General features: G+C 56.6%; 95 protein-coding genes and 5 tRNA genes (1 of these 100 running past the window's edge). 79 read left to right on the forward strand and 21 right to left on the reverse strand.

Annotated features, from left to right (window positions below):
* The coding region (locus tag F0155_RS23430) for a hypothetical protein (protein WP_161599807.1) at nt 1-336 on the forward strand (336 nt) is incomplete at its 5' end.
* A 72-nt stretch (nt 337-408) separates the two neighbouring features.
* Here the strand turns inward: F0155_RS23430 and glnA are convergent.
* Together glnA and F0155_RS12340 are read right to left on the reverse strand one after the other, a co-directional pair.
* Nucleotides 409-1,818: a type I glutamate--ammonia ligase gene (gene glnA, locus F0155_RS12335; RefSeq protein ID WP_150524833.1), complete on the reverse strand. Its 1,410-nt coding sequence runs from the start codon at nt 1,816-1,818 to the stop codon at nt 409-411.
* Nucleotides 1,819-1,921: 103 nt separating this feature from the next.
* Complete coding sequence (locus F0155_RS12340) at nt 1,922-2,260, reverse strand: P-II family nitrogen regulator (protein ID WP_150524834.1); 339 nt, start codon at nt 2,258-2,260, stop codon at nt 1,922-1,924.
* 372 nt (nt 2,261-2,632) lie between these two features.
* Between F0155_RS12340 and F0155_RS12345 the strand changes: the two genes are divergently transcribed.
* From F0155_RS12345 to F0155_RS12380, 8 genes are all read left to right on the forward strand, one after another.
* The gene (locus F0155_RS12345) at nt 2,633-4,198 is read left to right on the forward strand and encodes an NAD(P)H-hydrate dehydratase (RefSeq protein WP_425299927.1); all 1,566 of its coding nucleotides are present in this window, start codon (nt 2,633-2,635) and stop codon (nt 4,196-4,198) included.
* Between the two features lie 34 nt (nt 4,199-4,232).
* Nucleotides 4,233-4,317: transfer RNA gene (locus tag F0155_RS12350), tRNA-Leu, on the forward strand.
* A gap of 279 nt (nt 4,318-4,596) precedes the next feature.
* A complete protein-coding gene (gene tig, locus F0155_RS12355; RefSeq protein WP_150524971.1) occupies nt 4,597-5,946 on the forward strand; it encodes a trigger factor in 1,350 nt (449 codons plus the stop codon).
* A 229-nt stretch (nt 5,947-6,175) separates the two neighbouring features.
* Entirely contained in the window at nt 6,176-6,811 is a 636-nt protein-coding gene (locus F0155_RS12360; protein ID WP_150524835.1) for an ATP-dependent Clp protease proteolytic subunit, read from the forward strand.
* Nucleotides 6,812-7,072: 261 nt separating this feature from the next.
* Entirely contained in the window at nt 7,073-8,338 is a 1,266-nt protein-coding gene (gene clpX / locus F0155_RS12365) for an ATP-dependent Clp protease ATP-binding subunit ClpX (protein WP_150524836.1), read from the forward strand.
* 324 nt (nt 8,339-8,662) lie between these two features.
* On the forward strand, nt 8,663-11,092 hold the full coding sequence (gene lon / locus F0155_RS12370) for an endopeptidase La (protein WP_150524837.1): 2,430 nt from the start codon (nt 8,663-8,665) through the stop codon (nt 11,090-11,092).
* A gap of 186 nt (nt 11,093-11,278) precedes the next feature.
* On the forward strand, nt 11,279-11,554 hold the full coding sequence (locus F0155_RS12375) for an HU family DNA-binding protein (protein ID WP_150524838.1): 276 nt from the start codon (nt 11,279-11,281) through the stop codon (nt 11,552-11,554).
* A 190-nt stretch (nt 11,555-11,744) separates the two neighbouring features.
* Nucleotides 11,745-11,820, forward strand: a tRNA-Val gene (locus tag F0155_RS12380).
* A gap of 78 nt (nt 11,821-11,898) precedes the next feature.
* On the opposite strand, the gene F0155_RS12385 is transcribed toward F0155_RS12380, so the two are convergent.
* Nucleotides 11,899-12,546, reverse strand: coding sequence for a helix-turn-helix transcriptional regulator (locus F0155_RS12385; protein ID WP_150524839.1), 648 nt, complete (start codon nt 12,544-12,546; stop codon nt 11,899-11,901).
* A 412-nt stretch (nt 12,547-12,958) separates the two neighbouring features.
* Between F0155_RS12385 and F0155_RS12390 the strand changes: the two genes are divergently transcribed.
* The 40 genes from F0155_RS12390 to lpxB all read left to right on the forward strand — a co-directional run bounded on the left by F0155_RS12390 (nt 12,959) and on the right by lpxB (nt 56,021).
* Nucleotides 12,959-13,035: transfer RNA gene (locus F0155_RS12390), tRNA-Asp, on the forward strand.
* Nucleotides 13,036-13,073: 38 nt separating this feature from the next.
* Nucleotides 13,074-13,150, forward strand: a tRNA-Asp gene (locus F0155_RS12395).
* A gap of 414 nt (nt 13,151-13,564) precedes the next feature.
* Nucleotides 13,565-13,930 carry an NADH-quinone oxidoreductase subunit A gene (locus F0155_RS12400; protein ID WP_150524840.1) on the forward strand — a complete coding sequence of 122 codons (366 nt, stop codon included), beginning with the start codon at nt 13,565-13,567 and terminating at the stop codon, nt 13,928-13,930.
* Complete coding sequence (locus tag F0155_RS12405; RefSeq protein ID WP_150524841.1) at nt 13,921-14,502, forward strand: NuoB/complex I 20 kDa subunit family protein; 582 nt, start codon at nt 13,921-13,923, stop codon at nt 14,500-14,502. Before F0155_RS12400 ends, F0155_RS12405 begins: the two co-directional genes overlap by 10 nt.
* 80 nt (nt 14,503-14,582) lie before the next feature.
* On the forward strand, nt 14,583-15,188 hold the full coding sequence (locus F0155_RS12410) for an NADH-quinone oxidoreductase subunit C (protein ID WP_150524842.1): 606 nt from the start codon (nt 14,583-14,585) through the stop codon (nt 15,186-15,188).
* A gap of 14 nt (nt 15,189-15,202) precedes the next feature.
* Complete coding sequence (locus F0155_RS12415; protein WP_150524843.1) at nt 15,203-16,387, forward strand: NADH-quinone oxidoreductase subunit D; 1,185 nt, start codon at nt 15,203-15,205, stop codon at nt 16,385-16,387.
* A gap of 3 nt (nt 16,388-16,390) precedes the next feature.
* A complete protein-coding gene (locus F0155_RS12420; RefSeq protein WP_204934459.1) occupies nt 16,391-17,386 on the forward strand; it encodes an FkbM family methyltransferase in 996 nt (331 codons plus the stop codon).
* Between the two features lie 25 nt (nt 17,387-17,411).
* The gene (locus tag F0155_RS12425; RefSeq protein ID WP_150524844.1) at nt 17,412-18,707 is read left to right on the forward strand and encodes an NADH-quinone oxidoreductase subunit E; all 1,296 of its coding nucleotides are present in this window, start codon (nt 17,412-17,414) and stop codon (nt 18,705-18,707) included.
* Between the two features lie 15 nt (nt 18,708-18,722).
* A complete protein-coding gene (gene nuoF, locus F0155_RS12430) occupies nt 18,723-20,027 on the forward strand; it encodes an NADH-quinone oxidoreductase subunit NuoF (protein ID WP_150524845.1) in 1,305 nt (434 codons plus the stop codon).
* Between the two features lie 25 nt (nt 20,028-20,052).
* Nucleotides 20,053-22,119 (forward strand): NADH-quinone oxidoreductase subunit NuoG, encoded by a 2,067-nt coding sequence (nuoG, locus tag F0155_RS12435; protein ID WP_150524846.1) that lies wholly within the window; start codon nt 20,053-20,055, stop codon nt 22,117-22,119.
* Nucleotides 22,120-22,135: 16 nt separating this feature from the next.
* Nucleotides 22,136-23,191 (forward strand): NADH-quinone oxidoreductase subunit NuoH, encoded by a 1,056-nt coding sequence (nuoH, locus tag F0155_RS12440; RefSeq protein ID WP_150524847.1) that lies wholly within the window; start codon nt 22,136-22,138, stop codon nt 23,189-23,191.
* Nucleotides 23,188-23,424, forward strand: coding sequence for a hypothetical protein (locus tag F0155_RS12445; protein WP_150524848.1), 237 nt, complete (start codon nt 23,188-23,190; stop codon nt 23,422-23,424). Before nuoH ends, F0155_RS12445 begins: the two co-directional genes overlap by 4 nt.
* A 24-nt stretch (nt 23,425-23,448) precedes the next feature.
* A complete protein-coding gene (gene nuoI, locus F0155_RS12450) occupies nt 23,449-23,937 on the forward strand; it encodes an NADH-quinone oxidoreductase subunit NuoI (protein ID WP_150524849.1) in 489 nt (162 codons plus the stop codon).
* A 90-nt stretch (nt 23,938-24,027) separates the two neighbouring features.
* On the forward strand, nt 24,028-24,642 hold the full coding sequence (locus tag F0155_RS12455; protein ID WP_150524973.1) for an NADH-quinone oxidoreductase subunit J: 615 nt from the start codon (nt 24,028-24,030) through the stop codon (nt 24,640-24,642).
* Nucleotides 24,643-24,741: 99 nt separating this feature from the next.
* A complete protein-coding gene (gene nuoK / locus F0155_RS12460) occupies nt 24,742-25,050 on the forward strand; it encodes an NADH-quinone oxidoreductase subunit NuoK (RefSeq protein ID WP_150524850.1) in 309 nt (102 codons plus the stop codon).
* A 5-nt stretch (nt 25,051-25,055) separates the two neighbouring features.
* Nucleotides 25,056-27,062: an NADH-quinone oxidoreductase subunit L gene (nuoL, locus tag F0155_RS12465; protein WP_150524851.1), complete on the forward strand. Its 2,007-nt coding sequence runs from the start codon at nt 25,056-25,058 to the stop codon at nt 27,060-27,062.
* On the forward strand, nt 27,062-28,582 hold the full coding sequence (locus tag F0155_RS12470; RefSeq protein ID WP_150524852.1) for an NADH-quinone oxidoreductase subunit M: 1,521 nt from the start codon (nt 27,062-27,064) through the stop codon (nt 28,580-28,582). The genes nuoL and F0155_RS12470 overlap by 1 nt, the downstream gene beginning before the upstream one ends.
* A gap of 19 nt (nt 28,583-28,601) precedes the next feature.
* The gene (gene nuoN, locus F0155_RS12475; protein WP_150524853.1) at nt 28,602-30,041 is read left to right on the forward strand and encodes an NADH-quinone oxidoreductase subunit NuoN; all 1,440 of its coding nucleotides are present in this window, start codon (nt 28,602-28,604) and stop codon (nt 30,039-30,041) included.
* Between the two features lie 38 nt (nt 30,042-30,079).
* A complete protein-coding gene (locus F0155_RS12480; RefSeq protein ID WP_208999253.1) occupies nt 30,080-30,817 on the forward strand; it encodes a biotin--[acetyl-CoA-carboxylase] ligase in 738 nt (245 codons plus the stop codon).
* Between the two features lie 50 nt (nt 30,818-30,867).
* Nucleotides 30,868-32,547 (forward strand): ribonuclease J, encoded by a 1,680-nt coding sequence (locus F0155_RS12485; RefSeq protein ID WP_150524855.1) that lies wholly within the window; start codon nt 30,868-30,870, stop codon nt 32,545-32,547.
* Nucleotides 32,548-32,578: 31 nt separating this feature from the next.
* Complete coding sequence (gene mce / locus F0155_RS12490) at nt 32,579-32,983, forward strand: methylmalonyl-CoA epimerase (protein ID WP_150524856.1); 405 nt, start codon at nt 32,579-32,581, stop codon at nt 32,981-32,983.
* Nucleotides 32,984-32,989: 6 nt separating this feature from the next.
* Nucleotides 32,990-33,256 (forward strand): DUF1467 family protein, encoded by a 267-nt coding sequence (locus tag F0155_RS12495; RefSeq protein WP_150524857.1) that lies wholly within the window; start codon nt 32,990-32,992, stop codon nt 33,254-33,256.
* Between the two features lie 484 nt (nt 33,257-33,740).
* On the forward strand, nt 33,741-35,069 hold the full coding sequence (gene proS, locus F0155_RS12500; RefSeq protein ID WP_150524858.1) for a proline--tRNA ligase: 1,329 nt from the start codon (nt 33,741-33,743) through the stop codon (nt 35,067-35,069).
* A 61-nt stretch (nt 35,070-35,130) separates the two neighbouring features.
* Complete coding sequence (locus tag F0155_RS12505; protein WP_150524859.1) at nt 35,131-36,432, forward strand: lipoprotein-releasing ABC transporter permease subunit; 1,302 nt, start codon at nt 35,131-35,133, stop codon at nt 36,430-36,432.
* A 1-nt stretch (nt 36,433) separates the two neighbouring features.
* Complete coding sequence (locus tag F0155_RS12510) at nt 36,434-37,159, forward strand: ABC transporter ATP-binding protein (RefSeq protein ID WP_150524974.1); 726 nt, start codon at nt 36,434-36,436, stop codon at nt 37,157-37,159.
* A 558-nt stretch (nt 37,160-37,717) separates the two neighbouring features.
* Nucleotides 37,718-41,209: a DNA polymerase III subunit alpha gene (dnaE, locus tag F0155_RS12515; RefSeq protein ID WP_150524860.1), complete on the forward strand. Its 3,492-nt coding sequence runs from the start codon at nt 37,718-37,720 to the stop codon at nt 41,207-41,209.
* A gap of 250 nt (nt 41,210-41,459) precedes the next feature.
* Nucleotides 41,460-42,242 carry a 30S ribosomal protein S2 gene (gene rpsB, locus F0155_RS12520; protein WP_150524861.1) on the forward strand — a complete coding sequence of 261 codons (783 nt, stop codon included), beginning with the start codon at nt 41,460-41,462 and terminating at the stop codon, nt 42,240-42,242.
* A gap of 152 nt (nt 42,243-42,394) precedes the next feature.
* Complete coding sequence (gene tsf, locus F0155_RS12525; protein WP_150524862.1) at nt 42,395-43,312, forward strand: translation elongation factor Ts; 918 nt, start codon at nt 42,395-42,397, stop codon at nt 43,310-43,312.
* A 76-nt stretch (nt 43,313-43,388) separates the two neighbouring features.
* Nucleotides 43,389-44,108: a UMP kinase gene (pyrH, locus tag F0155_RS12530; RefSeq protein WP_150524863.1), complete on the forward strand. Its 720-nt coding sequence runs from the start codon at nt 43,389-43,391 to the stop codon at nt 44,106-44,108.
* Between the two features lie 114 nt (nt 44,109-44,222).
* On the forward strand, nt 44,223-44,780 hold the full coding sequence (gene frr, locus F0155_RS12535) for a ribosome recycling factor (RefSeq protein ID WP_192913810.1): 558 nt from the start codon (nt 44,223-44,225) through the stop codon (nt 44,778-44,780).
* Between the two features lie 33 nt (nt 44,781-44,813).
* Complete coding sequence (locus F0155_RS12540; protein WP_150524864.1) at nt 44,814-45,581, forward strand: isoprenyl transferase; 768 nt, start codon at nt 44,814-44,816, stop codon at nt 45,579-45,581.
* A 57-nt stretch (nt 45,582-45,638) separates the two neighbouring features.
* Complete coding sequence (locus tag F0155_RS12545) at nt 45,639-46,451, forward strand: phosphatidate cytidylyltransferase (RefSeq protein WP_150524865.1); 813 nt, start codon at nt 45,639-45,641, stop codon at nt 46,449-46,451.
* 14 nt (nt 46,452-46,465) lie between these two features.
* A complete protein-coding gene (locus F0155_RS12550; protein WP_150524866.1) occupies nt 46,466-47,683 on the forward strand; it encodes a 1-deoxy-D-xylulose-5-phosphate reductoisomerase in 1,218 nt (405 codons plus the stop codon).
* Between the two features lie 123 nt (nt 47,684-47,806).
* A complete protein-coding gene (gene rseP, locus F0155_RS12555; protein WP_150524867.1) occupies nt 47,807-48,943 on the forward strand; it encodes an RIP metalloprotease RseP in 1,137 nt (378 codons plus the stop codon).
* Between the two features lie 165 nt (nt 48,944-49,108).
* Entirely contained in the window at nt 49,109-51,487 is a 2,379-nt protein-coding gene (gene bamA / locus F0155_RS12560; RefSeq protein ID WP_150524868.1) for an outer membrane protein assembly factor BamA, read from the forward strand.
* Nucleotides 51,488-51,584: 97 nt separating this feature from the next.
* Entirely contained in the window at nt 51,585-52,625 is a 1,041-nt protein-coding gene (lpxD, locus tag F0155_RS12565) for a UDP-3-O-(3-hydroxymyristoyl)glucosamine N-acyltransferase (RefSeq protein ID WP_150524869.1), read from the forward strand.
* A gap of 48 nt (nt 52,626-52,673) precedes the next feature.
* A complete protein-coding gene (fabZ, locus tag F0155_RS12570) occupies nt 52,674-53,138 on the forward strand; it encodes a 3-hydroxyacyl-ACP dehydratase FabZ (RefSeq protein ID WP_150524870.1) in 465 nt (154 codons plus the stop codon).
* Nucleotides 53,139-53,144: 6 nt separating this feature from the next.
* Complete coding sequence (gene lpxA, locus F0155_RS12575; protein WP_150524871.1) at nt 53,145-53,942, forward strand: acyl-ACP--UDP-N-acetylglucosamine O-acyltransferase; 798 nt, start codon at nt 53,145-53,147, stop codon at nt 53,940-53,942.
* On the forward strand, nt 53,943-54,818 hold the full coding sequence (locus F0155_RS12580; protein WP_150524872.1) for an LpxI family protein: 876 nt from the start codon (nt 53,943-53,945) through the stop codon (nt 54,816-54,818).
* 9 nt (nt 54,819-54,827) lie between these two features.
* Entirely contained in the window at nt 54,828-56,021 is a 1,194-nt protein-coding gene (lpxB, locus tag F0155_RS12585) for a lipid-A-disaccharide synthase (RefSeq protein ID WP_150524873.1), read from the forward strand.
* A 206-nt stretch (nt 56,022-56,227) separates the two neighbouring features.
* Here the strand turns inward: lpxB and F0155_RS12590 are convergent, their stop codons facing one another.
* From F0155_RS12590 to gltX, 3 genes are all read right to left on the reverse strand, one after another.
* Nucleotides 56,228-58,636: a methyl-accepting chemotaxis protein gene (locus tag F0155_RS12590; RefSeq protein ID WP_208999254.1), complete on the reverse strand. Its 2,409-nt coding sequence runs from the start codon at nt 58,634-58,636 to the stop codon at nt 56,228-56,230.
* 181 nt (nt 58,637-58,817) lie between these two features.
* Nucleotides 58,818-60,110: a citrate synthase gene (gene gltA / locus F0155_RS12595; protein ID WP_150524874.1), complete on the reverse strand. Its 1,293-nt coding sequence runs from the start codon at nt 60,108-60,110 to the stop codon at nt 58,818-58,820.
* 257 nt (nt 60,111-60,367) lie between these two features.
* A complete protein-coding gene (gene gltX, locus F0155_RS12600; protein ID WP_150524875.1) occupies nt 60,368-61,789 on the reverse strand; it encodes a glutamate--tRNA ligase in 1,422 nt (473 codons plus the stop codon).
* A gap of 128 nt (nt 61,790-61,917) precedes the next feature.
* Between gltX and F0155_RS12605 the strand changes: the two genes are divergently transcribed.
* The 5 genes from F0155_RS12605 (at nt 61,918) to F0155_RS12625 (ending at nt 70,270) form a co-directional block, all read left to right on the forward strand.
* Complete coding sequence (locus F0155_RS12605; protein ID WP_161599808.1) at nt 61,918-64,224, forward strand: ComEC/Rec2 family competence protein; 2,307 nt, start codon at nt 61,918-61,920, stop codon at nt 64,222-64,224.
* Between the two features lie 142 nt (nt 64,225-64,366).
* Nucleotides 64,367-65,086, forward strand: coding sequence for a transcriptional repressor LexA (gene lexA / locus F0155_RS12610; RefSeq protein WP_150524877.1), 720 nt, complete (start codon nt 64,367-64,369; stop codon nt 65,084-65,086).
* A gap of 627 nt (nt 65,087-65,713) precedes the next feature.
* Nucleotides 65,714-67,204, forward strand: coding sequence for a sensor histidine kinase (locus tag F0155_RS12615; RefSeq protein ID WP_208999255.1), 1,491 nt, complete (start codon nt 65,714-65,716; stop codon nt 67,202-67,204).
* Nucleotides 67,205-67,218: 14 nt separating this feature from the next.
* On the forward strand, nt 67,219-69,465 hold the full coding sequence (locus tag F0155_RS12620; RefSeq protein WP_208999256.1) for a two-component system response regulator: 2,247 nt from the start codon (nt 67,219-67,221) through the stop codon (nt 69,463-69,465).
* Between the two features lie 172 nt (nt 69,466-69,637).
* Nucleotides 69,638-70,270 (forward strand): glutathione S-transferase family protein, encoded by a 633-nt coding sequence (locus F0155_RS12625; protein WP_150524879.1) that lies wholly within the window; start codon nt 69,638-69,640, stop codon nt 70,268-70,270.
* Between the two features lie 27 nt (nt 70,271-70,297).
* Here the strand turns inward: F0155_RS12625 and F0155_RS12630 are convergent, their stop codons facing one another.
* The 4 genes from F0155_RS12630 to pedF are packed head-to-tail and all read right to left on the reverse strand — an operon-like array spanning nt 70,298 to nt 73,694.
* Nucleotides 70,298-71,254 (reverse strand): quinoprotein relay system zinc metallohydrolase 1, encoded by a 957-nt coding sequence (locus tag F0155_RS12630; RefSeq protein ID WP_150524880.1) that lies wholly within the window; start codon nt 71,252-71,254, stop codon nt 70,298-70,300.
* On the reverse strand, nt 71,251-72,033 hold the full coding sequence (locus F0155_RS12635) for a quinoprotein dehydrogenase-associated SoxYZ-like carrier (RefSeq protein ID WP_150524881.1): 783 nt from the start codon (nt 72,031-72,033) through the stop codon (nt 71,251-71,253). The genes F0155_RS12630 and F0155_RS12635 overlap by 4 nt, the downstream gene beginning before the upstream one ends.
* An 8-nt stretch (nt 72,034-72,041) precedes the next feature.
* Nucleotides 72,042-72,965: a substrate-binding periplasmic protein gene (locus F0155_RS12640; protein ID WP_150524882.1), complete on the reverse strand. Its 924-nt coding sequence runs from the start codon at nt 72,963-72,965 to the stop codon at nt 72,042-72,044.
* A gap of 6 nt (nt 72,966-72,971) precedes the next feature.
* On the reverse strand, nt 72,972-73,694 hold the full coding sequence (pedF, locus tag F0155_RS12645; RefSeq protein WP_150524883.1) for a cytochrome c-550 PedF: 723 nt from the start codon (nt 73,692-73,694) through the stop codon (nt 72,972-72,974).
* Between the two features lie 177 nt (nt 73,695-73,871).
* Between pedF and F0155_RS12650 the strand changes: the two genes are divergently transcribed.
* Genes F0155_RS12650 through F0155_RS12670 form a run of 5 tightly spaced genes read left to right on the forward strand, consistent with a single transcriptional unit; the run spans nt 73,872 to nt 78,174 of the window.
* Nucleotides 73,872-75,044 carry an ABC transporter substrate-binding protein gene (locus tag F0155_RS12650; protein WP_150524884.1) on the forward strand — a complete coding sequence of 391 codons (1,173 nt, stop codon included), beginning with the start codon at nt 73,872-73,874 and terminating at the stop codon, nt 75,042-75,044.
* A gap of 3 nt (nt 75,045-75,047) precedes the next feature.
* Nucleotides 75,048-76,019: a YVTN family beta-propeller repeat protein gene (locus tag F0155_RS12655; protein WP_150524885.1), complete on the forward strand. Its 972-nt coding sequence runs from the start codon at nt 75,048-75,050 to the stop codon at nt 76,017-76,019.
* A gap of 56 nt (nt 76,020-76,075) precedes the next feature.
* Complete coding sequence (locus F0155_RS12660; RefSeq protein WP_150524886.1) at nt 76,076-76,807, forward strand: ABC transporter ATP-binding protein; 732 nt, start codon at nt 76,076-76,078, stop codon at nt 76,805-76,807.
* A complete protein-coding gene (locus F0155_RS12665) occupies nt 76,804-77,598 on the forward strand; it encodes an ABC transporter permease (protein WP_150524887.1) in 795 nt (264 codons plus the stop codon). The genes F0155_RS12660 and F0155_RS12665 overlap by 4 nt, the downstream gene beginning before the upstream one ends.
* A gap of 21 nt (nt 77,599-77,619) precedes the next feature.
* A complete protein-coding gene (locus tag F0155_RS12670; RefSeq protein ID WP_150524888.1) occupies nt 77,620-78,174 on the forward strand; it encodes a tetratricopeptide repeat protein in 555 nt (184 codons plus the stop codon).
* A 9-nt stretch (nt 78,175-78,183) separates the two neighbouring features.
* Here F0155_RS12670 and F0155_RS12675 read toward each other — a convergent pair whose 3' ends face one another.
* From F0155_RS12675 to F0155_RS12685, 3 genes are read right to left on the reverse strand one after another with little or no spacing between them, the layout of a single operon-like run.
* Nucleotides 78,184-78,771 (reverse strand): ABC transporter ATP-binding protein, encoded by a 588-nt coding sequence (locus F0155_RS12675; RefSeq protein ID WP_150524889.1) that lies wholly within the window; start codon nt 78,769-78,771, stop codon nt 78,184-78,186.
* On the reverse strand, nt 78,768-79,502 hold the full coding sequence (locus F0155_RS12680) for an ABC transporter permease (RefSeq protein WP_150524890.1): 735 nt from the start codon (nt 79,500-79,502) through the stop codon (nt 78,768-78,770). Before F0155_RS12680 ends, F0155_RS12675 begins: the two co-directional genes overlap by 4 nt.
* Before the next feature lie 7 nt (nt 79,503-79,509).
* The gene (locus tag F0155_RS12685) at nt 79,510-80,484 is read right to left on the reverse strand and encodes an ABC transporter substrate-binding protein (protein ID WP_150524891.1); all 975 of its coding nucleotides are present in this window, start codon (nt 80,482-80,484) and stop codon (nt 79,510-79,512) included.
* A gap of 130 nt (nt 80,485-80,614) precedes the next feature.
* On the opposite strand from F0155_RS12685, the gene F0155_RS12690 reads away from it, so the two are divergent.
* From F0155_RS12690 to F0155_RS12700, 3 genes are all read left to right on the forward strand, one after another.
* On the forward strand, nt 80,615-81,187 hold the full coding sequence (locus tag F0155_RS12690; RefSeq protein WP_208999257.1) for a rhodanese-like domain-containing protein: 573 nt from the start codon (nt 80,615-80,617) through the stop codon (nt 81,185-81,187).
* Between the two features lie 182 nt (nt 81,188-81,369).
* Nucleotides 81,370-83,121 carry a PQQ-dependent methanol/ethanol family dehydrogenase gene (locus tag F0155_RS12695; RefSeq protein WP_425299926.1) on the forward strand — a complete coding sequence of 584 codons (1,752 nt, stop codon included), beginning with the start codon at nt 81,370-81,372 and terminating at the stop codon, nt 83,119-83,121.
* Nucleotides 83,122-83,235: 114 nt separating this feature from the next.
* Nucleotides 83,236-83,943 carry a response regulator gene (locus tag F0155_RS12700; RefSeq protein WP_150524893.1) on the forward strand — a complete coding sequence of 236 codons (708 nt, stop codon included), beginning with the start codon at nt 83,236-83,238 and terminating at the stop codon, nt 83,941-83,943.
* A 37-nt stretch (nt 83,944-83,980) separates the two neighbouring features.
* Here the strand turns inward: F0155_RS12700 and F0155_RS12705 are convergent, their stop codons facing one another.
* Both F0155_RS12705 and F0155_RS12710 read right to left on the reverse strand, forming a co-directional pair.
* Entirely contained in the window at nt 83,981-85,342 is a 1,362-nt protein-coding gene (locus tag F0155_RS12705; RefSeq protein ID WP_150524894.1) for an ATP-binding response regulator, read from the reverse strand.
* On the reverse strand, nt 85,323-86,537 hold the full coding sequence (locus F0155_RS12710; RefSeq protein ID WP_150524895.1) for an FIST N-terminal domain-containing protein: 1,215 nt from the start codon (nt 86,535-86,537) through the stop codon (nt 85,323-85,325). Before F0155_RS12710 ends, F0155_RS12705 begins: the two co-directional genes overlap by 20 nt.
* Nucleotides 86,538-86,735: 198 nt before the next feature.
* On the opposite strand from F0155_RS12710, the gene F0155_RS12715 reads away from it, so the two are divergent.
* The 6 genes from F0155_RS12715 to F0155_RS12740 all read left to right on the forward strand — a co-directional run bounded on the left by F0155_RS12715 (nt 86,736) and on the right by F0155_RS12740 (nt 94,711).
* Nucleotides 86,736-87,416: an SRPBCC family protein gene (locus F0155_RS12715; protein ID WP_150524896.1), complete on the forward strand. Its 681-nt coding sequence runs from the start codon at nt 86,736-86,738 to the stop codon at nt 87,414-87,416.
* A gap of 91 nt (nt 87,417-87,507) precedes the next feature.
* Complete coding sequence (locus F0155_RS12720) at nt 87,508-87,999, forward strand: (2Fe-2S)-binding protein (RefSeq protein ID WP_150524897.1); 492 nt, start codon at nt 87,508-87,510, stop codon at nt 87,997-87,999.
* A gap of 137 nt (nt 88,000-88,136) precedes the next feature.
* A complete protein-coding gene (locus tag F0155_RS12725; RefSeq protein WP_150524898.1) occupies nt 88,137-90,500 on the forward strand; it encodes a xanthine dehydrogenase family protein molybdopterin-binding subunit in 2,364 nt (787 codons plus the stop codon).
* A 100-nt stretch (nt 90,501-90,600) separates the two neighbouring features.
* Nucleotides 90,601-91,401: an FAD binding domain-containing protein gene (locus F0155_RS12730; RefSeq protein ID WP_150524899.1), complete on the forward strand. Its 801-nt coding sequence runs from the start codon at nt 90,601-90,603 to the stop codon at nt 91,399-91,401.
* Between the two features lie 233 nt (nt 91,402-91,634).
* Nucleotides 91,635-93,383: a type I secretion system permease/ATPase gene (locus tag F0155_RS12735; RefSeq protein ID WP_150524900.1), complete on the forward strand. Its 1,749-nt coding sequence runs from the start codon at nt 91,635-91,637 to the stop codon at nt 93,381-93,383.
* The gene (locus F0155_RS12740) at nt 93,380-94,711 is read left to right on the forward strand and encodes an HlyD family type I secretion periplasmic adaptor subunit (protein ID WP_244303511.1); all 1,332 of its coding nucleotides are present in this window, start codon (nt 93,380-93,382) and stop codon (nt 94,709-94,711) included. The genes F0155_RS12735 and F0155_RS12740 overlap by 4 nt, the downstream gene beginning before the upstream one ends.
* A gap of 111 nt (nt 94,712-94,822) precedes the next feature.
* Here F0155_RS12740 and F0155_RS12745 read toward each other — a convergent pair whose 3' ends face one another.
* Genes F0155_RS12745 through F0155_RS12765 form a run of 5 tightly spaced genes read right to left on the reverse strand, consistent with a single transcriptional unit; the run spans nt 94,823 to nt 100,305 of the window.
* Nucleotides 94,823-96,028, reverse strand: coding sequence for a molybdopterin molybdotransferase MoeA (locus F0155_RS12745; protein WP_150524901.1), 1,206 nt, complete (start codon nt 96,026-96,028; stop codon nt 94,823-94,825).
* Nucleotides 96,029-96,031: 3 nt separating this feature from the next.
* Complete coding sequence (gene moaC / locus F0155_RS12750) at nt 96,032-96,547, reverse strand: cyclic pyranopterin monophosphate synthase MoaC (RefSeq protein WP_150524902.1); 516 nt, start codon at nt 96,545-96,547, stop codon at nt 96,032-96,034.
* Between the two features lie 3 nt (nt 96,548-96,550).
* Nucleotides 96,551-97,363: an indole-3-glycerol phosphate synthase TrpC gene (gene trpC, locus F0155_RS12755; RefSeq protein WP_150524903.1), complete on the reverse strand. Its 813-nt coding sequence runs from the start codon at nt 97,361-97,363 to the stop codon at nt 96,551-96,553.
* 3 nt (nt 97,364-97,366) lie between these two features.
* Nucleotides 97,367-98,377 carry an anthranilate phosphoribosyltransferase gene (gene trpD, locus F0155_RS12760; protein ID WP_150524904.1) on the reverse strand — a complete coding sequence of 337 codons (1,011 nt, stop codon included), beginning with the start codon at nt 98,375-98,377 and terminating at the stop codon, nt 97,367-97,369.
* Between the two features lie 26 nt (nt 98,378-98,403).
* Nucleotides 98,404-100,305 (reverse strand): SurA N-terminal domain-containing protein, encoded by a 1,902-nt coding sequence (locus F0155_RS12765; protein WP_150524905.1) that lies wholly within the window; start codon nt 100,303-100,305, stop codon nt 98,404-98,406.
* Nucleotides 100,306-100,535: 230 nt separating this feature from the next.
* On the opposite strand from F0155_RS12765, the gene tpiA reads away from it, so the two are divergent.
* The 7 genes from tpiA (at nt 100,536) to F0155_RS12800 (ending at nt 110,178) form a co-directional block, all read left to right on the forward strand.
* Nucleotides 100,536-101,294: a triose-phosphate isomerase gene (gene tpiA / locus F0155_RS12770; RefSeq protein ID WP_150524906.1), complete on the forward strand. Its 759-nt coding sequence runs from the start codon at nt 100,536-100,538 to the stop codon at nt 101,292-101,294.
* Between the two features lie 103 nt (nt 101,295-101,397).
* Complete coding sequence (gene secG / locus F0155_RS12775) at nt 101,398-101,772, forward strand: preprotein translocase subunit SecG (protein WP_150524907.1); 375 nt, start codon at nt 101,398-101,400, stop codon at nt 101,770-101,772.
* 132 nt (nt 101,773-101,904) lie between these two features.
* Nucleotides 101,905-103,533: a CTP synthase gene (locus F0155_RS12780; protein WP_150524908.1), complete on the forward strand. Its 1,629-nt coding sequence runs from the start codon at nt 101,905-101,907 to the stop codon at nt 103,531-103,533.
* A gap of 38 nt (nt 103,534-103,571) precedes the next feature.
* The gene (locus F0155_RS12785) at nt 103,572-104,390 is read left to right on the forward strand and encodes a VOC family protein (protein WP_150524909.1); all 819 of its coding nucleotides are present in this window, start codon (nt 103,572-103,574) and stop codon (nt 104,388-104,390) included.
* 170 nt (nt 104,391-104,560) lie between these two features.
* Nucleotides 104,561-105,715, forward strand: a complete 1,155-nt coding sequence (locus tag F0155_RS12790; RefSeq protein ID WP_150524910.1) for an efflux RND transporter periplasmic adaptor subunit — start codon at nt 104,561-104,563, stop codon at nt 105,713-105,715.
* A gap of 6 nt (nt 105,716-105,721) precedes the next feature.
* A complete protein-coding gene (locus tag F0155_RS12795) occupies nt 105,722-108,868 on the forward strand; it encodes an efflux RND transporter permease subunit (protein ID WP_150524911.1) in 3,147 nt (1,048 codons plus the stop codon).
* Nucleotides 108,869-109,053: 185 nt separating this feature from the next.
* Nucleotides 109,054-110,178 carry an aminotransferase class V-fold PLP-dependent enzyme gene (locus F0155_RS12800; protein ID WP_150524912.1) on the forward strand — a complete coding sequence of 375 codons (1,125 nt, stop codon included), beginning with the start codon at nt 109,054-109,056 and terminating at the stop codon, nt 110,176-110,178.
* Nucleotides 110,179-110,245: 67 nt separating this feature from the next.
* Here the strand turns inward: F0155_RS12800 and F0155_RS12805 are convergent.
* A tRNA-Lys gene (locus F0155_RS12805) sits at nt 110,246-110,321 on the reverse strand.
* A gap of 391 nt (nt 110,322-110,712) precedes the next feature.
* On the opposite strand from F0155_RS12805, the gene F0155_RS12810 reads away from it, so the two are divergent.
* From F0155_RS12810 to F0155_RS12825, 4 genes are all read left to right on the forward strand, one after another.
* The gene (locus F0155_RS12810; protein ID WP_208999258.1) at nt 110,713-111,006 is read left to right on the forward strand and encodes a hypothetical protein; all 294 of its coding nucleotides are present in this window, start codon (nt 110,713-110,715) and stop codon (nt 111,004-111,006) included.
* A 243-nt stretch (nt 111,007-111,249) separates the two neighbouring features.
* On the forward strand, nt 111,250-112,215 hold the full coding sequence (locus F0155_RS12815) for a TAXI family TRAP transporter solute-binding subunit (protein ID WP_150524913.1): 966 nt from the start codon (nt 111,250-111,252) through the stop codon (nt 112,213-112,215).
* Nucleotides 112,216-112,380: 165 nt separating this feature from the next.
* On the forward strand, nt 112,381-115,002 hold the full coding sequence (locus tag F0155_RS12820) for a TRAP transporter permease (RefSeq protein WP_150524914.1): 2,622 nt from the start codon (nt 112,381-112,383) through the stop codon (nt 115,000-115,002).
* A 12-nt stretch (nt 115,003-115,014) separates the two neighbouring features.
* Nucleotides 115,015-115,343 carry the 5' portion of a universal stress protein gene (locus tag F0155_RS12825; protein ID WP_150524915.1) on the forward strand. Its footprint extends 100 nt past the window's final position, so 329 of the gene's 429 nt are visible here — the first part of the coding sequence; the start codon lies at nt 115,015-115,017; the stop codon falls past the right edge of the window.

Below are 115,343 nucleotides of genomic sequence, written 5' to 3' on the forward strand. Positions count from 1 at the left end.
GCCAGTGAATCAGAAATCATCCAACAGCGCGAGGTTTTTGCGGGTGTCCAGCTTGCAGATTCTGATCGAACTATCGCGCGTGAAGATAGGATTGCAGTAGCCTTTGTTGATATCACCGATCTAGAGCGGGCTTTACGAAATTCGACATGGCCCCAGTTTGAAAGAGCACTATTAGCAAATACGACAGAAGAATTTATTGGTTACCATCTCAACTCGGTTGTAAATCAACTCAATAGAAATAGTGAAGTAGTCGGCGAAATAGAGCCGTTTCCTTATAGTGAAAAGATACCTGAGGTTATGGGATGGTGGGGAGAGTTTGACGCAAGTTCTCAATAATTATCTGTATTCACATTACAAAAAACCCCGGTCGATTGACCGGGGTTTTTCTTTGCCGAGTCCTTGGGAGGATCAGGCGGAGTAGTACATGTCGAATTCGACCGGATGCGGGGTCATTTCGTAACGCATGTTCTCTTCCATCTTCAGCTCGATGTAGCTGTCGATGAAGTCGTCGTCGAACACGCCGCCAGCCTTGAGGTATTCGCGGTCAGCATCGAGGGACTGCAGAGCTTCACGCAGCGAGCCGGCAACGGTCGGGATTTCGGCCAGTTCTTCCGGCGGCAGGTCGTAAAGGTTCTTGTCCATTGCATCGCCCGGATGGATCTTGTTCTTGATACCATCGAGGCCGGCCATCAGCTGGGCAGCAAATGCCAGATACGGGTTTGCTGTCGGATCCGGGAAGCGAACTTCCACGCGCTTTGCCTTCGGAGAAGACGTGAACGGGATACGGCAGGAAGCGGAACGGTTGCCGGAGGAATAGGCCAGCAGAACCGGAGCTTCATAACCCGGAACCAGACGCTTGTAGGAGTTGGTGGACGGGTTGGTGAAGGCGTTCAGGGACTTCGCGTGCTTCAGGATGCCGCCGATGTAGTAAAGGCACATTTCGCTGAGGTCGGCATAGAGATTGCCGGCGAAGAGCGGCTTGCCATCGCGCCAGATGGACTGGTGGCAGTGCATGCCCGAACCGTTGTCACCAAAGACCGGCTTCGGCATGAACGTGGTGGTCTTGCCATAGGCCTGAGCAACCTGGTGAACCACGTACTTGTAGATCTGCATGTGGTCGGCGCACGTGGTCATGGTGTTGAACTTCATGCCCAATTCGTGCTGAGCGGCAGCCACTTCGTGGTGGTGCTTTTCAACGGCAACGCCCATGTCAGCCATGACGGACAGCATTTCGGAGCGGATGTCCTGTGCGCTGTCGATCGGCGGAACCGGGAAGTAGCCGCCCTTGGTGCGCGGACGGTGACCGAGGTTGCCTGTCTCGTATTCGGAGCCGGTGTTGGTCGGCAGTTCGGTGCAGTCCATCGAGAAGCCGGTGTTGTACGGGTCAGAAGAGAACCGAACGTCGTCGAACATGAAGAACTCGGCTTCCGGACCAAAGAAGATGGTGTCGCCGAAGCCGCCGGACTTGACGTAGGCTTCTGCCTTCTTGGCGATGGAACGCGGGTCGCGGTTGTAGGTTTCGCCGGTGCGCGGGTCGACGATGTCACACAGGATGACCATCGTGGACTGAGCGAAGAACGGGTCCATGTGCGCGGATTCCGGATCGAGGATCAGCGTCATGTCGGAAGCGTCAATTGCCTTCCAGCCAGCGATAGAAGAACCATCGAAGGCAACGCCTTCTGCAAACATGTCTTCGTCAACCAGGGAAACGTCCATGGTTACGTGCTGGAGCTTCCCGCGCGGGTCCGTAAAGCGCAGGTCAACGTACTTGATGTCCTTGTCCTGAATTTCCTTCAGCACGTCAGCGGCTGTAGTCATTTGGAGTTTCCCTATTTATCTTAAAGGTTAGTTGGAGGGGCGCTGGACAGCACTATCTTGAGGCAGGTGTCTGCCCGGCCCGATTCGGAGTGGAGAGGGAGGATCAGATCGCGTCTGTGCCGGATTCACCGGTACGGATACGCACTGCTTCTTCAATGTTGGAGACGAAGATCTTGCCATCGCCGATGCGGCCTGTCTGGGCGGCGTTGCGGATGGCATCGACCGCCTTTTCGACCATTTCGTCGCCAAGCACGATTTCGACTTTTACCTTCGGCAGGAAATCGACAACATATTCCGCGCCGCGGTAGAGTTCCGTATGGCCCTTTTGGCGGCCGAAACCCTTGGCCTCGGTCACTGTAATGCCCTGCAGGCCGACTTCCTGAAGAGCTTCCTTCACTTCGTCAAGTTTGAAGGGCTTGATGATCGCCTCGATTTTTTTCATCAACGTTTGTCTCTCTTCATCAGGGTCGGCATTGGGGCACTCCCGTTGCAACGGCAATTGTCGCAAGCAGGAAAGCCCGGTCGCCGCATTGTTAGCACGAAGCATGCCAATTTATGACAAGGGACGGAATTCTGTTGTTTTGCAAGGAAATCGGCGACGCCTGACGTGGAGGTCCCTCTGGGCGCGTGCAGCGGCTGGAGTGTTGGGGTTCTGCTGTGTGTGTAAAAAATAGGCAGATTGAGTAAGAAATAGGCAGATGTGCGTGCTGCATGTTTGAGCATGGTCATATCGGAGCAGGACCGGTTAGGCTCTGATGTCGTATCAGGGGACGGAAGTTCAGGAATCGGGAGTTTCGGCTTGGGTGAGCGGTCAATGGAAGATGCATGTGGTCTGGCGCTTCTGACATCACAAGAGATGGGGGAGGCGGACCGCCTGACCATCAAGGGCGGTGTGCCCGGTATCGATCTGATGGAGAGGGCTGGCGCGGCTGTTGCCGATGCTGTTGCACGGCATGTGCGGCCGGGTGCATCTGTCCTGATCCTGTGTGGTCCCGGTAACAACGGTGGCGACGGGTTCGTTGCAGCGCGCCTTCTAAGTCAAAAGGGATTTCGCACGACGGTTCTTCTGCTTGGAAGCGAGGCGAAATTGAAGGGGGATGCATTGCGCGCCTTTCAATCGATGGGGCAACCCACCGGGGTCTTGAATGCCGAGGCCGTCGACGCCGCCTTGTGCGAAGTGGATATCCTCATTGATGCGCTGTTCGGTGCCGGTCTGGATCGGCCATTGACCGGTGAGGTTGCGGCAATCGTGGAGCAGGTCAATGGGTCTCGTCTTCCCGTGATCTCGGTGGATCTGCCTTCAGGAATGAGCGGCAACGCGGGTGCGGTCATGGGGGCGGCAATTCAGGCAGTGGAGACCGTCACGTTTTTCCGCTGCAAGCCCGGCCATATCTTGCTGCCAGGGAGGGAAAAATGCGGTGCCGTATCAGTTGCGCAAATTGGAATCGATAAAGTCGTACTCGATAAGATCGGCTGCAAGACTGTTCTGAATGCACCCGCGCTCTGGATTGATGAATGGCGGATACCCGGAGCAGGGGGGCACAAATACTCCCGCGGCCATGCCCTTGTATTTGGTGGCGGAATAGCCTCAACCGGAGCTGCGCGCCTGGGAGCGATGGCCGCGCTGAGAGGCGGGGCGGGGCTGGTCACGCTTGCCTCACCACCATCCGCAATTGCCGTCAATGCAGCACACCTGACAGCCATCATGCTGAAGTCGGTCAAGGACGAGGAGGCAGTTCGTGACCTTCTGTCTGACGCCCGTTATTCCTCAGTGCTGATTGGGCCGGGTTTTGGTGTGGGCGGCAGAGCTATCTCCTTTGTCGAGACATGTCTGGAGGCGGGCAGGTCGGTTGTTCTGGACGCGGACGCCCTGACCAGTTTTGCGTCTGACCCGGAAAGGCTTTTCGGTGCCATCGCCGACAGCGGCAGCGATGTTGTCCTGACCCCACATGGCGGCGAATTCACGCGCCTGTTTCAGGATCTTGCCGGTCTCGACCGCTTGTCCGCAGCACGCGAGGCGTCCCGGCGCTGCGGCGCAGTTATCCTTCTGAAAGGAGCCGATACTGTCATCGCTGACCCGACAGGGTATGCGGCAATCAACGACAATGCCCCGCCTTGGCTCGCGACGGCCGGGTCAGGCGACGTCCTTGCAGGCATCATCTGTGGTCTTCTGGCTCAGGGAATGCCGGCCTTTGAGGCAGCAGCCATGGCGGCCTGGCTGCATGGCGAGACCGGAAACGAAGTGGGGCCGGGACTGATTGCCGAAGATCTTGCCCCGGCGCTCAGGCCAGTTCTTGCGCGTCTTGTGGAAAAGGCGTTGGTTCGCAACGATAAAAAAACAGACATGACCCTTTCCTTTTGTAAAACACCGGTGCTATAGAGGCCGCGCTCCGGCGACAGCCGTCGAGTCCACAGCGGATGTGGTGAAATTGGCAGACACGCCAGATTTAGGTTCTGGTGCCGCAAGGCGTGGGGGTTCAAGTCCCTCCATCCGCACCATTTTTCAAGCATGTTTGTTCGAAAATGACGGCATTAAGCCTTGGTCGTTCGTTGGTTTTTCGCCAATCAATCGAGCGTGCGCCATAGGGCAAACACTTGACACTTTGATGCCCAACCTTTATCGCGCTCCCATCGTGCGCCTTGGAGGTGCCGACGAGGCTTGGCGCTACAGATTTGACCAGCCATTCATCTCTGGTCTCTGCAAGCGCAGCTGACGGAATTCACAACAAGAAGATGGGGCCGCGTTTCGGCTCCATGACCGAGGACGAAGCAAAACCCATGCAGGTAACAGAAACCCTCGCCGAGGGCCTCAAGCGAGAGCTCAAAATCGAAATCCCGGCCGGTGATCTGGCCTCCAAGCTCGATGCCTATATGGACGACATGAAGTCCAAGGCGCAAATCAAGGGCTTCCGTCCGGGCAAGGTGCCGGTTGCGCACCTGAAGAAGATGTATGGCCGTCAGGCAATGGCGGAAATCCTGTCGAACACCATTCAGGAAACCACCCAGAAGGCCATCGAAGACCGCAAGGAGCGTCCGGCTCTGAACCCGGATATCGACCTTCCGGAAGAAGATGCGGAAAAGATCCTGTCCGGTGCAGCCGATCTTTCCTTCACCATGTCCTACGACATTCTTCCCGACTTTGAAGTCATCGACTTCTCCGGTATCGAGATCGAGCGTCCGGTCGTGGAAGTTGCTGAAAGCGAAGTTGACGAGCGCATCGCCGATATCGCCAAGAACAGCAAGCCGTTCGCAGCCAAGGATGGCGCGGCTGCAGATGGTGATCGCGTGACCATGTCCTACATTGGCAAGATCGACGGCGAAGCCTTTGACGGCGGCGCAGACGAAAATGGCCAGCTGGTTCTCGGCTCCGGCCAGTTCATTCCCGGCTTTGAAGATCAGCTGATCGGTATCAAGGCCGGCGACGAAAAGACCATTGAGGTCACGTTCCCGGAAGATTACCCGGCAAAGCACCTGGCTGGTAAGCTTGCTCATTTCGATATCGTGGCGAAGGAAATCGCAGCTCCGGGTGAAGTCACCCTGGACGACGAATTTGCCAAGGGTCTTGGCCTTGAGTCTCTCGACAAGCTCAAGGAAGTGATTCGTGGTCAGATCGAAAGCCAATTCGGCGCGATGACCCGTCAGCGCGTGAAGCGCCAGCTTCTCGACAAGCTTGACGAAGCCTACAGCTTTGATCTGCCTGAGCGCCTTCTGAACTCTGAATTCGACGTTGTGTGGAAGCAGGTCGAAGAAGACATGAAGCGCAACGAAAAGACCTTCGAAGACGAAGACACCACGGAAGAGGCTGCTCGCGAAGAATATCGCAAGATCGCCGAACGCCGCGTGCGCCTTGGTCTGGTTCTCTCCGAAGTTGGTGAGAAGAACAGCATTCAGGTCACCGACGAAGAGCTGCAGCGCGCTCTTTACGACCGGATTCGCCAGTTCCCGGGCCAGGAGCAGCAGGTTTTCGACTTCTACCGGAACAACCAGCAGGCTCTCGCCTCCCTGCGCGCTCCGATCTATGAAGAGAAGGTCGTTGACTTCATTCTCGAGCTGGCCAAGGTTTCCGACAAGACGGTTACCAAGGAAGAGCTGGAGAAGCTGGTTGCAGACGAAGAGGACGAAGCCTGAGGCTTTGGACGGTTCTGTGAAAAGTGGGGATGCGGCACGGTTTTTAACCTTGCGTTCATGCCGCATCTGCCAACACTTTGCGAATAAGGCGGCATCCCTTATGTATGGGGTGTCGCTTTTTTCACCTTTGGGGTTCGCTTGCGATTCAGATATTGATTATGCAACGAGCCTCTGTGCATCCGTTTCGGGCTTCCAGTCCGATAGGCCCCTCGAAGCATATGGATAAGATATGAAAGATCCTGTCGAATTCTACACGAACACTCTCGTTCCGATGGTCGTAGAACAGACCAACAGGGGCGAGCGGGCTTTCGATATCTATTCGCGACTCCTCAAGGAGCGCATCATTTTCCTGACGGGCCCTGTGGAAGACCATATGGCCGCCCTTATCAGCGCACAGCTGCTGTTTCTGGAAGCCGATAATCCGACCAAGGAAATCGCGCTTTATATCAATTCCCCCGGAGGCTATGTCACTTCCGGTCTGGCAATCTATGACACGATGCAGTTCATCCGCCCTGCGGTATCAACGCTTTGCATCGGCCAAGCTGCCAGCATGGGGTCCTTGTTGCTCGCCGGTGGGGAAAAGGGCATGCGATTCTCGCTTCCTAATGCCCGCGTAATGGTTCACCAGCCCTCCGGCGGTTTCCGCGGTCAGGCTGCAGACATCATGCTGCATGCGCAGGAAATCCTCGCCATGAAGCGTCGACTCAATGAAATTTACGTGAAGCACACCGGTCAGAGCTATGACGATGTTGAACATGCTCTTGAGCGCGATAACTTCATGACTGCAGAGCGCGCCAAGGAATTCGGTATTGTTGATAGTGTCATCACCGATCGCGCAAGTTTACAAAGTGATAGCGAAAGCTAGGTATAAATAGCAGGATTACGCTTCGACACGCGGAGCGTTATCCAGAGAGAGGCCCTTGAATGTCCACTTTTGTATCGTACCTTTAAATCTATATTGATTTTTAGTGGTGCAGCATGGTGACATTGAAGCAGTTTGTAGTGAACGCTTAAGGGCATGCGACTGAACACCGGACCTGAGGCCATTGTCCCGGTCCGGAGTGAAAAGGGAAGGTAGACCCTCAATCCCGAGGGGCTGACTTCCAGAGAACGCGGGGTTGAATACATGACAAAGGCCAGCGGCGGCGATTCCAAGAATACGCTCTACTGCTCCTTCTGCGGCAAAAGTCAGCATGAGGTTCGCAAGCTGATCGCCGGCCCGACTGTTTTCATTTGCGATGAATGTGTCGAGCTGTGCATGGATATCATTCGCGAGGAAAACAAGTCTTCGCTGGTGAAATCCCGGGACGGAATTCCGACCCCTCAGGAAATTCGCAACGTGCTTGATGACTACGTCATCGGGCAGGGCGGCGCGAAAAAGGTCCTGTCGGTCGCCGTTCACAACCATTACAAGCGCCTGAACCACGCGTCGAAGAACAACGATGTGGAACTGGCGAAATCGAACATCCTGCTTGTCGGTCCGACCGGCTGCGGCAAGACCCTTCTTGCCCAGACATTGGCGCGCATCCTCGATGTGCCGTTCACGATGGCTGATGCGACGACGCTCACCGAAGCCGGTTACGTTGGCGAGGATGTCGAGAACATCATTCTGAAGCTTCTTCAGTCTGCCGACTACAACGTCGAGCGCGCTCAGCGCGGCATCGTCTATATCGACGAAGTGGACAAGATCAGCCGCAAGGCCGACAACCCGTCCATTACGCGTGACGTGTCGGGTGAAGGCGTGCAGCAGGCGCTTTTGAAGATCATGGAAGGAACGGTAGCGTCCGTTCCGCCGCAGGGTGGACGCAAGCATCCCCAGCAGGAATTCCTGCAGGTGGATACGACCAACATCCTGTTTATCTGCGGCGGTGCCTTTGCAGGCCTCGACAAGATCATCTCGGATCGCGGCACGCAGACATCCATCGGCTTCAAGGCCAAGGTTCATGCGCCGGAAGATCGCCGCATCGGCGAACTGTTCTCTGCGCTTGAGCCGGAAGATCTGCTGAAATTCGGCCTCATTCCGGAATTCGTTGGTCGTCTGCCGGTCATCGCCACTCTGGAAGACCTCGATGAGGAAGCTCTGGTGACGATCCTGACCGAGCCGAAGAACGCTCTGGTCAAGCAGTACCAGCGCCTTTTTGAAATGGAGACAGTCGAGCTGTCCTTCCACGAGGAAGCGCTCAATGCGATTGCCCGCAAGGCAATCGAGCGCAAGACTGGTGCCCGTGGACTTCGGTCCATTCTGGAAGCCATCCTTCTCGACACGATGTACGAACTGCCGGGTCTGAAGGGTGTCAAGGAAGTTGTGATCTCTCCAGAAGTGGTGGAGGGCAAGGCCCGTCCGCTCTACATCTACGAAGATCGGGAAGAGACTTCCGCAAGCAGCGCGTAAGGTCTCTGCAGCAATTTACAAAGCAGAAAATGCCGCTTCAACGAGGCGGCATTTTTGTTTTTAACGCACAAACTTCAAGCGATTACACTTGCACACCAATAGTTGTCCTGAGTCGTCAACAGGGATTGCCCGACCGTAAGGTCCATTACCTTGACACGGACAGGGCAGAGGGCCACCTATAGGAAGACACGACGGCTCAGCAAACTGGTAAATGCCCATTTGGGGTTTCCGGTTTGGCCTTGCAAGTATCGAGTTGCGCCGTCCTTCCAGTGTTCGGGGTTGCCTTTTGACCAAGGGATGCCGGCACGCAGAGAAAGGAAAAAAATGAGCGACGACCAAACCCGCGCCTTCGAAGAAGACGGCACTGCCGTTTATCCTGTGCTGCCCCTCAGGGATATCGTTGTTTTCCCCCACATGATTGTTCCGCTCTTTGTCGGCCGCGAGAAGTCCATCCGCGCCCTTGAAGAAGTGATGACGAACGACAAGCACATTCTTTTGGCGACCCAGAAGAATGCGGCGGATGACGATCCCGGCCCGAATGACATTTACGACGTAGGAACTGTTGCAACGGTTCTCCAGCTGCTGAAGCTGCCGGACAACACCGTCAAGGTTCTGGTCGAAGGGGGCGCTCGTGCCGCCATTGGCGAATACGGGGACAGGGAAGACTATTTCGAGGCTTCTGCCACTGTTCTTCCCGAAAAAGATGGCGAGAACGTCGAGGTTGAGGCTCTTGCCCGCTCGGTTGTCTCCGAGTTCGAGAACTATGTGAAGCTGAACAAGAAGGTTTCACCGGAAGTGATCGGCGCGGTCAACCAGATCGACGATTACTCCAAGCTGGCGGATACGATCGCTTCGCATCTGGCCATCAAGATCCCGGAAAAGCAGGAAATTCTCGGTATAGTCTCCGTTTCGGAGCGTCTTGAGCGCGTCCTCGGTATGATGGAGAGTGAGATCTCTGTTCTGCAGGTGGAAAAGCGTATCCGTTCGCGGGTCAAGCGTCAGATGGAGAAGACGCAGCGCGAGTACTATCTGAATGAGCAGATGAAGGCCATTCAGAAGGAACTTGGCGACAGCGAAGACGGACGCGATGAGATTGCCGAGTTGGAGGAGAAGGTCAAGAAGACCAAGCTCTCCAAGGAAGCACGCGAACGCGCCGCTGCCGAGCTGAAGAAGCTGAAGCAGATGAGCCCGATGTCCGCCGAGGCAACGGTTGTCCGCAACTACCTCGACTGGCTGATCGGCATTCCGTGGGCCAAGAAGAGCAAGGTCAAGCACGATCTCGCCCTGGCCGAGAAGGTGCTGGACACGGATCACTACGGTCTCGAGAAGGTCAAGGAACGAATCGTCGAGTATCTCGCGGTTCAAAGCCGCGCGAACAAGCTGCGCGGTCCGATCCTCTGCCTCGTTGGTCCTCCTGGTGTCGGCAAGACGTCTCTTGGAAAGTCCATCGCGAAAGCCACCGGGCGTGAGTTTGTCCGTATGTCGCTTGGCGGCGTGCGTGATGAAGCAGAGATTCGCGGCCACCGTCGGACATACATCGGTTCGATGCCCGGCAAGGTCATCCAGTCGATGAAGAAGGCCAAGAAGTCCAACCCGCTCTTCCTGCTCGATGAAATCGACAAGATGGGCATGGATTTCCGCGGTGATCCGTCTTCGGCTTTGCTGGAAGTGCTAGATCCGGAACAGAACTCCTCTTTCATGGACCACTATCTGGAGGTTGAGTACGACCTCTCCGACGTGATGTTCGTGACGACCGCGAACACATTGAACATACCGGCCCCGTTGATGGACCGTATGGAAGTGATCCGTATTGCCGGTTACACCGAAGAGGAAAAGATCGAGATCTGCCGCCGCCACCTGATCCCGAAAGCGGAGAAGGACCACGGCCTCAAGGATGGTGAGTTCAGCATCGAGGATGAAGCCCTGCGCTTTGTCGTGCGGCGCTACACCCGTGAAGCTGGTGTGCGTAACCTCGAGCGTGAAATGGCTACTCTGGCCCGTAAGGCTGTGAAAGACATTCTGATGAGCGATCAGACGTCGATCACGGTTAGCGAGGAAGTCGTTGAGAAATATCTTGGTGTTCCGCGCTATCGCTACGGCGAGGCCGAACTCGAAGATCAGGTCGGTGTGGTCACGGGTCTGGCATGGACCGAAGTTGGTGGCGAGTTGCTGACCATCGAAGGTGTCATGATGCCGGGCAAGGGCAAAATGACCGTCACGGGCAACCTCAAGGACGTGATGAAGGAATCGATTTCGGCTGCTGCATCCTACGTTCGCTCACGGGCCGTCGATTTCGGTATCGAGCCGCCGCTCTTTGACAAGCGGGACATCCACGTTCACGTGCCTGAAGGGGCAACGCCGAAGGATGGTCCGTCTGCAGGTATCGGCATGGCCACTGCGGTCATCTCCACGCTGACCGGCATCCCGGTTCGTCGCGATGTCGCCATGACAGGTGAAATCACGCTACGTGGTCGTATCCTGCCCATTGGTGGTCTGAAGGAAAAATTGCTGGCAGCTCTGCGGGGCGGCATCAAGACGGTGATGATCCCCGAAGACAATGCGAAGGACCTCGCGGACATTCCGGATTCGGTGAAAAACTCGATCGACATCATCCCGGTGTCGAGCATGGAAGAGGTGCTCAAGAAAGCTCTTGTGCGTATGCCCGAGGCGATTGAGTGGGATGGAGCGGCCGCTGATGCAGCTGCAAAACCAGCCGTTTCAGATGAAGATCAGGCCGGTTTTATAGCCCACTGACGTGCACATTAATCCACAGATCAAGGCGAGCCCCGGTTTTTCCGGGGCTTTTCTTATGAATAAGAACAGGGAATGGCGGTTTTCAGCCAAAAATGGCTTGCTTTCCAGCCGTTTTCGCCCGAATTTCCGGCAACGGCGCTGACGAGAATCGTTAGCTCTCAGCCGTCTCTTAGAAAGGTATCTGCTATGAACAAGAACGATCTGATCGCAGCCGTCGCAGAAAAGACCGGCCTTACCAAGGCCCAGGCCGGCGAAGCTGTTGACGCAACTTTCGCTGCTGTGACTGAAACTCTGAAGGCTGGTAACGAAGTCCGCATTATCGGCTTCGGCAACTTCAGCGTTTCCGCGCGTGCTGCCACCGAAGGCCGCAACCCGCGCACTGGCGAAACGATTCAGATCCCGGCTTCCAAGACGCCGAAGTTCAAGGCCGGTAAGGGCCTGAAGGACGCCGTGAACGCCTAATTGCAGGCAGTCACGACACAAACTGATAAACCCCGCATGATATTCTTCATGCGGGGTTTTTCCGTTCGCGGCGCAAGCCGCTGCGGCAGTCGGAAAATGATCCACAGGGCTCCGCGTTCCTGTTGAAAAACTTGTCAGATATGGCTTGCAAAGAGAGCTGAATGTGCATACAAGGCTCTCCACGCCGTTGGGGCGGTTAGCTCAGTTGGTAGAGCGCCTCGTTTACACCGAGGATGTCGGGAGTTCGAGTCTCTCACCGCCCACCATTCCCCTTACATCGTTAGAGTTCTTATCCGCTGTAACAGGTGTGATTTTCGCCGCTGTGTCGATAGAGCGGCGCGTGCTCAGCGCAAGCCTGCGCTCACGGCCAGGCTCACCAGATGCGGCAGGTTTCTGGCACCGAATTTTCTCTTCAAGTCAGCAATTCTGTGTTCTACCGACTTGGGAGACAGATTGAGCGTTGCAGCTATTTCGCGCGCGGTCTGACCCTGCAATACCAAGGTGAGAACGTCATGCTCGCGATTGGTCACCGATTCTGAGGCGTCGCTGGCCGGCAGAATGAGGCGAGGGTGGAACAGAACGACGGCCCAGCGAGCTCTGGAGCCTGATGTGCGCTCTGGCAGGATCAGGCGGTCATAGACCACCTGAACGCCTTCCAGTGTCGTGTTGATGCGTTCAATGCGGCTTTCTTTCGTATCCCTGGCCGAGCAGTAGGCCGCAATCATGTGATCGCGGACAAAGTCCTGATCCTCCAGGTCAGCGAGCCTGCTGGGGCGTTCTTCGCCAATCAGTGTCTTCAGGACGACCCGATGCATGACGAACTCCAGCGGGTCGTCAGATGCAAGGGTAAGGAAATGCACATTCATGCCGGGCAGGGATGCAAGCGCAACGAACCTCGATGCATCCGCTTCTGCCGAAACGAGACTGTTCTCCGGAGTATGTTTCCAGATTTGCACAGCTTCCTTGGCTATGTCGGCAAATGTTTTTGCCATCTCGTCACCTGAAACTCGAATGCTAGTGTTTTCCGTCGAAACGACATTTGTCTGCAATGGCAGCCACAGGTTGTTTCTGTTTGTGGAATCAACCAAAAACCGGATGGTTACGGGATTACTACCGTATATTTGGACTATTTCTCACAATTTTCAATTCAACAAACGTGGAACAGGGCGCGCGAGTCGAGGTTGCAGGCGCCAAGGCATCGACGACCAAAATTGTTTGGGAGAATTATTCCAATTGGCTCCGTAGTTTATCCACAGCGTGACGGGCAGAAAGATAGGGGTGTGACCTAGCGGTTTCGGGATAAAATATAAAAACGTCATACAAGCAGCCTTCGGGCGCTTGACTTCCAAATCGTGCCGCCGTACATCAGCGCCACTTCGGGGCGACAACACGTTGCCCTCCGAAGCGGGTGTAGCTCAGTTGGTTAGAGTGCCGGCCTGTCACGCCGGAGGTCGCGGGTTCGAGCCCCGTCACTCGCGCCACTTCCCTTGAGCGGGGAGTTGGCGTTTTCCGTGAATGTGCGGGTGTAGCTCAGTTGGTTAGAGTGCCGGCCTGTCACGCCGGAGGTCGCGGGTTCGAGCCCCGTCACTCGCGCCACTCACGGAACACTTCATTGACGAATATGCTGGAAATTCCGCAGAGCAAGGCTCTAGCGGGATTTTTTTTGTTTCGGTGTTCAACAGTCTGTTTATTCTTGTTCCTGCTGATTCTAGTGAAACTGCCTGCGGCGAATTGGCGGTTGGTCTGTGCACAACCAATCTCGCCGTATACAATTGGCGGAAAAGCTTAGGCGATAGCCATTTCTGCTAATCTTCTGGCAAACATGGCAATTGTTAGATCGGCAAGGGGTCTTGCGTTGCACCTATACCTATTATAAGCGTGCGCACGCATGTTGGTTTTAAAACCAAAGCTGATGGCTGAAGCCGCCGGGAACCTTTGAGGCGTAACCGGGACGCTGCTTCAGCCAGTGGTTCACCTCCTGAGCCACGCATATGCAAGGACGCGGAAGACATGGAAGAACTGCTCCGGGACTATATCCCGATCGTCGTGTTCATCGGCATATCGCTGGTGATCGGTCTTGCCCTGTTGATTTCGCCATTCATCGTTGCCTACAAGAACCCGGATCCGGAAAAGCTCTCAGCCTATGAGTGCGGGTTCAACGCCTTTGACGATGCGCGCATGAAATTCGATGTGCGTTTCTATCTCGTATCCATCCTGTTCATCATCTTCGACCTTGAAGTCGCATTCCTGTTCCCCTGGGCAGTGGTGTTTGGTGATCTCGGCTGGTACGGCTTCTGGTCTATGATGGTCTTTCTCGGTGTCTTGACCATCGGCTTCGTCTACGAATGGAAAAAGGGAGCTCTGGAATGGGATTGACCCCAAACTCCAAGCCTTTGATCGCCGAACAGCCAAAGGGCATCATTGATCCCAATACGGGCAAGCCTGTTGGTGCCGATGATCCGTTTTTCCTTCAGGTGAATGACGAGCTTGCCGACAAGGGCTTTCTGGTCACCTCGACGGACAATCTTATTCAGTGGGCCCGTACGGGTTCCCTGATGTGGATGACTTTCGGTCTGGCTTGCTGCGCCGTTGAAATGATGCAGATGGCCATGCCGCGCTATGATGCCGAACGCTTCGGCTTTGCACCGCGCGGTTCTCCACGCCAGTCCGACGTCATGATCGTTGCAGGCACGCTGACCAACAAGATGGCTCCGGCTCTGCGCAAGGTCTATGACCAGATGCCCGAACCGCGCTACGTCATCTCCATGGGCTCTTGCGCAAATGGTGGCGGCTATTACCACTATTCCTATTCGGTGGTGCGTGGGTGCGACCGCGTTGTTCCGGTAGACATTTATGTGCCCGGCTGTCCCCCGACTGCCGAAGCCCTGCTTTATGGCGTTCTGATGCTTCAAAAGAAGATCCGTCGTACAGGGACGATTGAGCGCTGATCACAGCGCTTGAATGATTGACTGACAAGGGCAGGGGCGTCCGTCGCCTGCCCAGGCTCCTGCGGAGTGAGGGAAAAAGAATGGATGAAGCGCTGAAGGAACTTGCGGAACATATTTCGCTTGGGCTTGGCGACTCCGTTTTGTCCACCAAAGTGGACTATGGTGAGCTCACGATTACCGTTTCTGCATCCGAAATTCTGGATGTCGTGCGGTACCTGCGGGACAACAGTTCCTGCAAGTTCGTCAACCTGACCGATCTTTGCGGTGTCGACTATCCGGCGCGCGACAAGCGGTTTGATGTTGTCTACCACTTCCTTTCTCCGGTTCAGAACCAGCGCATTCGGGTCAAGGCCGCAACCGACGAGGAAACTCCGGTTCCGTCCATCACGCCGATCTTCCCGGGAGCGGAATGGTTCGAGCGCGAAGCCTACGACATGTACGGCATTTTGTTCTCCGGTCATCCAGACCTGCGCCGTCTTCTCACCGATTACGGCTTCGACGGGCATCCGCTGCGCAAGGACTTCCCGCTTACCGGTTTTGTGGAAGTTCGTTACGACGACGAGAAGAAACGCGTTGTCTATGAGCCGGTCCGGCTCAATCAGGAATTCCGCAACTTCGATTTTCTCTCGCCATGGGAGGGCACGGACTACGTGCTGCCTGGCGATGAGAAAGCAACAACGAATTAAGGCGGCGCTGGCAAATGGCTGAAGCTCAGGTTCGCAATTTCAACATCAACTTTGGTCCGCAGCACCCTGCCGCCCACGGCGTTCTGCGTCTGGTTCTGGAGCTGGATGGGGAAGTTGTTACACGCGTCGACCCGCATATCGGTCTTCTGCATCGCGGCACGGAAAAGCTGATCGAGCACAAGACCTATTTGCAGGCAGTACCGTATTTCGACCGTCTGGATTACGTGGCGCCAATGAATCAGGAGCATGCTTATGCACTTGCCGTTGAGCGACTGCTTGGCATCACGGTACCGATGCGCGGTCAGCTGATCCGGGTTCTTTACTCGGAAATCGGACGTCTCCTGTCGCACCTTCTGAACGTGACCACTCAGGCACTGGACGTTGGCGCGCTGACGCCGCCGGTCTGGGGCTTCGAGCCGCGCGAAGAACTGATGGTTTTCTATGAGCGCGCATGTGGCGCTCGCCTCCACGCAGCTTATGTTCGCCCGGGCGGTGTCCACCAGGACCTTCCTCGTGATCTGCTCGACGATATCTGGGACTTCTGTGACCCATTCCTGCAGACCCTTGACGACATTGAAGGCCTGCTGACCGACAACCGCATCTTCAAACAGCGTAACGTTGATATCGGCGTTGTCGATCTTGATGATGCATGGGCTCGCGGCTTCTCCGGCGTCATGGTGCGTGGTTCCGGCGCTGCATGGGATCTGCGCAAGGCGCAGCCTTACGAATGCTATGCAGATCTGGATTTCGACATTCCGATCGGCAAGAACGGCGACTGCTACGACCGCTATCTCATCCGCATGGAAGAGATGCGCCAGTCGGTTCGCATCATGAAGCAGTGCCTGGAAAAGCTGACGGTTGAAACCGGCCCGATTTCCTCTGCAGATGGCAAGATCGTTCCGCCGAAGCGCGGCGAGATGAAGCGGTCCATGGAAGCTCTGATCCATCACTTCAAACTCTACACCGAGGGCTATCACGTCCCCACCGGTGAAGTTTACGCGGCAGTTGAAGCGCCGAAGGGTGAGTTTGGCGTCTATCTTGTCTCTGACGGCACCAACAAGCCGTACCGCTGCAAGATCAAGGCTCCGGGCTATTCGCACCTTTCTGCCATGGATTTCGTGTGCAACGGCCACCAGCTAGCCGACGTTTCGGCGGTTCTGGGCTCGATGGACATCGTGTTCGGCGAGGTGGACCGCTAACCTATGCCGGCACTGGACCAACCCATAGTTCTGGACATGCGCAGCGGTGACATTTCGAATGCCACCGCTGTCGAGCGCCTTGGCCTCAGGGTCATGGGCGTGGCAAGCGCTGTCCTTCGTCCGTTGGGCGAACTTGGGTTCTCCGTTGTTGCCAAATTGGTTTCTTCCGTTTTGGCCAGCAAACGGCAGGTCTGCGTGATCATGTCCGACGACTGCCGGTTCACGTTTCCTTACGGGGACGGGTACTGGAGCATTCTGGCGGACAGGAATCACGTTTACGAGCCGGAGGTCGAGTGGCTGCTGGAGCAGGTACGCGATGTGAATTATTTCTTCGTGGACTGCGGGGCCAATTACGGTTTCTGGTCCTGCCGTGTGTCGAGCGAGCGTTTTGGCAACAAGCGGAGCCTCGCGGTCGAACTTGATCCCTCGACCTACGGGCAGCTGGTGAAGAACGCGAGCGCCAACAGCGACCGGTTCGACGTTCTGAACCGCGGCGTTTCCGATGTCAGCGGCCAGCTTGTGCCGATCTATGGTGCCAAGCATGAAGCGCGCTCGCTGGTAAACGACGGTTCTGACGCTGTGCCACGCGGAGAGGTCGAGACGGTCACACTCGACGAGCTTCTTCGCACCGGGGCCATTGAGGCGAACGGTCCGGTCGTGCTGAAGCTTGATGTTGAAGGCGTGGAAGTGGAAGCCATGAACGGCGCCAACGACCTTCTTGAGCGGCAGCTGCTGATCATCTACGAAGATCACGGTTCTGACCGCTCTCACACAATCTCCCGGCATGTCTTCGACAAGTTGGGAATGCGCGTATTTGGTCATTCTCAAAAGAAGGGCCTGTACGAACTCCGCTCGGTGGACGAACTGAGCCGGATCAAGATCAATCGGCGGCGGGGATATGACTTTTTCGCCACTCGCGACAGCTTCTGGCTGGAGCGGCTTACATCACTCTTCGCAGCGCAAGGCGACCGGCAAGACACGCTTGCCGTCGTCGCGTGAGAGTTAAGGAAACGGGAAGAAGAGCATGGCAGTTCGCAGACTTGCCGCGGAACAACCTGAAAGCTTCGAGTTCACGCCGGAAAACCTGGCTTGGGCCAGAAAGCTGATTGACCGCTATCCGGCGGGCCGCCAGGCCTCCGCCGTTATCCCGCTTTTGTGGCGTGCGCAGGAACAGCATCAAGGCTGGGTCTGCGAACCTGCAATTCGCTATATCGCTGAAATGCTGGACATGCCGCATATTCGCGTTCTGGAAGTGGCGACATTCTATACGATGTTCCAGCTCCAGCCGGTCGGCAAGAAGGCACATATTCAGGTTTGCGGCACGACACCGTGCCAGCTGCGTGGCTCGGAAGACCTGATCAAGATCTGCAAGTCGCGCATTGCCAAGCACATGCATGAAATTTCCGAAGACGGGATGTTCTCGTGGGAAGAGGTCGAGTGCCTTGGTGCGTGTGTGAATGCGCCGATGGTGCAGATCTTCAAGGACACCTACGAGGACCTGACCCCGGACAGCTTCAACCAGCTGATTGACGACATTGCTGCAGGCAAGGAAGTAACTCCCGGTCCGCAAAACGGTCGTCGTTTCGCCATGCCGGAAGGCGGCGCAACCAGCCTCACCGAAATCAACGACACCACCAAGGGTGTGTTGCCGGTGGCCCATCTGGTCGATGGCAATGAAAAGGCATCCCATGCCTTTGCTGGCGCGTCCATCAATGCTGGCGGCAAGGATTACAACGGTGTACCGACGCCTGCGGAAGATGCAGTTGCCCGCGTAAAGGCCGAGTTTGCAGCCAAGAAGTCTGGCAGTGATGCCGCTGCAGCAAAGGCGGAAGCAGCTCCTGCCAAACCGGCGGCAGCACCGAAAAAGGAAATTGCAGCTCCGAAGGCCGAAGAAAAGAAGGCTGAACCTGCAGAGGCGAAGCCGGAAGGTAAGGCCAAGGCTGAAAAGCCGGCAGCTGACACTGCGGCACCTGCAGCCAAGGCTGAAGCAGCAGCGCCCGCCGAGGCTGGTGCAGTTGAGGAAAAGGCGCCTGAGCAGCTGAAGGAAGCGCGCGGTGGCAAGCCGGACGATCTGAAACTGCTCAAGGGCGTTGGTCCGAAGTTGGAAGGCGTTCTTCATGAACTCGGCTTCTTCCACTTTGATCAGATCGCTGCCTGGACAGCGGCCGAAGTTGCGTGGGTAGACACCCGCTTGAAGTTCAAGGGTCGTATCGAGCGTGATGGCTGGATCGATCAGGCTAAGATTCTGGCAAAAGGCGGCGAGACCGAGTTCTCCAAGCGTGCCAGCAAGGGCGAAGTTCCGTCCTCGAAGAACAGCTGAAGGTAGGGGAAAGAGATGCTGAAAGATCAGGATCGGATCTTTACCAATATCTACGGTCTTCACGATTGGGGACTGGAAGGCGCGAAGCAGCGCGGCCAATGGGATGATACCAAGGGGCTGCTCGAAAAGGGCCGCGACTGGATCATCAACGAAATGAAGGCTTCCGGTCTTCGCGGGCGTGGCGGTGCCGGTTTCCCGACCGGCCTGAAGTGGTCCTTCATGCCGAAGGAAAGCGATGGCCGTCCTGCGTACCTCGTCGTCAATGCCGACGAATCCGAGCCGGGAACATGCAAGGACCGCGAGATCCTTCGTCATGATCCGCACACGCTTGTTGAAGGCTGCCTTGTCGCTGGTTTCGCGATGGGCGCGATTGCTGCCTATATCTATGTCCGCGGGGAGTTCATCCGTGAACGTGAACGCCTGCAGGCAGCGATCGATCAGGCCTATGACGCTGGTTTGATCGGCAAGAACAACAAGAACGGCTACGATTTCGATATCTACGTTCACCACGGAGCGGGCGCCTATATTTGTGGCGAGGAAACCGCTCTTCTGGAAAGCCTGGAAGGAAAGAAAGGCCAGCCGCGCCTGAAACCTCCGTTCCCGGCGAACGTTGGTCTCTATGGCTGCCCGACCACGGTCAATAACGTGGAGTCGATCGCGGTCGCTCCAACAATCCTTCGCCGCGGTGGTGGTTGGTTTGCCGGTCTCGGCAAGCCGAACAATACAGGCACCAAGCTGTTCTGCATCTCCGGACACGTCAACAAGCCGTGCACCGTTGAAGAAGAGCTGGGCATCCCGTTCCGCGAACTTATCGACCGCCATTGCGGCGGTATCCGCGGAGGGTGGGACAATCTGATGGCGGTGATTCCTGGCGGGTCTTCCGTACCGTGTCTGACGGCGGAACAGGCCAAGGATGTGCCGATGGACTTTGACACGCTGCGCGGTCTTGGCTCAGGTTTGGGCACTGCTGCGGTTATTGTCATGGACAAGTCCACAGATATCATCAAGGCGATTGCGCGCCTGTCCTATTTCTACAAGCACGAGAGCTGCGGACAGTGTACACCGTGCCGTGAAGGCACTGGCTGGATGTGGCGCGTGATGGAACGCATGGTGAAAGGCGAGTCGTCCTACGAGGAAATCGACATGCTTTTCAATGTCACGAAGCAGGTTGAAGGTCATACGATCTGCGCGCTGGGTGATGCGGCCGCTTGGCCAATTCAGGGTCTTATCCGGAACTTCCGTCCGGTGATCGAACAGCGCATCGACGATTATGTTGCCAAGACACGGGCGCCCAAGGCGCCTCTGGTCGCGGCAGAGTAAGCGGAACGGGGTTGGAGAGCAGGCGATGACAAAACTGATCATCGACGGCAACGAAGTGGACGTACCGGCGGACTACACATTGCTTCAGGCATGTGAGGAAGCTGGTGCCGAGGTTCCGCGCTTTTGTTACCATGACCGGCTGTCAATTGTCGGCAACTGTCGCATGTGCCTTGTCGAGGTGAAGGGCGGACCGCCCAAGCCGACGGCATCCTGTGCGATGTCAGTGCGCGATCTGCGTCCGGGTCCGAACGGCGAGCCGCCAGTCGTCGAGACGAAGAGCCCGATGGTCAAGAAGGCCCGCGAAGGGGTGATGGAGTTTTTGCTCATCAACCACCCGCTGGATTGCCCGATTTGTGACCAGGCCGGTGAATGCGACCTTCAGGACCAGGCCATGGCCTATGGTGTAGATGGTTCGCGTTTCCACGAAAACAAGCGTGCTGTCGAAAACAAGCAGATCGGTCCGCTGATCAAGACGATCATGACCCGCTGCATTCATTGCACGCGCTGCGTCCGCTTCACCACGGAAGTCGCCGGTGTAACGGATATGGGTCTAATCGGTCGCGGCGAAGACGCCGAGATCACCACCTATCTCGAAGCTGCGCTTTCTTCCGAAATGCAGGGCAACGTTGCGGATCTGTGCCCGGTTGGCGCGCTGACGCACAAGCCATACGAATTCCATGCCCGTCCGTGGGAACTGACCAAAACCGAATCCATCGACGTGATGGACGGACTTGGATCAGCCATTCGCGTTGACACGCGCGGCCGTGAAGTCATGCGCGTGATGCCGCGTCTCAATGAAGCCGTGAATGAAGAGTGGCTGTCCGACAAGGGCCGCTACATTTATGACGGCCTGAAGACGCAGCGCCTTGACCGTCCTTATGCAAAGAAGGATGGCAAGCTTCAGCCGGTATCCTGGTCCGAAGCGTTCCAGATCATTGCCGACAAGGTGAAAGCAACCTCTGCAGACAAGATCGGCGCGCTGGCCGGACAGCTGTCTGGCGTCGAGGACATGTTCGCACTCAAGAGCCTGATGGCCAAGCTGGGTGTGGCAAACATTGATGCCCGGTTCCCGGGATCGCCGCTAGATCCGAAAAATGGTCGTTCTTCTTATGTCTTCAATTCCACGATTGCCGGTATTGAAGAAGCGGACCAGATCATCCTCGTTGGCACCAATCCGCGTGTCGAGGCAACCGTTTTGAATGCCCGTATCCGCAAGCGTTGGGTGCAGGGCGGTCTTGAAGTTATTGTTGTCGGTGAGAACGCCGAACTGACCTATGAGACCACATATGCCGGTGCTGGTCCGGACAGCCTCAAGGCTCTGCTTGATGGCAAGTCCGACGCCAGGAACCCGATGGTCATCGTTGGTCAGGGGGCTCTCAACCGGGAAGACGGGGCCGAGATCCTTGCGCTGGCAGCAGCCGTTGCCAAGAAGCGTGGTGCACTGCGCGAGGACTGGAACGGCTTCAACGTTCTTCATAGCGAAGCAGCTCTGGTCGGCGCACTGGACATCGGATTCGTCCCGGCTGAAGGCGGCAAGGCGACCGGCGCGATGCTTGAGCCAGGTTCACTGGACGTTCTGTTCCTGCTGGGTGTGGATGAGGTCGATGTTCCGGAAGGCGCATTTGTCATCTATCAGGGTACGCACGGGGACCGGGGCGCTCACCGCGCCGATGTAATTCTGCCGGGCGCAGCCTACACCGAAAAGTCGGCGATCTATGTGAACACCGAAGGTCGCGTCCAGCTCGCTGATCGCGCAGCTTTCCCTCCGGGAGAAGCGCGCGAAGACTGGGCGATCCTGCGGGCGCTGTCTGCGGTTCTTGGCCAGACACTGGAGTTCGACTCATTGTCCGAGCTGCGGTCCAAGCTGTTCGAGGCATATCCGCATCTGTCCTCAATCGACATGATCGAGGCGGGCAATGTGGCCGATGTCGAGGCACTTGCGGCAAATGCAGGCAAGGGCAAGGCATCGTCGGCTGGCTTTGCAAACATCATTCGCGATTTCTACCTGACAAACCCGATCGCTCGCGCCTCCGGTGTGATGGCTGAGTGTTCGGCGCTTGCCCGCTCGCGGGCAGCGGAAGCAGCAGAATAAGGGGCAGGGGACAGACATGTCGGAATTCATGACGACCTACGGCTGGCCGTTACTCTGGATGGTTTTCACCAGTGTCCTGCTGCTGGTCGTTCTTCTGGTGGTAATCGCCTACATTCTCTACGCTGACCGCAAGATCTGGGCGGCAGTCCAGATCCGCCGCGGTCCGAACGTGGTCGGACCCTGGGGCTTGTTCCAGAGTTTTGCCGACCTCTTGAAGTTCGTATTGAAAGAGCCGGTCATTCCGTCTGGATCGAACAAGCCACTGTTCTTGTTGGCCCCGCTGATTACCGTGCTTCTGGCTCTGTCCACCTGGGCAGTTATGCCGGTGGCTGAAGGCTGGGTGATTGCCGACATCAATGTCGGCGTCCTTTACATCTTCGCCATTTCGTCTCTCTCGGTTTACGGCATCATCATTGGCGGTTGGGCATCCAACTCCAAGTACCCGTTCCTGTCGGCGCTTCGCTCCGCTGCACAGATGGTCTCTTATGAAGTCTCCATTGGCTTTGTGATCGTGACTGTGCTCTTGTGCGCCGGTTCGCTGAACCTGACAGAGATCGTGAAGTCTCAGGAAACCGGCCTTGCAACGCTTCTCGGCGTGCCGTGGCTTTCGTTCCTGAACTGGTACTGGCTGCCGCTGTTCCCGATGTTCGTGGTGTTCTTCATCTCGGCCTTGGCTGAAACCAACCGTCCGCCTTTCGATCTGCCGGAAGCGGAGTCTGAACTGGTTGCCGGCTTCATGGTGGAATACGGCTCGACCCCGTACATGATGTTCATGCTCGGTGAATACGTCGCGATTGCGCTGATGTGTGCCCTGATGACCGTCCTGTTCATGGGTGGGTGGCTGCCGCCGTTCGATTTTGCACCGTTCACCTGGGTGCCGGGGATCGTCTGGTTCTCGCTCAAGGCGCTTCTGGTGTTCTTCATGTTCGCGATGGTCAAGGCAATGGTACCACGGTACCGCTATGACCAGCTGATGCGCCTCGGCTGGAAGGTCTTCCTCCCGATGTCGCTGTTCATGGTGGTGGCAGTTGCTGCGGTTCTTATGGCCATGGGCTGGGCACCGACGACATGAGTTTGTCGATTGTGGGTCTGATCGGTGCGGTGCTGGGTCTCTATCTGGCCTGGATCGATCAGAAAATCCTGAAAGGGATCCTGCAGGCGACGGAAATGAAAAACAGGGAAGCGGGCGGCGACGGTGGTTTCGCCGCCAGGCACCGGGCGCTCTTGAATGCGCTTGTAGTTGTGGTTCCGACCGTCGGGTTTCCGATTGTCGGGTATTGGGCCGGTGTTAGTCTCGCCGGCTGAGGGATTTAAGGAAGGCAACGATCGATGGGACTTGATCAGGCTGCCAAATCGCTGTTGCTCAAGGAGTTCGTTTCGGCGTTCTTTCTTGCCATGCGGTATTTCTTCAAGCCGAAGCCAACGGTCAACTATCCGTTTGAAAAAGGGCCGGTCAGCCCGCGTTTCCGTGGTGAGCACGCCTTGCGGCGTTATCCGAACGGAGAAGAGCGCTGCATCGCCTGCAAGCTTTGCGAAGCGATCTGTCCGGCGCAGGCCATCACGATTGAAGCAGGTCCGCGCCGTAACGACGGTACGCGCCGCACGACCCGCTATGACATTGACATGGTGAAGTGCATCTACTGCGGCTTCTGTCAGGAAGCCTGCCCGGTGGATGCCATCGTGGAAGGCCCGAACTTCGAGTTCGCGACCGAAACCCGCGAAGAGCTCTACTACAACAAGGAAAAGCTGCTCGCCAATGGCGACCGCTGGGAGCGGGAAATTGCCCGCAACATTGAAATGGATGCTCCTTATCGCTAGGAGCTGAACGCAACACTCAAGTGCGTTTCACGGCAATCCGGCCGCGAAACGCAGATGGCCGGAAACGGCACCACGACAGGCAGGCCCTCCATGTTCCTGAAAGCCTTCTTTTTCTATATGTTTGCCGGGCTGACCGTTGGCTCGGCCTTCATGGTCATTTCGTCTCGCAATCCGGTCCATGCCGTGTTGTTCCTGATCCTGGCCTTCGTGAACTCCGCCGGCTTGTTTGTCATGCTGGGCGCCGAGTATCTCGCGATGCTGCTGATCGTGGTCTATGTGGGCGCGGTCGCGGTTCTGTTCCTCTTCGTCGTCATGATGATGGACGTGGATTTTGCAGAGTTGCGGCAGGGGTTCCTTCAGTATCTCCCGGTCGGTGCGCTGGTTGGCGCAATCCTTCTTGTCGAGCTTTTGCTTGGTGTCGGTGCATGGGTTATCGCGCCGGAGCTGATCGGGCAGGGCAGTGAGCCGATGCCGTCGCTTTCCGAAGTGTCGAACATCGAGGCCATCGGCGCGGTTCTCTACACGAAATACATCTACTTCTTCCAGGTTGCCGGCCTTGTGCTGCTGGTTGCGATGATCGGGGCGATTGTCCTGACGCTGCGCCACAAGCCATACGCCAAGCGCCAGGATATTTCGAAACAGGTTGCTCGCACCCCGGAAACCTCCATTGAGGTCCGCAAGGTGGAATCGGGCAAGGGTATTTAACAGCGCGGGTTCAACGCGCAGTCGCATGATCCAGATGCCGGCGTATCCCTCACGCTGGTCTCTGGTTGGGGTAAGAGAAGGGGAGCACGCGAGGCGCCCATGGAAATTGGTCTGTCGCACTATTTGTCGGTCGCAGCCGTTCTGTTCACGATAGGGATCTTCGGGATCTTTCTGAACAGGAAGAATGTCATCGTCATCCTGATGTCGGTCGAGTTGTTGCTCCTGGCCGTAAACATCAATTTTGTTGCCTTCTCTTCCTTCCTGGGAGACCTCATGGGGCAGATCTTCACAATGCTGGTCCTGACCGTTGCAGCTGCCGAGGCGGCCATCGGTCTGGCGATCCTTGTCGTGTTCAACCGGAACCGCGGTTCCATTGCGGTTGAAGACGTCAACGTGATGAAGGGGTAGGGCGAATGTATACGGCTATCCTCTTCCTGCCGCTTATCGGCTTTCTGATTGCCGGCCTGTTTGGCCGTCAAATAGGCGCAAAGGCTTCGGAATACATCACCAGCGGTCTTGTGATCGTGGCTGCGATCCTGTCATGGGTTGCCTTCTTCAAGGTGGGCTACGGTGAAACCGGTCTTTATCAGATCGAGATCATGCGTTGGCTCTCCGCCGGTACACTCGATGTAACCTGGGGTATCCGCGTTGATACCCTGACAGTGGTCATGCTGGTCGTGGTAAACTCTGTTTCCGCGCTCGTGCATGTCTACTCCATTGGCTACATGCATCACGACCCGCACCGTCCGCGGTTCTTTGCCTATCTCTCGCTGTTCACCTTCGCGATGTTGTCGCTGGTTACCTCCGACAACCTCCTGCAGATGTTCTTTGGCTGGGAAGGCGTGGGTCTGGCGTCCTATCTGCTGATCGGGTTCTGGTACAAGAAACCGTCTGCCAATGCTGCCGCCATGAAGGCCTTCGTGGTCAACCGTGTTGGCGACTTTGGCTTTGCCCTCGGCATCTTCGGCATCTTCTACTTCTTCGGCACGATCAATTTCTCCGAGATCTTCGCGGAAGTTCCAAGCTTTGCCAACGCCGAAGGCCATGGAGAGGCGCTCAACTTCCTCGGCTACCATCTTGACAACCACGCAGCCCTGACGGTTGTCTGTCTGTTGCTCTTCATGGGCGCAATGGGCAAGTCAGCTCAGTTCCTGCTGCACACCTGGTTGCCGGATGCGATGGAAGGCCCGACGCCTGTGTCCGCGCTGATCCACGCCGCAACCATGGTCACCGCCGGTGTCTTCATGGTGGCGCGCCTGTCGCCGATCTTCGAATTCTCGCATACCGCACTTGTCGTCGTGACGTTCTTCGGTGCAACGACTGCGTTCTTCGCCGCAACCGTTGGCCTTGTGCAGAACGACATCAAGCGCGTGATCGCCTATTCGACCTGTTCGCAGCTCGGTTACATGTTCGTTGCGCTCGGGGTTGGAGCCTACTCAATCGGTATCTTCCACCTGTTCACGCACGCCTTCTTCAAGGCGCTCCTGTTCCTATGCGCCGGATCGGTGATCCACGGCGTGTCGGATGAGCAGGACATGCGCAAGATGGGCGGCCTGCGCAAGCACATGCCGATCACCTACTGGACGATGATGATCGGCACGCTGGCGCTGACCGGTGTTGGCATTCCGCTCACATATATCGGCTTTGCAGGCTTCATCTCCAAGGATGCGGTCATTGAGGCAGCCTTCGCGGCCGGTGGTGGCGAGCACGCAAATCCGATGGCCATGTACGGCTTCTGGATGACCGTGATTGCAGCCGGCCTTACCTCCTTCTACTCCTGGCGTCTCACGTTCATGACCTTCCACGGCAAGCCGCGCGCGCCTGCTGATGTCATGAAGCATGTTCATGAATCGCCGATGGTCATGGCCATCCCGCTCCTGATCCTGACCGTGGGTGCCGTGTTTGCCGGAATGGTGTTCAAGTCACCGTTCATCGGCGAGGGCTACGATGCCTTCTGGAAAGGCGCGATCTTCCTGGGTGAAAACAACCACATCATGCACACATTCCATGAGGTGCCGAAGTGGGTGAAGGTTTCCCCGTTCGTGATGATGGCTGGTGGTCTTGCTGTGGCCTACTGGTTCTACATCAAGTCGCCGGAAACGCCGAAGAAGCTCGCCGAGCAGCATTCAGCCCTGTATCAGTTCCTTTTGAACAAGTGGTATTTCGATGAAATCTACGACTTCCTCTTTGTCCGCCCGTCCATGTGGATTGGCCGTCAGCTCTGGAAGAAGGGGGACGGGACTGTGATTGACGGATATGGTCCGAACGGCATTGCCGCGCGTGTCCAGAATGTCACCAGCTGGGTTGTCCGTCTGCAGACCGGCTATCTCTATCACTATGCCTTTGCGATGCTGATCGGGGTGGCACTCTTGATTACCTGGTCCATGTTCACCGGCGCAGGCACCGGAGGAGCACACTGATGCTGGATTTCCCAATCCTCTCTATTGTCACCTTCCTGCCGCTGCTGGGTGTTTTGTTCCTCCTGATTGTTCCGGGGAACGATGATGGTGCCAAGCGCCAGATGCGCATGGTCACGCTTGTGACCACGCTCTTCACCTTCGTGGCGTCTCTGGCGATCTGGTACTTCTTCGACTACACCAACCCGGGCTTCCAGTTCGTGGAAAGCCGGGACTGGCTGGGCGGAAACATCAACTACAAGATGGGCGTGGACGGGATTTCGGTTCTGTTCGTGATCCTGACAACCTTCCTGATGCCGTTCTGCATTCTCGCCTCCTGGGAAAGCGTGCAAAAGCGGGTTCGCGAATACATGATCGCGTTCCTGGTGCTGGAAACCCTCATGATCGGCGTCTTCTGTGCGCTTGATCTGGTTGTCTTCTACGTCTTCTTCGAAGCTGGCCTCATTCCGATGTTCCTCATCATCGGTGTTTGGGGTGGTGCGCGCCGCGTTTATGCGTCCTACAAGTTCTTCCTCTACACGCTGCTTGGCTCGGTTCTGATGCTGATTGCCATCATGGCCATGTATTGGGATGCTGGCACGACGGATATTCCGACGCTGATGAACCATGGCTTCCCCGGTGGCATGCAGACCTGGTTGTGGCTTGCCTTCTTCGCGTCCTTCGCGGTGAAGATGCCTATGTGGCCGGTCCACACCTGGTTGCCGGATGCCCACGTTGAAGCGCCGACCGCCGGTTCGGTGATCCTGGCCGGGATCCTGTTGAAGCTCGGTGGCTACGGCTTCCTGCGCTTCTCCCTGCCGATGTTCCCGCTGGCATCCGACATGTTCGCGCCGATGGTTTTCACCCTCTCGGTTATCGCGATCGTCTACACATCGCTGGTGGCGCTTGCTCAGGATGACATCAAGAAGCTGATCGCCTATTCGTCCGTTGCCCACATGGGCTACGTCACGATGGGTATTTTCACCATGACGCCGCAGGGCATTCAGGGTGGTATCTTCCAGATGCTGTCGCACGGCATTGTCTCCGGCGCGCTCTTCCTGTGTGTTGGCGTCATCTATGACCGGATTCACACCCGCGAAATTTCGGCCTATGGCGGTCTTGTGAACCGTATGCCGAAATACGCCGTCGCGTTCCTCATCTTCACGATGGCGAATGTGGGTCTTCCGGGCACGTCCGGCTTTGTCGGGGAAATCCTGACCCTGATGGGGGCCTTCCAGGTCAACACTTGGGTCGCGTTCATCGCCACCTCCGGTGTGATCCTGTCTGCTGTCTATGCGCTGTATCTCTATCGCCGCGTCGTGTTCGGGGAACTGAACAAGGAAAGCCTGAAGTCGATCCTCGATCTGGATCTGCGCGAGAAGGTCATTCTTCTTCCGCTCGTGATCCTGACGATTTTCTTCGGCTTCTATCCGATGGCGATCCTGGATGTCACACAAGGTGCCGTCGACAACCTGATCACACATTATTCCGCAGCCCTTGAGGCCGCTGGCGCTGTCCAGCAGGCCGCAGCCGGCGCCCACTAAACGGTTTGAGGCAAGACATATGTCTGATTTGACGCAAATGCCCGATCTCATGCCGGTGATGCCGGAGATTATTCTGGCCGTCGGTGCAATGGTCCTTCTGATGATCGGCGTGTTTGGCGGGCGGGGGATCGCCCACCAGGTATTCGGTGGGGCCATGGGCCTCATCGCCGCAACGGGACTGGTGATGCTGTTTCTGCCGACAATGGGAACCACGTTTGGTGGGTCCTTTGTCGCCGACGAATACAGCTACTTCCTCAAGCTTCTGGTTCTGATCGGTTCCTTCTTCGCGATTGCGATGTCTTGGGCCTATGCGAAGTCCCAGAGCTTCGACAAGTTCGAGTATCCGGTGCTTATCGTTCTTGCAACCCTTGGCATGATGCTGATGTTGTCCGCTAACGACATGATCGCGCTTTACCTCGGTCTGGAGCTGCAGAGCTTGTCGCTCTATGTCGTGGCAGCAATCAACCGTGACAGCATCCGTTCCACGGAAGCCGGTCTGAAGTACTTCGTTCTCGGTGCGCTTTCCTCCGGCATGCTGCTCTATGGCATGTCGCTGGTCTATGGTTTCTCCGGTCAGATTGGCTTCGGCGAGATCGCAGAGGTCCTGGCTCATGGTAACGTGTCCATCGGCGTTGTTATCGGTCTGGTTTTCATGCTTGCCGGTCTTGTCTTCAAGATTTCCGCAGTGCCATTTCATATGTGGACCCCGGACGTTTATGAAGGCGCCCCCACTCCGGTAACCGCCTTCTTTGCGGCAGCGCCGAAAGTTGCGGCCATGGGTCTTCTGGTGCGCGTGGTCATTGAAGCGTTCCATCCGATCACCCATGACTGGCAGCAGGTCATCGTGTTTGTCTCCATCGCATCCATGGCGCTCGGTGCCTTTGCCGCGATCGGTCAGACGAACATCAAGCGCCTGATGGCTTATTCGTCCATCGGTCACATGGGCTACGCGCTGGTCGGTCTTGCCGCCGGCACACAGGCCGGTGTTGAAGGTGTCCTGTTCTACATGACCGCCTATCTTGGCATGACCCTCGGTGTGTTCGCCTGCATCTTGTCTATGCGCCGCAAGGACACGATGCTGGAGGATATCTCCGAGCTGTCCGGCCTGTCCAAGACCAACCTTCCAATGGCTATTCTGCTTGGCCTGTTGATGTTCTCGCTGGCCGGTATTCCGCCGCTGATCGGTTTCTTCGGCAAGTGGTTCGTCTTTGCTGCAGCGGTCGAGGCTGGCCTTTACCCGCTCGCCATTATCGGTGTGCTCGCGTCGGTGGTTGGCTGCTTCTATTACCTGCGCATCGTCAAGGTCATGTTCTTTGACGACGAGGCAGAAGCTTTCGATCCGATGCCGGTGGAACTGAAATTTGTGCTCGGTCTGTCGTCGGTCTTCGTGATCTTCTTCTGGGCAATGCCTGCACCGGTGGTCACCGCCGCACGGGCCGCCGCAGGAGCGTTGTTCTGACCGAACGTCACGCAACAGTTTCGAACATTGGGGACCCGGTGCCAAGTGCGCCGGGTTTCCGCATTGAGCGGCATGATACTGTCGGCTCAACCAACACGCTCGCCTTTACGCATGCTCGAAACGGTGATCAAGGGCAGCTTTGGGTCACGGCACAGGAGCAGACATCCGGTCGTGGTCGACGTGGTCGCCAATGGGCTTCCAACCGCGGAAACCTGTTTGCGAGCCTCCTGATGATCAATCCTGCGCCGACCGAACGGCTCGGTGAATTGCCGTTGCTGGCAGCGGTTGCCCTTTCTGAAGCCATCGACAGCGCAACTGGAGCTTACCGGCTTGCGCGCCTGAAATGGCCGAATGATCTTCTCGTTGAAGGTGCAAAACTCTCGGGCATTTTGCTGGAGGCGGAAGCGCTGGGGCCTGGCAGGACAGCGGTCGTCATTGGCTTTGGTGTCAATTGCGCGACACATCCCGATGAGAGCATATATCCCTGTACGGATCTTGGTGTGCTCGGATACCGCGTATCGCCGGACGAGATGTTTCGGCATCTCAGCGAGAGCCTTCCGCGTCTTCTGGCGGTTTGGGCGCAGCCCGACGGTTTTGCGCAGATCCGATCCAAATGGCTGGAGAGGGCAGCACATCTTCGCAAACAGATCACGATCCGAAACGGGGAAGATGCCCTGACAGGGCAGTTTGTTGATCTCGATGAAAGCGGGCACCTGATCCTGAAGCTGGACAATGGGTCCTTGCGCACAATATTCGCCGGAGACGTCTTCATCTAAAGGATTGGAAGACGGAGACGCCGGTGCTGAAAAGTTTGGAGAATGACTAGATGGCGAAAGCCAAAATAAAAAAGAACGAACTCGTCTTTCTGCCACTTGGCGGTGTCGGTGAAATCGGAATGAACCTGGCGCTCTACGGGATTGGCCCCGAAGACGACCGATCCTGGTTGATTGTTGATTGTGGAGTGAGTTTTGCCGGTCCTGATCTGCCGGGAGTTGATCTTGTCCTGCCGGATATCCGGTTTCTGGAAGAGGAAGTCGACAACATTGTCGGCATGGTGATCACCCACGCGCATGAAGACCACTATGGCGGGATTATCCATCTGTGGCCGCATCTGCGCGTGCCGATCTACGCAACGCCGTTCACGGCTGGCCTGCTGGAATCAAAGCGCGAAATGGATTCCGGGGATCTTGATATCCCGGTGACTGTCGTGCGTCAGGGAGATCGCTTGTCGATTGGTCCCTTTGACGTTGAATTCGTTGCCATGGCGCACTCGATCCCCGAACCTTGCGCGCTGGCCATTCGCACGTCCGCCGGAATGGTCTTGCACACCGGCGACTGGAAGGTCGATCACACGCCGGGAATTGGCCTGCCCATTGATATGAAGCGGCTGGAGGAACTCGGCCAGGAGGGCGTCATGGCCCTTGTCTGCGATTCCACCAATGCCATCCGCGAGGGCGTCAGCCCGTCGGAGGCCGCAGTGGCGGTCGAATTGAAGAAGGTGATATCGGCGGCCAAACACCGCGTTGCCGTCACCACTTTCGCATCCAACGTCGCCCGCATTCGTTCGATTGCAGAGGCGACACAGGCCGCGGGCAGGGATCTCGTTGTCGTTGGCCGCTCCATGCACAGGGTGATCGAAGTCGCAACGGAACTTGGCTACCTCGATGGTTTGAAGCCGTTCCATGACGAGGAAGCCTATGGATATCTGCCTCGCGAAAAGGTCGTGCTTCTCTGCACCGGCTCCCAAGGGGAGGCCCGCGCCGCCATGGCACGTATTGCCGCCGGAGATCACCGCAATATTGCCTTTTCAAAGGGCGATACGGTGATTTTTTCGTCGCGCACGATCCCCGGCAACGAGAAGGCGGTCATCGACGTGATGAACAATCTCGCCGAGGATGACGTCACCATCATCACGGACAGGGACGCGCTGGTTCACGTGTCGGGTCACCCGCGCCGCGGCGAGCTGGAGCAGCTCTACAAGATCGTGAAGCCAAAGGTCGTGGTTCCGGTCCACGGTGAACCGATGCATCTGTCAGCTCATGCAGAATTTGCCGGAAACATGGGGGTTCGCGAAGTGGTGCGCGCTTCAAACGGGGACATTGTCCGTCTGAATGAAGGCTCAGCCGGCATCATCGACGAAGCTCCGTTCGGAATCTGGGTAAAGGACGGTCACATTCTGGATGACCCGGAGACCACCGGCGTCAAGGAACGGCGCAAGCTGTCCTTCGCGGGTGCTGCAGTTGTATCACTTGTGGTCAACCGGGCCGGTGAATTGCTGGATGACCCGCAGGTCGTGCTGATGGGTATTCCCGAAGAGGACGAGGACGGCGATCCCATTGAAGCCATTGTCATCAAGGAAATCATTGGCGCAGTGACGAGCATTCCGAAAGCCCGTCGGCGTGACAAGGACGTAATTGGCGAATCTGCGCGTCGCGCTGCCCGCGCTGCGATTCTCGATGTCTGGGGCAAAAAGACGCTTTGCAAAGTTGTCGTTTCTCAGGTGTAACGAGGCAGGATTTCTCGGAGGGAGTGTTTTCATGATCGGACGCTTGAACCATGTTGCCATCGCGGTCTCGGACATCGAGGCAGCGACAGCCGTTTATCGCGATACGCTTGGCGCGGAAGTGTCGGAAAAGGTTGCCCAGCCGGACCACGGTGTCAGCACGGTTTTCATCAACCTGCCCAACACCAAGATCGAACTGTTGGAGCCCCTTGATGAAAACTCGCCGATTGCCAAGTTCCTGGAAAAGAACCCGTCAGGCGGCATTCATCACGTCTGTTACGAGGTAGATGATATCCGTGTCGCGCGCGACAAGCTTGTTGAGGCAGGTGCGCGCGTTCTGGGAGATGGCGAACCCAAAATTGGCGCTCACGGAAAGCCGGTGCTGTTCCTTCATCCGAAGGACTTCTGTGGCACGCTGACCGAGCTGGAAGAGGCATAAGCTGCAATGTCGGTAATTTTCGGTCTGGCCGTCTATTTCATGATCTGGTGGATCGGCCTGTTTGCGATTCTGCCGTTTGGAATACGTCGCAGTCAGGAAGAAGCAGGCGAGGTGGTGCCGGGCTCCGAACCCGGTGCCCCGGAGCGTGTGAATTTCAAGAAGGTGATCATCTTGAACACGATCGTCGCAACGACTGTGTTCCTTGCCTACGTCTGGATTCGTCAATCCAGCGTGTCGCTGGATGATCTGCCGTTTCCGAAGCCGAACTGGTAACTGATCAGACACGGCCAAGGCGAAAAAAAAAGCAGAGCCAAGCTCTGCTTTTTTGAAGTTCCGCGTCTAATCACCCTCTATCTTCGCTCGTTTTTCAACATTTTGCGAAGCGGCAGCAGACTTGCGTCGCGCCAGAAGGATCTTCCTCCCAAGACTCAGACCGCGATGTCTGTAGGGACGAGCACCACAGGCACTGTCCTTATTCTTATGGAGGGTGAACCTAACGGATTGAATTCAGTTTGTCACGTATTTGTGCATATCAAGAGCATTTTTTTTGCAGTCCAAGAAAATGCGGCTTTTTTGCTAATGGCAAGTGAGTTCGAACGGCTTTGGGCCTCTGCAGAAATACCCCTTGGTCAAGTTGACAAAATCCATATTTTGTCACCGAAAATCAGGCCCTGAGGCGCGGAAGGGCTTGTATTTGAGGCGGGCTTGCGTTTTCACTGCGCCAAACGGGCCGAGCCCAAAATGTGAGAGAACTCCGATGCGTTTGTCCAAATATTTTCTGCCGATCCTGCGGGAAACCCCTAAGGAAGCGGAAATTGTCTCCCACCGCCTGATGTTGCGGGCCGGAATGGTGCGCCAGCAGTCAGCGGGTATCTATTCCTGGCTGCCGCTCGGCCATCGGGTTCTGCGCAAGGTGGAGCGCATTGTAGAAGAGGAACAGGCGCGTGCCGGTGCCGTTCAGCTGCTTATGCCGACGATCCAGTCAGCAGACCTGTGGCGCGAAAGTGGGCGTTATGATGCCTATGGCAAGGAAATGTTGCGCATCACGGATCGCCACGAGCGCGACATGCTGTTTGGCCCGACCAACGAGGAAATGATTACCGACATTTTCCGTGGCTATGTGCGGTCCTACAAGGACCTGCCGCTGAACCTCTATCACATCCAGTGGAAGTTCCGTGACGAAGTACGCCCGCGCTTCGGGATCATGCGCGGCCGCGAGTTCCTGATGAAGGATGCCTATTCCTTCGATATCGACAAGGAAGCAGCGCGCCACGCCTATAACCGGATGTTCGTTGCCTATCTGCGCACTTTTGCCCGCATGGGGCTTAAGGCGATTCCGATGAAGGCCGACACGGGCCCGATCGGCGGCGACATGAGCCACGAATTCATCATTCTGGCCTCCACCGGCGAAAGCGAGGTTTTCCTCAACAAGGCGCTGCTGGATCTGGATACTCCCGCCGAGGACACGGATTTCTTCTCCGATCTGACCCCTATCGTTGACGCGTGGACGACGCCTTATGCGGCAACCGACGAAATGCATGATGCTGCTGCCTTTGACGCGATCCCGGAAGAGAACCGTGTCTCCGCTCGCGGCATCGAGGTCGGTCACATCTTCTATTTCGGAACGAAGTATTCCGACGCCATGGGGGCTAAGGTGGCGACTTCCGAGGGAACAGAAGTGCCGGTTCACATGGGCTCTTACGGCATCGGTGTTTCCCGCCTTCTTGGTGCCCTGATTGAGGCCAATCATGACGACGACGGAATCATCTGGCCGGCATCGGTCGCTCCGTTCCATGTCGGACTTGTGAACCTCAAGGCCGGCGACGAGATGACGGATGCCGCCTGTGAGGACATGTATGCAAAGCTGGAAGCAGCGGGCATCGAGGTCCTTTATGACGACACCGACAATCGTGCGGGAGCAAAGTTCGCGACCATGGACCTAATCGGTCTGCCGTATCAGGTGGTTGCCGGCCCGCGTGGTCTGAAGGACGGCGTTCTGGAGGTCAAGAACCGCGCCACCGGCGAAAAGGAAATGCTGTCTCCGGAAGCAACTCTGAACAAGTTGGTTGCGGCATTGACGGCTTGAAGGCTGTCGCCGATCCTTTGATCAGGATTCGGCAACGGTCTGAATGGCTTTGGGAATAGAGATGAGTGCAGATAGCGCGGCAATTGGTGAAGCAGGACAAGATGAGGGCAAGACCCGTCCGTTTTCACCTTTCGAATGGATGATTGCCGGTCGCTATCTGCGGGCCCGCCGCAAGGATGCCTTCATCTCTGTCATCGCCGGTTTTTCCTTTGCTGGGATCATGCTTGGTGTGGCGACCCTCATCATCGTCATGGCGGTGATGAATGGCTTCCGCACCGAATTGCTGGGCAAGATCCTTGGCATCAACGGTCATATGCTGGTTCAGCCAATCGAGATGCCGCTATCGGACTATGATCCTGTTGCAAAACGCATAGAGGACGTTCCCGGTGTCGTGTCTGCCATTCCTTTTGTGGAGGGTCAGGCGCTGGTCTCTGGTCCTTCCGGCAATCTCGGCGGCCTGGTTCGCGGACTGTCGGAAGCGGACCTGAAGCGGATACCGCTTGTTGCGGGAACATTGCGGTCGGGAACCCTTGACGGATTTGATGAAGGTGGCGGGGTTGCAGTCGGCGCGCGCATGGCGCAGCAGCTGGGTCTTGCCCTTGGTGACAACATCACCATCATCAGCCCGAAGGGCAACGTCACTCCGCTCGGCGTCACCCCGCGCGTGAAGGGCTATCCGATCACGGCGATCTTCGAGATCGGCATGAGCGAATATGATGCAACTTTCCTGTTCATGCCGCTTACCGAAGCGCAGGGTTACTTCAACATGGACGGAGTCGCGACCGGGATCGAGGTCTACACAAACGACCCGGACCGCGTTGGCCAGATGGTGGCACTGATTGAAGATGCTGCCGGGCGCCCGTCCTTCGTGACGGATTGGCGTCAACGCAACCAGACATTCTTCTCGGCCCTGGAAGTCGAACGCAACGTGATGTTCATCATCCTGACGCTCATCGTGGTGGTTGCCGCGCTCAATATCATTTCCGGGCTGATCATGCTGGTGAAGGACAAGGGCAGGGACATTGCCATCCTCAGGACCATGGGGGCGACCCGAGGTGCCGTGATGCGCATCTTCCTGATCACGGGTGCCAGCATCGGTTTTGTCGGTACTCTGGCCGGGTTCTTCCTGGGTCTAATCTTCTGCTGGAATATCGAGAATATCCGCCAATTCGTTTCACTTCTGACGGCAACGGAACTCTTCAATCCCGAGCTCTATTTCCTGTCGCGGCTGCCGGCTGAAATTGACAATGGCGAGACGATCACGGTCCTGATCATGGCTCTTGTCTTGTCGCTGGTCGCAACCCTATATCCGGCATGGCGCGCGGCGCGGCTCGATCCGGTGGAAGCGCTGAGGTATGAGTGACATGAACATCTCTGCGCAATCCTCCGGTATAGGGGCATCCGGGCAAACTGTCCCATCCCTGCGGTTGTCCAAGGTGACACGCAGCTTCAATGAGGGTGAGAACGAGCTTCACATTCTTCGGGGAGCGGATCTCTCCATCGCTGCGGGTGAAATGGTTGCCCTGGTGGCTCCGTCCGGCACCGGCAAGTCTACCTTGCTCCATATTGCCGGCCTCCTGGAGAAGCCGGATTCGGGCGACGTGTATGTGGGATCGCGAAGCTGCAATGATCTGTCGGACGACGAACGCACGGCGATGCGCCGAAACGACGTCGGCTTTGTCTACCAGTTCCATCATCTGCTGCCGGAGTTCACCGCTCTGGAAAACATCATGATGCCGCAGATGATCCGGGGGCTGTCCAAACCGGTTGCCGCAGAGCGGGCACTTGAGCTTCTGAACTACATGCGCATGGGCGCAAGGGCTGAGCACCGTCCCGCGGAACTGTCAGGCGGCGAGCAGCAGCGTGTTGCCATTGCACGTGCGGTTGCCAATGCACCACGCATCCTCCTGCTCGATGAGCCTACGGGAAATCTGGATCCAAAGACCGGAAGTTATGTGTTCGAAGCCTTGCAGGCATTGGTGAGAGCTTCCGGCGTTGCAGCCCTGTTTGCGACCCACAACATGGAACTCGCCGGGCGCATGGACCGGATCATCACCCTGCAGAACGGTCTGGTGGTTCCGCTCCGCTAGAGCATTTCCAATCGAAGTGGATACCGGTTCGACGTCCGGAAATGCGCTAAATCAGTTACTTGGAGCACGTCGAGTGATTCAGTGAATGCGAGACGTGCTCTAGGAGCGTCTTCCGCAGCATTCACCCAGATTTGCGACTTGGTTTCCAATTGGAGACCGGGACCCGAAACTTTGAGTCAAACGGATTCATCTCTATAGAACAAAAAGGGCTTGCAAAGAGAACAAAATAAGAACATTATCGGGGAAAGACGGAATTTCCGGTAGGAGGAAGAGATGGTACATTTCGCTCGTGATGTCGCTGCCTTTGGTTCTCTGGTCGCCTTTTGCGCCACTATCGCCGTATGGGGCGATGTCATCCTCGCCCTGAGTTGACAGGGAATCCCGAGCTGAAAGGGCATAGTGTTCGGGTCTGAAGTCATCTGGACCAGCGCGGGTGTTCTTTGTTGGTTTAGTCGGGCTCCAAGAAGAGCGGGGACAGTTTGCCCCTTGCACTCGACATAGCCGAGCTGGGTTGCTTCATTCTAGCCTGATGATTCAGCAAGTCACATCGGGGTGGGTATGAACGATCAGCGCGGCGCAGAAGCGGGCGAAGGCAGCAAGGCGACTGGCGGCGCATCGGGACCAGATTTTGTCCACCTGCGTGTTCATTCCGCGCTTTCCCTTCTTGAGGGGGCGCTGCCGATCAAAAAGCTTCTCGATCTGGCCAAGGCCGATGACCAGCCGGCCCTCGCAATCACCGATACAGGCAACCTCTTTGGTGCCCAGGAGTTCTCCGGAAAAGCCTGGGGCAGCGGTATACAGCCGATCATCGGTTGTCAGTTGGCCGTTCACTTCGACGATGGCGTTGAGGCCGAGCGCAAGGGCGAGTTGCCGCTGTCGCAGGTGATCGTGCTTGCGATGACCGAAGGCGGTTACGGCAACCTGATGGAGCTGACGTCACGGGCGTTTCTCGATACCGAGACGGGGCTTCTCCCGCATATCAGCGCAGACTATCTGGCAAGCCGAAGTGAAGGTGTCATTGTCCTGACAGGGGGCGTTCACGGTCCGGTTGGAAAGGCGCTTCTGGCGGGGCAGAAGAAGGCAGCGCGGGAACGGCTGGAATTTCTTGCCCGCAACTTCCCGGGCCGTTGTTATGTCGAGATCCAGCGTCATGGTATGGAGGCCGAGCGCAAGACGGAAGCGTCATTCCTCGATCTTGCCTATGATCTCAACCTTCCAATCGTTGCGACGAACGAGGCGTTCTTCCCCAAGCGCGAAGACTATGAAGCCCATGATGCCTTGATTTGTATCTCCGAGGGCAGGGTGCTGATCGAGGCCGATCGAAGGCGCCTGACCCCCGAGCACTATTTCAAGTCCCGCGCGGAAATGGTGGAGCTGTTCTCCGACCTTCCCGAAGCTCTGGCGTCGACAATCGAAATTGCGCGGCGTTGCTCTTATCGGCCGCTGAAACGCAATCCCATCCTGCCGCGCTTTGCGGGCGCAGACGCGGATCCCGAGGAAGCCGAACGGGCAGAGGCCGAGGAGCTGATGCGTCAGGCGCGTGAAGGCCTGCAGGATCGCCTCGATGCGCATGGCGTTGCCCCCGGTCTTACGGAAAAAGACTATTGGGACCGGCTGGATTATGAAACCGGCATCATCCAGCGGATGAAATTTCCCGGCTACTTCCTGATCGTTGCCGACTTCATCAAGTGGGCGAAAAATCAGGATATCCCGGTCGGGCCGGGCCGTGGGTCGGGTGCGGGTTCGCTGGTCGCCTGGGCGCTGACCATTACCGATCTTGATCCGATGCGGTTCTCGCTCCTGTTCGAGCGCTTCCTCAATCCGGACCGTGTCTCGATGCCGGACTTTGACATCGACTTCTGTCAGTCCCGGCGTGAAGAGGTTATCCGCTACGTTCAGGAAAAATACGGCCGTCAGCAGGTTGCACAGATCATCACTTTCGGATCGCTGCAGGCGCGAGCCGTGTTGCGCGATGTGGGCCGCGTGCTTCAGATGCCCTATGGGCAGGTGGACCGGCTCTGCAAGCTGGTGCCAGCCAACCCGGCCAATCCGGTCACTCTTGCGCAGGCCATCGAGGAAGAGCCGCGTCTGCGGGAAGCCGCCCGCGATGAGGAAATTGTCGATCGCCTCCTGAAAATGGCGCAGAAGCTCGAAGGGCTTTACCGCCACGCCTCGACACACGCTGCCGGCGTTGTGATTGGCGACAGACCGCTTGAACAGCTGGTGCCGCTCTACCGAGACCCGCGCTCGGACATGCCTGTCGCCCAGTTCAACATGAAGATGGTTGAAGACGCCGGACTGGTGAAGTTCGACTTTCTCGGCCTGAAAACGCTGACGGTCATCGACACAGCCGTAAAGCTGATCGAGCGACGGGCGGAAAAGATCGACGTCGCCGAACTTCCGATCGACGACAAGCGGACTTACGAGCTTCTGGCCAGAGGCGAAACCTTCGGCGTTTTCCAGCTGGAAAGTCAGGGCATGCGCCGCGCTATTGCGGGCATGAAGCCGGACCGGTTCGAGGACATCATCGCGCTGGTGGCTCTGTATCGTCCGGGGCCGATGGAGAATATCCCGGTCTACAACGCCGTGAAGCACGGCGAACAGGAAATGGACTGCCTGCATCCCTTGCTCGTGCCGATCCTGAGCGAGACCAATGGCATCATGGTCTATCAGGAACAGGTCATGCAGATCGCGCAGGTCCTGTCCGGCTACTCCCTTGGGGAAGCGGATCTTCTGCGCCGTGCGATGGGTAAGAAGATTGCTGCGGAAATGGAAATCCAGCGCGCCCGATTCGTTGATGGGGCCGTGGAACGCGGCATCGACAAGGGGCAGGCCGGAACGATCTTCGATCTGGTGGCGAAGTTCGCCAACTACGGCTTCAACAAGTCTCACGCCGCTGCCTATGCGCTGGTCTCCTATCATACAGCCTGGTTGAAGGCGAACTATCCGGTCGAGTTCATGGCAGCCTCCATGACGCTCGACATGGGCAACACGGACAAGCTCGGCGATTTCCGTCAGGAAGCCCGGCGCATGGGGATCGATGTGATCCCGCCGTCCATCAATCGCGGGCAGGTCTATTTCGATGTGGCCGACGGGAAGATTCTCTACGCCATGGGAGCCATCAAGGGCGTTGGCGAGCAGGCAGTCGAACACATCGTGGAAGTGCGAGGCGACAGGCCGTTCAAGAGCCTTGGCGATTTTGCTCGCCGCATTTCACCGAAGTTCCTGAACAAGCGAACATTGGAAAATCTCGTTTGCGCCGGTGCCTTTGATGAGTTGGAGCCATCAAGGGCCCGTGTCCTTGAAGGACTGGACCGCATCATGGGTCTTGCGCAGCGGACGGAAGAAAATGCTGCGGTTGGTCAAAACGAGTTGTTTGGCGGCGGCGGCGAAGAGGAACTTCAGTTGCCTGAGGTCCATGCATGGACGCCGGATGAACGCCTGCAGCGCGAACACGCCGCCATCGGGTTCTATCTCTCTGCGCACCCGCTCGACGAATACAGCGCGTTGATGGACAAGATGCGGGTTCAACAGTGGTCCAAATTCTCCGAAGCGGTGAAGAAGGGGGCATCCAATGGCCGCCTAGCCGGGACGGTAATCTCCCGCCAGGAGCGCAAGACCAAGACCGGGAACCGGATGGGTATTGTTCGCCTGTCCGATTCGACCGGACAATATGAGGGACTTCTCTTCAAGGAGAAGCTTGAGCAGTTCCGTGACGCGCTCGAGCCGGGACGGTCCGTTGTTCTGCTGGTCGGCGCAGACATGCGCGATGATGAACCCTCGATCCGTATCGAACAGGTCGACCCGATCGACAAGATGGCTGCCAGCATCCAGAAATCCATGCGGGTTTTCCTGAAGGATGAACGTCCCGTGCAAAGCCTCAAGCGACACCTGACGGTGCGCGGAGAGGGCGATGTGACGGTCATTGTGCAGCTGGACAACGGCATGCGCGAGGTAGAAGTCAAGCTGCCTGGTCGCTATCGCCTGTCGCCGGAAATTGCCGGGGCGCTGAAAGCGGTTCCCGGTGTTTTGGAAGTGCAGATGGCCTGAACGGGAGGCAGCAGACCTGTCGCTATCCCCAAGAGGTCGATCTGCTTGGGGAAATTGTCGGCGGAAACTGACCGCCAAGGTCTTGCGCTTTTGAAGGCTCCCAACTATAAGGCGCCCATTCCACACGCAAGGGGTGGACCCCGAGCCTATCGGTGTGTCCGTCCGGTGATGGTTGGTTCTTCGCAAACCGAAAGCCAGTCATTCACATCCCCTCGCGGAGGTCAAACCGGAAAACACAGGAGAATAGGGCATGGCATTGCCTGATTTCAGCATGCGTCAGCTTTTGGAAGCTGGCGTTCACTTTGGTCACCAGAAGCACCGCTGGAACCCGCGCATGGCGCAGTACATCTTTGGTGTACGCAACGACATTCACATCATCGATCTGGCCCAGACCGTTCCGATGCTTCATCAGGCGCTGAAGGCTGTCAGCGACACTGTAGCAGGCGGTGGCCGTGTGCTTATCGTTGGCACGAAGCGCCAGGCTCAGGAAGCCGTGGCTGCTGGTGCACGCAACTCTGCACAGTATTTCGTCAACGCACGTTGGCTCGGCGGCATGCTGACCAACTGGAAGACCATTTCCCAGTCCATTCAGCGCCTTCGCAAGCTGGAAGAGACACTCAACTCTGATCAGGCGAATGCCCTGACCAAGAAAGAGCGTCTGTTCATGGACCGCGAGCGTGAAAAGCTTGAGCGGAACCTTGGCGGTATCAAGGACATGGGCGGTATCCCGGACCTTCTGTTCGTGATCGACACCAACCGCGAAGCAATCGCCATTCAGGAAGCACGTCGTCTGGGTATCCCGGTCGCAGCTATCCTCGACACGAACTGCTCGCCGGAAGGCATCACCTATCCGGTTCCGGGTAACGACGACGCTGGTCGCGCAATCTCGCTTTACTGCGATCTGATTGCACGCGCTGCGATCGACGGTATTTCCCGCGCACAGGGCGCAGCTGGCATGGACATCGGCGCGAGCGAAGAAGCTCCGGTCGAAGAAGCGCTTGCTGAAGGTTCTGAAGAAGCAGCAGCCGAATAAGGTGTTGTTGGCGCGCGTTGCCCAGCTTCGCGCGCCGAAAACCTGTTGAGCGTCTGCATTGGACTGCACCTCGTTGTGGTCCTGTCATATTGATGCGGGAAGCCGTCGGCTAAACCGTTCAAATCCTAAACACCAATTTCACGAGGCGATCGATGAGCATTACCGCTGCCATGGTGAAAGAGCTCCGCGAGAAATCCGGCGCGGGCATGATGGACTGCAAAACCGCCCTTACTGAAAGCGGCGGCGACATGGAGGCAGCAATTGACTGGCTCCGTACGAAGGGTCTTGCAAAGGCTGCCAAGAAGGCTGGCCGCGTTGCAGCTGAAGGCCTTGTTGGCGTTGCTGCCGACGGCGCCAAGGCTGCCGTCATCGAGCTGAACTCCGAAACCGACTTCGTTGCTCGTAACGAAGGTTTCCAGGAGCTGGTTGGCAAGGTTGCCAAGGTAGCACTTGGCACGGATGGTTCGCTTGAAGCCGTTTCTGCTGCCGATCTCGGCGGTAAGTCTGTCACCGACTCCATCACCGACGCAATCGCCACCATCGGCGAGAACATGGGCCTGCGCCGCACTGCAGTCCTTTCTGTGTCCGAAGGTGTTGTCGCTTCCTACGTTCACGGCGCTGTTTCCGACGGCCTCGGCAAGATCGGCGTTCTCGTAGCGCTGCAGTCTTCCGGCGACAAGGACAAGCTGGCAGCTCTCGGCCGCCAGATCGCCATGCACGTTGCTGCAACCAGCCCGCTTGCCCTGAGCACCGACGAGCTGGACCCGGCAGTGGTCGAGCGTGAGCGTTCCGTTTTCGCCGAGCAGGCTCGCGAATCCGGCAAGCCGGAAAACATCATCGAAAAGATGGTGGAAGGCCGTTTGCGCAAGTTCTACGAGGAAGTTACTCTCGTCAAACAGGCGTTTGTTATCAACCCGGACATCACTGTCGAGCAGGCTGTTGAGGCCCTCGCCAAGGATCTGGGTACAGAAGTCAAGCTGACCGGTTTCGTCCGTTTCGCCCTTGGAGAAGGGATCGAAAAGGAAGAGACAGATTTTGCGGCCGAAGTGGCCGCTGCTTCTGGGCAGTAAGCTTCCAACGAAAAGCGCCGGCATTGACCGGCGCTTTTTTTATGAAAGACCAATAACGATCAATCAGGGTGCTCCCATGTCCAAACCGCTTCGCTGGAAACGAATTCTTCTGAAACTCTCTGGTGAGGCCCTCATGGGTTCCCAGTCCTTCGGAATCGATCCGATGATCGTGCAGCGGATAGCCAAGGAAATTGCCGACGCAGTTGAGCTTGGTGCGCAGGTTGGTGTGGTTGTCGGTGGCGGCAACATTTTCCGCGGCGTGGCCGTTGCTGCGAAAGGCGGAAACCGGGTCACTGGCGACCACATGGGCATGCTTGCCACGATCATGAACAGCCTGACCATCGCCGACGCCCTTCGTCGGCTGAAAGTGCAGGCTCGCGTCCTGTCGGCTGTGTCCGTTCCGTCCATCTGCGAGACATTCTCGCAGCGTGTTGCTGACCGATACATGGAAGATGGCGATGTCATTGTCTTCGCCGGTGGAACAGGTAACCCGTTCTTTACAACTGATAGCGGCGCAGCCCTGCGTGCCGCCGAGATGAAATGCGATGCTTTCCTGAAAGGCACGCAGGTTGACGGTATTTATTCCGAAGACCCGAAAATCAATCCGAATGCAGAGCGTTATGACGAGCTGACATTCGACGACATCATCAAGCGCAATCTGAAGGTGATGGACACGACAGCAATTGCGCTTGCTCGCGATAACGATATTCCGGTCATCGTCTTCTCCATCCACACTCCGGGCGCTTTGGTCAACGTGCTTCAGGAAACCGGCACTTACACAGTTGTGGGTGCTTGACGGTTTTCGCAATTAGCGGTCACACAACACTTGTGTTTCGCGAGAAGTGTGCGATTTTGACCGCCAATTGCCATTTGGGCGACCAATAAGAATGAAGTGAGGATGACTATGTCGGTGGAAGGTATTGACCTGAACGATCTGGATCGGCGTATGCAGGGTGCCCTCGGGGTTCTCAAGACGGAATTTGCCGGCCTGAGAACCGGTCGCGCATCTGCAAGCATGATGGATCCGATCACGGTTCAGGCCTATGGCCAGTCCATGTCGATCAACCAGGTGGCCACTGTCAGTGTCCCGGAACCTCGCATGGTTGCCGTGCAGGTCTGGGACAAGGGCATGGTATCCGCAGTCGAAAAGGCCATTCGTGAATCCAATCTTGGCCTCAACCCGGTGGTCGATGGGCAGCTGCTTCGCCTGCCAATCCCGGAACTGAACCAGGAACGCCGTCAGGAGCTCATCAAGGTTGCTCACAAATATGCAGAGCAAGCCAAGGTGGCTATCCGTCATGTTCGCCGTGATGGTATGGACATGGCGAAAAAGGCTGAAAAAGACGGCGTGATTTCGCAAGACGACCTTCATGCTGCCTCAGATGAGGTGCAGAAACTGACTGATAGCAAGATTGCTGAAGTCGACAGCATGCTGGCGAAAAAAGAGCAGGAGATCTCTCAGGTCTGATCGGCTGGATCTGTGTGACAAGTGGGGAAACGGATGACCGCTCATCCAGAACGCCTTCAGGACAGCCCGGATCTTGATCGGTCAGATCGACCGCTGCCGCAGCATGTTGCCTTCATCATGGATGGTAATGGTCGGTGGGCAAAGGCCCGTGGATTGCCGCGTACAGAAGGTCATCGCAGAGGTCTTGAGGCTTTGCGCGGTGCTGTTCGACACGCGGGCAAGATCGGGATCGATTTCCTCACTTTCTTCAGCTTTTCTTCGGAAAACTGGAGCCGGCCGCCGACCGAAGTGAGCTTCCTGATGGGGCTCCTGAAGCGCTTTATCGAACGAGACCTGTCTGAGCTTCACGAGGCCAATACGCGGGTCCGCGTGATTGGTGCTCGCGAAGATCTGGATCCCGGCATTCTTGCACTTCTTCAAAAAGCCGAGACACTTACCAAGGACAACACTGGTCTGACGGTCGTCATTGCCTTCAATTACGGGAGCCGCGACGAGATCGTCCGCGCCACCAGGAAGTTGGGAGCACGTATCGCCGCCGGAGAGTTGTCGCCGGAAGCCATTGATGAAGAGCTGTTCGATAGAACGCTCGATACTGCGGGTATTCCTGATCCGGATCTGCTGGTTCGAACAAGCGGCGAAATTCGCATTTCAAACTTCCTGCTTTGGCAAAGCGCCTATACCGAGTTTCATTTCTCGCCGCTGAACTGGCCGGATTTCGACGCTCAGGCTTTTGACGCGGCGCTTGAAGATTTTTGCGCGCGTGACAGACGTTTCGGCGGGTTATCCGTCAAGGTCGTTTAGTAGAAGCTTGAAGGAACCGTTGCCCTGACCAGCCAAGCCAATCCGCAGCCGAACCGTATGTCTGATCTGAAACTGCGTTTTTTGTCGGCAATAGTCCTTGGCCCAGCTGTCCTTGCGGCGACTTATTACGGTGGCTTGCCCTTCTTTGTGCTGGTTACGCTTGCAGGAGTGCTTTTCCTGTCAGAATGGCTGACCATGACTGGCACGGCCCAGTTTCAGCGTCATGCGCTGATGGGCTATGCGGCAATCGTTCTTGCTGCCGTTCTCTATTATTTCGGGCAGGGACTGGCGTGCGTCGGTGTCATTTTGCTTGGTGCGGGGACGGTCTATGGTCTGGCCGGCTTTTCCCGGGAAGGTCGTTGGGCTGCGGAAGGCGTTCTTTATAGCGGCCTTGCATCCTACGCGCTTTTGGCGGCGAGGTTTGGCGATGGCGGGCTTGTCTTTGTCTTCTTCCTGCTGACCGTCGTTTGGGCAACCGATATCTTTGCCTATTTCTCCGGCCGGACATTTGGCGGTCCAAAGCTTTGGGAGCGGGTGTCCCCAAAGAAGACCTGGTCGGGTGCAGTTGGCGGGTTGCTGTCTGCGATCGGACTTGGGGTAGGTCTCGTCTATCTTGCAGGCCAGCAAGACCTCTTCAAATGGGCCGTGCTGGCATTTGGCTTGTCCGTTATCTCGCAGGCAGGAGATCTGCTGGAATCTGCCATTAAACGGCGCTTCAATGTGAAGGATTCAGGCGGATTGATCCCCGGGCATGGCGGTATCATGGACCGCGTTGATGGTCTCGTTGCCGCCGCAATTCTTGCCGCCGGGATTGGCCTTTTGCTTGGTGGAACAATCATGGATCCGATTTCGGGTCTCGGGCTCGGTTAAACAGGGAAAAAGCAATGTTGGTCGAGCCGAAGTCCGCGGTGCCGGGCAATGCCTGCCATGCGGATGCGCCTTTGCGAATTATCATTCTGGGTGCGACCGGATCAGTTGGCCAAAGTGCGTGCGACATCATTCTATCCGCTCCAGAGCGCTTTGATGTTGTTGCCTTGGTCGCCAACAGGAACGCCAAAGCCCTTGCTGAAATGGCCATCAAGCTGTCTGCGCGCTGCGCGATCGTAGCCGATGCTGACTGCTATACGTGCTTGTCTGATGCGCTTTCAGGTTCCACCGTTGAAGCTGGAGCGGGTGAAAACGCGATCCTCGACGTTCTCGACAGAGACGCGGACATGGTCATCGGGGCTATCGTCGGTGCAGCCGGATTGAAGCCTTCCCTTGCCGCCATGAAACCGGGCAGAACGATTGCGCTGGCCAACAAGGAATGCCTTGTATCCGCCGGTGATCTTTTCATGCAGGAGGCCCGGCGAAAGAACGTTACAGTTCTTCCAGTCGACAGCGAGCACAACGCGATCTTTCAGGTTTTTGAGCGCGAGAATGCCTCCGAGGTCGACAAGATCATTCTGACGGCTTCTGGTGGGCCGTTCCGAACGACCTCGTTGGCCGCGATGAAGGACGTGACCCGCGAACAAGCATTGAAGCACCCCAATTTTTCCATGGGAAGCCGGATCACCATCGACAGTGCGACCATGATGAACAAGGGCTTTGAGGTCATCGAGGCCTTTCACTTGTTCCCGCTCTCCCATGACCAGCTGGATGTACTGGTGCATCCGCAGCAGATCGTCCACGGTTTGGTGCAATATTCAGATGGGTCGCTGCTTGCCCAGATGGGGGCACCGGATATGCGCATTCCACTGGCGCATTGCATGTCCTGGCCAGAACGTATGCCGGCACCGGTTGAAAAGCTGGATCTTGCCGACATTGCGCAGCTGACATTTGAGAAACCGGATCTTAAACGGTTCCCGGCTCTGCGATTGGCGAAGGAAGCCATGCGGCGCGGGCAGGGGGCAACGGCCGTTCTCAATGCCGCCGATGAAGTAGCTGTCGCAGCCTTTCTCGGTGGCCAGATCGGCTTTCTCGATATTGCGGCCTCGGTGGAGGCGACCCTTGAACAGGCCGAGGCCAAAGGCCTGCTGGAAGTTCAGGACAGCCTTGACGATATCCTTGAATTGGATGGGGCAGCCCGGCAGATCTGTGCAGAGTGGCTGAGATCCAGATAGGTTCGCCATTAGCGATCTGTTAATTATAAATACAACTAAGCGCGATCATTACGCTGCCGTAATTAAGGGTTTGATATGGTGGCGCACATGGGATTCCGCCTTCGGGCGAAGTAGAGGCAGGTAATGGAACTCATCAACTCCGCTTACGACCTGGTGATAGGGTACATCATTCCGTTCCTATTCGTTTTGACGATTGTTGTTTTCTTTCATGAGCTTGGTCACTTTCTGGTGGCTCGGTGGTGCAAGGTGAAGGTGGATGCATTCTCAGTCGGTTTCGGGAAAGAGCTGATCGGTTTTACCGATCGGCATGGCACACGCTGGAAGTTGTCCCTGATTCCCTTGGGCGGATATGTGAAGTTTGCCGGCGACGAAAATGCCGCCAGTGTTCCTGACCGCGAGCGCATTCTCCAGATGAGCGAGGAAGAGCGCAGCACAGCGTTCATTGCCAAGCCGGTCTGGCAGCGCGCAGCTGTTGTTGCAGCCGGACCTTTTGCCAACTTCCTTCTCTCAATTGTTATCTTTGCAATGATTTTCCTGAGCTTCGGGAAAATGGTGACGCTGCCTGTGGTGGACAGCGTGCGCGCTGGCAGCGCAGCGGAAGTTGCAGGTCTGCAAACAGGCGACCGCATTCTGGCGGTGGATGGTGTGAGCGTCGAAACGTTCAATCAGTTGCAGCGGATCGTTTCGGCAAGTGCTGGTGTTCCGCTTGTTCTGGATGTGGAGCGTGGCGAGCATCTGCTGAACATGACCGTGACCCCGGAACTACGTGAAATTACAGATAATTTCGGCAACAAGCAGAGAGTCGGGTTGCTAGGGGTGACCCGAAGCATTGAACAAGACACTTTAATCAACAAGAATTTCGGCCCGGTTGAGGCCGTAACAGAAGGCGTCAATGAAACCGTCTTTATCGCGGAACGAACCCTCAGCTACTTGTGGGGTGTGATTTCCGGGCGCGAGGCCGCCGATCAGCTCGGGGGGCCAATTCGCGTGGCGCAAGTGTCAGGGCAGGTGGCAACACAAGGCATTGTCCCGCTTTTGTCTCTGGCTGCCGTGCTTTCGATCAGCATAGGCCTATTGAACCTGATGCCGGTGCCGATGCTGGATGGTGGCCATCTTGTCTATTACGCAGCAGAAGCGGTCCGCGGGAAACCGCTTAGCGAGCGTGTTCAGGACATGGGGTTCCGTATCGGACTGGGGCTTGTGTTGCTCCTGATGGTATTTGCAACCTGGAATGACGTTCTTCATCTCAGTAAACTGTGACCAAATCCGTGACTTCGGCGCAACGCACTCAAGACAAATCAACTTTCGCCCCTGTGTGCGGTTGCGTATTCCGCAAAAGCTTGTAAAACCATTCCGAGTTCTGAGAATCTTCGTATTAATGCGGGGTCTCACGCGGGTATTAGAAAATAAAGGCATAGCGCAATAATGCAGCGATTGCAGAAACTTAGAAACGCCTCGCTTTTGGTGGCAGGGTTGCTCTCCACGACGGCAATCATGCCGGCAGAGTTCGCTCCTTTTTCAGTAACGGTTGCCGAGGCGGCTGTTGCACGAAACATTGTTGTTCGGGGTAACACCCGCATCGAGGAAGAGACGGTCCTTAGTTACCTGACTTTCTCACGCGGACGTAACTACAGTGCAGCTGACATTGATGAGTCGCTGAAGGCATTGTTTGCCACCGGCCTGTTTGCCACGGTCGATATTCGCCCGAATGGCAGCACGGTTGTGGTGAACGTGACTGAAAATCCGATCATCAATCGTGTTTCTTTCGAAGGAAACAAGAAACTCAACGACAAGTCTCTGGAAGGCGCAATCCGCTCCCAGCCTCGCACGATGCTTACCCGCGCACGTGTAGAGTCTGACGTCCAGAACATCCTTGAAGGCTATCGCCGCTCCGGTCGTTATGATGCGACTGTCGAGCCGAAAATCATTGATCGCGGAAACAATCGCGTCGATCTGGTTTTTGAAATCAGCGAAGGCGACAAGACCGGCGTTGAGCGTATTTCCTTCATTGGTAACAGTGCATTCAGCGATGGCCGTCTTCGGGATGTCATCCGTACACGTGAAAGTGGCTTTCTGAGCTGGCTTCGCAGCACGGATACGTATGATCCGGACCGTCTTGCTGCTGACCAGGAACTGCTGCGTCAGTACTATAACCGCAAGGGTTATGCTGATTTCCGTATCATTTCAGCGACTGCTGATCTCGATCGCGAGCAGAACATCTTCTATGTGACCTTCACGGTTGAAGAGGGTGAGCGCTATGAATTCGGTGATGTAGAGATCGTCTCTTCGGTTTCTGATATTGATGCGAATGATCTGTATTCTGTGGTGCGGACCAAGTCTGGCAAGCGGTTTGACTCGCTTCGCGTCGAGCAGTCCATTGAAGACCTGACGCTCAAGGTTTCCGAGAAGGGCTATGCCTTTGCTCAGGTTCGCCCGCGTGCACTTCGCAACTACGAGAACAATACCGTTTCGCTGATCTATTATATCGAGGAAGGCCCGCGGGCCTATGTCGAGCGGATCAACGTGATCGGAAACGATCGGACACGCGAATATGTTATTCGTCGTGAGTTCGATATGGCCGAAGGCGATGCTTTCAACCGGGTTCTCGTCGACAAGGCAGAGCGCCGTTTGAAGAACCTCGGGTTCTTTGAACGCGTCAACATCACGACCTCTCCGGGAAGTGCTCCGGACAAGGTTGTCGTGAATGTTGAAGTCGCTGAGAAGGCAACCGGTGAGGTTTCCTTTGGTATCGGTTACTCCACGACCGACGGTGTGATCGGCGATATCTCCATCTCCGAACGCAACTTCCTTGGCCGTGGCCAGTATGTAAAGGTGGGTGTTGGTCGTGGCGAAAGCTCGCAGACCTACGAATTCGCTTTTGCTGAGCCGTATTTCCTTGGCCGTCGTGTTGGTTTCGATTTCGACGCCTATCGCCGGGTTCTGGACGCAAACGACTATCGTTCGTTCGATCAGAAAAAGACGGGTGGTGGCTTCGGGTTCACACTTCCGCTTCGCGAAGACGAGCTGAAGCTGCGGCTCTACTACAAGATCTTCCAGGATGAGAACACCGACCCTGACAACAGATCGACCGGAGTTACGAACTGTGACACGACGCGCTTGTCGCTTGCTGTCTGTGACTCTCTCGGCGAATACCTGACCTCTCTGGCCGGTTACCGTCTGACGTACAACACGTTGAACCGTAACCAGAACCCGACCGATGGCTTCTATGCAGCCTTTGGTCAGGAGTTTGCAGGTATTGGTGGCGATTCCACCTACATCAAGACGACGGCTGAAGCTCGCGCCTACACCGAGCTTCTCCCGGATTGGGGTATTGTCGGCTCCGCCAAGATCGAAGGTGGACACATTTATGGCATCGGCGACGATCGTCTGCGTGTGTCCGAGCAGTTCATGGTCGGCGGTAACATCATCCGTGGTTTCGAAAACCAAGGTATTGGTCCGCGCGACAGCAAGACCGGCGATGCAATCGGTGGTCGCATGTATATTGCAGGCTCGCTTGAAGCCACGTTCCCGTTCCCGGTCATTCCGGATGAATTCGGCCTGTCCGGTGCGGTCTTTGCCGATGCGGGTACGCTTTGGGATGCAGACAATGATCTTGTGAAGATCGTTGAAGCAGGCGGCAACAAGGTGAACTCCAACGATTTTGACATCCGAGCCTCCATCGGTGCCGGTGTACGTTGGGAATCGCCGTTCGGTCCGCTGCGTGTCGATTTCGCTTGGCCGCTCGTCAAGAGCGACTTCGACGAAACACAAGTCTTCCGACTCAGCGGCGGAACACGCTTCTAATATCCGGCTTTCGGGTTTAAAAACGGTCGTCGCTAGCCGACGGCCGTTTTTGTTCGTTCAGGCCTGAGCCGAAAATCACAATTCCAGGAACCACCAAATGACAGATCCGGTATTCTTCGAACAACCGAAGCCAGTTCTCCTGAAGCACATTGTAGAATGGGCAGGAGCAGAGCTGGAACGGGGCGAGGAACACACGGAAATTCTTGGTGTGGCGCCGGTGGAAGATGCGAGCGACGGAGACCTCGTGTTCTTCGACAATGTGATGTATCTGGACCAGCTGCGAACAACTTCCGCATCCGCCTGCCTGGTTGCCAGGAAGCATGTTGGCAAAGTGCCGGAGAATGTTGCCGTTCTCGTCTGCAAAGACCCCTATCGGTCCTGGGCGCAGGTACTCGCCAAACTTTACCCGGTCGCCATGGTGCCGACGGATCCTGCTCTCGTGAGCGGAGTATCCGAACGCGCATCTATCGATCCTAGTGCTGCGTTGGAAGACGGCGTTGTGGTCGAGCCGGGGGCGGTGATTGGTGCAAATGCCGCAATTGGCGCTGGCACGGTTATCCGCGCGAATACCGTAATCGGCAGCAGCGTGAAGATTGGACGCAATTGCGTCATAGGGCCGAATGCGACTGTCCAGCACAGCCTGATTGGAGATCGGGTATATCTTCATTCTGGTGTTTGCTCCGGGCAGGACGGATTTGGCTATGCCATGGGCCTTCAGGGCCACCATAAGGTGCCGCAGGTCGGACGCGTCATCATCCAGGATGATGTTGAGATCGGCGCAAATACGACCATCGACCGCGGCGCAAACCGCGACACGGTGATTGGCGAAGGCACGAAGATCGACAATCAGGTGCAGATCGGCCACAACGTCGTAATTGGGCGCCATTGTGTGTTGGTGTCGCAGGTCGGTCTGTCCGGAAGTTGCACACTTGAGGACTTTGTGGCTATCGGAGGCCAGACAGGCGTGCGCGGTCACGTCCGCATAGGAATGGGCGCGCAGATTGCCGCCGTCAGCGTTGTGAATGACGACATTCCCGCAGGTGGTCGATATGGCGGAACACCGGCAAAACCCGTCAAACAGTGGTTCCGCGAGGTTGCTGCGATACGCAAGCTTGCAGAACGGGGTTCTGACGCTTAAGGAAGTAAAAAGTTTCGTTAGAATGAATTGATGCCAAGGGGCTAGGTGATGGACGCAGTCAACGAAAAGACGCTGGAAAGCGCTGATATCCTCAAGATCATGCAGCTGCTGCCGCATCGATATCCGTTTCTTTTGATCGACAAGATCATCGAGATGGACGGTGATGACAGTGGTATTGGCATCAAGAACGTGACGATCAACGAGCCGCATTTCAACGGGCACTTCCCGGGTCAGCCGGTTATGCCGGGTGTTTTGTTGATCGAGGCCATGGCACAGACCGCTGGTGCCCTGTGTGTTCATTCGCGCGGCGTGGATACGCCTCCGCAGCTGGTCTATTTCATGACCATCGACAAGGCCAAATTCCGCAAGCCGGTTGTGCCGGGTGATCAGGTCCACTTCTATGTGAAGAAGATCAAGCAGCGCTCGAACATCTGGAAATTCGAAGCTGTCGCCAAGGTGGATGGTGCCAAGGTCGCCGAAGCTGAAATCAGCGCGATGCTCGTGGACGCGTGAGGTAGTATGGCTGACATTCACTCAACAGCGATTGTTGAAGACGGAGCCCGCCTCGGCGAGGGCGTTCGGATCGGACCATACTGCGTTGTCGGTCCAGAGGTGCTGCTCGGGGACGGCGTGGAGCTCAAGTCTCATGCCGTTGTCGCTGGCGACACCCATATCGGCTCGGGCTGCGTGATCTTTCCGTTCGCCTCTATCGGGCATCAGGCGCAAGACCTGAAGTTCAAGGGCGAAAAGGCCATCCTTCGCATTGGCAACAACTGTACCTTTCGTGAAGGTGTGACCGTCAATGCGGGCACTGAAGGTGGCGGTGGGTCGACGACGATCGGCAACAACTGTGCGCTGCTCGCAAATTCCCATGTTGGACATGACAGTCATCTTGGAAACGGGATCGTCATGTCGAACAACGTGATGATCGCCGGACACGTCACCGTGGATGATAACGTAATCTTCGGCGGTGGATCGGCAGTTATTCAGTTCACCCGTATCGGTACGGGATCGTTCATTGGCGGTCTGGCGGGACTTGAAAACGATCTCATTCCCTTTGGCATGGTCACTGGAAACCGGGCCAGCCTTGGTGGCCTGAACCTCGTCGGTTTGAAGCGCAGAGGGGCTCCTCGCGAGCAAATTCATGCGCTCCGCTCAGCTTATCGCGAATTGTTCGAAAGCGACGAGGGAACGCTGCGCACACGAGCCGAGAAGATCGCCCAGGACATGGCTGACCAGCCTCTGGTCAAGACCGTGATCGATTTCATTCTGGATAAGGACGACCGCCGGTTCTGTACACCGCGAAGCGGGGACTGAATGAGCGGGGCTGTCCCCCAGATGTCAGATTCGGGCCGGATCGCGATCATCGCGGGTAACGGTGCGTTGCCGGATCAGGTTGTTGCCTGCCTCCAGCAAGGTGGTCGCGATCATCGGGTGATCGCGATAAGGGGCGAAGCGTCGGACCAGGTTCGTCGCACGGCCGCCATTGAACTTGGCTGGGGTGAAATCGGTCGCCTTTACAAGTTTCTCGAAAGGAACGGGTGCGAGGAGATCCTGCTGATTGGCGGAATTTCAAAACGCCCGGACGCCATGTCCTTTCTGGGCGATTTTGGAACGCTTCGGCGGTTGCCCAAAATCCTAAAGGCTCTGATTGGCGGCGATGACAGCCTTCTGACCAAGGTAATCGGCTTGTTTGAGGTCGAGGGATACCGCGTTGTGGGGATCAGGGACGTGGCAAAAGAGCTTCTTGCAACACAGGGGATAATCGGCAAACACAAGCCAAGTGAAGCGGATCTGCGCGACATGAAGCTGGCTTTGGAAGCCACCCGCAGGCTTGGTGAGCTGGACATTGGGCAGGCGGCCGTTGCCGTTGGTGGCCGTGTCGTGGCTTTGGAAGGGGCTGAGGGTACAGACGCCATGCTGGAGCGGTGTCGGGATCTGCGCGCCATCGGTCGCATTCGCAGCAGAGGCGCTGCAGGTGTGCTGGTCAAGAGCGCAAAGCCCAATCAGGATCTTCGTGTAGATCTCCCGGCGATTGGACCGAGAACCATCGAGCTTGCTCATGCAGCTGGCCTTGCCGGTGTAGCCGTTCATGCCGGAAATGCCCTTGTATCCGAACAGGAATTGACCTTGAACAAGGCGGACGAACTGGGGTTGTTCGTATACGGGTTTGATCCCGACACCCAAGCATGAGCCGATAGAATGACCGAAGATGTGCGCCGCCTGACCATTGCGATTGTGGCTGGTGAGGAATCCGGGGACGCGCTGGGAGCGGAACTGATTGCAGCGCTCAACGCGCGGCTGGAGGTCAAGCCGCGTTATATCGGCACAGGGGGGGACCGAATGGCCGCTCTCGGTCACGAGAGCCTTTTCCCGATCAGCGAAGTAGCGGTCATGGGCCTGACCGCAGTCTTGTCGCGTCTGCCAAGGATCGTGAAGCGTATCTATCAGACTGTCGATTCCATTGTAGAGGCCAGTCCGGATGCTCTGGTGATCATCGACAGCCCGGATTTCACCCACAATATCGCAAAGCGTGTGCGCAAGCGTGCGCCCCACATCCCGATTGTCGGCTATGTGTCTCCGTCGGTCTGGGCATGGCGGTCGGGCAGGGCGCGCAAGATGAGTGTCTATGTCGACGACCTTCTGGCGATCCTTCCTTTCGAGCCGGAAGTCCACAAACGCCTTGGCGGACCTCCCACGCATTATGTCGGCCACCCCTTGAGCGAAAACGTTGCAAGGCTAAGGCCTTCCGAGGGAGAGCGTGCTGAAATTTCGGGCACCAAGAAAACACTCCTGGTGCTTCCGGGAAGCCGCTCATCGGAAGTTGGCCGTCTTCTGGAAACCTTCGGCGAGACTGTTGCGCGGATAGCTGCGCAAACTCCTGACCTTGAAGTCCTTCTGCCAGCCGTAAAGCATCTGGAACCCCGTATCAGGGAAGGGGTCAAAAACTGGACTGTCCAGCCAACACTCGTGGTGGGGCAGGAAGATAAGCAAGCCGCCTTTCGAAAGGCGCACGCCGCTCTCGCTGCATCTGGCACGGTGTCGCTGGAATTGGCGCTCGCAGGCGTCCCCATGGTCGTGGCCTACAAGCTGGACTGGTTCTATCGGCGGGTGAAAAACCTCAACCAGCTTCTGAAATTTTCCGGCGTCACGTCGATGGTGTTGCCGAACATCATTTTGGAAAAAAACATCATACCGGAATATCTGGATGATGATGCAAATCCGGTCGCTCTTTGTGAAAAAGCACTGCCTCTCCTGAAGGATAGCGCCGAACGTCGTGCGCAACTGACCGCCTTCGAGACCCTCGACGACATCATGCGCCTGCCAGATGGAGCAAGTCAGAGCGGTGCGGCAGCAGAAGTGGTGTTGAAGCGTATCGAGCTTGGAGCCCGATAATCAAAAAGCCCGCCGAAACGGCGGGCTTGAGGTTGATGGCAAACTCATGCCCCTCTGCAGTCATCCTCGGTCTTGTGCCGCGGATCTAATGAACTCAACGGCTTGCAGATGCTCCGGACAGGCCCGAGCATGACGACAGTAGAAACACCCAGCTTTGCCCGCAACCTTGAAGTCCGCCGAACGGTCGGGCTCTCGTGTCTTTGAAGCTAGGCCGCAGCGACTTCTTTCAGGAATGTCTCTACCTCGCGTTTGAGGTCATCGGTGCGTGCGGACAGCTCGCTGGATGAATTCAGAACCCGATCAGCAGACGCCGAAGTCGTTTCAACGTCTTCAGACAACCCAGCCATGTTCTGGGTAACCGCACCGGTGCGTTGAGCAGCCCGTTGGACATTGTCGGAGATTTCGGCCGTAGCTGATCCCTGCTGCTGCACGGCTGCAGCGATCATGCCGGTATACTCATTCACTTCTTCCATGATCCCGGTGATTTCGGCAATGGCAGTAACCGATTCGCTGGTCGCGCCCTGGATAGCCGTAATTTGCGAGCTGATCTCTTCCGTTGCCCGGGACGTCTGGGCGGCGAGTTCCTTGACCTCCGCAGCGACCACTGCAAAACCCTTGCCGGCTTCGCCTGCGCGGGCAGCTTCAATAGTGGCATTCAGGGCCAGAAGGTTCGTCTGTTCTGCAATCGCCTGGATGAGGCTGACAACCTCTCCGATCTTGGTGGCAGCAGATGCAAGGCTCTCGACCTTCTTGTTCGTCTCGCGCGTTCCTTCGGTGGCACGGCCGACTACTTCGGTCGTGTGGGAAACCTGACGGGAAATCTCGGCGATCGAAGCGCTCAGCTCTTCCGCAGCACTGGCAACGGTCTGGACGTTTGTCGACGCATCATTTGTTTCAGAAAGCGTCGCCTCAGCCCTCCGGGAACTTGCCGATGCGGATGCCCGCAAGTCGAGGGCCGTGCTGTCGAGATCGCCGGCGGTGCGTGCAACTACTTCGAGCAGCTCGCTCGACGTTGCCCTGAACCCGTTGATGAGGGCGTCAATCCGTTCCTGACGCGCAATGCGCTCTGCTTCTTCCTGTGCTGCTACGTCCTGCAGGCGGGTTCGCTCCAGTGCATTGTCACGGAACACCTGCACGGTACGGCTCATGTCGCCGATCTCGTCCAGACGGTCCGTCTCATCGATATCGATGGCGGTATTGCCCTTTGCCAGTTCTTCCATGGTTTTGGTCGTCCTGCGAATGGGACGTGTCACGAGGAAGTTGAGCGCGATAGCAAGGCCAACACCTGCCATGATGGACAGCAGCACGGTGAGGCCGATCGTGCTGAGGGCCTTGCCGCTCGACGTTTGTGCGGCAAGTGTCTGATCCTGCGAAATCTTGGAGATCATCGCCTGAACTTCGCCGGCAAGGGACTGAAGCTGGTTGCTTTCGTCCATCAACACGGTGCGGCTGTTCACCAATTGGCCAAAGTCACGTGCAAAGGCTTCGATGGAACCGCCCAGTTTACCGGCTTCCGCCTGTACCGCCTCCATGGTGGCTGCCTTGGCGGCCAGATTTTCATCGATCTTCCAGAGATTGTCGATTTGCTGGGAAACGCGGGTCTTGTTGATCCCGGTCGGATCCATGATGAAATCGAGCGTCGCCACTTTCAGCGACAGGGCATTGGTGCTCAGCGCGTTCGCCACCACCGATAGCGAGGCAACTTCATCATACTTGCTGTTGGCTTCTGCAGCCTTGGCATAGGCGGTATCAACCGTTGCCGTTGCCTGATGGCGAATTTCCTTGGTCAGCGCGTCAATCTCGCCGAAGCTCTTCTTGGCTTCATCGGTGAGATCGAAAATCTCGATATAGTCCTTGGTTTGCGACAGCTTCATGAGGGTTCGCGCCAACTGCATGGTCTTCATGCTGACATCGGACAAGAGCGCGGTATCGACGCCATCCAGTCGCGCCATGGAGAGTTCTTCCGAAACGGGAACAAGTTTCAGAACACCATCCTTTACGGCAGTGATCTGCTGTGTGTTGTTGCCCGCAGTGACAAAGGCCGTGCGAAGGGTGAGGACCTGCTCTTGAAAGTCGGAAGCAGTCCGCCCCACTTCGTTCGCTATAAACAGAACGTCCTGCGTCGCCTTGTTCTCGGAGCTGACGGCCTCCCGGATCTGCTCGGCCGAAACAGCAATTGAATGGGCGATGCCTTCAAACTGGTTGAGCGTGGTTTCAAGATCCCGGCGGTTCTGTGTCTGGGTTGCCTTCAGATTGATGATGCGTTCAAAACTCGACTGGAAGCCTGCAATGGCAGCAGAGGCGGATTCGATGGACAGTTGGGAGCCGGGGTCATCAGCCAGGCGGGTTTTCAGGGTGCCCAGTTCGCTGTTGAGGGCCGAGAGACCTGCCAGTGTAGCATCAGCCGCCTTCTGGTCCTGACTGCTCAGGAACGAGGCTCGGTCTTCAGACAGCTTTTGCAGATGCGCAATCGCGCTGGTGGAGTGGCCGGCAACTTCCATCCGGTCTGTCAGGTTATGAACGGCATAGGCACCAACACCACCAACAATCCCGGTCAGGGCCAGGACAGTGGCAAATCCACCACCGACTTTGTGACCAAATTTGAGATTGCTCACGAACTTCTTGATTTGCATGTTGACCCGCATACGACTGAGAACAAGGACTAAATTGGATGCCGGGATGCTAGTCGTAGCGGCTTAATCACTAGTAAAAATTGTTTAGTCCTTGTTTTACAACGCATAAAAGAAAAAAGGTGCCCTAGGGGCACCTTTGGTGTTGTAATCATTGACGATTTTATTATCGGCGCTGAGTGATCGGAACATAGTCGCGCTGGGGGTAGCCGGTGTACAGCTGGCGCGGGCGACCGATGCGCTGAGACGGGTCTTCCACCATTTCCTTCCACTGTGCGATCCAGCCAACAGTACGGGCGAGAGCGAACAGAACAGTGAACATGTTGGTCGGGAAACCAAGTGCGCGAAGCGTGATGCCCGAATAGAAGTCGATGTTCGGGTAAAGCTTCTTTTGGACGAAATATTCGTCGTTTAGCGCAATCTTCTCAAGTTCCATCGCAACGTCGAGAAGCGGGTCGTCCTTGATGCCCAGCTCACCGAGAACCTCGTGAGTGGTCTTCTGCATGATGCGCGCACGCGGGTCGTAGTTCTTGTAGACCCGGTGACCGAAGCCCATCAGACGGAACGGGTCGTTCTTGTCCTTGGCACGGGCAATGTATTCCGGGATGCGGTCAACGGAACCGATCTCGGAAAGCATGTTGAGGGCCGCCTCGTTGGCGCCGCCGTGAGCAGGGCCCCACAGGCAGGCAATGCCGGCAGCAATACATGCGAACGGGTTCGCACCGGAAGATCCTGCAAGGCGAACCGTGGAGGTCGACGCGTTCTGCTCGTGGTCTGCATGGAGGATGAAGATTCGGTCCATGGCGCGGGCCAGAACCGGGTTCACCTTGTAATCCTCGCAAGGCACGGCAAAGCACATGTGCAGGAAGTTTGCGGCGTAATCCAGGTCATTGCGCGGATAAACGAACGGCTGACCGATATGGTACTTGTACGCCATCGCAGCGATTGTCGGCATCTTCGCGATCATGCGAAGCGACGCGATCATGCGCTGGTGCGGATCGGCAATGTCGGTGGAGTCGTGATAGAACGCCGACAGCGCGCCAACGACACCGACCATGACAGCCATCGGGTGAGCATCCCGGCGGAAACCGGAGAAAAACTTGCTCATCTGCTCATGGATCATCGTGTGGTAGGTCACACGATTGACGAAGTCGTCCTTTTCCATCTTGTTCGGCAGTTCGCCGTACAGCAGAAGGTAGCAGGACTCCAGGAAGTCTCCGTGGTCTGCCAGCTGTTCGATCGGATAACCGCGGTAAAGAAGCGTGCCTTCGTCACCGTCGATATATGTGATCTTGGATTCGCAAGAAGCGGTCGAAGTGAAGCCAGGATCATACGTGAACATCCCGCTGTCCTTGTACAGCGAAGAGATGTCTACAACAGACGGGCCAATCGTGCCGTCCTTGATCTCGTATGTGTGGTTTTTCCCACCAGCCTGGAAATCAGCTTTTTGTTCGGCCATTCAGGTAACCCCCTTTTCTAGCACTCACTGTATCGTCTGGAAGGCCGATGGCTCGGGCAAAAATATGTATTGCTGAGCATCACGCCGAACGACGCAGGAGGAATGGTTGCGTCTTGCCTATCCCATTTGCCGCAGTGCCGCAAGCTGGCGGGCCTAACGCTTTCGTCAAAGGCTCTTTTCCAGATTCGGCATTCGCCGAACCGGGTATTTCTCGGAAATGGTGGCTTTGCAAAACAAAGCCACCAATACGCCTCGCGTCAGCCTCGAGCCTGATCGGATATCCTTCCAATCGACTCCTCACGGCCAAGCGCTACAAGAACATCATAAATGCCGGGGGACGTTCCCCGACCGGTCAGGGCTGCGCGCAAGGGCTGTGCAACCTTGCCCAGTTTCAGCTCCTTGCTTTCCGCATACGCCTTTACAGCGGTTTCAAGAGGCTCCGCATTCCATTCAGACACGCCGTTGAGAATTTCGGCAAGGTCTCTCAGGATATTTCTGGCATCTTCATCCAGAATTTTTTCAGCTTTCTCGTCAAGATCAAGCGGACGTTGACGCCACAGATAGGACGCGCTTTCCGTCAACTCCACGAGTGTCTTTGCCCGCTCCTTCAAACCCGGCAAGGCGCCAAGGGCAATTGCTTCATTGGCTAAGATCCAGTCGAGAATCGGTTTTCCGCCATCGACATGGGCCAGATAGACCTTCCAGTGCTTGAGAAGTTCTGCGTCGTCGGTCGCACGCATGTAATGACCGTTGAGGTTCTCAAGCTTCTTGAAATCGAAACGGGAAGGTGACTTTCCAACGGAACCGAGGCCGAACCACTTGATCATGTCCTCTGTCGACATGATTTCCTCATCCCCGTGGCTCCAGCCGAGACGGGCAAGGTAATTGCGCATGGCCGCCGGCAGGTATCCCATTTCGCGATAGGCTTCTGCACCCAGTGCGCCATGGCGTTTGGAGAGTTTCGCGCCGTCCGGTCCATGGATCAGCGGAATATGCGCCATGCTGGGAATGGTCCAGCCGAGTGACTGATAAATCAGCTTCTGCTTTGCCGAGTTCGTCAGGTGGTCATCGCCGCGCACAATGTGGGTGACACCCATGTCGTGATCATCGACAACAACGGCGAGCATATAGGTCGGAGTACCGTCAGAGCGCATGATGACGAGGTCATCGAGATCCTTGTTCGGGAACACAACGCGGCCCTGAACCTCGTCCTCGACGACAGTTTCGCCATCGAGCGGCGATTTCAGTCGGATCGCCGGAGCAACGCCATCGGGAGCCTCGGACGGGTCGCGGTCACGCCAGCGGCCATCATAGCGCGGCGGGAGGCCTGCAGCGCGCTGCTCTTCGCGCATCTGGTTCAGTTCTTCTGCGGTCGCATAGCAGCGGTAGGCCGCGCCGGAGGCGAGCATCTGGTCAACCACTTCACGGTGGCGTTCAACCCTGCCGAACTGGGAAACCGGCTCGCCGTCCCAGTCGAGTTCCAGCCATGTCAGGCCATCGATGAGGGCATCTACTGCATCTTGCGTGGACCGGGCTCTGTCGGTGTCTTCGATGCGCAGAAGCATCTTGCCGCCATTGTGCTTGGCCAGAAGCCAGTTGAACAGGGCCGTGCGGGCACCGCCGATATGCAGGTAGCCGGTGGGTGAGGGGGCAAATCGCGTGACGAATTCTTCAGCCATGGTGTCTTTTGAAAGTCTCTGCCAATATGGAAAGGGAGGAGGCGGGAGCGCCCGGTTGGCGAGGTCTTAGCACAGGCTTGGCCCCGGCTAAAGTAGGCGTGTTTCGCCCGCAGCGCGGCAGCGGGGATTTGACCGAGGAACGGGAACTCTACCGAGGCAGTATTTTGCGGAAGGCTGGTCCTTCCGAGCCCCATCTTTCCCGGAGTAAAATAGTTGGCCCTGCGGAGGCAGCCCCTTGGAATATCTGGCTGCGTAAACTCGCCCGCGATGAACCGGTATCTGCTTTTGCTGATCCCTCCCGTGGCAAGAGCCTGACAGATCATCTGCACCTCAATCGCTTGCTGCTTGCTGCCATCGCCTTTGCAGTCGGCATCTGGGCCTATTTCGCGCTGCCCGAAGAACCGGCGAGTTTTGTTCTTCCTGTTTCAGCCCTTTGCGCGTCTTTGTGGGCCTTTGTGCAGTTCCGAAAGGGAGGTGTGGTCCGGTTTGCCATGCTTGTTGCTGCATTTCTGCTGGGCGCTGCCGCTGCAGATCTGCGAACCGGGTTCGTCGCAGCCCCGCGCATTTCAGCTCCTGCAACATTTCAGCTCTCAGGGTGGATATCGGAGATTTCAAAAGGCCATCGCGGCAAACGTCTTGTCGTCAGCGTTGTCAGGATGAAAGGTCCGGATTACGCGTTGTCGAATGGGGTCCCGGACCATGTTCGCGTAAATGTCCCCAAAGACAGTGCAGTTGATGTCGGCGAGTTCGTGTCTATGCGGGCACGTCTCTTTCCTCCTGCCGGTCCTGTATTTCCCGGCGGTTATGATTTTTCCTTTGTTGTCTATTTCGACGGATTGGGTGCCAGCGGTTATTCCTACGGGCAGCCGAAAGTCGCTCAGGCGGAGGAAGGCCGCCCGCTCTTTCATGTCGCGAGGAAAATGCTTGTCGATGTCAGAGGGGGCATTCGGTCGCGACTGGAAGCCCTTGGACAGGATGAAGCCGCAACTGCATTGATGGTGGCGTTGCTGGTCGGGATCAGGGACCTCATTTCGGAGGAAACCGAAGAAGACCTTCGCATTGCAGGTCTGGCACATATTCTGGCTATATCCGGTCTTCACATGGCGCTCTTTGCCGGAGGGGCGTATGCAGCCTTTGTTCTGGTGCTCTCCATCAGTCCTGCGCTCGCGCTGAACTATCAGATCCACCGCTTTGCGGCAGTCGGGGCGCTGATGGCCGCGACGCTTTACCTGCTGCTCTCTGGTGCCTCGGTGGCAACGCAGAGATCCTATGTGATGATCATGCTGGTTTTTCTAGGAATTCTGGCAGGACGCAGGGGGCTGACGCTCAGAAGTGTTGCGCTTGCCGGACTGGTTCTGCTTCTGATGGCACCGGAAAGCCTGTTTCATCCGGGCTTTCAAATGTCATTTGCTGCCGTTCTCTGCCTTGTCGCAGCCTATGAGAGCCTTCGAAATATTGGCAGTTCAGCTTCGCTCATCGGGTCGGCAGGTCAGCGCCTTGGACAAGGTTTGCCTCGATGGATAGGAACAATCGCAAAATGGTTGGGTGGCCTTCTCGTGACATCGCTCATCGCTGGACTGGCGACCGGCATAATTGGTGCGCACCATTTTGGCCGGATCGCGCCCTACGGGTTGTTGGGCAACGTGCTTGGCATGCCGATCTTCACGCTGGTCGTGATGCCGATGGGGTTGCTGACGCTTCTGCTGATGCCTTTCGGGCTTGCGTCCATACCGGTCTGGGGCATGGAATGGGGCCTCAAGCTGCTGCTTGATATCGCCCGTTACACATCCTCCATGGATGGGGGGAGCGGCATCGTTTTGCCTCCCACGGCATTCACGACACTCGCTCTCTTTTCTGGCCTGTTTTTGTTGCTGTTTCTTCCCGGTAGAACGCGCGGCATTTCTCTGCTGTCGATCGGCCTGGGTGTCTTGCTCTGGGTTTTGGCTCGACCTGCGGATGTTCAGATCGCTGAAAGCGGTACAGTTGTGGCTGCGCGTGACGAAACGGGCCTTATGAGAATCTCGACCACGCGCCAAAGTCTGCGTTCGGACATGTGGAAGCAGCAGGAGGGCCTCGCTGCCGGAGAACCGAACTTCCCGAAAATGAACAAGGACCAGCGCAGGTGCGACGACGAAGGCTGTGTCATCAAAGCCTATGCACCAGCTGCCAGAGGCAGGCCATATTTGATCGCCTTTTCCAAAACTCTCGAAGGAACTCTGGAAGATTGCAAAAGGGCAGACCTTGTTTTCACCGAACTGGATCACGCCCCTGAAAATTGCGGCATACGGGTCTATGGGCGAAATGACAGAACGCTCACGGGTGCGATCTCCTTGTGGCTGTCCGCTGAACCTGGGGTCGAATCCGGGTTCGTCAGCACACAAGTTGAACGTATGAAGAACGCAAAATCCGTCCCGCCCAGACCTTGGCACCAGTAGGCGAGCTGCTATCTCCTTGTTTCATAATTGTTCATTTTCGCCAAAAAACGCGGAAAGCAATCCTTAACTGTTGTAGAACACAGTGAGAACAGTTATTCTATGTTCATGATTTGTACCGTTGAGTGGTGCTGGAGATTCGGTGATGCTGACGCGTAAGCAATATGAACTTCTCATGTTCATTCATGAACGACTGAAGGAAACCGGTGTTCCGCCCTCGTTCGATGAAATGAAGGACGCGCTGGATCTCCGCTCGAAATCTGGCATCCACCGTCTGATTACGGCTCTTGAGGAGCGAGGCTTTATTCGCCGCTTGCCGAACCGTGCCAGAGCCATGGAAGTGGTCAAATTGCCCGATTCGATATCACCTGGCCTCGGCGCACCACGGCCAAGGGGAAGCTTCTCGCCGGAAGTGATCGAAGGCTCCCTAGGCAAGCCTGTCGAAAGAACCGAACCTCTAGCAGAGAAAATCAGCGCGCCGTCCACGATGGAAATTCCGGTCATGGGACGTATTGCTGCTGGGGTTCCGATCGAGGCGATCCAGACCCACAGTCACACAATCAGCGTGCCGCCGGAACTGGTGGGCAAGGGCGAGCATTATGCTCTTGAAGTGCGCGGTGACTCCATGATCGAAGCGGGGATTCTAGACGGGGATACGGTGTTGATCCGCCGGTCCGATTCTGCTGACAGTGGCGACATCGTGGTGGCTCTTGTTGATGACGAGGAAGCGACTTTGAAGCGCTTGCGCAAGAAAGGTGCGTCGATTGCACTCGAGGCGGCGAACCCGGCCTATGAAACCCGGATATTTGGTCCCGGACGTGTAAGGGTTCAGGGAAAATTGGTGGCGCTGTTTCGCCAGTACTGATCTTTAGTGACCATCGCTGCAGCGTCAAAACCGGTTCTCCCGATAGGGTGGGCCGGTTTTCTATTTGTGAACTCTGTGGTGCAATTTGCCGAGCAGAATGGTCAGTGTATTTACCTAAAGAAAGTTCGCATCCGAATCTACGACATTGCAATACAATCTTGGCGTGTGTAATTTCATAACGCACCTTAGAAACAGGTTTATGCTTTTGAAATTATTCAAGGAATTATTCTTTTGATGAAGGCATCCTTTTCAGACTGAGCATGCTAACTCTAGGAAAGTCGAGTTCGGATAAAAGTCCTGTAAGTAGCAGAAAAAAAGGACAAAATTGGCTGGATGATTTCACGGGGATCTCGGATTTGCTCGTAAGGGGGCACTTGTGCTTCGACAGAAGCAATGCAATCAGTAATAATCACAATATTGCCGATAGAATGCCGTAAGTGCAGGCTGGCCAAAATCATGTCGAGGTGGGCGGCGTAATCCGGGGGGCACGAAAATGGCCGGACCCGATTGATGTTCTGATTTTCCGCAGCTTTCCTCCGGACCAAAATTATGTATGGCGAGTGTTTGTGAATGAACACAAATCAATCGCGTCGGGAGGAGGATTTTCCTTCCAAGCCGAAGACCGGCTTGTCGCGTACGTTTATTTTATACACCCTCGGGTCTTTTGCTGTCCTGAGCGTCATGTTCATCGGCGGCCTTTCGCAGTTTCTGTGGCAGCGGGAAATGAACCGCGCGATCACCACCACGGAAACCCTGTTTCAGGCATCCAAGGAGCCGTTGGAACGGGCGGTCTGGTCCATCAACGAGGCATCGGCGGAACAGATCGTCGAGGGTTTGCTCAGCCTGGAAGTCGTTCGCAACGTCTGGGTCGAAACTCCTGATACCGGCACCTATGGAAAGCCGTCGAAAATCGGCACGCAGGACGCAATCACATACGACTTGCTGAGCCCGATCCAGTATTCGTCCGGTGGAAAGATCGGTACGGTCCACTTCATCATTGACCGCGATGAGATCAGGGAGCAGGTCACATCAGTCGTCGTCTCCACAATCGTCAGTATTGTTTTTTACCTCTTTTTCCTCGCGGTCATCCTGCAGATCATTTTCGACCGCCTCATCGGGATACCTCTGACGTCCATCGTCAGCTATCTCAACACGCCCGGATTGATCGACAATCCCCCCGAAGTCGATTTGCTCCCCGACCGCGATGATGAGCTGGCTGTATTGGCCAATTCCCTGCAGGGCATGGTCAAGAAGCGCCATGCGGACCTGAAGCAGATACAGGCCTATCAGCAGAACCTGGAGGATCTGGTCGAGAAGCGCACCGAACAGCTCAAACGTGTTCAGGACGAACTGATTCAGGCCGACAATCTTGCAGCTCTCGGTTCGCTTGTTGCCGGAGTGTCGCACGAGCTCAACACGCCGCTCGGCAATGGTTTGATGGCGGCGACGACGATTTCGGAAGCAAGTTCACTTCTCAGACAGGATCTCAAACTGGAAGTCCTGACGAAGGAACAGCTTGAAGAGCAGCTCGAGCGAATTGCCGAATGCGCCAATGTGATTGAGAAGACCTTGGCTCGGGCTCGCGAACTGGTTCAGAATTTCAGGCAGGTTGCCGTCGACCGCCAGAGCGAAAAACGCCGCGAGTTCAATATCGATCACATAATCAGCGAGACAATTGCAACGGTTCAGCCGTCGTTGAGGGCGACGCCTTATATGGTTCGTCTCGATCTGGAGGCGGATGCGGTCATTGACAGCTACCCTGGTGCCATAAGCCAGATCGTCACCAATCTTGTCGAGAATGCCGTCAAACATGGATATGAGGGGCGGGATGCCGGAGAGGTACTTGTTGCCTCGCGGCGCAAACATGATGGTTCAATATCCATCGAATGTTCCGATACCGGCTGCGGTATCTCGGATGGCAATCTCAAGCGTCTTTATGAGCCATTCTTCACCACAAAGCTCGGCAAGGGCGGATCGGGATTGGGAATGGCAATTGTGTACCGGCTCGTCACGGACGTCCTTGGCGGCCAGATTTTAGTAGCGTCCGAAGTCGGGGAGGGAACGTCGATAACCGTCGTCATTCCCGCCTCTCTCCGCTCGGCCCGCAGTGCGGCATAGAACGGAGTATCATCATGCCCATGGATTTCCTGGCCTCAAACAACTCGAAGCCAAATACGATTTCCCTCCAGCCGTGGAAGGTCCTTGTCGTGGATGATGATGAGGATGTGCATGAGACGACACGGATAGCCCTGGCTGGTTGTCGGCAGGATAATCGTCTCCTGAGGCTCTATCACGCTCAATCCGTGGAAGAGGCGAAAGAAATCCTCGAGAAAAACGACGATATAGCTGTCGCCCTGATTGACGTTGTCATGGACACACACACGGCAGGCCTCGATCTGGTCAAATGGGTTCGCAGCACCCTCGGCAACTCCTTCATCCGATTGATCATGAGGACTGGTCAACCCGGTTACGCGCCGCGCATGGATGTAATCGAGCGCTATGAAATTGACGGTTACAAGGAAAAGGCGGAGCTCACACGCTCCAAGCTGCTTTCGGCGATCATCACGGCCCTCAGGGGCTACAAGTTGCTCATGTCGCTGGAGACCAATCGGAAAAACCTGAAAAAACTCAACGATCACTTCTACGAGTTGATCGAAAAGGACGATCTGCTGCAATTCGGGTCCACGCTTCTTGATCAAATCGCAAATTTGATCGGAGTGGCTCCGGAAGGACTTGTTTGTGCCGCAGAGCGTGATGTCGAGATATCTGACATCCGAGCGAACACGGTCAAGGTTCTTGCAGCAGGCGGTGTGTACATGAGTTTTGTGGGCCGGACGCTGGATGCGGTCACATCGAATGATATTCGCACCCCGATCTACCAGTGCATCACCTCCGGGGAAAACCAGATCCAGCCTTTCGGTACTTGTCTGGCCCTGCGTTCGCGTGCCGGATTGAGGGCAGCCATTTACGTCGGGCTTCCCTATGCGGTTCTGGAGCGTTTGCTAGGCGAGGAAGTGCTGAACATATTTATCCTCAACGCCAGTCTGGGTTTCGAGAAAACCACGCTTTTGGAACATATTCATCGCCTTGCCTTCGAAGACCGGGTCACGGGTCTCAGCAGCTATGCCGGCTTTACGGAACGGTTCCGTCGTCTGGCAGGAACCGGGCGGCCGATGACAGTCGTCCTGCTCGATATTCATCGTTATCGGATGATTGAGCACGGTATTGGTGAAGAACAGGCTGGCGATTTTCTCAAGAAAGTCGGCATGCGGCTGCGTAGCGGTTTTCCAACCGCATTCGTGATCGCACGCAAGGAAGTCGATGAATTCATTCTGCTGTTGGATCACGTCGGAGCAGGCCGACTGCCCGATCTTGTCGATTTGCTCGAAACCTTGTTCGATGAACCCATCGCCGTCGGGGATAGCGTATTCAACATTCGAATGCGCATGGGGATCGCCAATTCCGGTGATCATGGCCATGACCCTGAACAACTCGCCCGTTATGCATCGATAGCGTTGAATGACCTGAGGCAACGGGGTTCGGCCAATTACGCAGTTTTCACTCCGTCGATGCAGGAAAATGCGTTTGAGCGACTGCGCCTGACATCGCTTTTGACCGGGACTGCCGGAAAGACGCAGTTTCTCGTGCACTATCAGCCGATCATCGAGGCGGGGACCGGTCTGGTTTATTCATGCGAAGCGCTCATGCGATTTCGCACCTCAGGCGGTGACTTCCTGAACACACAGCGCATGATCGAGGCAGCCGAAGCCAGCGGCATGATCATCGATGTTGGAGGATGGATGATCCAAAACGCGGTTTCCGAATTCAGCGCTCTGCCGACCTTGCCGCCTAGTGTTCATCTTAATCTCAATCTGTCGCCGAAGCAGGTTCAATCCTCACGGATCTATGCGGATGTCGAGCGAGCGCTGGAGCATTCCGGCACATCCATGGATCGCCTGATATTTGAAGTGACGGAAGGAATCTTCGTCAACAATGATCAGGAGATCATCTCCTTCCTGACCTGGATTCGGGACAATGGCGGCAAGGTTGTCATAGATGATTTTGGAACCGGCTATTCCTCCTTCAGCTACCTTCGCAAACTGCCAGTCGACGGAATCAAGGTCGACCGGGAATTCATCATGCACATGGATCAGGATGAAGATGCGCTTGCCGTCGTCCGGTCAATCCTCGCTGTGGCGCAGGCTTTGGGTCTGGAAGTAACAGCAGAGGGCGTAGAGACTTTGCCTCAAAGAAATATTCTCCGGGATCTGGGATGCGACTATCTGCAGGGATACCTTTATTCCAAACCAATCCCGGGAGAAGATCTCATCACCTTCATGTCTCAGGAGAGTAACACCGGTACCGGTTTGACATTTTAAAAGGGGAAAACCATGCGGGCATTGCGCATTTGCGCGGGCATGGAGTGACCTGCAACCGAACTCACAATTTCGTGCTTTCATTCTACTGCCTCGCTGTGATTGAAATCAGGAGAGTTGCAGGAAAAAGGCGTATCCAGATTCGGATACGGCGAAAGCAAGGAGTGTGGGTTTCATGTTGATCGTTCACGGGCGAGCCAATTCCGTCAATGTTCAGCCGGTCGTATGGTGCCTCGCCGAACTTGGGGTGCCCTTTGAGCGACTTGATGTTGGCGGTCCGTTTGGCGGGACCGATACGCCCGAGTATCGGGCCATGAACCCAATGGGCCTCGTACCGACGCTGACCGACGCCGGACAATCCTTGTCCGAAAGCGCAGCGATCCTTCGGTACATCATGCGCAAGTACGGCAATCATCCAACCGACCCCATGGCCGCAGCGCAGATCGAACGATGGGGCGACATGTGCCGGTCACATGTTTATCCGCATCTCCTGCCGGTGATCTTCTGGCAGCTGTACCGGACCACGAAGGAAGACCGGAACCACGCGGCAATTGCCTCTGCTGCGGCGGCTCTCAAGGTCGCCATGACAGCCTTTGCCAATCAGACAAAGGGCAACCTTTTCGGCGGAGACGCGCCCAATCTGGCCGACTATCAATTCGGCTGCTTGTTGTTCCGATACTACGGCATGGACTTCGAACGGGCTGACCTTCCGGCTCTGGACGATTATTACGCGGCCCTTTCGGATCGTAAGGCTTATCAGCAACACATCATGCTGGATTTTGCGTCTCTGAAAATTCCCGGCGCCTGAGATGATGCCGGTCCGGCGCCGAGCCGATCACTGACCAAGTGGCATCGAATCCCGTTCGATCTGGGGATAGAGATGCGCGATGGACCGGTGAAACTCCTGCGGCATGGCTCCCATGCCCGCAAAGCGATCCGGCAGTGGCTCGTCCATGATCTCCACCATGTCCAGTCCGTCCAAAGCGGCCTGCTTTAGCGTTGCCTCAAGCCAGTCCAGATAATCCCGTGTCTGCGCGAGTGAGGCCCCGGACGTATCCAGCGGACCATGGCCAGGCAGGATCGCCGAGGCGTTTTTCTCCGTCAGCACGTCAAGCGCTGCACGCCACGTCGGCAGGTCAGCATGCGGTGTGGTCGGGGCGCGGTTCAAGAATGCCAGGTCCCCGGCAATCAGGAGACCTGTCTTTTGATCCAGTATGGCGAGATCAGCGCCAGTGTGTCCTGACAGCGGAAGCGTTTCAAAGGACCGGCCGCCAATGGATATGACACTGCTGGAAACGTCGGTATTGGGCGGAGCAGGCTCGGTTCCGCGCATCCAGTCACCGAGCAGCCTGTACATGTTGTCAGCAAACCCGTCGCCCTGGCTCTCGGCGAGGGCTCTGGTTTCTGGTAGCGCGTGGATCGGCTTGTCGGAAAAGACCTGATTGCCGAAGAAATGATCCGGGTGGTGGTGGGTGATCATGACCCCCGCAACACCACGCCCATTGAGCCCACGTGCCACATCCAGCAGGGCCTCACCGTATTTGCGTGACGGTCCCGTGTCGACAAGCACAATTCCCGCTTCAGTTTCGATGAGCGCGCAGTTGACGATAGCGCCGCCGTTTTCGGCTGAAAAATATTCTGTTCGGCCTTCGATCATCCAGATGCCGTCTGCAACCTGCACCGGTGCAAGGTCATAGCTGAGGGGGGCGGCAAACACCGACTTGGGAAGGGCTGCAATTACGGCAGTGCTGCCGACGGCGCCAAGGAACTGGCGTTTCGTGAGGTCGGTCATTGAACCGCTGCCGCGCTGAGAACGGCATCGATTTCGTTGCCATTGTTGTCGCGCCCTGTGACCTGCACTTCGTTCCCGACGCCATTGCTGCCGAAATAGAGGGTGAATGCAGGGTCCTCATTGACCGGTTCGTGAAGCTCCAGTCGGGCGAGCGACTCCCCTGACAGGTTGTCTGCGAGCTGTAACTGTTCAATGATGAAAACCGGAATTCCATCGGCGAGACCGGTGTCCATGGGATGGTCGACAATCATGCGAACGCGGCCTTTTTCCGGCCAGACACGTCCGCGGACTTCTCCAAGGTGTTCTTCCCAGTCATCCGCAGCATAGGCAACTGCGGGTGCGGAGCAGCCGCCGCCTGCAGCATCAATCACAGTGGAACCCACATGCCACTCGCCATCGCCGGTCTGAACCGCTGCACGTACAGGGGTCGCCTGATCAATCTTGAAACGGAAGGACAGTTTCGGTTCCGCCTTCTGCGGCCAATAGGTCAGGATTTTGGGAATGGGGCCGTAGTCGACAAGAAACACCATCTGCTTCACATCTTCGAGAGCAGTGGCATCAACGAGGACGGGAACGTTGAAACTGTCTTCCGCAGCAACCGGCGCCTTGACCACAACACGCTCATCAAAACGGATCTTGTCAGGATTTCCGAGAATATTAATCTGGTGATAGGACCACATTCCGGTGTCGAGCGGGTCGGTCAACTCCACCTTGGGCGCATCTAGGGCGTAGGCCTGAGTGGCGAAGAAAGCCGTGAGAAGTCCAGTGGTTATTCTCATGTCGCGTCCTACCATTCGGGTTTCGTGTAGGTCAGTCCGTGGGCCTTGAAGATGCTCGCCAACCTGCCATCGGCAACTGCCGAGCGGACAGCATCATCAATTGCATAGGACAGCGGCCTCCAATTGTGTCGAACCGCAACGCCCAATGTCCAGCGCGATTTGGCGAGGCCGGGGTAGGGCGGCGCATGAACGACCATGTCATCAGCTAGGCTGTGCTCAAGCTGGGACAAGGGGCCCATCACTGCCATGACCTCTCCGGCTGCCAGCGCGTTCATGGCGTCCGCAGGGCTTGGATATCGGCGCACGTTCTTGCGCATTTGTCCGCCTGCAAAGGACCCAAGATAGAAATCGGCGAGTGTATCGTTTTCAACGCCAACCGTATCGAAGCGAAAATAGGCCGGGACCGGCGGCTCTTCCGGATAGGTCGCCGGTTTGTAGGCAATGGCCATCTGCTCGTTGAAATACTGGCCTTTGAGGACGACCATTTCATTCCGGCAGGCCAGTTCCCGATCATAGGGAACATGAAGCATCACATTGGCTATCTGCCCGCCGATCAGCTTGCCGCGCCAGATATTGTTGCGCAGGTCTCCATCGACATTTTCGTCTGCTGCGGTTTCGATGAAGCGCGCCTCAACACCCAACTCGCTGGCGATCAGCTTTCCCAGATCAACGTCAACGCCCGCAAGTTCGCCGTTTTTCCTGTATGAAAACGGCGGGAAATCCTCGTAAACCGCAATCTGGATGAAACCCCGTTCGATGATCGTATCGAGATCCTGTCCGACAATATCTCGTGCGACATTCTGGGGCTTGTGGTTGGCATTCAAGCCAGACTTGATGCTGTCGCAATTCTGCGCGTGAGCGGTGCCGCCGGTGATGGGACCGGCGGCGACTGTAACCAGAAAAGCCAGAATGGCTGCGGCTGCTGTGCGCATTGGCTTTTACTCGGCTGCAGACAATCCGATTGTCAGGACTTCAGCGGCATTCTTCAGACTGCCATCGGACCCGTCGAGGGCAAAGACCGCCCGCGAGGCAACGGAATCTGCTCGCGGTGCACCGGAGCCCGTTTCGACTTCTACCGCTATGCTTTCCATTTCCGACTTCAGACCGGCAATTTCGTCAGCCGCATCCGAGGTGCCTTTACCTTGGGATAGCAAGGCCTTGAGTTCGTCCCGAATTTCCTTGAGACGCTCGGCATGGGCGTCAATCGCACCGTCGTCCGGACGCGTTTCCACATAGGTTCGAATGGCCCAGGCAGCTTCCTGTCCAAGCAGCTCTCCGAAGGCTGGCATCTTGGTGATCCCGTTTTGGGTATAGCCGTGCTGGAAGCGCTCCATGAACCATTCGTCACCGGCATCATCTGCTTCCAGATAACGAAGATCAGGGGCAAGGCCGCCGGAGATCACTTCAAGACCGTGGCAGCGGGCGCAATTCTGATTGTAGCCGGATGCGCCGATCTTGACGGCCGTCGCCCAAAACTCACTGTCCGGGTTCCGCCAAGGGTTTTCTTCAAGCCATTCTTCGCCAAGTGCAGGCAGGCCTGATGTATCGACGGCCTGTGGGGCAACATCTCCATGCGCCTCAACGGAAACAGATTGGGCAACAACAAAAAGGCCAGCAGCAGTTGCCGCAAGTGCGCATAGCACGGCATTGCGTGAAAACATCGATCCACTCCTCCCGAGTTCTTGAAACTAGGAATAATCGGAAGAAATACCGTTGCGCTATTGTACCAAGGGACAAAGGAGAACGTGTTGCGCAAATGAAATCGGCGCAGTTACATTGCCTTACAACATATACGTCACATGAATTCGCGTTCCTGCGGCCTTGGGAGGGGCTGGTTCATGCGCAGATTGCTGATGGTCTGCCTGATAGCAACTTGGCTGTTCCCGGTCCTTTCGGCCGAAGCGGATGTTCACACGACAATCGGCTATCTGGAGAAGGTGGTGCCGCCGCCACCGGTGCTTTCAAATCTCGATCCGATACCGGGAGACCTCGGCCTTGCCGGAGCACAGGTCGGGTTGTCGGATAACGAGACCACAGGGCGGTTTTTAAACCAGACCTATCTGCTGGAAAGCCGGATCGAAGAGACGGAAGAGGGGTTTCTAACCGCCGCACGGGAGCTTTTGAAACTCTCGCCATATCTCGTGCTCAAGGCTCCGGCTGAGGATCTGCTGAAAGTGGCGGACCTGCCGGAAGCGCAAGGTGCCATTTTGCTCAACGCGGGCGCGCCGGACAATGAGCTGCGCAACAAGAGTTGCCGGTCCAACCTGCTGCACACCTTGCCATCGCGCAGCATGCTGACTGATGCGCTGGCGCAATTTTCGTTGAAGAAAAAATGGATTGTCTGGGTGCTGCTGTCTGGTGTGCATCCGGGCGATGTTGCCTATGCAAATGCGCTTGAGACCTCTGCACGAAAATTTGGCATCCGCATCCTGGCGAAGAAGATCTGGGAATTCGATGCCGACATGCGGCGGAACGCGGCGCAGGAAGTGCCTTTGTTCACCCAGAACTTCGGCGATCATCACCTGGTCGTCATTGCCGACGAACCAGGCGATTTTGGCAGATATGTCGCCTATAACACATGGCTGGCACGGCCTGTCGCGGGAACCGAAGGTCTGGTTCCCTCCGCCTGGGACCGGACAGTTGAGCAATGGGGCGCGGCGCAACTGCAAAGCCGGTTTGAAAAGGCCGCTGGCAGGTCCATGCAGCCAATAGACTTTGCCGCCTGGGCTGCGGTGCGGACAATCGGCGAGGCGGTTACGCGCACTGGGAGCTCGAACAAGGGTGTCGTGCGCGATTATATCTTTTCCGAAAAATTCGAACTCGCCGGCTTCAAGGGGCGTCCGCTGACCTATCGTCGCTGGAACGGTCAGCTCCGCCAGCCCATACCGATCACTCATCCGCGGGCTCTTGTGGCAATGGCACCCATGGAAGGGTTTCTACATCAACGCAATGATCTCGATACGCTTGGAATTGATCAGGCAGAATCGGGCTGCACGGCATTTGAAGGTTAGTTCATGCGCGCTTTCCCCATCATGGCAGGTTTGGTGCTGCTGGCGTTCCAAGTGCCGGCCTTGGCGGATGAAATCTGGGTCTCCAACGAAAAGGATGACACGATCAGCGTCATAGATATCGAAACAATGGAAGTCGTCCGCACACTGGAAGTCGGGGAGCGGCCTCGCGGGATCACATTCTCGAAGGATTACTCGCTGCTTTATCTCTGCGCGTCGGACAGCGACACCGTTCAGGTCATCGATCCGGATACGGGCAGGGTGCTGCATGATCTCCCTTCCGGAGAAGATCCTGAACAATTTGTCCTTCATCCGGACAATCGGTATCTCTATATCGCCAATGAAGATGATGCGATCACGACTGTCGTGGACACCGAAACCCGGCGGGTAATTGCCCAGATCGATGTTGGCATCGAGCCGGAGGGGATGGCGGTGTCGCCGGATGGCAAGATTGCCATCACCACCTCCGAGACGACCAATATGGCGCACTGGATCGACACCGAATCCCAGCAGCTTTTTGCCAACACATTGGTGGATCAGCGCCCGCGCCATGCTGAATTCACGCAGGATGGGGCGGAGCTTTGGGTCAGCGCGGAGATCGGCGGAACCATAACGGTCTTTGACGTTGCCTCTCAGAGCGAGAAGGCAAAGATAACCTTCAAGATCCAGGGTGTGCATCAGGACCAGATCCAGCCGGTTGGTTTTGAAATGACCCGTAATGGAAAATACGTTTTCGTCGCGTTAGGGCCCTCAAATCACGTCGCCGTCGTGGACCAGAAAACCTACGAAGTCCTTGATTACATTCTCGTAGGACGGCGGGTCTGGCATCTGGCTTTCAATGGCGACGAGAGCCTGCTTTTCACGACCAATGGCGTCTCCGGGGATGTCACGGTGGTCGATGTGGCTGAGCGCGTTGCCCTGAAGTCGATCAAGGTCGGACGGTTTCCCTGGGGGGCTGCATACCGACCAACAAACTAAGTGCCCCGGTCTTTGCGAGACTGTAGGATGGTGAAAAGACGCAAGGGGAGTGTTGCGTGGTCGGTGGTATCAAGGTCTCGCGTGTCAGTCACGGCTATGGGCAAAAACAGGCCCTCATAGACGTCAGTTTCGAGGTGGAAAAAGGAGCGTTCTGCGCGCTCCTCGGGCCAAACGGGGCCGGAAAGTCGACCCTGTTTTCCCTCCTGACCCGGTTGTTTGTTCCTCGATCCGGAGACGTCGAGATTGCCGGTGCGTCGTTGGGACGTGATCCGCGTCAGGCGCTGGCACGCCTCGGGGTGGTCTTTCAGCAACCAACCTTCGACATGGATCTGACCGTTCGTCGTAACCTGAAATATTTCGCTGCCCTTCAGGGACTGTCCGGAAAGGACGCTGACCGGCGTATCTCGGACGCGCTGGAGCGGCTCGGTATGGCGGAAAGGGCAAATGAAAAGGCCCGCGCCCTGAATGGCGGTCACCGGCGACGTATGGAAATTGCCCGTTCCCTCCTGCACGACCCATCCGTTCTCCTGCTCGATGAGCCAACTGTGGGACTGGATGCTGCGACGCGCCGCGGGATCACCGAGCACGTTCATGAACTGGCCGCGAACACAGGTTTGACCGTACTCTGGGCAACGCATCTGGTCGATGAAATCTCGGCAGGCGACAGGCTGGTTGTGCTCCACAAGGGGCAGATTGTGGCTGACGGGATAAGCGAGAAAATCGCAGGCGATTTGAGTTTGGGCGACAGGTTTCTTGCCCTCACGAAGAGCGAAGAGGTGGCAGCATGAAGGGTATGCTGGTCTGCCTGATTGCGATCGTACAGCGCGAGGCGTTGCGCTTCATTTCTCAGCGGAGCCGGTTTCTGGCGGCTCTTGTCCGTCCGCTGGTTTGGCTTGTGGTGTTTGCCGCCGGTTTCCGGGCGGCCCTCGGCCTCTCGATCATGCCGCCGTACCAGACCTACATCACCTATGAGGTCTATATCGTGCCCGGCCTGTGCGGCATGGTGCAGCTCTTCTCTGGCATGCAATCTTCGCTCAGCCTCGTCTATGACCGTGAAATGGGGTCGATGCGATTGCTGCTGACAAGCCCTATGCCGCGCTGGTGGCTGCTCTTTTCCAAGCTTGTGGCCAGCACGCTGATTTCCGTGATTCAGGTCTATGCCTTTTTGGGCATTGCCGGACTGCTTGCGGGTATCAAGTTCCCGGTCCTTGGCTATGTTCTGGTCTTTCCGGCACTTCTCGTCAGCGGTTTGATGCTGGGTGCGCTTGGTCTTCTGCTTTCATCCACAATCAAGGAGCTGGAAAACTTCGCCGGTGTGATGAACTTCGTGATCTTTCCGATGTTCTTCATGTCTACCGCGTTGTACCCGCTCTGGAAAATGGCCGAAGCCTCGGTCCTGCTGCGGGATATCTGCGCCTATAATCCCTTTTCCCATGCGGTGGAACTGATCCGCTTTGCCCTATATGGCCAGGTGAATTTAGAGGCCCTTGGCTGGGTCGTGTTGGCCTTCGTCGTCTTCATGGCAGGCAGTCTGTGGGGGTACGATCCGGCCCGAGGCATGATCCGCAAGAAGGCATGACGGTTTGAAGGAGAACAAGGCATGACACGTGCGTCCAAAACCGGCGTGATCCCGCTGCTTCTGGTCTGCCTTGCAGTCCCGGTCACGGCTGAAGAAACTGATCCCGGCGGAACGCTGAACCCGGATGAAATGACCCTGAACCGCTCCCTTCAGCGCGCTCTTGAGGGAGACGTTGACATGGTTGTTTGTTCCCAAGGGTACCTCATGACCAAGAAGGGCGATCATGCAGCTGCTCGCAAGCTTTTTGAAGCCTGCGCGGCAAAGGGCTGGACAGGCACCATGACCTGGATGGCCTATATGGAGCAAAACGGCTTTGGCGCGTCCGAAGACCCGGAAAAAGCCGCCGAATGGGATCGCCACGCAGCCGAGGCAGGAGACCCGATTGGCCAATTCAACTACGGCCTTGATCTGCTCCGTGGTTATGGCGTCAACCAGGACTCAGATCTTGGGAAAAGCTACATAGACCGGTCCGCCGAACAAGGGCTCGATGTTGCGCGAGACCTGAAGGAGAACGGCTATGACTGGCGTGCGGTGACGCCGGATGCCGATGAGTGGAAGTTCCAGCGGATTTACTGACAGGCCGCCTCAAACCAAACCAGCGGGAGACCCACCAAGGCGCAAGACGCGGGTTGCCAATGTGTTTGCTTCTTCCTCTGAGTGGGTCACAAACAAGGTGGCAATCTTTCGCTTGTTCAACAGGCTTTGGGTCAGCTCCATCATTTCGCCGATCCGTTCTGGATCAAGAGAGGCGAAGGGCTCGTCCATGATCAGGAAGTCCGGGTTTGTGACAAAGGCGCGTGCAAGGGCCAACCGTCGGCGCTGACCGAGGGAAAGCTGCAGCGGGTAGTGCTGTGACTTGCCGTCAAGCCCAACCTCTGCCATGGCATTCAGCGCTCCGGCTTCATCGATGCCGGTTACCAAGGTGAGATTATCCAGAGCCGACCGCCAATTGAGCAATGTTGGTTCCTGGAACACCATGGCAAGGCGATCGGGGCGCGTTACGGCCCCTTCGAACGTGTCATCAAGCCCGGATATGATCCGCAAAAGGGTCGTTTTTCCAACTCCGGAAGGCCCTAACAGAGCGACACATTCTCCCGGAGAAATCGAAAAGGAAATCTCGCCAAGGATCTGCGCTCGGCCGAAGGACTTGCGGGTGACTTCAACCGAAATCATGCGCGCCTCCAACGGCTGGCATGAGTTTCCCATGGCTGGAGGATCGCAACCTCGATCAACAACATGACCAATACGAAGGACAGGGAGTAGGTCAGCACCATCGGCACGTCGAAAAGCTGAAAATAGAGATGCAGTTGAAAGCCGACGCCGTTTGAACGACCGAGAAACTCCACGACCAGCACAATTTTCCAGATCAAAGCCGTACCCGTTCTCGCGCTTGCCGCAATGTGAGGGGCGAGCTGGGGCAAGAGCACATGACGTATCCGCCGCCATGTTGGCATCCGGTAGATCTGAGCCATGTCGTCAAGGTCGGCGTCAAAAGCCCGTGCGCCTTCCCGTATCATGGCCGTTACCATCGGGATCTTGTTGATCGCTACGGCAAGGATGGCCGCAACTTCGTTCAGGCCGATCCAAAGGTAACAAAGCACGATGGTGACAAGGGCAGGCAAGTTCAGAAAAACCACCAGCCACGGGTCCAGCCATCGGTTGAGGCTTCTGTTCCTGCCCATTATCAGCCCGAGAACCAGCCCGAAGGACATGGCAAGCATAAAGGCTGCAAGAACGCGCAGCAGTGTCGCGCCCATATGGAAAAACAAGGGGCCGTCAAAGGCTTCGGACGCAATCAACCCGGCCACATGAAAAGGGCCGGGGAGTGTCTCGGGGTCCGAAATCAGGTGCGCCAAGGTCGCCCATCCCGCCAGCATCAAGGCCAGCGAGATGAGACGAACCATATGGCCCTCAGCCTTGGGGAGCGACAAACAGACCCTCCGGCAAGGTTTTGGCCGCACCGACCAGCTCTTCGCCGCCAAGGCGTGACATCAGCTCCAGCATTTTGGCAGCCTGCTCTTCGTTTACAGGTGCATTAGCCGGAATACCGGCAATGTAACCGGCCTTAAGCGCTTCGAACTGCTTGTCATTTTTCACGTTCATGATCCCGCGAATACGCTCAAAAGCTGCAGGGTCATTGGCAAGCAAATCCTTGGCCTCACGTGATGCCATTGAGAGGCCCTTGATGAGGTCGGGGTTCTTGTCCGCCATATCGCCATGGATGACATAACCAAGCAAAGGGGTTTCCGGATCAAGGCCAAGCGCGACGGCTGCATCGGACACCGAAATCAGTTCCTTCATGCCTGCTGCCTGCATTTTTGCGAGAAAATGCCAGAAGTTGATGGCACCGGCAGTTTCACCGGAAAGCGCGGTCTTGAAGATGAGCGGCGGAGCACCGAAAACCTGCTCTGTTTCGGCTGCGAGATCCATGCCGTATTCCTTTTCGGCATAGGCGCGCAGAATCAGCCAGCTCTTGTCGAGCGGTCCTCCGGCAATGCCGATTTTCTGCCCCTTCAGGTCCTTGAGCGTTTCAGCGGTGCTGTCCTTTGGAACAACGAGCCCGCCAACGGCCTTGGAGTAGGGGATGAAGCGGTAGTCCTTGCCTTCCGCTCTTTGGCGCGCAACCCACAGCCAGTCAGCCACCATGATATCGGCTTCGCCGCCCTGAAAGGCGATGCGGGTGGCCGGGTTGCCTGCCATGCCGACGACTTCAAGATTGAAACCGGCTTTGGTATCAAGGCCATAATGCTTGATCGTGTCGAGTTCCCAGTTCACCGTGCCGGTCTGAAGAACGGCGGCCTTGAGCGTCGGCTGCTCAGCTTGCGCGGCACCGAAGGTCAACGCCAGCCCGAGCAGGCCCAGCGCAAATTTGCGTAACGCAACCATGATTTCCTCCCGATTTTATTTTCTCCTAGAGTATCAGTGGCAAAACTGACGTGAAGTAAGACTTTCGGTCGGGAAACGAGGTGATCGGGTGACACTCAAAAGCGGGAGATTCGACGGGTGCAGGTGGCTGGTGGCCTTGGTCATTCTGGTGTCTGTCAGCCTTCCCGTTCGGGCAGAAACCTATGCCTCGGTTCAGCAGCGCCGTCCTGACCTCTTTCACCCCGAAACAGGTTTCCGGATTTCGCGGCACAGGGCCCCGACCCCGGAAGATATTCCGCCACCAGCGACTGTTGTGTCAGTCGAGAAGGCCGCCGAGGCACTCTCTGCCGGGGCTATCGCTGTCGATGTTTCTGGCGCATTGCAATCACGCTACGACGAGTTGGAGGGAACCTGGTTGGTTCGCGGCCCGAGAGACAGTCTACCGGGGGGCGTGTGGCTGCCTGAAGTCGGGCGCGGGGTGCTGGAACCGGAAATCGACAGCTATCTGAAGGACAATCTGGAGCAGCTGACGGGCGGTGATCGATCCAGGGTGATTCTTGTGTTCTGCAATGCGGATTGCTGGATGAGCTGGAACGCTGCCCAGCGCATTGCAAAGCTTGGATATTCAAATGTTCTCTGGTTTCCCGAAGGTGTCGACGGCTGGAAAGAAACAGGGCGTGGTTTGCAGCCCATTCTTCCAGTTCCAGTTAACGTCGATAAGTAGAAGAACCGAAAAATATCATTAGTTACAGAGGCATGGTCGGGGTGTGCACTTTGGTGCAATTCTCTCGTTTTGACGTTTCTCCTATTGTGCCGCTGCGGAATTCGTCTGCATGCGCGAAGGTGTACCGCGGAGGGGCACCTTGTTGCGCACTTAATCTGGGAGGATGCAGGATGAGGAAATTCATGGCTGTCGCCGCAGTCGGTCTGTTGGCGGCAACAGGGGCGCAAGCAGGTGTCACGGAAGAGGATCTGGCAAACGATACCGCCTCGACCGAAAACGTTTTGACCAACGGCATGGGGCGTCACCAACAGCGGTATTCGCCGCTGAAGTTGATCAACAAGGATAACGTCAAGAACGTTGTTCCGGCTTGGGCCTTTTCTCTGGGAGGTGAAAAGCAGCGCGGTCAGGAAACGCAGCCGCTTGTCTATGACGGCATCATGTATATCACCGGGTCGTATTCCCGCCTTTACGCCATCGACGTGAAGACCGGTGAAGAGGTCTGGCAGTATGATGCCCGCCTGCCGGAAGGCATTTTGCCGTGTTGCGATGTGATCAACCGCGGAGCGGCCATCTTTGGCGACAAGATTTATTTCGGCACGCTTGATGCCCGAATTGTCGCGCTCGACCTAAAGACGGGCGATGTTGTCTGGCGCAAGAAGATTGCGGACTACAAGGCCGGTTATTCCTACACCGCAGCTCCGTTGATCGTGAATGGTCTGGTGATTACAGGCAATTCCGGCGGTGAATTCGGCATCGTCGGCGAAGTGCAGGCGCGTGACGCGGAAACCGGTGAGCTCGTGTGGACCCGTCCGGTGATCGAAGGTCACATGGGCACCTATAAGGGTCAGGAAAGCACCATGACGGGTACGCTGAACGCGACCTGGCCGGGTGATCTCTGGAAAACGGGTGGCGGCGCAACCTGGCTCGGCGGAACCTACGACCAAGACACCGACACGATTGTCTTTGGCGCGGGCAATCCTGCCCCCTGGAACAGCTGGCTGCGCTCGGCTGGCAATCCGGAAGGTACGGAAGGGGACAACCTTTACGCTGCATCGCGTATCGGCATGGATCCGTCAAACGGCGAAATCAAGTGGCACTATCAGACCACGCCACGCGAAGGCTGGGACTTTGACGGCGTGAACGAGGTGGTTCCGTTTGTCGATGCAAACGGCAACAAGCGTTATGCCACTGCAGACCGTAATGGTTTCTTCTACGTCCTCAACCGCGAAGACGGAAAGTTTGTCGGTGCATGGCCGTTCGTGAAGAACATCACCTGGGCTGAAGGCATCGACGAGACCGGGCGTCCGATCTATGTCGAGAGCAACCGTCCGGGTGATCCGACCAAGGCGGCAGACGGCAAGAAGGGCGAAGTCGTCTTTGCCGTTCCCTCGTTCCTTGGCGGCAAGAACTGGATGCCGATGGCGCACAGCCCGGACACCGGCCTGTTCTATGTTCCGTCCAACGAGTGGGGCATGGACATCTGGAATGAACCGGTCACCTACAAGAAGGGCGCTGCCTATCTCGGGTCCGGGTTCACCATCAAGCCGATCTTCGAAGATCACATCGGTTCCCTCAAGGCGATTGATCCGAATACCGGCGAAATCAAGTGGGAATACAAGAACAACGCTCCACTTTGGGGTGGCGTGATGACCACCGCTGGCGGTCTTGTGTTCACCGGTACTCCGGAAGGTCACCTCAAGGCCTTTGATGCGAACACGGGCGAGGAACTCTGGAAGTTCCAGACCGGTTCGGGCATCGTCGGTCAACCGATCACATGGGAAATGGACGGCGAGCAATACATCGCAGTTGCTTCCGGTTGGGGCGGCGCGGTTCCGCTGTGGGGCGGTGAAGTCGCCAAGAAGGTCAACTACCTCAATCAGGGTGGATCGATCTGGGTCTTCAAACTGCCAAAGCAGCTCGCTGCAGCCAACTGATACAACACTGCTTCACCGACCTTTTTCTAAGGGTCGGTGAAGTCCTTTCGGCAAAACTTGTGGTGGGGTCTGGTTCAGCCTGTTTTCACTACCTATACTGGAAGGCCGTTATTCATGCTCGCAGAGACAGTTGCCATGGCGAAATTCCTGATTATTGATGATCATCCATTGTTTCGCGAGGCACTGCACAGTGCTGTGGAATTGGCCTATCCGGAATCCGACACTCAGGACGCAGCCTCGCTGGACGAGGCTTGCAGTTTCCTGACGAAAGACAACAGCTACGATCTTGCCTTGCTTGACCTCTCCATTCCCGGTGTTCGCGGGATGGAAGGTCTCTTGCATTTGCGTACCCACTTTCCGCGGCTGCCTGTCGTTGTCGTCTCGGGAAATGACGATCCACGAATCGTCTCTCAGGTTTTGGCCTACGGGGCTGCAGGCTTCATTCCCAAGTCGTCCAAGAAAGCAGTGCTTGCCGACGCAATCCAGCACGTCATGAGTGGGGCGGTCTATATTCCTGAGGAGTTGAGCGACGCGGGAGAAAGTCTCGACGAAAAAACACGCGAAATGATCCAGCGTGTCGCCAGTCTGACGCCGCAGCAGATGAAGGTTCTCAAGATGATCTGTGACGGTCTGCTCAACAAGCAGATCGCCTATGAACTCAGCGTCGGTGAGACCACCGTAAAGGCGCATGTTTCGGAGATCCTGCGCAAACTGAATGTCTTCAGCCGGACACAGGCCGTCATCGAAATCAGCAAGCTGGAAGCCATCGGCGCTATCGAACCGGTGCTGGGCGAACCAACAAGTGATGCGCCCGGCGCTTAGGCACCACGCCTGATACCCGGACAAGGCAATTCAACACTCACGTGCTTCGGCTCTGGATGAGGTGGCTCATCAACGCGCGCAACTGCGCAGGCTTGACTGGTTTCGACATATACTCATGCCCCAATTCGTCGACGCGGGCTTGAACGGCTTTCGAGGTGTCGGCGGTCGCCAGTATCGCGGGAACATCATGCGGAAGATGGTTCCTCAAGGCAGCCAGCGTTTCGGTGCCCAGATCGCCATCGTCCAGATGATGGTCCGCTATGATCAGTTCCGGCAGCCATTCGCTGGACGCCACGGCTTCAATAGCGCGTTCCTTGTTTGGGACGATGCGGCAGTCGATCTCCCAGTTGTTCATGAGCAGCGACATGGCTTCAATAACCGCCGGGTCGTTCTCGATGACCAGAACCCGCTTTCCGGACAGGGACCCGTCGCGCAGGACAGGCTGCGCCGGGCGGCTAAACTGGCAGGGCGCAGGTGGGGGCGCATCCGGCACGACAGGGACTTCAATTCGAAATGTGCTGCCACGTCCGGGTTCCGAGGTCACCGTCATGGAGTGATCGAGCGCAGTGACCAGTCGCCGGACAATGGACAGGCCAAGGCCAAGCGCGCACTCATTGTCTGCGACAGCTGCCTTTCCGTGACTGCCCCTGTGAAATTCTTCGAAGATTGTTTCCAGTTGGTCTTCCTGAATTCCGCAGCCTGTGTCGATCACCTCAAGTGACAGTCCATCACCGGAACGGCGCGTCCCGATCAAAATGCCGCCTTTCTCGGTATAGCGAATGGCGTTGGAAATGAGATTTTGCAGCGCGCGTCGCAACATGGACCGGTCTGTCAGAACAGATTCACTTGCAATGGATATGCGCAGCTTCAAACCCTTGCGCTCGGCGATCGGACGAAGGTCCGACAACAGGCTTTCGATCAGATGCGGTAGATAAACCGGGGTGAAGTTTGGCTTGGTGACACCCGCATCCAGTCGAGAGATATCGAGCAGGGTCCGAAGCAGCTCGTTCATTGTGTCGAGCGACCGTTCCACCTGTTGCACCATGGAACGGGCGGCATCTGTCTGCTGAAGGTCGTAGAGCGAGGATATCGTCAGCTGCGCGGCATTGAGCGGCTGCAGGATGTCATGGCTCGCCGCAGCCAGAAAGCGGGTCTTGGACTGGTTAGCACGCTCCGAAATTTCCTTTTGCCGCGCCAATTCGCAGTTGGCTTCTTCCAGCGAATGCAACGTACTCGTCAATTCATCGGTGCGACGGCGAACCTGCCCCTCAAGCGATATGGCTGTCTGAAAGAGTGAAAATGCGTTTCTCTGCTGGTCGATGGCCAGCTCGACACGATTGACCAGTGCATCATTGATCCGTTTCAGACGTTCAATGTCATCAATCTCTGCCAGGCTCATGGGGATCTCCGCTCTCAACGGCAGGGCCGAAAGCGATGCCGGTGAAAGTCTGGTTCAGGTGCATTGAGTGATATTGTTCGCCATAGGTGTTGAAGCCTATGACGTTGTTTTCGCGATAAAGGCTTTGAATTCTCTGGGTCGCCTGACGGTTCTGGGCGTCAATCCGGCGCAGCACACAATCAAAGCCGAGAACAAAATCGATGTCGCCGAGGTCTTCACGAACGGCGTCAAAGGCAACCTTCGTTGTCCGCGTCATGCCCTCGGGTTCCGCTACTGTCAGAACGATTCCGTCGTCAATTGCGCAGAAGAAAGAGAGCGAGCCGTCTGGGTTCACCTTCTGGACGGACCGGCAATAATATTCGCCGCCAACGCGCACAACGAGCGGATGCGAGGCAAAGCTCATCGGTGACAGCTCGCCGGGGGGCATGCCGATCACGCGCGCATATTCGCTGGCAGCCTCGGCGGCATTGAATTCGTGGATGATGCGCCGTTCCGGATCGGACTTGGTGACCACCAGCTTTCGGTCGGTCGGAACGAAGTTGTCCGTCTTGAAAATGCGAAACGGCACCTCGGTGCGTACGAGGATCAGCAAGGCGCAGTCGTTTCCGATCTCTCCATTCAGGATCAGGGAAGTTTCTGCAAACCGCATGTCATCGCCAGCGGACCCGCCAAGCAACGGAATTTCCTCAAGTGCCCAGTGAAAAGCCGCGGTAACCGTTTCCTCCGCAACTGACAGGCCATCAATGAGGCTGAGGGCAAAGGTCTCCGTACTTCCGGAACGGGATTGGGTTGCCGAAGTGCCTGCCTCTTGAAGAAACTTCTTTTTCGCCTCTGTTACCAAAGATACGATTCGGTCGAAGCCAATTGTTCGAAGGTCTGGAATGCGAACGGTAGAAAAAGAAAACTCATCCCGGGGGAAGAGGATGGCAACCAAGCCACCGAAGGTCACCTCCGCTCCGCCGATTTCTCCGGCCGTCGAACAGGCTGCGTATTGAAGGGTTGGTGCGTTACGCGCCAGTCCGTCCCGGATGTCTTCGGGGGTGAAATGGGTCTGGGAGAAAAAAACCAGGCCAAAGCCGTAGCGCCCGGACGCATGTGCAGCAGCCAGGTCGTTCCAGAATTTGCTATCCTCCAACCGGTCCGTTGCCAACGAGATGACACCGCACCGGAAGCGCATGCCGCCAATGGGCTGCATATTTTCCTCCCAAACGCGGTTACCGCTAATGTCGCAGTTTTCCGCGCCTCAAGGAATTTGTACCCTTGCGATGAAAAAATTGCAAAGTTTGACGACCCGTCCAAAAGTACAGTGTACATATGGTCCGGGCTGCTCTTTCCTGATGGGTAATTAAAAATAGGCGTGCCATCTGAATCGGCACGCAGAGGAGGATTCACGATGGACATGGAGGGCACCTACCGGATCCCCGCGTCTCGCGAAACGGTCTGGCAGGCACTGAATGATCCGGAAGTCTTGAAGGCTTGCATCCCCGGTTGCGAATCCCTGGAAATGACCAGCCCCACCGAAATGACGGCGGCTGTGACATCCAAGATCGGACCGGTGAAAGCCAAGTTCAAAGGCGCTGTCACCCTTGAGAACATCAACGCTCCCGAAAGCTACACCATCGTGGGTGAAGGCAAGGGCGGTGTGGCCGGATTTGCCAAGGGATCAGCGGATGTTTCGCTGGCCGAGGACGGCAGCGAAACAGTTCTCACTTACACCGCCAAGGCGCAGGTTGGCGGCAAGCTCGCACAGCTTGGCAGCCGCCTGATTGATTCCACTGCCAAGAAAATGGCCGACGAGTTTTTTGGAAAGTTTTCCGAAACAGTTGGCGGTCCATCCTCCACGGATGATCTGGATGCAGGCGTGGTTGAAGAGGCCAAGCGCATTGCACTGGAAGATGCGCCTTCGGCAGCCGTACACGCTGTTGAAGCGGTAGAACACGCTGCGGAAGAAGCGGTTCACAAGGTGGAGGAAAAAGTCGAACAGGCCGCCGAACGCGGCGCCTTTGGTGGACCGATGGTCTGGGGGCTTCTTGCTCTCGGCGCCGTTGTCGTCATTTTGGCACTGATGAGCTGAAAGGTTTGAACCTTCTGCAATTATAGTCATATTTAACAGGAAGGCATACATGGCAGGGTTGTAACTGCCAGACCTTGGGAGAGGAGGATTTATGTCTCAGATATCTATGGTGGTGAATGGCAAGCGCGTGAGCGGTACGGTGGAGGATCGTACCCTGCTTGTGTCGTTCATTCGCGAAAATCAGGGCCTTACAGGGACCCATGTTGGATGTGATACGTCGCAATGCGGCGCATGTGTCGTCCATGTCGATGGCAAGGCCGTAAAGTCCTGCACCATGTTGGCCGTTCAGGCCAATGGCAGCGAAGTGACAACCCTTGAAGGGGTTGCATCGGGCGGTGAGCTGCATCCTGTTCAGGCCGCGTTCCGTGAACACCACGGTTTGCAGTGCGGTTTCTGTACTCCGGGCATGATCATGTCCGCAATCGACATGATCAATCGTCACGGTGCGGGCAACCTCGACGAGGCAACCATCCGCCACGAGCTGGAAGGCAACATCTGCCGCTGCACCGGCTATCAGAACATCGTCAAGGCGATCAAGGCAGCATCCGATCAAATGGCAGGCATGGCTCAGGCTGCGGAATAACGTTACGCGCGCCGGTCGGTCGAATATTGGACGATCCTCTGGAGCGCAAACTCAGACAAGCGCGGCGTAGGCGAGGAGGCCTGCTCCGACAGCGCCCGGTTCAGGGTGCCTGATCAAGAGTTTTGGGAGAGAGACATATGGGCGTTGATGGAATTGGCGCACGCGTCTTGCGTAAGGAAGACAAGCGCTTCATCACCGGCAAGGGCCGGTATACTGACGACATGACAGCCCAGGGCATGGGGTATGCAGCATTTGTGCGGTCCCCGCATGCTCACGCACGGGTTAAATCGATTGATAGCAGTGCAGCCCTCGACATGCCGGGCGTTGACGCAGTGCTCACCGGTGAGCAGCTCGTCGGCGATGGTATCGGCAACCTGATTTGCGGCTGGATGATCCACTCCAAGGACGGATCCCCGATGAACATGGGTGCCTGGCGCGCCCTTGAGCCGGAAATCGTTCGCCATGTCGGTCAAGCCGTTGCTGTCGTGATTGCCGACACGCAAGCACAGGCACGGGATGCTGCCGACGCGGTTGTGGTTGATTATGAAGAGCTCGACGCAGTCGTTGATCCTGTTGCTGCAATGGAAGCAGGCGCCCCTCAGCTTCACCCGGAAGCTCCGAATAACCTGATCTATGATTGGGAAATCGGTGACGAGACAGCGACGAACGCCGCCTTCGACAATGCGGCCCATGTGACCCGCATGGAGATCTACAACAACCGTCTGGTTCCAAATCCGATGGAACCGCGTGCGGCGCTGGCGATCTACGATTCAGCCGAAGAACACCACACGCTCTACACCACATCGCAAAACCCGCATGTGGCACGTCTGGTTCTCTCCGCCTTCTACGCCATTGCGCCGGAGCACAAGCTTCGTGTGATAGCACCGGATGTTGGTGGTGGTTTCGGTTCGAAGATCTACATCTATCCTGAAGAAATGGTCTGCCTGTGGGCTTCCAAGAAGGTGGATCGTCCGGTCAAGTGGGTCTCTGATCGCACCGAGGCCTTCCTTACGGATGCCCATGGCCGCGATCACCGCTCCGTGGCTGAAATGGCGCTGGATGCGAACAACAATATCACCGGCCTTCGGGTCAAAACGGTTGCGAACCTCGGCGCCTACATGTCGCTGTTTTCCTCCTCTGTCCCGACCTACCTTTACGCAACGCTTCTGTCGGGCCAGTACAACATCCCGGCGATCCATGCGAATGTGAAGGCAGTCTATACAAACACGGTGCCGGTAGACGCCTATCGCGGAGCAGGGCGTCCGGAAGCGACCTATCTTGTTGAACGCATGATGGAAACGGCTGCGCGTGAAGTGGGCATGAGTCCAGCGGATTTCCGCCGCAAGAACTTCATCACCCAGTTCCCGCACCAGACGCCGGTCATCATGTGCTACGACGCTGGCGACTATAGCGCGACGCTGGATGCAGCCATGAACGCCATCGACTACAGCGGCTTTGCAGCTCGCAAGGCGGAAGCGGCGTCCCGTGGTAAACTGCGCGGCATCGGCATGTCCTGCTACATCGAGGCTTGCGGCATTGCGCCGTCCGCCGCAGTTGGCTCTCTGGGGGCAGGTGTTGGTCTTTGGGAATCGGCGGAAGTTCGTGTGAACCCTGTTGGCACCATCGAAGTCCTGACGGGTTCGCACAGTCATGGACAAGGACATGAAACCACCTTCGCACAGCTGATCACCGAACGCTTCGGTATTGGCAACGATCAGGTGTCCATCGTCCACGGCGACACGGACAAGGTCCAGTTCGGCATGGGGACTTACGGGTCCCGGTCCGGCGCTGTCGGCATGTCCGCCATTGTGAAGGCTCTGGACAAGGTCGAGGCAAAGGCAAAGAAGATCGCAGCTCATCTGATGGAGGCCTCTGAAGGGGACATCACCATCGAGGGCGGCGAGCTGAAAGTTGCCGGCACCGACAAGAAGCTGACCTTCACCGAAGTGGCTCTGGCGGCCTATACGGCGCACAACCTGCCTGCAGGCATGGAGCCGGGTCTGAAGGAAGGCGCGTTCTACGATCCGACGAACTTCACGTTCCCGGCTGGCACCTATATCTGCGAAGTGGAAGTCGACCCGGAAACCGGCAAGACCGAAATCATCAACTTCGTGGCAGCCGACGACTTCGGCAAGGTCATCAACCCGATGATCGTGGAAGGCCAGGTGCATGGTGGTCTGACCCAGGGTATCGGTCAGGCGCTTCTGGAAAATGCAGCCTATGACGAGACCGGTCAGCTTCTGACGGCGTCCTACATGGATTACTGCATGCCGCGTGCCGACGACCTTCCGGCGGAGTTCAAGCTCTCAACGCATGAAACCCTGTGCCCGGGCAATCCGCTCGGCATGAAAGGGTGCGGTGAAGCCGGTGCGATCGGTTCGCCTCCTGCCGTGATCAACGCGATTACGGACGCGATCGGCTCAAACGCCCTGTCCATGCCTGCAACGCCTGAAAAAGTCTGGCAGCTCTGCCGGGCTGGCATGCAGCAGGCAGCAGAATAACCGGCTGATGGCAGACGGTCTGTTCGTCTGCCATTCCAATTGGGATATCCGAACCTGAAACAGGCTTATGCGCTGTCAGGGAAAACGGGAGAGAAACAAAATGTATGAGACGACCTATCACAGAGCCGGTTCTGTGGCCGATGCGGCGGCTCTTCTGGCTAAGGCCGAAGACGCCAAGCTGCTGTCAGGCGGACAGACACTGCTACCGACCATGAAACAGCGCCTTGCAGCGCCGAGCGACCTGATCGATGTCAGCCGCATTGCCGAAATGCAGGGCATTACGGACAACGGTGCTTCAATCTCCATCGGTGCTGCAACCAAGCATGCGGATGTTGCTGGCTCAACAGTCGTGAAGCAAAAGCTTCCCGGCCTTGCCAAACTGGCTGGCGGCATCGGGGATCCGGCAGTTCGGCATATGGGTACGCTCGGCGGTTCGATTTCGAACAACGATCCGGCAGCTGACTATCCGGCAGCCCTGTTGGCGCTCGGGGCAACGATCACGACCAGCAAGCGCAGCCTGGCTGCCGACGAGTTCTTCACCGGGCTGTTTGAAACTGCTCTGGATGAAGACGAGATCGTGGTGTCTGTATCGTTCCCGGTCGCACAAAAATCCGCATACGCGAAATATCCGAACCCAGCATCGCGTTATGCCATGGCGGGGGTGTATGTTGCCAAGATGGGTGACGGATCCGTTCGCGTGGCAGTGACCGGTGCAGGACAGGGCGGTGTGTTCCGCGTACCCGAGATGGAAACGGCTCTTGCGGGCAATTTCTCTGCAAGTGCGGTTGCCGGTATTTCCGTTGGTGCAGACAACCTGTTGTCCGATATCCACGGTTCAAACGCCTATCGTGCCAATCTGGTGACGGTCATGGCCAAACGTGCCGTAGAGGCAGCGGGCTAAAACGGGTACCCAAAAGGTTCCTGTGAAGACACAACGGCCGCCATCTGGCGGCCTTTGACTTTTCTTCCCACTCGTCTATGTGTTTTGCAACGCTAATTTTGACAATTGCAGGCAAGTTTCAAGCCTGAATACACGGTTTGTTTTCATCATGTTCCTATTCTGAATAGGCGCTGTTTCTGTCTTGCAACCCAGAAACAGGACGATCGGAAAAACCGGGACAGAACTGGACACCCATGCATAACAATGCAGAGCGACATCGGCGGACTGCAGGCTCACCATCAGAAGATCCTGTAGCGCAGGCGTTTCGCCCGGTTAAATCCGCCTTTTGGGCCGTCGGCCTGTTCAGCTTCCTGATCAACATTCTCATGCTGACCGGTCCGGTCTTCATGCTGCAGGTCTATGATCGAGTTCTGGCGAGCGGATCAGTGCCGACACTGGTGGTCATCGCCGGCCTCGCAATCGTCCTGTATGCGTTCTACGGAATTCTAGAAGGTCTGCGCAGCCGTATTTTGGCCCGCATTGGCCAGCGCGTCGACGCTCGTCTGTCACCGCTGGTGTATCGACTATCCAGTCTGCTGCCCGTCCGGATGGGAAAGGCGGCGGCCCGCATTCGCCTCGTGCAGGATCTGGATGCCGTTCGAAACTTCCTGTCAGGCCCAGGGCCTGCGGCAATCTTCGATCTTCCGTGGCTTCCTTTCTATCTGGGCATCGTTTTTCTGTTCCATCCGGTTTTGGGCATGGTTGGCCTTGGGGGGGCGGTGCTTATCTGTATCCTGATCTGGCTCAACGAGTACCTGAGCCAGAAACCGGCACAGGAAGCCAACCAGCATTCAGGGCGACGCTTGGCAGATGTTGAAGCCGGTCAACGAAACTCCGAAGTCATTGCGGCCATGGGCATGGACCATGCGCTGACTCAAAAATGGGACGAGCAAAACGCCGGTTATCTGGAAACACAACGGCTGGCTTCTGACCGCACAGGGCTATTCGGAACGCTGATCAAGACCATCCGCTTTGTTCTCCAGTCTGCGATTCTCGGCGTGGGGGCCTGGCTCGCTATCAAGCAGGAAATCACTCCAGGCGTCATGATTGCGGCGTCCATCATGACTTCTCGGGCCTTGTCGCCCATCGAAGCAGCCGTTGCGCAGTGGCGCGGATTTGTAGCCTGCCGTCAGGCCCTTGTTCGTCTTCGCCAAATTCTTGGGCAAGTGGCCGGTTCGCTTGACGGCGCATCCTTCGAATTGCCGTTGCCAACACGAAAAATCGATGTTGAGCAAGTCAGTTGCGGCCCGCTTGGTGAGCCGCTTCCTTATGTCAACGGTGTCCACTTTTCGCTGGAAGCGGGCGATGGCCTCGGCATCATAGGCCCCTCCGGTTCGGGCAAGTCCACTCTTGCAAGAGCTCTTGTCGGGATTTCTCCAACCTTGCGGGGCGCTGTCCGCTATGACGGAGCCGAGATAAACCAGTTTTCGCCGGAGCGGCGGGGTGAGTTCATCGGCTATCTACCGCAGGACCTTCAGCTGTTTGACGGAACAATTGCCGATAATATCGCTCGGTTCAGACCGGACAAGTCGACAGAGAAGATCATCGAGGCGGCGGAACTGGCAGATGTGCACAAGCTGATCGTTTCCCTCCCGGAAGGGTACAACACCGTTATTGGTCGGGCAGGGCGCGCATTGTCGGCCGGGCAAAAGCAGCGCATTGCCCTAGCAAGAGCACTCTATGGCGATCCGTTTCTAGTGGTTCTGGACGAACCCAATTCCAATCTGGATGCAGAAGGTGAAGCGGCGTTGACGGCGGCCATCAAGGCCATGCGCAACAAGGGATCCATCGTGGTAGTAATCGCCCATCGACCCAGTGCCATCGCCACCGTTGACAAGATCCTGTGCCTGACGGAAGGACGGATGGCAGCCTTCGGACCTAAGGACGAAGCTCTGAAGCAGGTCGTAAAACCTGTTCCGACGACGATTGGAGCAAAGTTTTGACCCGATCTGACGAACAAAGGTCTGCGGCAGCCCATTCCATGGAGACTGTCAGCGACGCTTCCCTTCGCAAAAGCATTCGCAAACACATCCTCATTTCGTCGGTGATTGCCATTGCCATAACAGCCGGCATTGGTGGTTGGTCGGCGGTCGCCCAGATCTCGGGCGCCATCGTTTCCTCCGGAACGGTTGTGGTGGAAACCAACACGAAACAGGTCCAACACCGTGAAGGTGGGATCGTCAAGGATATCCGCGTCCAGAACGGGGACACAGTTCAGGCTGGCGATTTGCTGCTGCGGCTGGATGATACCGTCACGCGCGCAAATCTTTCGGTCATTACCAAACAGTTGCGTGAGTTGACGGCACAGGAAGCGCGTCTGGTTGCAGAACGCGATGACCTTGAAGAAATCAACTTCGACGAGAGTGTCGAAAAGGGCAATATTGAACTGGGGCAGGCGCAGCTGATGACGGCCCGACGCGAGAGCGTGGCAGGGCGCAAGAACCAGCTGGAAGAGCAAATTCGCCAGTTCGACAAGCAGATCGAAGGACTGACAGCACAGCTCCAGGCCAAGACTACCGAGATTGATCTGGTCGATGAAGAGTTGGCCGATCTGTCCGACCTGTTGACGAAGAACCTCGTTTCAAAAAGCCGTGTGACTTCCTTGCGTCGTGAACGGGCCCGCCTCCAGGGGGAGTTTGGAGAGTTCCTTTCGCAAATCGCGCGGTCCGAACAGGCGATCAGCGAGCGCCGGGTGCAGATCCTCCAGATCGAGGATAGCTACAGGGCGGAAGTGTTGGAGCAGCTGCAGAATGTCCGCTCCGAAATTGCCCGTCTGCAGGAGCAGAGAATTGCCGCCGAAGATGAACTGACGCGCGTGGATATTCGTGCACCTCAGACCGGTTACGTGCACCAGTTGGCCGTTCATACAATCGGCGGCGTTGTGGCACCGGGCGAAACCGTAATGGTCATTGTCCCTCAGGAAGACAAGCTGATCATCGAGACCCAGGTTCGGCCCGTAGATATTGACCAGCTTGCAGCTGGCCAAAAGGCGAGTGTTCGGTTCCCGAGCTTTGACCAACGCACCACCCCGGAACTCGACGCTGAACTTCTTACGGTTTCAGCCGATCTGATCGTCGACGAACGTTCGGGCGCGAGCTTCTATACCGCACGCCTGATCATTCCCGAAGATGAGCTGGAAAAGCTGGATGGAAAAGTTCTGGTGCCCGGAATGCCCGTCGAAGCGTTCATGAAAACCGGCGAGCGAACCGTCCTCAGCTATCTGGTGAAACCGGTGGTCGACCAGATTGCGCATGCCATGCGGGAGCGCTGAGCGCGACTATAGAGCACGTCTCGTATTCACTGAATCACTCGACGTGCTCTAAATATTTGATTTGGCACATTTCCTGACGGCGAACCGGTATCCACTTCGCCTGGAAATGCTTTAAAGCTTCAGGATTTTGACCGTCGCGCCTGCGTCGAGGGCGGGGGCGTGTGGTGGGCGGATAATCAGGGCACCTGAGTCCGCCAGAAGCCGCAGCATGGAACTATCCTGACGCTCGAACGGGGTAGCAACTGCACGACCGCTTTCATCGAATTCGAGCCGCGCGCGGATATAGTCCTGACGACGGTCGTTTTCTTTCAAGGCAGCGCCAAGTATGGCGTCAGTTTCATCATCGCGCGGTGCGATATCTCCAAGCATACGGGCGAGCAGCGGTTTCAGGAAAAGCAAGCTGCAGACCAGACTTGAGACCGGGTTGCCCGGCAACCCGAGAACTTTGGTTTGTCCGAGTTTACCGGCCATCAAGGGTTTTCCGGGGCGCATCGCAATACGCCAGAACGCCAGATCCATGCCCTGATCGCCCAGGACATCCTGAACAAGGTCGTGGTCCCCAACGGAGGCGCCGCCAAGGGTGACCAGAATGTCGACTTTCGCTTGGACTGCCTTTGAAACCAATCCGGCCATGACCACGGGATCATCGGGCGAAATGCCGAGATCGAGAACCTCTCCGCCACAATCTTCCACCAGACCTGCAACACCCAGATGATTAGACGCGATGATCTGGTCCGGGCCGGGATTGCCTCCGGGGCGAACGAGCTCGTCACCCGTTGCCAGAATCGCGACAACAGGTTTGCGCACAACAGGAAGCTCGGCGTGGTTCATGGCAGCGGCGAGTGCCAGGTCACGGTAATTGAGTTTCTTTCCGGCAGAGAGAAGTGTTTGTCCCTCGGAAAAATCCAGTCCGGCAGGACGCACAAAGGCACCCGCTTTTGGAGGTTCGATCACGGAAATCGAATCTTCGCTGCGGTGGGCATTCTCCTGAATAAGAATGCTGTCGCAGCCATCCGGCACAGGCGCACCGGTAAAGATCCGCACCGCTTCGCCTTTGGAAACAAAGCCCTTGAAAGAATGCCCTGCCGGAGCTTCGCCAATCACCTTGAGTTCAGCACCCGCGTGAGCGGCATCTTCAGCACGAACAGCATATCCGTCCATGGCCGAGGCAGCAAAGGGAGGCTGGGTGCGCGATGCGGTGACGTCCTGCGCAAGAATGCGGTGGTTCGCCTTTTCAAGGGGAACCATTTCGGTGTCCCGTCTATCTACGTCCTGCAACAGAAGGGCGAGCGCGTCCGCAATCGGCATCAGGCTCATGGGTCAGGTTCCCAAGCCGCCAACAGGTGCAGCGTCGTCCTTGTGCCAGTGGCCCGACTTGCCACCCTTTTTCTCTACCAGACGGATTTCACCGATTTCCATGAAACGATCGACCGCCTTGGCCATGTCATAGACCGTGAGGCAGGCAATGCTGCATGCGGTGAGCGCTTCCATTTCGACCCCGGTCTGCCCGCTGACCTTGGTTGTCGCCAGCACGCGAATGCCCGGCAGGGACTCATCGACTTCCAGATCGATCGATACCTTGCTCAGCATCAGGGGATGGCAAAGCGGAATAAGCTCGTGCGTCTTTTTGGCAGCCATGATCCCGGCAAGGCGGGCAGTGCCCAAAACATCACCCTTTTTGGCATTGCCGGACTGAATAAGCGCCAGCGTCTCCGGCAACATCTTGATGCGGCCTTCGGCAGTCGCCACGCGGGACGTGACATCTTTTTCGGAGACGTCGACCATGTTGGCAGCGCCCGAAGAATCGATATGCGTGAGTTTCGGGTCGCCGGTCATGGGTTATTCCGCTGCAGCCGATGTCTGTTTTGCCAGCAGTGTCCGCGTTGCCGCTTCAACATCGTCCTGACGCATCAGGCTTTCGCCAATGAGGAAGGTGGAGATCCCGACCGCCGTCATGCGGGTAAGGTCAGCTGGTGTGAAGAGGCCGGATTCGCCGACAATAATCCGCTCCTGCGGGATCATGGGCGCCAGCGTCTCACTGGTTTCAAGCCGTGTCTCGAAGGTCTTCAGATTGCGGTTGTTGATGCCAAGAAGCCGTGACTTCAGCTTCAGGGCCCGTTCGAGTTCTTCCGCGTCATGAACTTCCAGAAGAACATCCATGCCGAGCTCGAAGGCCGTCTCTTCCAACGCCTGTGCAGTCGCATCGTCCACTGCAGCGAGAATGATCAGGATGCAATCCGCACCCCAGGCACGAGCTTCGTAGACCTGATAGGTCTCATAAAGAAAGTCCTTGCGCAGGGCAGGAAGCGAAACCGCATCACGCGCTGCCCCAAGAAACTCCGGCTTTCCCTGAAAGGACGGAGTATCCGTCAGAACCGACAAGCAGGCGGCACCACCAGCTTCATAGGCGCGAGCGAGCGCGGGTGGATCGAAATCCGCACGGATCAGGCCCTTCGACGGGCTGGCCTTCTTGATTTCGGCTATCAGCGCATAGTCACCGGCAGCAAGCTTGGCCTCGATCGCCTTTTGAAACCCGCGGCAGGGAGCAATATCCAAGATACGCGCCTTGAGGTCTTCAAGGGAAACATTCGCCTTTGCAGCTGCGATTTCCTCGCGCTTGTAGGCTTCGATTTTCTTCAGGATATCAGCCATGTCTTATCCGTTGGAAATGGAAACAAGACGCGAAAGCCGATTGGCGGCAGCGCCACTATCAATTGAGTCGGCAGCCTTCGTGATCCCGTCATTCAGATTGTCGACGACACCTGCAACAATCAGAGAGGCAGCTGCGTTGAAAAGGACAACATCCCGGTAGGCGCTTGGTTCGCCAGCGAGAACCTTTCGAAGGGCAGCAGCGTTTTCTGCGGGCTGACCACCTTTAAGGTCCGCCATTGTCGCACGCGGCAAGCCAACGTCTTCCGGTGTCAGTTCGAAGGAACGGGTCTCACCGTTTTTCACCTCGGTCACGAAGGTGGTGCCGGTCGTTGTGATCTCGTCCATGCCATCGCCATGGACAACCCAGACATGCTCGGAGCCGAGGTTCTTGAGCGCCTCGGCAACCGGCTTGATCCACTTGGGAGCAAACACGCCAACCATCTGCCGCTTCACACCAGCCGGATTGGACAGGGGGCCTAGCAGGTTGAAAATGGTACGTGTGCCAAGTTCCATGCGGGTCGGGCCAACATGTTTCATGGCCGCGTGATGAAGCGGGGCAAACATGAAACCGATATCGGCGCCCGAGATGCACTGGGAAATCTTGTCCGGGCCAATGTCGATATTGATGCCAAGTTCGGCCAGCGCCTCTGCCGAGCCCGATTTCGAGGACAGAGACCGATTGCCGTGCTTGGCAACAGGAACGCCGCAGCCAGCCACGACAAGCGCAGTACAGGTGGAAATATTGTAGCTGCCAGAATTGTCACCGCCCGTGCCAACGATGTCGATGGCACTGGCGGGAGCAGAGACAGTCAGCATCTTGTCGCGCATCGTCGCCACAGCACCCGTAACTTCGTCCACGGTTTCACCGCGAACGCGCAGGGCCATGAGGAACCCACCCAACTGGGAAGGAGTGGCTGAACCGGACAAGATGATGTCGAACGCTTCACGCGCTTCCTGTCTGTTCAGGGAATGCCCGTCGGCAACCTTGGCAATATACTCTTTGAACGTAGTCATCGACGGGACGGTACCTTTCGTCTCGGTTAGTTCTGGCCGGTGTTGTTCAGGCCAAGGACGCGTGCAATTGCACCATCATTGACCTCAACGCCAGCGCTGGCCTCGATACCGGCAACATACTGGTTGAGGAGACTATCCTGCATCTGGGAGGAGAGCTGTCCAGCCAATGCCTGAATTTCCTGCTCTTCGGCAAAGAAAGCAGGCACGATGACCTTGTCGACACGGGCAACTGCACGAGCTGGGCTCTCTGCACCGTCCACGGCAGCCACATGACCCTCAGGCCCTTCAAACAGGCTTGCAAGGCCGCTGCGGGTCACGGCTACAGAAACCGAGTTGCGCTTGACGCCTTCAGACTTTTGAACCGTGAGACCGGCTTCCGTTGCAATGGCATCAAGAGTTTCACCCTTGCGAACGCGTTCGGCGTAGGCATCGGCCGTTTCCTGAATGCGCTTGGCCATCTCAGCGACCTTCCAGGCATCGATGGCTTTTTCACGAACTTCATCAAGTTCGCGATCCCGCGCCGGAATGACTTCGGTAACTTCGTACCAGAGGAATCCACGCGTACCGAGTGGGAGGGGATCATTCTCAACGCCGATATCAGACGAGAAGGTTCCCGAAATCAGATCGGCAACATCGGGAAGATCAACGAGAGCTTCATCGGCATTCTTGCCTGCACGGTCAAAGGCTTCCGGGGAGGTTGTCGTCAACTGGAAACGTTCTGCAACTTCGGCAAGAAGCGCACCGCCTGCACGGGCATCTTCGATCTCGTCCAGAAGGTCGAGAACCTCACGTTCTGCCTGTTCCGCTGCAAGGGAGGTTTTGATTTCCGCCTTCACCTCTTCGAACGGCTTGGTGGATTCTGGCTGAATTTCGGTGACATTGACGATGACAGTCGAGAAGCGACCATCAATAGCCCCACTCGTTTCACCAACGCCGAGAGTAAAGGCAGCGTCTCCAACAGCAGAATCAAGGAACCCGTCCTTGGCCAAGAGGCCTAGATTGACATCGTTGTCTGTCAGGTTGCGCTCGGCCATCAGGGCCTCAAACGTCATGCCTTCCTTGATCTTCTGGGCAGCAGCGTTGGCTTCGTCTGCATTTTGAAACACAATCTGACGGGCACGGCGGCGCTCTGCCTGATAATAGCGATCGGTGTCACGGGCATATTCTTCACGGGCCATCTCATCGGAAATGTCATCGGGACGGGCCAACGAAGTGGGTGACAGTTCGAGAAGCGTGAGCTTGCGGAATTCGGGAGCCTTGAAGTTGGCCTTGTTCTCTTCGAAGTAGCTGTCCAGAGTTGCCTGATCCGGATCTGCGATTTCGCCAATCTGCGACGGCGTGATCACGATCAGGCTGAGATCGCGAGTTTCATTCTGATAGGCGTGCAGGACTTCCAGATAGGTTGTCGGCGCATTCATCGCGCCTGAGACACCCTGTGCAAGCTGCTGGCGCTCGATCAGTTTGCGTTGCTCGACAACATATTCGTCTTCGCTCATGCCGATATTGCGCAGCACCTGTGCAAGCTGTGCCCGATCATATCCACCGCCGGGGCGCTGGAAGGCGGGATCATTTTGAATGACAGTCGCCAAGCGGGAATCAGACACACCGAGATTGAGCTGGCTGCTGGTATCGTTCAGTGCCGCTTCGGCCAAAAGGCGGCCGAGCGTCTGCTGAGGAATGCCTAGCTGAGCGCCTTCAGTGGTAGAGAGCGGGCGGCCGACCTGCTGGCCAAAACGGTTCAGATCCTGCCGATAGGCCCGGTCGAAAGTCAGCGTTGAAATTTCGGTTTCGCCAACCTTGGCCGCCACATTCTGCCCAAAACCGGTAAACACGTCAGCGACGCCCCAGACGGCAAAGCTGAATACCAGAAGGGCAATGAATATCTTGGCAACCCAGGTGCCGGCGCCCTTGCGCAACGCGTCGAGCATGTTGTCTCCCGTCTTTCTTCTTCTGTCGGGCCAATGGTTCGGCGCAAAGTGCTACCGCCCCCTGCCAGTTATGGCAAAGCGCGCGGATCATAATGAGACGAGGGCAGGGGAGCAAGTGACAGAGGGCAAACTCTTTTCGCCATTTGCCGCTTGCGGAATTGCAAGTCGCGCGCAGTTTTGCTCTAACCTCGGTCCGGTTCAATTTTTCACGATGTGGGACGACGCGGGCAATGACACATACAGTAAAGCCACTGGTAGCCGGAAACTGGAAGATGAATGGGGTGCGGAGCTCGCTTGCGGAGTTCGCCAACATCACCTCCGGAGTGTCCAGCGCGCTCGCTTCCAAGGTGGATACGATGATCTGCCCGCCTGCGACGCTTACTTATCTTTTTGCGGTCGGGGCCGTTGGAACATCTATTGCCGTTGGCGCACAGGATTGTCACACAGCTGACAAGGGTGCTCACACCGGCGATTTATCCGCAGGAATGCTGGCCGATGCCGGGGCTACGGCTATCATCGTCGGGCATTCGGAGCGCCGTGCGGATCATGGCGAGACAGATGCAGTTGTAAATTCCAAGGCAAAGGCTGCTTGGGCGTCAAACACGATTGCCGTCATCTGTGTTGGTGAAACGGAAGCCGAACGCAAGGCAGGCAAGGCGGTGGAAATAGTCGCCGGTCAGCTTGCTGAGTCTGTTCCCGACGGTGCGGATGCTCAAAACACCGTCATCGCTTATGAGCCGGTATGGGCAATCGGAACCGGTTTGACGCCGACGCCAGCAGACGTCGCTGAAATCCATACCGCCATTCGCAGCAAACTTGTGGATCGTTTTGGCGATGCCGGAAACAAGATGCGGATTCTCTATGGTGGCTCGGTGAAGCCCTCCAATGCTGCAGAGCTTATGGCTGTGGAGAACGTGAACGGTGCACTCGTAGGCGGCGCAAGCCTCAAGGCAGAGGACTTTTTGGGCATCCTCAAGGCCTACGCTTGAGCCTACTTGATCACAGCCTAGAGAAAACCCACATTTGCGGGTGGTCAGCAGCGCTTTCGTGGTGTAGAACCCCGCAAACTTCAGCAATAAGATATGGTATTCGATGGAAACCGTAGTCATCGTCATTCATCTGATGATTGTCCTCGCGCTCGTGCTTGTGGTGCTCTTGCAGCGGTCTGAGGGCGGAGCTCTTGGTATTGGTGGAGGCGGCGGTGGCGGCCTCATGTCGGCTCGTGGAACGGCAAACGTTCTGACACGGGCGACGGCGATTCTCGCAGTCGCTTTCTTTTCGACATCGCTGATCCTCAGCCTGATTGCCAAGAACGAAGATCGTCCGTCCTCGATTCTCGACGCCACCACTCCGGCGGCAACCGAGAGCGCCCCGGCAACGACTGAAGGCGAATCGGGTGGCGGAATTCTCGACACTCTGAAGCAACAGAGCCAGCCGACAGGTCCCCAGGTTCCCTCTGCACAATAAAATGCAGCGGTCCTAATTGAGCTGAACTGACGGAAATACGGCCCTGCGGGCTCCTCGCAGGGCATTTTTCTTGTTCCTAATGAAAACTCCCGAGTGGTCAATCGGCCCTCGGCAAGGATATGGTATTGCTCCATGGCGCGATACATCTTCATCACTGGCGGCGTGGTTTCCTCGCTTGGCAAAGGTCTGGCATCCGCAGCACTTGGAGCGTTGCTCCAGGCGCGTGGCTACAAGGTTCGTCTTCGTAAGCTCGACCCCTATTTGAACGTCGATCCGGGCACCATGAGCCCGTATCAGCACGGTGAGTGTTTTGTGACCGATGACGGGGCGGAGACCGACCTCGACCTTGGCCACTACGAACGCTTCACCGGCCGTCCTGCAAACCAGCAGGACAACATCACCACCGGGCGCATTTATCAGGACATCATCGCCAAGGAACGGCGCGGAGACTATCTCGGCGGTACGGTTCAGGTGATTCCGCACGTGACCGATGCGATCAAGAATTTCGTTCTGGACGGCAACGAGGACTATGATTTCGTTCTCGTAGAAATCGGCGGGACGGTTGGCGACATCGAGGGGCTACCGTTCTTCGAGGCCATTCGCCAGCTTGGCAATGATCTGCCGCGCGGCGAAGCGATCTACATTCACTTGACCCTGATGCCCTATATCGCAGCGGCAGGTGAAATGAAGACTAAGCCGACCCAGCACTCTGTGAAGGAACTGCGCTCGATCGGTATTCAGCCAGATATTCTGATGGTCCGCTGTGACCGTCCGATCCCGGACAACGAAAAGCGCAAGCTCTCCCTGTTCTGTAATGTTCGCGAAACCGCTGTCATTCCAGCCTATGACGTCAAGTCGATCTATGACGTGCCGATTGCCTATCACAAGGAAGGCCTGGACGACGAGGTTCTTGCAGCCTTCGGCATCAAGGGCGCACCGAGCCCGATGCTTGCGCGTTGGGAAGGCATTTCGGAAGCCGTCAACAACCCGGAAGGTGAAGTGAACATTGCCATTGTCGGCAAGTACACGGTCCTGAAGGATGCCTACAAGTCTCTCATCGAGGCTCTGGTTCATGGCGGTATCGCAAACCGGGTAAAGGTCAATCTGGAGTGGATCGAATCCGAGACCTTCGAGAAGGAAGATCCGCTTCCCTATCTGGAAGGCGTTCACGGCATTCTGGTGCCGGGCGGATTCGGCGAGCGTGGCGCAGAAGGCAAGATTGCGGCTGCACAGTTCGCACGCACACACAAGATCCCGTATTTCGGCATTTGCTTCGGTATGCAGATGGCTGTGGTCGAAGCAGCACGGAATTTGGCTGGCATCAAGGAAGCCAGTTCAACCGAGTTCGGTCCCGCGACAGAGCCTGTTGTTGGCTTGATGACCGAATGGACCAAGGGCAACGCGAAGGAAATGCGTGTTGAGGATGGTGATCTCGGCGGAACCATGCGCCTTGGTGCTTATCCGGCGGCCCTCAAGGCGGGGTCCAAAATCGCTGAAGTCTATGGTTCGACCTCGATTTCGGAGCGTCACCGGCACCGGTATGAAGTGAATATCGATTACCGGGACCGTCTTGAGAACTGCGGCCTTATATTTGCCGGCACGTCACCGGACGGCGTCCTGCCAGAAACGGTCGAGATTGCGGATCATCCGTGGTTCATCGGTGTTCAGTACCATCCGGAACTGAAATCCCGTCCGTTTGAGCCTCATCCGCTGTTTGCTTCCTTTGTGGGAGCGGCCATTCATCAGAGCCGACTGGTCTAGTCGGCTCTCGCTATTCAAAAACGGTACGGGGAGAGGCAATGGTCCGTGGTCTTGATCATGTCGTGCATGTCGTCAAAGACCTGGACGCTGCTGCCCGTTCCTATGAAGCACTTGGGTTCACGGTAACACCGACGGCTCACCATCCCTGGGGAACGTCCAACCGTCTGGTCCAGCTCGATCATTTCTTCATCGAGATATTGACCGTTCGCGATCAGACGCTGATCCCGAACCATACGGATACGGCATTTTCCTTTGGTTCCCATTGCCGCGGGTTTCTCGAAGACCGGGAAGGGGCAGCCATGCTCGTTCTCGAAAGTGGCAATCCCGATGAGGACCGCAAAGCCTTCGAGGACCTGGGTCTTGCGGTCTATGATCCGTTCTCGTTTCAACGCGAGGCGACCTTTGGTGATGGCACGAAGGCAACCGTCGGATTTGATCTGACCTTCACTTCGACGCCACAGGCTCCCGGCCTTGGCTTTTTCACCTGCTTCCATCGTTATCCGGATGTGTTCTGGCGCCGCGAGTTTCAGGCTCATCCGAATGGTGCCAACCGGATCCTTGAGCTGATCATGGTGGCAAACGATCCGTCCGACTTGCATGAATTTCTCGGTGGTTTCACTGGCCAGCGCGAGATGCGTGCCACAAGCCTCGGTCTGGAAATTGCGACGCCACGAGGGCTGATAACCGTGTTGTCCCCCGGAGCGTTTGCCGCTCTTTACGCAGATGCGGACCCCATCGTTCCGGCTGATGGCGGACCGGTTATCGCCGGTGTTGTGATAGGCAATTCGAACGGAATGGCTGAGAAATCCGTCGAAATCAGCCAAATTGCCGGGATGATGGTTGCTCGCCGCGGATAGATCCGCCGAACACCTGCAGGCAGTTCCAATTTTATACGACGATTTGCCTTTGCAAAGACACGTTCCACGCGCATGCGCAGGGTTGTTAAATCGGTCCGGGGAAGAGTAGGGTGTGCGCAAGGTAGCAACCTTGCAGTTGCTCTATAAGATCCATTCGGAGCGTCCCTTTAATGTCTATCGATCGTCTATTCATTTCCAGAAAGACAATTGTTCTATCCGGGTTCATGGCACTGGCAGTTGCCGGGTGCAACGACCAGAGCCAACAGGCAGCTCCCGCAGCTCCGCCCCCATCCGTAAGCGTTGCTGCTGCCCAGTCGAAGGACATTCGTCAAAGCGTGCAGTTTGTCGGTCAGATTGCAGCTGTCGATCAGGTCGCTTTGCTTGCACGGGTCTCCGGCTTTCTTGAAAAGAAAGTCGTCGCAGACGGCGCTGTAGTGAACGAAGGCGATTTGCTGTTCACGATCGAGAAGTCCCAGTACGAAGCGGCCCTGTCGAAAGCCAAGGCAGATCTGGCAAGCGCGAGAGCAGATGCAGCGCTCAAGGCTGCCGATGAAAAACGGGACAAGGACCTTCTGCAGAAAGGTCACGTTTCCGAGGCAGCCTATGAGGCGACCTTGGCTCAAAAGGAACAGGCGGAAGCCGCAGTTGAAGCCAGCAAGGCAGCGTTGCAGCAGGCGGAACTGAACCTCGGCTACACCGATATCAAGGCCCCGTTCCCGGGCCAGATCGGCAAAACAGCCTATAGCGTCGGCGAAGTCGTTGGGCCGAGTACGGGTGCTCTAGCGACGCTAATTCGTCAGGCCCCGGTTTACGTGAATTTCGCGGTCAGCGAATCCCAGTACCTGAACGCGGTTCAGGAACACAACATTTCGACGGCGGCCTTTGAGGCGGAAACAGCACCGGCGATCAGCCTGATCCTTCCCAATGGCCAACGGTATGGCGAAACCGGCAAGATCGTCTTCATCGACAATCGGGTCGACGCGCGCACAGGTACCGTCTCGTTCCGCGGCGAATTCGCTAATGGGGATGGTACGCTGCTACCGGGCACATATGTGTCGGTCATCCTTGAGGCCCCGCAAGAGACCAAGGCTCTGGTCATTCCGCAGGCTGCCATCCAGCGCGACCAGAAAGGCGATTTCGTCCTTGTTGTCGGCAAGGAAGAAACCGTCGAGCAGCGTTATGTGAAGCTGGGCGATCAGATTGATGGCGACTTTGTCGTAAAGGACGGGCTTCAGGATGGTGAGCGGGTCATTGTCCAGGGTCTGCAAAAGGTTCGTCCCGGTGTGCCGGTGAATGCCGTTCTTGCCGCCAAGCCGGTGGAGTAACGCCTGATGTTTTCCCAGTTCTTCATCTACCGGCCAAAGTTTGCGCTGGTCATATCTCTCGTGATCTCGATTGCCGGGGTCCTTGGATATCTCGCTCTGCCTGTTGAGCAGTTTCCCAACATCACGCCGCCTGTCGTCAACGTGTCGGCAAGCTACACCGGCGCCAGCGCAGAAGTGCTGGAAGAAACAGTCGCAGCTCCGATTGAGGGTCAGGTGAACGGCGTTGATGACATGATCTACATGTCATCAAACAGCGCCGACAGCGGCAATTACTCGCTGAATGTGACCTTTGCCGTCGGGACGGATCCCGACATTGCGACCGTCAACGTCCAGAACCGCGTATCTCAGGCAACCAGCCAACTTCCCAGCGAAGTCACAGCGACCGGCGTGACAGTGCAGAAGGCCTCAACAAACATGTTGCTGGTCGTCACGCTGTATTCCCCGGAAGGGTCCTACGACGAGGTGTTCCTGTCGAACTATGCCTCGATCAACATGAAGGACGCTTTGGCACGTGTTCAAGGTGTTGGCCGCGCGGATGTCATGACGGACTTTGCCTATGCCATGCGCATCTGGCTTGATCCGGATCGACTGGCCAGCCTCGGCATGACGCCGCTGGATTTCGTAGCTGCCGTGCGTGACCAGAATATCCAGGTTGCTGCCGGTCAGATCGGCGCTCCGCCGGTGCCGGACGGCCAGCAGTTTCAGTACACGATCAAGGCCAAGGGTCGCCTTTCCTCAACCGAGGACTTCGAGAAGATCATTCTTCGCACCGGTGAAGATGGTGCGATGGTGACCATCGGCGATGTCGCCCGGGTCGAACGTGCTGCGCAGTTTTATAACGCCAGTGGCCAGTTCAACGGCAAGCCGTCCACGGTTCTTGCCGTTTATCAGGCACCGGGTGCGAATGCTGTCGCCGTTGCTGCCGCCGTGAAGGAGCGACTGGAAAGTCTGTCGAGGTCCTTCCCGGAAGACATGGAATATGGCATCCCGTTTGACACGACGGAATTCGTTGAACAGTCGCTCAATGATGTGATCGAAACGCTGTTCGTCACCTTCATCCTCGTGGTGACCGTGGTCTTCATCTTCCTTGGAAACTGGCGTGCAACCATCATTCCGACAGTCGCGATTCCAGTATCGCTGATTGGCACGTTCGGTGTCCTTCTTGCCCTTGGCATGTCGCTCAACACGATATCGCTTTTCGCGCTTGTGCTTGCCATCGGCATCGTGGTGGATGACGCCATCGTTGTCGTTGAGAACGTAGAGCGTCTGATTGCCGAGGAAGGCCTGTCTCCGAAGGAGGCGACGGCCAAGGCGATGACACAGATCACCGGTCCGGTGATCGCGACAACACTCGTGCTTCTGGCCGTGTTTGTTCCAACGATCTTCATGCCGGGTATCACCGGTCGCCTCTATTCCCAGTTCGCGGTCACGATCTCCGTCTCTGTGATCATTTCCTCCATCAACGCGCTGACGCTTTCGCCGGCCCTGTGTGGTTTGATCCTCAAGCCTAGAACCGGACCGGCGCGCGGACTGCTCGCGATTTTCGAGAAGGGCATTGGGGCCGTTCGCGACGGCTACACGAGCCTCGTGCGCCGACTTGTCCGCATGTCCTTCATGGGAATTGTCGTCATCGGCGGTGTGCTGGTTGCCATCTACTATTTCAATGGTCGCCTGCCGACCGGCTTCCTGCCACTTGAAGATCAGGGGTACCTGATGGTCGACGTGCAGCTGCCGGATGGAGCCTCTCTCCAGCGGACCGAGGAAATCACGGCTCAGGTGGTGGAGTTCGCAACAAACACGCCGGGCGTGGAAAACGTCACCGTGGTCAACGGCTTCTCCATCCTCAATGCAGCGCTTGCCTCCAACTCGGCACTCGTCATTGCGACCATGGACAACTGGCAGGATCGTCAGGACCCTCAGCTTGGTATCAACGCGATTTTGAAGAGGTTCTGGCAGCAGTTCTCCACGATCCCAGGCGCGAATATCATTTCGTTCAATCCACCGCCCATTCCAGGTCTTGGAACGACCGGTGGTGTTGAAATGATCGTGCAGCAGACTGGGGGCGGCACGCCGCAGGATCTGGCGTCAGCCATTGGCTCGCTGGTCTATTCGTCCAACCAGAGCGCCGATATTGCTCAGGCCTATTCGACCTTCCGGTCGAATGTGCCACAGATCTTCGTTGATCTGGACCGCGAGAAAGCCAAGTCACTCGGCGTAAACGTGGCGGATGTCTTCTCCACTTTGCAGGCCTACCTCGGCTCCTACTACATCAACGACTTCAACATCTTTGGTCGCGTCTACCGGGTCATGCTGCAGGCTGAGGGTGAGTTCCGCAACAAGGCGGACGACATTGGTCGCCTCTATGTCCGGTCAACGGATGGAACGATGGTTCCACTGCGCACGTTGCTGACAACCGAAAACGTGCTCGGGCCGCAAACCCTCACACGGTACAACATGTTCCGGTCTGCCAGCGTCAATGCCGAGCCGGCCCCCGGTGCGTCCACCGGTCTTGTGATCGGAGCAATGGAGTCGGCTGCGGCTGAGGCATTGCCGTCCGGCTATACCTATGAATGGACGGGCACTGCCCTGCAGCAACAGGGGGCGGGCGATATCGTTCTGTTCATTCTGCTGCTGTCGATCCTGTTCGCCTATCTCTTCCTCGTGGCACAATATGAAAGCTGGACCATGCCAGTGGCGATCCTGTTGTCGGTGACCGTCGCGATGCTTGGCGCGTTTGTTGCGGTCTATCTCACAGGAGGAGACGTCAACCTCTACACCCAGATCGGCATGATCATGCTGGTGGGGCTCGGGGCCAAGAACGCCATCCTGATCGTCGAGTTTGCAATGGAGCAACGCGCGTCCGGTAAGTCCATCAAGGATGCGGCAATCGAGGCTGGGCACCTCCGGTTCCGGGCGGTGATGATGACGGCGCTGTCGTTCCTTTTGGGCGTGGTTCCCTTGATGACAGCCTCCAGCGCAGGCGCGGCCAGCCAGAACGCCATCGGCTTTGCCGTATTTGGCGGGATGCTCTTTGCGACCGTGTTCGGGGTCATCCTGATCCCGGTTCTGTATGTGCTCATGCAGTCCATGCGCGAGAAGGCCAAAGCCATGATGGGTGGCTCGACGGATACACCGCCTGCAGCGACCAGTTAACAGCGGTCAAAACATCTTGGAAGGAAAGGCTCGCCGGTTCCCTCCGGCGGGCCTTTTTATCTTCTGCCGAAACAGCATTTCATCTGATCAAGAGTTTTTGTGGTCGCAATTCAACAAATGAATTGGTCCGCCGTGCCGGCAGATGCAACACTGGCGCAAACGATCATCAGCCGACATGAGAGACAATGCTCCCGAACCTGCGCCACCTGTTTGATATCCCCGAAGACGTTGCCTATCTGAACTGCGCCTATATGGGCCCCTTGATGCATAAGGTTGTCGAGGCTGCGGAGAAGGGCGCCCGAGTCAAGGCGCAACCCTGGACGATCAAGCCATCCGACTTCTTTGAAACGCCGGAAAAGGTGAGGGAGCTGACAGGAAAGCTGATTGGCTGCTCTGCGGATCATATCGCAGTCATTCCATCTGCGAGCTACGGCCTTGCGATCGCCGCGCGAAACCTGACGATCAACAAGGGTCAAAGCATTATCGTCGCGGGAGAACAGTTTCCTTCCAACCGCCACATCTGGGCCAAACGTGCTGAAGAAACCGGCGCAGATCTTGTAACCGCAGATGGGCAAGACCTGACCGAGGCATTTCTGGGCGCCATAACGGCTGATACCGCTGTTGTGGCTGCCTCTGCATGCCGTTGGACCGACGGACGTGTGATTGACCTGGAGAAGGTCTCAAAAGCCTGCAAGGATGTCGGCGCCGCTCTTGTGCTGGATTTGACCCAGTCCCTTGGCGCAATGCCATTCGATGTGAAGGCTGTTGATCCTGACTTCATGGTCTGCGCTGCCTACAAGTGGCTGCTTGGCCCCTATAGCAGCGGCATTCTTTATGTCGCCGAGCGCCAATGGGAGGGGTCCCCGATCGAGGAGGGGTGGATGAACCGTGCCGGGGCGGAGAACTTTGCCCGTCTTGTGGATTACAGTAACCGCTACAGGCATGGTGCCCGTCGTTTCGACATGGGTGAAGTTGCTAATTTTGCTGCACTTCCGGCGTTATGCGTTGCTCTTTCACAGATAATTGAGTGGTCTGTGGATAACCTCTATTTGTCGCTTTCCAGGCGCAATCTCGAACTGGCTGCGCGAGCTTCGACAATGGGACTCCTCCCAGTGGGAGAAACCGAAAGAGCAGGGCACTTTTTGACCCTCGGTTTGAATGAGTCGGCGCCTGCCGATCTGGTTCAAAAACTTGCCGAAGAAAACGTTTATGTCTCCCAGCGCGGCGCATCCCTGCGGATCACACCGCACGTCTGGACGACGGAACAGGATATTGAGCGTCTATTTTCAGCCCTGAAGAAATACCTTTGAAGCTTCAAACTCCGCGAAATATCGCGGGTTTCACCATTTCATTTATCGATGTCCGTGGGAGATGAAATGGTGAGCCGACAGGGGTTCGAACCCTGGACCTACTGATTAAAAGTCAGTTGCTCTACCAGCTGAGCTATCGGCTCTTTCCAACAACCTGCGAAGCGGTTCAAGGCTTCGTTGTGGGAGGGTGATTGACCCGCCCCGTTGGTGTGGCGAGTGTTTAGGCCGAGCAGGAATGAGATGCAAGAGGAAATTTCGATATTTTTTGGTTATTCCACGGCCTAGGTAAAAAATACGAGGAAACTTATGTACATCTTGTCTGGCTAGCGGCGGTTAATAATAAATTACTATTATTGCTGTTGAACTTATGAGTTAATTGATGAATAAACATATTGATGGTAGTTCAGCCGGATCATGAATTTCATGTGAGGCATTTCACAAACCGGGGAATGTGCACTCCCCCGTAAGCAGAAATGCAAATTCGAATAGGTGTTCAAAGAAAACGCCGTCGAAAATACAGTGAAGAGAGGTACGATGTCGTACTACCAAGCAGAGAACGAAGTCGGCACGGTGGAGCTTGATTTCGTCAAAGGGCACATTGCTGCGACAATGACCCTTATACACGCGATGATAGAACAGGATGTTCTTGATCGGTATCAGTTGGATACTTTTTTTGCTGGTTTTGTAAGCCAACTGCCGCACACCCGCGAAACGATGAGCCTTAGACTTATTATTGATCAATGGCGCAACGCATTGCGGGAAGGCGAAGACGAGAAGGAACTGCGCGGTCGTCTGTTTGAAGTAATCAACGGCGGAAGAGCAAGTTGACTTTGTAAATGCCGGTCATGCTTCTGAGTGAGCTGACCGGCTTTTGCATGTCCATTTGCTTATACTGCGCGCATGGCATGGTGCAATTACCACGCGAATTTGTGTTCCTTTACCGACAAAAAACACTGTTTTTTTTCCAATTTTGCCATTGAGGGTTTTATCTCCGTCGCGTTTTTGGTTAGGTAGCTCTTCCGACTTTAGTTGGAGGGGCTCACGCCCATAACAATAAACGGAGGTTATCTCATGAAATTTGCTAGCCTCGCCCTCGGCGCCGCAATGATCGCAGGCACCTTTGGCGCAGCAAGCGCTGCTGAGCAGCAGTTCATTTCGATCGGCACCGGCGGTGTCACCGGTGTCTACTATCCGACCGGTGGTGCAATTTGTCGTCTGGTCAACAAGAACCGCAAAGAGCATGGCATCCGCTGCTCCGTGGAATCCACTGGTGGTTCCGTCTACAACATCAACACAATTCGTGCCGGTGAGCTCGAGTTCGGTGTTGCTCAGTCTGATTGGCAGTATCACGCTTACAACGGCACCTCCAAGTTCGAGGAGCAGGGCCCGTTTGAAGGCCTGCGCGCCGTATTCTCCGTGCATCCGGAGCCGTTCACACTGATCGTTCGCAAGGGCGCTGGAATTGCCGGTTTCGAAGATCTGAAGGGCAAGAAGGTGAACGTCGGTAACCCGGGTTCGGGTCAGCGCGCGACCACCGAAGTTGTCATGGAAGCCTTTGGCATGAGCATGTCTGACTTTGCTCTCGCTGCCGAGCTGAAGGGTGCTGAAATGGCCCAGGCTCTGTGTGATGGCAAGATCGACGCCATGATCTACACCATTGGTCACCCGGCTGCGGCGATCACCGAGGCTGCTACGACCTGTGATGTGGAACTGATTTCCGTTGAAGGCGCTCCGATCGACAAGCTGATCGCAGACAACCCGTACTACCGCAAGGCCACGGTGCCGGGCGGCATGTACAAGGGTACCGACAACGAAGTCACCACTTTCGGCGTTGGCGCAACCTTCGTGACCTCTGCAGACGTTTCTGACGAAGTCGTCTACACGGTTGTTAAGGGCGTATTCGAAAACTTCAGCGATTTCAAAGGTCTGCATCCGGCGTTTGCAAACCTGAAGGAAGAAGAAATGGCCAATGACGGCCTGTCTGCTCCGGTGCATCCGGGTGCTGAAAAGTACTACAAGGAACGCGGCTGGAGATAAGCCGATTTCCGGACCAGGCGAGACATCGCCTGGTCCTTTTTGTCTTTGACGACGAAACTCTCGGTCTTTGGGCGGCAGCTGACAGGAGTAGGGCCTGTTAAATCCAAAGCGGTTTGGGGTGCAGAATTCGTCCTCTGCAAAAGCAAGAATTCCTTGGGGGGCATCATGGCTGAAGAGGCCACAAACAAGTCCAATGTTGACGTCGATCTCATGGTCGCCGAAGTCGAGAGCGGAGCGAGAAACGCTGCCGGTCTCGCAGGAAAATTCATACTCGCTCTGGCCTGTGTCTGGGCCGTTTTCCAGCTTTATGTTGCGTCCACAATTCCGTTCATTCTGACGGAATGGACCGGCGCGAACCTGGTATTCAACAATCAGGAGACACGACAGATCCACCTGGCGTTTGGCCTAGCCCTGTCGATGCTCGCCTATCCGCTTTTCAAGTCCAGCCCGCGCAACCGCGTGCCAATGTATGACTGGGCTCTTGCGGCGATTGCCGCATCTTCCTGCCTCTATCTGCTGGTGTTCAAGAACGACATCGCCGATCGTGCTGGCTTGCCGACTACTGCGGACCTTGTCTTCTCCACCATCGGCATGTTGAGCCTTGGCGTCGCCGTATACCGCGCCCTTGGCCTTCCGCTTGTGATCGTGGCTTCCGTCTTCGTCTTCTATGTGTTCTTCGGACACCTTTCCTTCCTGCCCGACGCGGTTCAGTGGAAGGGCGCGTCCTTCGGAAAGGCCATGTGGCATTTCTGGATGCAGACAGAAGGCGTGTTTGGCGTCGCGCTTGGCGTATCGGCGTCAATGATCTTCCTGTTCGTGTTGTTTGGTTCGCTGTTGGAACGGGCAGGGGCTGGCAATTATTTCATCAAGCTCGCCTTCGCTCTTCTCGGTCACCTTCGGGGCGGCCCGGCGAAGGCCGCAGTTGTCGCATCTGCGCTTTCCGGCCTCTATTCTGGATCGTCAATTGCCAACGTGGTGACCACAGGGACCTTCACCATCCCGCTCATGAAGCGGACCGGCTTCAAGCCTGAAAAGGCCGGTGCGGTCGAAGTGGCATCCTCCACAAACGGTCAGTTGACACCGCCGGTCATGGGTGCTGCAGCGTTCCTGATTGCAGAGTTCACTGGCGTTGCCTACCCGACGCTCCTGCTGCACGCGGTTCTTCCGGCGCTGATTTCCTATATTGCGCTTGTCTATATCGTGCACCTTGAAGCGCTAAAACTTGACCTGAAGGGCATGGAGCGCCCGCCTGCGACCATGACTGCTGCCCGCAAGCTGTCCGGCGTGCTTCTCGGCTTCCTGCTCATGGCAGGCCTTGCCATGGCTGTCTATTATGGCCTTGGCTGGATCAAGGTTGCCTTCCCGAACATGACATTCGGCGCAGCCGTTGCCCTGTTCCTTGGTGCTTACCTCATCCTCGTCAAAGTGGCTGCCGACCAGCCGGATCTGGAAATGGATGACCCGAACGCACCAATGACCGTGTTGCCGCGTCCGTGGGATGTCGCAGTGACAGGCTTTCACTTCCTGTTGCCGATCGTCATTCTGCTCTGGTGCATCCTGGTCGAGCGTCTGTCACCGACATTGTCTGCCTATTGGGCTACGGTTGCGATGATCGTCATCCTGCTGACCCAGCATCCGCTGAAGGCCTTCTTCCGTGGGGGCGGAGCCTTTGGTGAAGCATTCCGTCGTGGCGGTCGTGATTTGTTCGACGGCATGATTGCCGGGTCGCGCAACATGATTGGTATCGGCGTTGCAACAGGTGCAGCTGGTGTCATCGTGGGCACTGTGTCCCTGACCGGTGCGCACCAGGTGGTGGGCGAACTTGTCGAGTTCCTCTCCGGCGGCAATTTGATGTTCATGTTGATCCTCGTGGCTGTCATGAGCCTCATTCTGGGAATGGGCTTGCCGACGACGGCCAACTACATGGTTGTGTCCTCGCTGATGGCACCAGTCATTGTGTCGGTTGGCGCCCAGTCCGGACTGATTGTCCCGTTGGTTGCGGTTCACCTGTTCGTGTTCTATTTCGGCATTCTTGCAGATGACACGCCACCAGTTGGTCTGGCGGCCTTTGCGGCTGCCGCTATATCCGGGGGGGACCCGATCAAGACGGGTATCCAGGGTTTCGCCTATGACATCCGCACTGCACTGCTGCCGTTCCTGTTCATCTTCAACACCGAATTGCTGCTGATTGATGTTGGCCCGGCCAAGGCTGTCTTCATCTTCATCGTAGCCGTCATAGCCATGATGTTGTTCGCGGCGGCCACGCAAGGGTACTTCTTTGCCCGCAGCAAGCTTTGGGAAAGCGCAGCGCTTCTCCTGATCGCGTTCACGCTGTTTCGTCCGGGGTTCTGGCTCGACTATGTGCAGGAGCCTTACATCGACAGTCCGGGCACCGAGATTGCCACGCTTGCGGAGGCAACTCCGGCAGATGGCAACCTGCGTATCGTGGTGAGGGGGCCTGACTTTGACAATGCGGACAAGATTGTCGATTTGACGCTCTTGCTGCCCTTGGGCGAAGCAGGGTCCGGCGAGGAACGTCTGAAGAAACTTGGTCTTTCCATGATGGAGGAAGACGGACGAGCCCTTCTGGAAGAGCCATTCCCGGGCACACTGATGTTCGAGAGGCTGCAGAACTTCGATTTTTATGGTGATGAGCCGGTTGAAGTTGCTGTTGTCCAGACCGAAGCGGAGCGTATGCCCAAGGAAGTCTTCTACATCCCGGCATTCCTCTTGCTGATCTTGGTTATCGGGCTTCAAAGACGTCGCACTGACGTTCCTGCGTTCTGAGGAGAAAAGACCATGTACAAATCAATTCTCCTGCCCATCGACCTTGGCGAGGAAAGCTCCTGGACGAAAGCGTTGCCGACAGCTGAAAAGCTGGCGGTGACCTTTGGTGCGGAACTCCATGTCGTGTGTGTTGTTCCCGATTTCGGCAAATCCATTGTCGGTTCCTTTTTCCCAAAGGATTACGAAGGTGGCGCGCTGGAAAAGGCCAGCGAGATGCTGAAATCGTTTCTCGACGAGCACAATCCGGACGGCTTGGCCATCAAGGGGCATATTGCCCACGGGACAATCTACGAGGAGATCAACAAGACAGCCGACAAGCTGGGATGTGATCTCATTGTATT

The organism is Roseibium sediminis (genome assembly GCF_008711325.1).
GTDB lineage: Bacteria > Pseudomonadota > Alphaproteobacteria > Rhizobiales > Stappiaceae > Roseibium > Roseibium sediminis.

Bases quoted from the DNA above. Each gene is read 5' to 3' on its own strand.
- glnA (WP_150524833.1), bottom strand. From the start codon at position 1,818: ATGACTACAGCCGCTGACGTGCTGAAGGAAATTCAGGACAAGGACATC.
- F0155_RS12340 (WP_150524834.1), bottom strand. From the start codon at position 2,260: ATGAAAAAAATCGAGGCGATCATCAAGCCCTTCAAACTTGACGAAGTG.
- F0155_RS12345 (WP_425299927.1), top strand. From the start codon at position 2,633: ATGGAAGATGCATGTGGTCTGGCGCTTCTGACATCACAAGAGATGGGG.
- tig (WP_150524971.1), top strand. From the start codon at position 4,597: ATGCAGGTAACAGAAACCCTCGCCGAGGGCCTCAAGCGAGAGCTCAAA.
- F0155_RS12360 (WP_150524835.1), top strand. From the start codon at position 6,176: ATGAAAGATCCTGTCGAATTCTACACGAACACTCTCGTTCCGATGGTC.
- clpX (WP_150524836.1), top strand. From the start codon at position 7,073: ATGACAAAGGCCAGCGGCGGCGATTCCAAGAATACGCTCTACTGCTCC.
- lon (WP_150524837.1), top strand. From the start codon at position 8,663: ATGAGCGACGACCAAACCCGCGCCTTCGAAGAAGACGGCACTGCCGTT.
- F0155_RS12375 (WP_150524838.1), top strand. From the start codon at position 11,279: ATGAACAAGAACGATCTGATCGCAGCCGTCGCAGAAAAGACCGGCCTT.
- F0155_RS12385 (WP_150524839.1), bottom strand. From the start codon at position 12,546: ATGGCAAAAACATTTGCCGACATAGCCAAGGAAGCTGTGCAAATCTGG.
- F0155_RS12400 (WP_150524840.1), top strand. From the start codon at position 13,565: ATGGAAGAACTGCTCCGGGACTATATCCCGATCGTCGTGTTCATCGGC.
- F0155_RS12405 (WP_150524841.1), top strand. From the start codon at position 13,921: ATGGGATTGACCCCAAACTCCAAGCCTTTGATCGCCGAACAGCCAAAG.
- F0155_RS12410 (WP_150524842.1), top strand. From the start codon at position 14,583: ATGGATGAAGCGCTGAAGGAACTTGCGGAACATATTTCGCTTGGGCTT.
- F0155_RS12415 (WP_150524843.1), top strand. From the start codon at position 15,203: ATGGCTGAAGCTCAGGTTCGCAATTTCAACATCAACTTTGGTCCGCAG.
- F0155_RS12420 (WP_204934459.1), top strand. From the start codon at position 16,391: ATGCCGGCACTGGACCAACCCATAGTTCTGGACATGCGCAGCGGTGAC.
- F0155_RS12425 (WP_150524844.1), top strand. From the start codon at position 17,412: ATGGCAGTTCGCAGACTTGCCGCGGAACAACCTGAAAGCTTCGAGTTC.
- nuoF (WP_150524845.1), top strand. From the start codon at position 18,723: ATGCTGAAAGATCAGGATCGGATCTTTACCAATATCTACGGTCTTCAC.
- nuoG (WP_150524846.1), top strand. From the start codon at position 20,053: ATGACAAAACTGATCATCGACGGCAACGAAGTGGACGTACCGGCGGAC.
- nuoH (WP_150524847.1), top strand. From the start codon at position 22,136: ATGTCGGAATTCATGACGACCTACGGCTGGCCGTTACTCTGGATGGTT.
- F0155_RS12445 (WP_150524848.1), top strand. From the start codon at position 23,188: ATGAGTTTGTCGATTGTGGGTCTGATCGGTGCGGTGCTGGGTCTCTAT.
- nuoI (WP_150524849.1), top strand. From the start codon at position 23,449: ATGGGACTTGATCAGGCTGCCAAATCGCTGTTGCTCAAGGAGTTCGTT.
- F0155_RS12455 (WP_150524973.1), top strand. From the start codon at position 24,028: ATGTTCCTGAAAGCCTTCTTTTTCTATATGTTTGCCGGGCTGACCGTT.
- nuoK (WP_150524850.1), top strand. From the start codon at position 24,742: ATGGAAATTGGTCTGTCGCACTATTTGTCGGTCGCAGCCGTTCTGTTC.
- nuoL (WP_150524851.1), top strand. From the start codon at position 25,056: ATGTATACGGCTATCCTCTTCCTGCCGCTTATCGGCTTTCTGATTGCC.
- F0155_RS12470 (WP_150524852.1), top strand. From the start codon at position 27,062: ATGCTGGATTTCCCAATCCTCTCTATTGTCACCTTCCTGCCGCTGCTG.
- nuoN (WP_150524853.1), top strand. From the start codon at position 28,602: ATGTCTGATTTGACGCAAATGCCCGATCTCATGCCGGTGATGCCGGAG.
- F0155_RS12485 (WP_150524855.1), top strand. From the start codon at position 30,868: ATGGCGAAAGCCAAAATAAAAAAGAACGAACTCGTCTTTCTGCCACTT.
- mce (WP_150524856.1), top strand. From the start codon at position 32,579: ATGATCGGACGCTTGAACCATGTTGCCATCGCGGTCTCGGACATCGAG.
- F0155_RS12495 (WP_150524857.1), top strand. From the start codon at position 32,990: ATGTCGGTAATTTTCGGTCTGGCCGTCTATTTCATGATCTGGTGGATC.
- proS (WP_150524858.1), top strand. From the start codon at position 33,741: ATGCGTTTGTCCAAATATTTTCTGCCGATCCTGCGGGAAACCCCTAAG.
- F0155_RS12505 (WP_150524859.1), top strand. From the start codon at position 35,131: ATGAGTGCAGATAGCGCGGCAATTGGTGAAGCAGGACAAGATGAGGGC.
- F0155_RS12510 (WP_150524974.1), top strand. From the start codon at position 36,434: ATGAACATCTCTGCGCAATCCTCCGGTATAGGGGCATCCGGGCAAACT.
- dnaE (WP_150524860.1), top strand. From the start codon at position 37,718: ATGAACGATCAGCGCGGCGCAGAAGCGGGCGAAGGCAGCAAGGCGACT.
- rpsB (WP_150524861.1), top strand. From the start codon at position 41,460: ATGGCATTGCCTGATTTCAGCATGCGTCAGCTTTTGGAAGCTGGCGTT.
- tsf (WP_150524862.1), top strand. From the start codon at position 42,395: ATGAGCATTACCGCTGCCATGGTGAAAGAGCTCCGCGAGAAATCCGGC.
- pyrH (WP_150524863.1), top strand. From the start codon at position 43,389: ATGTCCAAACCGCTTCGCTGGAAACGAATTCTTCTGAAACTCTCTGGT.
- F0155_RS12540 (WP_150524864.1), top strand. From the start codon at position 44,814: ATGACCGCTCATCCAGAACGCCTTCAGGACAGCCCGGATCTTGATCGG.
- F0155_RS12545 (WP_150524865.1), top strand. From the start codon at position 45,639: ATGTCTGATCTGAAACTGCGTTTTTTGTCGGCAATAGTCCTTGGCCCA.
- F0155_RS12550 (WP_150524866.1), top strand. From the start codon at position 46,466: ATGTTGGTCGAGCCGAAGTCCGCGGTGCCGGGCAATGCCTGCCATGCG.
- rseP (WP_150524867.1), top strand. From the start codon at position 47,807: ATGGAACTCATCAACTCCGCTTACGACCTGGTGATAGGGTACATCATT.
- bamA (WP_150524868.1), top strand. From the start codon at position 49,109: ATGCAGCGATTGCAGAAACTTAGAAACGCCTCGCTTTTGGTGGCAGGG.
- lpxD (WP_150524869.1), top strand. From the start codon at position 51,585: ATGACAGATCCGGTATTCTTCGAACAACCGAAGCCAGTTCTCCTGAAG.
- fabZ (WP_150524870.1), top strand. From the start codon at position 52,674: ATGGACGCAGTCAACGAAAAGACGCTGGAAAGCGCTGATATCCTCAAG.
- lpxA (WP_150524871.1), top strand. From the start codon at position 53,145: ATGGCTGACATTCACTCAACAGCGATTGTTGAAGACGGAGCCCGCCTC.
- F0155_RS12580 (WP_150524872.1), top strand. From the start codon at position 53,943: ATGAGCGGGGCTGTCCCCCAGATGTCAGATTCGGGCCGGATCGCGATC.
- lpxB (WP_150524873.1), top strand. From the start codon at position 54,828: ATGACCGAAGATGTGCGCCGCCTGACCATTGCGATTGTGGCTGGTGAG.
- gltA (WP_150524874.1), bottom strand. From the start codon at position 60,110: ATGGCCGAACAAAAAGCTGATTTCCAGGCTGGTGGGAAAAACCACACA.
- gltX (WP_150524875.1), bottom strand. From the start codon at position 61,789: ATGGCTGAAGAATTCGTCACGCGATTTGCCCCCTCACCCACCGGCTAC.
- lexA (WP_150524877.1), top strand. From the start codon at position 64,367: ATGCTGACGCGTAAGCAATATGAACTTCTCATGTTCATTCATGAACGA.
- F0155_RS12620 (WP_208999256.1), top strand. From the start codon at position 67,219: ATGCCCATGGATTTCCTGGCCTCAAACAACTCGAAGCCAAATACGATT.
- F0155_RS12625 (WP_150524879.1), top strand. From the start codon at position 69,638: ATGTTGATCGTTCACGGGCGAGCCAATTCCGTCAATGTTCAGCCGGTC.
- F0155_RS12630 (WP_150524880.1), bottom strand. From the start codon at position 71,254: ATGACCGACCTCACGAAACGCCAGTTCCTTGGCGCCGTCGGCAGCACT.
- F0155_RS12635 (WP_150524881.1), bottom strand. From the start codon at position 72,033: ATGAGAATAACCACTGGACTTCTCACGGCTTTCTTCGCCACTCAGGCC.
- F0155_RS12640 (WP_150524882.1), bottom strand. From the start codon at position 72,965: ATGCGCACAGCAGCCGCAGCCATTCTGGCTTTTCTGGTTACAGTCGCC.
- pedF (WP_150524883.1), bottom strand. From the start codon at position 73,694: ATGTTTTCACGCAATGCCGTGCTATGCGCACTTGCGGCAACTGCTGCT.
- F0155_RS12650 (WP_150524884.1), top strand. From the start codon at position 73,872: ATGCGCAGATTGCTGATGGTCTGCCTGATAGCAACTTGGCTGTTCCCG.
- F0155_RS12655 (WP_150524885.1), top strand. From the start codon at position 75,048: ATGCGCGCTTTCCCCATCATGGCAGGTTTGGTGCTGCTGGCGTTCCAA.
- F0155_RS12665 (WP_150524887.1), top strand. From the start codon at position 76,804: ATGAAGGGTATGCTGGTCTGCCTGATTGCGATCGTACAGCGCGAGGCG.
- F0155_RS12670 (WP_150524888.1), top strand. From the start codon at position 77,620: ATGACACGTGCGTCCAAAACCGGCGTGATCCCGCTGCTTCTGGTCTGC.
- F0155_RS12675 (WP_150524889.1), bottom strand. From the start codon at position 78,771: ATGATTTCGGTTGAAGTCACCCGCAAGTCCTTCGGCCGAGCGCAGATC.
- F0155_RS12680 (WP_150524890.1), bottom strand. From the start codon at position 79,502: ATGGTTCGTCTCATCTCGCTGGCCTTGATGCTGGCGGGATGGGCGACC.
- F0155_RS12685 (WP_150524891.1), bottom strand. From the start codon at position 80,484: ATGGTTGCGTTACGCAAATTTGCGCTGGGCCTGCTCGGGCTGGCGTTG.
- F0155_RS12695 (WP_425299926.1), top strand. From the start codon at position 81,370: ATGGCTGTCGCCGCAGTCGGTCTGTTGGCGGCAACAGGGGCGCAAGCA.
- F0155_RS12700 (WP_150524893.1), top strand. From the start codon at position 83,236: ATGCTCGCAGAGACAGTTGCCATGGCGAAATTCCTGATTATTGATGAT.
- F0155_RS12705 (WP_150524894.1), bottom strand. From the start codon at position 85,342: ATGAGCCTGGCAGAGATTGATGACATTGAACGTCTGAAACGGATCAAT.
- F0155_RS12710 (WP_150524895.1), bottom strand. From the start codon at position 86,537: ATGCAGCCCATTGGCGGCATGCGCTTCCGGTGCGGTGTCATCTCGTTG.
- F0155_RS12715 (WP_150524896.1), top strand. From the start codon at position 86,736: ATGGACATGGAGGGCACCTACCGGATCCCCGCGTCTCGCGAAACGGTC.
- F0155_RS12720 (WP_150524897.1), top strand. From the start codon at position 87,508: ATGTCTCAGATATCTATGGTGGTGAATGGCAAGCGCGTGAGCGGTACG.
- F0155_RS12725 (WP_150524898.1), top strand. From the start codon at position 88,137: ATGGGCGTTGATGGAATTGGCGCACGCGTCTTGCGTAAGGAAGACAAG.
- F0155_RS12730 (WP_150524899.1), top strand. From the start codon at position 90,601: ATGTATGAGACGACCTATCACAGAGCCGGTTCTGTGGCCGATGCGGCG.
- F0155_RS12735 (WP_150524900.1), top strand. From the start codon at position 91,635: ATGCATAACAATGCAGAGCGACATCGGCGGACTGCAGGCTCACCATCA.
- F0155_RS12745 (WP_150524901.1), bottom strand. From the start codon at position 96,028: ATGAGCCTGATGCCGATTGCGGACGCGCTCGCCCTTCTGTTGCAGGAC.
- moaC (WP_150524902.1), bottom strand. From the start codon at position 96,547: ATGACCGGCGACCCGAAACTCACGCATATCGATTCTTCGGGCGCTGCC.
- trpC (WP_150524903.1), bottom strand. From the start codon at position 97,363: ATGGCTGATATCCTGAAGAAAATCGAAGCCTACAAGCGCGAGGAAATC.
- trpD (WP_150524904.1), bottom strand. From the start codon at position 98,377: ATGACTACGTTCAAAGAGTATATTGCCAAGGTTGCCGACGGGCATTCC.
- F0155_RS12765 (WP_150524905.1), bottom strand. From the start codon at position 100,305: ATGCTCGACGCGTTGCGCAAGGGCGCCGGCACCTGGGTTGCCAAGATA.
- tpiA (WP_150524906.1), top strand. From the start codon at position 100,536: ATGACACATACAGTAAAGCCACTGGTAGCCGGAAACTGGAAGATGAAT.
- secG (WP_150524907.1), top strand. From the start codon at position 101,398: ATGGAAACCGTAGTCATCGTCATTCATCTGATGATTGTCCTCGCGCTC.
- F0155_RS12780 (WP_150524908.1), top strand. From the start codon at position 101,905: ATGGCGCGATACATCTTCATCACTGGCGGCGTGGTTTCCTCGCTTGGC.
- F0155_RS12785 (WP_150524909.1), top strand. From the start codon at position 103,572: ATGGTCCGTGGTCTTGATCATGTCGTGCATGTCGTCAAAGACCTGGAC.
- F0155_RS12790 (WP_150524910.1), top strand. From the start codon at position 104,561: ATGTCTATCGATCGTCTATTCATTTCCAGAAAGACAATTGTTCTATCC.
- F0155_RS12795 (WP_150524911.1), top strand. From the start codon at position 105,722: ATGTTTTCCCAGTTCTTCATCTACCGGCCAAAGTTTGCGCTGGTCATA.
- F0155_RS12800 (WP_150524912.1), top strand. From the start codon at position 109,054: ATGCTCCCGAACCTGCGCCACCTGTTTGATATCCCCGAAGACGTTGCC.
- F0155_RS12810 (WP_208999258.1), top strand. From the start codon at position 110,713: ATGTCGTACTACCAAGCAGAGAACGAAGTCGGCACGGTGGAGCTTGAT.
- F0155_RS12815 (WP_150524913.1), top strand. From the start codon at position 111,250: ATGAAATTTGCTAGCCTCGCCCTCGGCGCCGCAATGATCGCAGGCACC.
- F0155_RS12820 (WP_150524914.1), top strand. From the start codon at position 112,381: ATGGCTGAAGAGGCCACAAACAAGTCCAATGTTGACGTCGATCTCATG.